Source organism: Pedobacter sp. ISL-64, assembly GCF_018613605.1.
Taxonomy (GTDB): domain Bacteria; phylum Bacteroidota; class Bacteroidia; order Sphingobacteriales; family Sphingobacteriaceae; genus Pedobacter.
This window is the reverse complement of record NZ_JAGGPU010000026.1, coordinates 1-91,812: the sequence shown is the minus strand read 5'-3', so window position 1 is coordinate 91,812 and position 91,812 is coordinate 1. Positions and strand designations below refer to the sequence as shown.

At 37.4% G+C, this 91,812-nt stretch carries 90 protein-coding genes; 43 read left to right on the top strand and 47 right to left on the bottom strand.

Features of this window, described 5'->3' with window-relative positions; all coding sequences use genetic code 11:
* Nucleotides 1-277: 277 nt before the first annotated feature.
* The 6 genes from J7E57_RS25110 to J7E57_RS25085 form a co-directional block, all read right to left on the bottom strand.
* Nucleotides 278-805, bottom strand: coding sequence for a KdsC family phosphatase (locus J7E57_RS25110; protein ID WP_215125761.1), 528 nt, complete (start codon nt 803-805; stop codon nt 278-280).
* A gap of 64 nt (nt 806-869) precedes the next feature.
* Nucleotides 870-1,112, bottom strand: a complete 243-nt coding sequence (gene iscX / locus J7E57_RS25105) for a Fe-S cluster assembly protein IscX (protein ID WP_057932363.1) — start codon at nt 1,110-1,112, stop codon at nt 870-872.
* Nucleotides 1,113-1,210: 98 nt separating this feature from the next.
* Nucleotides 1,211-1,543, bottom strand: a complete 333-nt coding sequence (locus tag J7E57_RS25100; RefSeq protein WP_029275355.1) for a 2Fe-2S iron-sulfur cluster-binding protein — start codon at nt 1,541-1,543, stop codon at nt 1,211-1,213.
* 40 nt (nt 1,544-1,583) lie between these two features.
* Complete coding sequence (locus tag J7E57_RS25095; protein WP_215125762.1) at nt 1,584-2,348, bottom strand: Rossmann-like and DUF2520 domain-containing protein; 765 nt, start codon at nt 2,346-2,348, stop codon at nt 1,584-1,586.
* 4 nt (nt 2,349-2,352) lie between these two features.
* Complete coding sequence (locus J7E57_RS25090) at nt 2,353-4,818, bottom strand: heme lyase CcmF/NrfE family subunit (RefSeq protein WP_215125763.1); 2,466 nt, start codon at nt 4,816-4,818, stop codon at nt 2,353-2,355.
* Nucleotides 4,778-5,257, bottom strand: coding sequence for a cytochrome c maturation protein CcmE (locus tag J7E57_RS25085; RefSeq protein WP_215125764.1), 480 nt, complete (start codon nt 5,255-5,257; stop codon nt 4,778-4,780). The genes J7E57_RS25090 and J7E57_RS25085 overlap by 41 nt, the downstream gene beginning before the upstream one ends.
* Nucleotides 5,258-5,512: 255 nt before the next feature.
* On the opposite strand from J7E57_RS25085, the gene J7E57_RS25080 reads away from it, so the two are divergent.
* The 3 genes from J7E57_RS25080 (at nt 5,513) to J7E57_RS25070 (ending at nt 9,806) form a co-directional block, all read left to right on the top strand.
* Complete coding sequence (locus J7E57_RS25080; RefSeq protein ID WP_215125765.1) at nt 5,513-6,193, top strand: hypothetical protein; 681 nt, start codon at nt 5,513-5,515, stop codon at nt 6,191-6,193.
* Nucleotides 6,194-6,340: 147 nt separating this feature from the next.
* Nucleotides 6,341-8,377: a hypothetical protein gene (locus J7E57_RS25075; RefSeq protein WP_215125766.1), complete on the top strand. Its 2,037-nt coding sequence runs from the start codon at nt 6,341-6,343 to the stop codon at nt 8,375-8,377.
* 82 nt (nt 8,378-8,459) lie between these two features.
* Nucleotides 8,460-9,806, top strand: a complete 1,347-nt coding sequence (locus tag J7E57_RS25070) for a hypothetical protein (RefSeq protein ID WP_215125767.1) — start codon at nt 8,460-8,462, stop codon at nt 9,804-9,806.
* A gap of 1,539 nt (nt 9,807-11,345) precedes the next feature.
* Here the strand turns inward: J7E57_RS25070 and J7E57_RS25065 are convergent.
* The 4 genes from J7E57_RS25065 to J7E57_RS25050 form a co-directional block, all read right to left on the bottom strand.
* Nucleotides 11,346-12,767 (bottom strand): Glu/Leu/Phe/Val family dehydrogenase, encoded by a 1,422-nt coding sequence (locus J7E57_RS25065; protein ID WP_029275363.1) that lies wholly within the window; start codon nt 12,765-12,767, stop codon nt 11,346-11,348.
* A gap of 652 nt (nt 12,768-13,419) precedes the next feature.
* Nucleotides 13,420-13,638 carry a CcmD family protein gene (locus J7E57_RS25060; RefSeq protein WP_215125768.1) on the bottom strand — a complete coding sequence of 73 codons (219 nt, stop codon included), beginning with the start codon at nt 13,636-13,638 and terminating at the stop codon, nt 13,420-13,422.
* Between the two features lies 1 nt (nt 13,639).
* Complete coding sequence (gene ccsA, locus J7E57_RS25055) at nt 13,640-14,389, bottom strand: cytochrome c biogenesis protein CcsA (protein WP_251030029.1); 750 nt, start codon at nt 14,387-14,389, stop codon at nt 13,640-13,642.
* 134 nt (nt 14,390-14,523) lie between these two features.
* Nucleotides 14,524-15,189, bottom strand: a complete 666-nt coding sequence (locus J7E57_RS25050; RefSeq protein ID WP_215125769.1) for a heme exporter protein CcmB — start codon at nt 15,187-15,189, stop codon at nt 14,524-14,526.
* A 120-nt stretch (nt 15,190-15,309) separates the two neighbouring features.
* Between J7E57_RS25050 and J7E57_RS25045 the strand changes: the two genes are divergently transcribed.
* Together J7E57_RS25045 and J7E57_RS25040 are read left to right on the top strand one after the other, a co-directional pair.
* Entirely contained in the window at nt 15,310-15,789 is a 480-nt protein-coding gene (locus J7E57_RS25045) for a methylated-DNA--[protein]-cysteine S-methyltransferase (RefSeq protein WP_215125770.1), read from the top strand.
* 19 nt (nt 15,790-15,808) lie between these two features.
* Nucleotides 15,809-16,198, top strand: coding sequence for a hypothetical protein (locus J7E57_RS25040; protein WP_215125771.1), 390 nt, complete (start codon nt 15,809-15,811; stop codon nt 16,196-16,198).
* 39 nt (nt 16,199-16,237) lie between these two features.
* Here the strand turns inward: J7E57_RS25040 and J7E57_RS25035 are convergent, their stop codons facing one another.
* The 4 genes from J7E57_RS25035 to J7E57_RS25020 form a co-directional block, all read right to left on the bottom strand.
* A complete protein-coding gene (locus tag J7E57_RS25035) occupies nt 16,238-16,636 on the bottom strand; it encodes a hypothetical protein (protein WP_215125772.1) in 399 nt (132 codons plus the stop codon).
* A 138-nt stretch (nt 16,637-16,774) separates the two neighbouring features.
* Nucleotides 16,775-17,110, bottom strand: a complete 336-nt coding sequence (gene gldC / locus J7E57_RS25030; protein WP_057932380.1) for a gliding motility protein GldC — start codon at nt 17,108-17,110, stop codon at nt 16,775-16,777.
* A gap of 142 nt (nt 17,111-17,252) precedes the next feature.
* Nucleotides 17,253-17,525, bottom strand: a complete 273-nt coding sequence (locus J7E57_RS25025) for a hypothetical protein (RefSeq protein ID WP_215125773.1) — start codon at nt 17,523-17,525, stop codon at nt 17,253-17,255.
* The gene (locus J7E57_RS25020; RefSeq protein ID WP_215125774.1) at nt 17,525-18,871 is read right to left on the bottom strand and encodes a DEAD/DEAH box helicase; all 1,347 of its coding nucleotides are present in this window, start codon (nt 18,869-18,871) and stop codon (nt 17,525-17,527) included. Before J7E57_RS25020 ends, J7E57_RS25025 begins: the two co-directional genes overlap by 1 nt.
* A 307-nt stretch (nt 18,872-19,178) precedes the next feature.
* Between J7E57_RS25020 and J7E57_RS25015 the strand changes: the two genes are divergently transcribed.
* Both J7E57_RS25015 and J7E57_RS25010 read left to right on the top strand, forming a co-directional pair.
* On the top strand, nt 19,179-20,513 hold the full coding sequence (locus J7E57_RS25015; protein ID WP_215125775.1) for a dihydroorotase: 1,335 nt from the start codon (nt 19,179-19,181) through the stop codon (nt 20,511-20,513).
* 37 nt (nt 20,514-20,550) lie between these two features.
* Nucleotides 20,551-21,627: a DUF3810 domain-containing protein gene (locus tag J7E57_RS25010; protein ID WP_215125776.1), complete on the top strand. Its 1,077-nt coding sequence runs from the start codon at nt 20,551-20,553 to the stop codon at nt 21,625-21,627.
* A gap of 36 nt (nt 21,628-21,663) precedes the next feature.
* Here the strand turns inward: J7E57_RS25010 and J7E57_RS25005 are convergent, their stop codons facing one another.
* A complete protein-coding gene (locus J7E57_RS25005) occupies nt 21,664-22,245 on the bottom strand; it encodes a tRNA-(ms[2]io[6]A)-hydroxylase (RefSeq protein WP_215125777.1) in 582 nt (193 codons plus the stop codon).
* 152 nt (nt 22,246-22,397) lie between these two features.
* Here J7E57_RS25005 and J7E57_RS25000 point away from each other — a divergent pair, with 152 nt between their 5' ends.
* The 4 genes from J7E57_RS25000 (at nt 22,398) to J7E57_RS24985 (ending at nt 28,282) form a co-directional block, all read left to right on the top strand.
* Nucleotides 22,398-23,645 carry a glycosyltransferase gene (locus tag J7E57_RS25000; protein ID WP_215125778.1) on the top strand — a complete coding sequence of 416 codons (1,248 nt, stop codon included), beginning with the start codon at nt 22,398-22,400 and terminating at the stop codon, nt 23,643-23,645.
* A 430-nt stretch (nt 23,646-24,075) separates the two neighbouring features.
* On the top strand, nt 24,076-25,932 hold the full coding sequence (gene dnaK / locus J7E57_RS24995; protein ID WP_215125779.1) for a molecular chaperone DnaK: 1,857 nt from the start codon (nt 24,076-24,078) through the stop codon (nt 25,930-25,932).
* 791 nt (nt 25,933-26,723) lie between these two features.
* Nucleotides 26,724-27,164, top strand: a complete 441-nt coding sequence (locus J7E57_RS24990) for a hypothetical protein (protein WP_215125780.1) — start codon at nt 26,724-26,726, stop codon at nt 27,162-27,164.
* 83 nt (nt 27,165-27,247) lie between these two features.
* Nucleotides 27,248-28,282 carry an Atu2307/SP_0267 family LLM class monooxygenase gene (locus J7E57_RS24985; protein WP_410522710.1) on the top strand — a complete coding sequence of 345 codons (1,035 nt, stop codon included), beginning with the start codon at nt 27,248-27,250 and terminating at the stop codon, nt 28,280-28,282.
* 1 nt (nt 28,283) lies between these two features.
* On the opposite strand, the gene J7E57_RS24980 is transcribed toward J7E57_RS24985, so the two are convergent.
* Nucleotides 28,284-28,727 carry a DUF4395 domain-containing protein gene (locus tag J7E57_RS24980; protein WP_215125781.1) on the bottom strand — a complete coding sequence of 148 codons (444 nt, stop codon included), beginning with the start codon at nt 28,725-28,727 and terminating at the stop codon, nt 28,284-28,286.
* A 311-nt stretch (nt 28,728-29,038) separates the two neighbouring features.
* Between J7E57_RS24980 and J7E57_RS24975 the strand changes: the two genes are divergently transcribed.
* From J7E57_RS24975 to J7E57_RS24955, 5 genes are all read left to right on the top strand, one after another.
* Complete coding sequence (locus tag J7E57_RS24975) at nt 29,039-31,417, top strand: DUF2339 domain-containing protein (protein WP_215125782.1); 2,379 nt, start codon at nt 29,039-29,041, stop codon at nt 31,415-31,417.
* On the top strand, nt 31,407-32,627 hold the full coding sequence (locus tag J7E57_RS24970; protein WP_215125783.1) for a hypothetical protein: 1,221 nt from the start codon (nt 31,407-31,409) through the stop codon (nt 32,625-32,627). The genes J7E57_RS24975 and J7E57_RS24970 overlap by 11 nt, the downstream gene beginning before the upstream one ends.
* Nucleotides 32,628-32,667: 40 nt before the next feature.
* Nucleotides 32,668-33,120, top strand: a complete 453-nt coding sequence (locus J7E57_RS24965; protein WP_215125784.1) for a DUF1569 domain-containing protein — start codon at nt 32,668-32,670, stop codon at nt 33,118-33,120.
* Between the two features lie 116 nt (nt 33,121-33,236).
* Entirely contained in the window at nt 33,237-33,662 is a 426-nt protein-coding gene (locus J7E57_RS24960) for a VOC family protein (protein ID WP_215125785.1), read from the top strand.
* Between the two features lie 54 nt (nt 33,663-33,716).
* Nucleotides 33,717-34,673 (top strand): zinc dependent phospholipase C family protein, encoded by a 957-nt coding sequence (locus tag J7E57_RS24955; protein ID WP_215125786.1) that lies wholly within the window; start codon nt 33,717-33,719, stop codon nt 34,671-34,673.
* Here the strand turns inward: J7E57_RS24955 and J7E57_RS24950 are convergent, their stop codons facing one another.
* The 16 genes from J7E57_RS24950 to J7E57_RS24875 form a co-directional block, all read right to left on the bottom strand.
* Nucleotides 34,674-35,360, bottom strand: coding sequence for a DedA family protein (locus J7E57_RS24950; protein WP_215125787.1), 687 nt, complete (start codon nt 35,358-35,360; stop codon nt 34,674-34,676).
* A gap of 64 nt (nt 35,361-35,424) precedes the next feature.
* A complete protein-coding gene (locus J7E57_RS24945) occupies nt 35,425-36,126 on the bottom strand; it encodes a DUF4397 domain-containing protein (protein WP_215125788.1) in 702 nt (233 codons plus the stop codon).
* A 59-nt stretch (nt 36,127-36,185) separates the two neighbouring features.
* On the bottom strand, nt 36,186-36,863 hold the full coding sequence (locus J7E57_RS24940; RefSeq protein WP_215125789.1) for a DUF4397 domain-containing protein: 678 nt from the start codon (nt 36,861-36,863) through the stop codon (nt 36,186-36,188).
* A gap of 84 nt (nt 36,864-36,947) precedes the next feature.
* Nucleotides 36,948-38,072 carry a DNA polymerase III subunit beta gene (gene dnaN, locus J7E57_RS24935; protein WP_086545224.1) on the bottom strand — a complete coding sequence of 375 codons (1,125 nt, stop codon included), beginning with the start codon at nt 38,070-38,072 and terminating at the stop codon, nt 36,948-36,950.
* A gap of 33 nt (nt 38,073-38,105) precedes the next feature.
* A complete protein-coding gene (gldG, locus tag J7E57_RS24930; RefSeq protein WP_215125790.1) occupies nt 38,106-39,791 on the bottom strand; it encodes a gliding motility-associated ABC transporter substrate-binding protein GldG in 1,686 nt (561 codons plus the stop codon).
* Entirely contained in the window at nt 39,791-40,516 is a 726-nt protein-coding gene (gene gldF, locus J7E57_RS24925; protein ID WP_215125791.1) for a gliding motility-associated ABC transporter permease subunit GldF, read from the bottom strand. The genes gldG and gldF overlap by 1 nt, the downstream gene beginning before the upstream one ends.
* A 148-nt stretch (nt 40,517-40,664) precedes the next feature.
* A complete protein-coding gene (locus J7E57_RS24920) occupies nt 40,665-40,850 on the bottom strand; it encodes a hypothetical protein (protein ID WP_215166291.1) in 186 nt (61 codons plus the stop codon).
* A gap of 311 nt (nt 40,851-41,161) precedes the next feature.
* On the bottom strand, nt 41,162-41,818 hold the full coding sequence (locus tag J7E57_RS24915; protein WP_215125792.1) for a porin family protein: 657 nt from the start codon (nt 41,816-41,818) through the stop codon (nt 41,162-41,164).
* Nucleotides 41,819-42,013: 195 nt separating this feature from the next.
* Nucleotides 42,014-42,544, bottom strand: a complete 531-nt coding sequence (locus tag J7E57_RS24910; protein WP_215125793.1) for a hypothetical protein — start codon at nt 42,542-42,544, stop codon at nt 42,014-42,016.
* A 223-nt stretch (nt 42,545-42,767) separates the two neighbouring features.
* The gene (locus J7E57_RS24905; protein ID WP_215125794.1) at nt 42,768-43,250 is read right to left on the bottom strand and encodes a hypothetical protein; all 483 of its coding nucleotides are present in this window, start codon (nt 43,248-43,250) and stop codon (nt 42,768-42,770) included.
* Nucleotides 43,251-43,313: 63 nt separating this feature from the next.
* Nucleotides 43,314-44,021, bottom strand: coding sequence for an ATP-binding cassette domain-containing protein (locus J7E57_RS24900; protein WP_215125795.1), 708 nt, complete (start codon nt 44,019-44,021; stop codon nt 43,314-43,316).
* An 87-nt stretch (nt 44,022-44,108) separates the two neighbouring features.
* Nucleotides 44,109-45,029, bottom strand: a complete 921-nt coding sequence (locus J7E57_RS24895) for a glycerophosphodiester phosphodiesterase family protein (protein ID WP_215125796.1) — start codon at nt 45,027-45,029, stop codon at nt 44,109-44,111.
* 92 nt (nt 45,030-45,121) lie between these two features.
* Complete coding sequence (locus tag J7E57_RS24890) at nt 45,122-45,754, bottom strand: response regulator transcription factor (protein WP_029275396.1); 633 nt, start codon at nt 45,752-45,754, stop codon at nt 45,122-45,124.
* Nucleotides 45,751-46,536, bottom strand: a complete 786-nt coding sequence (locus J7E57_RS24885) for a sensor histidine kinase (RefSeq protein ID WP_215125797.1) — start codon at nt 46,534-46,536, stop codon at nt 45,751-45,753. Before J7E57_RS24885 ends, J7E57_RS24890 begins: the two co-directional genes overlap by 4 nt.
* A complete protein-coding gene (locus J7E57_RS24880) occupies nt 46,515-47,162 on the bottom strand; it encodes a hypothetical protein (RefSeq protein ID WP_215125798.1) in 648 nt (215 codons plus the stop codon). The genes J7E57_RS24885 and J7E57_RS24880 overlap by 22 nt, the downstream gene beginning before the upstream one ends.
* Nucleotides 47,163-47,174: 12 nt before the next feature.
* Complete coding sequence (locus tag J7E57_RS24875; RefSeq protein WP_215125799.1) at nt 47,175-47,729, bottom strand: hypothetical protein; 555 nt, start codon at nt 47,727-47,729, stop codon at nt 47,175-47,177.
* Between the two features lie 352 nt (nt 47,730-48,081).
* Between J7E57_RS24875 and J7E57_RS24870 the strand changes: the two genes are divergently transcribed.
* From J7E57_RS24870 to J7E57_RS24840, 7 genes are all read left to right on the top strand, one after another.
* Entirely contained in the window at nt 48,082-49,503 is a 1,422-nt protein-coding gene (locus J7E57_RS24870) for a S8 family peptidase (RefSeq protein ID WP_215125800.1), read from the top strand.
* Nucleotides 49,500-49,703, top strand: a complete 204-nt coding sequence (locus J7E57_RS24865; RefSeq protein WP_215125801.1) for a hypothetical protein — start codon at nt 49,500-49,502, stop codon at nt 49,701-49,703. Before J7E57_RS24870 ends, J7E57_RS24865 begins: the two co-directional genes overlap by 4 nt.
* Before the next feature lie 393 nt (nt 49,704-50,096).
* Entirely contained in the window at nt 50,097-51,740 is a 1,644-nt protein-coding gene (locus tag J7E57_RS24860; RefSeq protein WP_215125802.1) for a glycine--tRNA ligase, read from the top strand.
* A gap of 192 nt (nt 51,741-51,932) precedes the next feature.
* A complete protein-coding gene (locus J7E57_RS24855; RefSeq protein ID WP_215125803.1) occupies nt 51,933-52,613 on the top strand; it encodes a 2'-5' RNA ligase family protein in 681 nt (226 codons plus the stop codon).
* A 32-nt stretch (nt 52,614-52,645) separates the two neighbouring features.
* Complete coding sequence (locus tag J7E57_RS24850; RefSeq protein WP_215125804.1) at nt 52,646-53,524, top strand: DUF6252 family protein; 879 nt, start codon at nt 52,646-52,648, stop codon at nt 53,522-53,524.
* A 142-nt stretch (nt 53,525-53,666) separates the two neighbouring features.
* The gene (locus J7E57_RS24845; RefSeq protein WP_215125805.1) at nt 53,667-54,074 is read left to right on the top strand and encodes a helix-turn-helix domain-containing protein; all 408 of its coding nucleotides are present in this window, start codon (nt 53,667-53,669) and stop codon (nt 54,072-54,074) included.
* 86 nt (nt 54,075-54,160) lie between these two features.
* On the top strand, nt 54,161-54,925 hold the full coding sequence (locus J7E57_RS24840) for an SDR family oxidoreductase (protein WP_215125806.1): 765 nt from the start codon (nt 54,161-54,163) through the stop codon (nt 54,923-54,925).
* 95 nt (nt 54,926-55,020) lie between these two features.
* On the opposite strand, the gene J7E57_RS24835 is transcribed toward J7E57_RS24840, so the two are convergent.
* A complete protein-coding gene (locus J7E57_RS24835; protein WP_215125807.1) occupies nt 55,021-56,229 on the bottom strand; it encodes an SH3 domain-containing C40 family peptidase in 1,209 nt (402 codons plus the stop codon).
* A gap of 135 nt (nt 56,230-56,364) precedes the next feature.
* Here J7E57_RS24835 and J7E57_RS24830 point away from each other — a divergent pair, with 135 nt between their 5' ends.
* The 6 genes from J7E57_RS24830 to J7E57_RS24805 all read left to right on the top strand — a co-directional run bounded on the left by J7E57_RS24830 (nt 56,365) and on the right by J7E57_RS24805 (nt 62,259).
* A complete protein-coding gene (locus tag J7E57_RS24830) occupies nt 56,365-57,054 on the top strand; it encodes a CAP domain-containing protein (protein WP_215125808.1) in 690 nt (229 codons plus the stop codon).
* Nucleotides 57,055-57,203: 149 nt separating this feature from the next.
* Nucleotides 57,204-57,725, top strand: a complete 522-nt coding sequence (locus J7E57_RS24825; RefSeq protein ID WP_215125809.1) for a GtrA family protein — start codon at nt 57,204-57,206, stop codon at nt 57,723-57,725.
* A 589-nt stretch (nt 57,726-58,314) separates the two neighbouring features.
* Nucleotides 58,315-60,096 (top strand): aromatic amino acid hydroxylase, encoded by a 1,782-nt coding sequence (locus J7E57_RS24820; RefSeq protein WP_215125810.1) that lies wholly within the window; start codon nt 58,315-58,317, stop codon nt 60,094-60,096.
* Nucleotides 60,097-60,470: 374 nt separating this feature from the next.
* On the top strand, nt 60,471-61,172 hold the full coding sequence (locus J7E57_RS24815; RefSeq protein WP_215125811.1) for an SDR family oxidoreductase: 702 nt from the start codon (nt 60,471-60,473) through the stop codon (nt 61,170-61,172).
* Nucleotides 61,173-61,222: 50 nt separating this feature from the next.
* Entirely contained in the window at nt 61,223-61,597 is a 375-nt protein-coding gene (locus J7E57_RS24810; RefSeq protein ID WP_215125812.1) for a DUF4870 domain-containing protein, read from the top strand.
* A 116-nt stretch (nt 61,598-61,713) separates the two neighbouring features.
* The gene (locus J7E57_RS24805; RefSeq protein ID WP_215125813.1) at nt 61,714-62,259 is read left to right on the top strand and encodes a C40 family peptidase; all 546 of its coding nucleotides are present in this window, start codon (nt 61,714-61,716) and stop codon (nt 62,257-62,259) included.
* A gap of 1 nt (nt 62,260) precedes the next feature.
* Here J7E57_RS24805 and J7E57_RS24800 read toward each other — a convergent pair whose 3' ends face one another.
* The 4 genes from J7E57_RS24800 to J7E57_RS24785 form a co-directional block, all read right to left on the bottom strand.
* The gene (locus J7E57_RS24800; protein ID WP_215125814.1) at nt 62,261-62,866 is read right to left on the bottom strand and encodes a YdeI/OmpD-associated family protein; all 606 of its coding nucleotides are present in this window, start codon (nt 62,864-62,866) and stop codon (nt 62,261-62,263) included.
* A 25-nt stretch (nt 62,867-62,891) separates the two neighbouring features.
* On the bottom strand, nt 62,892-63,779 hold the full coding sequence (locus tag J7E57_RS24795; protein WP_215125815.1) for a flavin reductase family protein: 888 nt from the start codon (nt 63,777-63,779) through the stop codon (nt 62,892-62,894).
* A 383-nt stretch (nt 63,780-64,162) separates the two neighbouring features.
* Nucleotides 64,163-65,158, bottom strand: coding sequence for a fumarylacetoacetate hydrolase family protein (locus J7E57_RS24790; RefSeq protein WP_215125816.1), 996 nt, complete (start codon nt 65,156-65,158; stop codon nt 64,163-64,165).
* A gap of 67 nt (nt 65,159-65,225) precedes the next feature.
* Nucleotides 65,226-65,681 (bottom strand): hypothetical protein, encoded by a 456-nt coding sequence (locus J7E57_RS24785; RefSeq protein WP_215125817.1) that lies wholly within the window; start codon nt 65,679-65,681, stop codon nt 65,226-65,228.
* A 281-nt stretch (nt 65,682-65,962) separates the two neighbouring features.
* Here J7E57_RS24785 and J7E57_RS24780 point away from each other — a divergent pair, with 281 nt between their 5' ends.
* The 3 genes from J7E57_RS24780 to J7E57_RS24770 all read left to right on the top strand — a co-directional run bounded on the left by J7E57_RS24780 (nt 65,963) and on the right by J7E57_RS24770 (nt 68,891).
* Complete coding sequence (locus J7E57_RS24780; RefSeq protein WP_215125818.1) at nt 65,963-67,129, top strand: homogentisate 1,2-dioxygenase; 1,167 nt, start codon at nt 65,963-65,965, stop codon at nt 67,127-67,129.
* Between the two features lie 154 nt (nt 67,130-67,283).
* The gene (gene hppD, locus J7E57_RS24775; protein ID WP_215125819.1) at nt 67,284-68,414 is read left to right on the top strand and encodes a 4-hydroxyphenylpyruvate dioxygenase; all 1,131 of its coding nucleotides are present in this window, start codon (nt 67,284-67,286) and stop codon (nt 68,412-68,414) included.
* A 207-nt stretch (nt 68,415-68,621) separates the two neighbouring features.
* Nucleotides 68,622-68,891, top strand: coding sequence for a hypothetical protein (locus J7E57_RS24770; RefSeq protein WP_215125820.1), 270 nt, complete (start codon nt 68,622-68,624; stop codon nt 68,889-68,891).
* Between the two features lie 283 nt (nt 68,892-69,174).
* On the opposite strand, the gene J7E57_RS24765 is transcribed toward J7E57_RS24770, so the two are convergent.
* Nucleotides 69,175-69,510, bottom strand: a complete 336-nt coding sequence (locus J7E57_RS24765) for a winged helix-turn-helix transcriptional regulator (RefSeq protein WP_215125821.1) — start codon at nt 69,508-69,510, stop codon at nt 69,175-69,177.
* Nucleotides 69,511-69,651: 141 nt separating this feature from the next.
* On the opposite strand from J7E57_RS24765, the gene J7E57_RS24760 reads away from it, so the two are divergent.
* Both J7E57_RS24760 and J7E57_RS24755 read left to right on the top strand, forming a co-directional pair.
* The gene (locus J7E57_RS24760) at nt 69,652-70,656 is read left to right on the top strand and encodes an NADP-dependent oxidoreductase (protein ID WP_215125822.1); all 1,005 of its coding nucleotides are present in this window, start codon (nt 69,652-69,654) and stop codon (nt 70,654-70,656) included.
* Nucleotides 70,657-70,977: 321 nt separating this feature from the next.
* Nucleotides 70,978-71,424 (top strand): hypothetical protein, encoded by a 447-nt coding sequence (locus J7E57_RS24755; RefSeq protein ID WP_215125823.1) that lies wholly within the window; start codon nt 70,978-70,980, stop codon nt 71,422-71,424.
* 127 nt (nt 71,425-71,551) lie between these two features.
* On the opposite strand, the gene J7E57_RS24750 is transcribed toward J7E57_RS24755, so the two are convergent.
* From J7E57_RS24750 to J7E57_RS24720, 7 genes are all read right to left on the bottom strand, one after another.
* Entirely contained in the window at nt 71,552-72,070 is a 519-nt protein-coding gene (locus J7E57_RS24750; protein ID WP_215125824.1) for a DsbA family protein, read from the bottom strand.
* Nucleotides 72,071-72,073: 3 nt separating this feature from the next.
* Nucleotides 72,074-72,535, bottom strand: coding sequence for a redoxin domain-containing protein (locus J7E57_RS24745; RefSeq protein ID WP_215125825.1), 462 nt, complete (start codon nt 72,533-72,535; stop codon nt 72,074-72,076).
* A gap of 66 nt (nt 72,536-72,601) precedes the next feature.
* Complete coding sequence (locus J7E57_RS24740) at nt 72,602-73,519, bottom strand: DUF58 domain-containing protein (protein WP_215125826.1); 918 nt, start codon at nt 73,517-73,519, stop codon at nt 72,602-72,604.
* 536 nt (nt 73,520-74,055) lie between these two features.
* Nucleotides 74,056-75,294 carry a PQQ-dependent sugar dehydrogenase gene (locus J7E57_RS24735; protein WP_215125827.1) on the bottom strand — a complete coding sequence of 413 codons (1,239 nt, stop codon included), beginning with the start codon at nt 75,292-75,294 and terminating at the stop codon, nt 74,056-74,058.
* 127 nt (nt 75,295-75,421) lie between these two features.
* Complete coding sequence (trxA, locus tag J7E57_RS24730) at nt 75,422-75,742, bottom strand: thioredoxin (RefSeq protein WP_029275428.1); 321 nt, start codon at nt 75,740-75,742, stop codon at nt 75,422-75,424.
* A gap of 177 nt (nt 75,743-75,919) precedes the next feature.
* Complete coding sequence (gene dnaE / locus J7E57_RS24725; RefSeq protein ID WP_215125828.1) at nt 75,920-80,353, bottom strand: DNA polymerase III subunit alpha; 4,434 nt, start codon at nt 80,351-80,353, stop codon at nt 75,920-75,922.
* Nucleotides 80,354-81,029: 676 nt separating this feature from the next.
* Nucleotides 81,030-81,260 carry a lipocalin family protein gene (locus tag J7E57_RS24720; protein ID WP_215125829.1) on the bottom strand — a complete coding sequence of 77 codons (231 nt, stop codon included), beginning with the start codon at nt 81,258-81,260 and terminating at the stop codon, nt 81,030-81,032.
* A gap of 95 nt (nt 81,261-81,355) precedes the next feature.
* On the opposite strand from J7E57_RS24720, the gene mdh reads away from it, so the two are divergent.
* From mdh to J7E57_RS24675, 9 genes are all read left to right on the top strand, one after another.
* Nucleotides 81,356-82,294, top strand: a complete 939-nt coding sequence (mdh, locus tag J7E57_RS24715) for a malate dehydrogenase (protein ID WP_215125830.1) — start codon at nt 81,356-81,358, stop codon at nt 82,292-82,294.
* Between the two features lie 243 nt (nt 82,295-82,537).
* Nucleotides 82,538-82,963, top strand: coding sequence for an aspartyl protease family protein (locus J7E57_RS24710; RefSeq protein WP_215125831.1), 426 nt, complete (start codon nt 82,538-82,540; stop codon nt 82,961-82,963).
* A 64-nt stretch (nt 82,964-83,027) separates the two neighbouring features.
* Nucleotides 83,028-83,471 carry a hypothetical protein gene (locus tag J7E57_RS24705; protein ID WP_215125832.1) on the top strand — a complete coding sequence of 148 codons (444 nt, stop codon included), beginning with the start codon at nt 83,028-83,030 and terminating at the stop codon, nt 83,469-83,471.
* Nucleotides 83,452-83,847 (top strand): group III truncated hemoglobin, encoded by a 396-nt coding sequence (locus J7E57_RS24700; protein ID WP_215125833.1) that lies wholly within the window; start codon nt 83,452-83,454, stop codon nt 83,845-83,847. Before J7E57_RS24705 ends, J7E57_RS24700 begins: the two co-directional genes overlap by 20 nt.
* A gap of 63 nt (nt 83,848-83,910) precedes the next feature.
* The gene (locus J7E57_RS24695) at nt 83,911-84,447 is read left to right on the top strand and encodes an SRPBCC family protein (RefSeq protein WP_215125834.1); all 537 of its coding nucleotides are present in this window, start codon (nt 83,911-83,913) and stop codon (nt 84,445-84,447) included.
* Nucleotides 84,448-84,644: 197 nt separating this feature from the next.
* The gene (locus tag J7E57_RS24690) at nt 84,645-85,322 is read left to right on the top strand and encodes a response regulator transcription factor (protein ID WP_215125835.1); all 678 of its coding nucleotides are present in this window, start codon (nt 84,645-84,647) and stop codon (nt 85,320-85,322) included.
* Nucleotides 85,323-86,675, top strand: a complete 1,353-nt coding sequence (locus J7E57_RS24685; protein WP_215125836.1) for a sensor histidine kinase — start codon at nt 85,323-85,325, stop codon at nt 86,673-86,675.
* 223 nt (nt 86,676-86,898) lie between these two features.
* Complete coding sequence (locus tag J7E57_RS24680; protein ID WP_215125837.1) at nt 86,899-87,396, top strand: hypothetical protein; 498 nt, start codon at nt 86,899-86,901, stop codon at nt 87,394-87,396.
* Between the two features lie 24 nt (nt 87,397-87,420).
* The gene (locus tag J7E57_RS24675) at nt 87,421-88,347 is read left to right on the top strand and encodes a bestrophin family protein (protein ID WP_057932456.1); all 927 of its coding nucleotides are present in this window, start codon (nt 87,421-87,423) and stop codon (nt 88,345-88,347) included.
* Between the two features lie 145 nt (nt 88,348-88,492).
* Here J7E57_RS24675 and J7E57_RS24670 read toward each other — a convergent pair whose 3' ends face one another.
* Nucleotides 88,493-88,840 (bottom strand): hypothetical protein, encoded by a 348-nt coding sequence (locus J7E57_RS24670; RefSeq protein ID WP_215125838.1) that lies wholly within the window; start codon nt 88,838-88,840, stop codon nt 88,493-88,495.
* Between the two features lie 405 nt (nt 88,841-89,245).
* The gene (gyrB, locus tag J7E57_RS24665) at nt 89,246-91,204 is read right to left on the bottom strand and encodes a DNA topoisomerase (ATP-hydrolyzing) subunit B (RefSeq protein WP_215125839.1); all 1,959 of its coding nucleotides are present in this window, start codon (nt 91,202-91,204) and stop codon (nt 89,246-89,248) included.
* Nucleotides 91,205-91,812 lie beyond the last annotated feature (608 nt).

Here is a 91,812-nt window from a genome sequence, read left to right as displayed (position 1 = left end):
TGATTAATTTGTTAACGTAAATTTCGCATATAATCTGATGTATTGCAAATTTTGGGGATGGAGATTTATAATGGTATCGTCATTCTGAAAGAAGTGAATCTTTTATAGCCAGAAAGATCCTGACCACGTAGTAGCTACAAGACAATTGAAAACACTACTTATACTTGTAAAACAAGTTCAGGAAGACGGCTCTTGGTAGCTGTCGATTTGTTCAGGAAGACAATCCGCTTAGAGACTTCCTACCAATGAACGAATGACTAATGATCTATTGAACTAATTACATACCCGAATCGGCAGCATTTGGATTTTCATCGTGCCATCTGCCCTGTACTTTCATTACTTTTTCGATAATATCGCGGACAGCGGTTTTGCCTCCATTGTAAGGAGAAATGAATGTAGATATCGCTTTTATTTCTGCTACGGCATCAGCCGGACAGGTTGGAAGCCCTACAAGTTTCATTACTTTTAAATCAGGAATATCGTCGCCCATGTAAAGCACTTCTTCTGCAGCAATGTTTTTATCCTGAAGATACTGATTAAAAATGGCCACCTTATCTCCTGTACCGAGGAAAACATCGGTTACACCCAGATTGAAAAAACGCTTCCCCATGGCAATACCATCTCCACCAGATATAATACAGATGTTATATCCTCTCTTAACGGCCAACTGCATGGCATAGCCATCTTTAATGTTAAAAGTGCGCAACGACTGACCATTATCAGTAACCTGAACTGATCCATCGGTAAGCACACCATCTACATCAAAAATGAAAGTGGTGATCTCTTTTAGTTTCTGTAAAAACATTCGCGCGTTTAGGGTTAAGCACTCGGTAACGACTCTGGACTAAGACCTCCGAACTCAGGACTAATTACTGATTATCTCTCCACTCGTAAACCCAGGCAGATTGAATTTGCTCTAAATGGCCTTCACTGCTTTCTTCGCGGGTACCTTTAAAGTTTGGCAACGCTAAAACCCATTCTAAAAGTTCGGTAAAGCGGATACGGTAGATTTTGGCTTCTGTAAAATCATCACCAAATTTCTCATATAAAGACATTGCAATATCTTCATAATCGTTCCAGTAAAAAGGTAAAGCAAATTTATCGTTATTCATGTTGTTTTGTTGTTGGTTAATTGTTTGAATTGGTTAATCGGTTAACTGTTTAAATCGGCTAATCGACTCCCGACTGAAGACTTCGGACTCCAGTCTAACTAGTGTCCCATAAAGTCAGACTGATCTGGAATGGTAACTTCGATATCGCCGTTAATCACCACACATTGGCAGCCTAAGCGAGAAGTAATTTTCGGACGAACAGCTCTATCGATAAAGTCTTCTTCTTTATCAGAAATCTCTTCGATATTATCCATACCTTTTGTTACGTATACATGGCAGGTACTGCAACCACAAACACCACCACAGTTGTGCTGTAATTCGATTCCGTTATCCAGACAAACATCTAAAACAGATTCGCCGGCTGCTATTGGTAATTCAATAGATTCGTGATCTGCTTCTTCAAAATTTATTTTTAGTTTAAAAATGCTCATAATTATTTTGCAAAAGTAAGAAGCAAAAGCCGTAATTATGCTATTTCAGCGTTAATTTTATGCTATCGCTCAATGTTTGATAAATGTTCTGCAATTCGGGCATATCGGTTAACATGCTCAAATGCTTATTTAAAGTGCTTTCGTCGGCCCTAACTGCTGGCCCAGTCTGCACATTTTCAGGTAGATTGCTCATTACCTTATCGGCGGTTTCGGCAATTAACGGCCTGATGATTTCGAAATCCAAACCGTTCTGACTTAAAATTTTATTTGCCAAAGCGTATAGGTGATTCGGAAAATTGCAGGCAAATACTGCTGCAAGATGTAATACTTTTCTTTTCTCGCCACCTAATTCGTACACCTGACGGCTAATTTTAGTTGCCAGATTGTTTAAAATCGCCAATTGACTTTCATCGTTCGCTTCTATACAAAGCGGAATATTTTCAAATGAAACCGCTTTACCTTTCGAAAAAGTTTGCAAGGGATAAAAAACACCTGCTTTTTTTACCTGTGACGATAAAATATTAATATCGGTAGTTCCAGAGGTATGCACCACCAAACCGCCTACATTTTTTAATGATCTGGATACGGTTTCTATGGCATCATCCTTTACCGAGATAATATATAAATCAGCATGCTGTTTAACTTCATTTAAGTCACTTACGGCCTCAGCTGATATCAAATCAGCCAATAACTTTGCATGATTAAGGTTTGGGCTGTACACCTGTACCACATCTTCACCATTGGCTTTTAATGCTTTTGCTAAGTGTGTGGCAACGTTTCCCGAACCTAATAAAACGATCTTCATGATTTTATGCGGTTTTGGCCTCTTTTCTTCTTCTGAAAATTGAAAGTAAGAAACCAACAACCATTACAATAGTACCTGCCCAATATAAATTGATGAAAGGAAATTCTATTGCTTTAAAAACTACCCAATCCTTAGCTTGTTGCGGTTTTTCGAAAATCTGAAGCTCCACTTTTTTCTCATCTGGCAATACCTTGGCAAAACGGAATTTCAAATCCAGTTCATCCACTTTACGTGCGAAATCGAAAGTGTTATTTCCTTTGATCAAGAAAATAGGCTCTGTGTTATAAACTTTACCGGCTGCATTAACCTCTAATGGTAAACCAACCGCATAATCGCCCTGGCCCAAAACCAAATCCTTTGCAGTAGGTTTTCTGTTTAAATCTTTAACCGTAACAATGCCACTTGAGGTGTGAATGGTATCGCCTACTGAAACCTTAACAATACGCGGTGCTTTATAATTTTCATCATCAGAATGACCTTCGTGATCATCGTGCGATTCTTTTTTAATAGCGGCACTGGTAATGTGGGTGTAAACATCGTAGGTTAAATAATGCTTAGTATCAGGAGAAGCAATTAAACCCATTTTTTCGTTATCCTGCACATGTGGATGTAAGTTAAAATCTTCTTTAACCTTACCTTCTATATCTAAAACTTTAAAATTAAGGGTATAAATGGTATTGGGTGCTACCGTGGTATCGGCTACATAGGTTACAGTGTACTTACCCATTTTCTTAGGCTCGTTTTTGTATAACATGATGTTTTCACCTGGTTTTTCTGTTTTCTCGAAATCTTTTACCGGAATAAAATTATTCGCGTTGATGGATAAAGGTTTGTTTGTAGCTGCAGAAATTAATGCACCTAAGATCAGGAAAGCAAAACCAATGTGTGCAATTGCGGATCCGGCCAATTTTGCCTTGCCACCGAAAGCCTGATATAATACCGCAGCGTTAGAAAGTACGGCAAATAAACAACTGAAGGTGATGAGGATGTACATCGTGTTGGTGTAAATATTAGCCACATATACCAAACCCGCTGTTAACACAATGGAGAAAATAATTGCCGAAACCAAGCTACTATAAAATTTGCGGGGGTCGGTTCTTTTGTATTTTAAATATTGAGAGAAACCCGAAATCAAAGTAATTAATACCGCAAATGGTGCTTGCCATTGGTTGTAATATTTTACAGCATCAATTGGCGGAGTAAAGTTTGTTCCAAACGCCTTATTGAATACGGGTACCGAAGTGGAGAATATTACCTGGATACAAGCTATAGTTACCACTAAAGCGCCAATAAACATCCAAAATTCGCGAGAATAAGTTTCTTCATCCTTGGTGGTAATTGGCAATTCTTTCCATCTTAATACAATAAGCATAACCGCTAAAACAGCAAATACTACATTGTATAAAATCAAGTGCCCAAACATGCCCATATCGGTAAATGAGTGAACTGATGTATCACCTAGAATTCCGCTTCGGGTTAAAAACGATGCGTAAAGCACCAATAAGAAACTTAAGAATACTAAAGCAATTGCGGTAAAATAAGCATGACCTGTATTTTTATACGCAATCATTACGTGTACAGCCCCGATTAGGGTTAACCATGGAATTAAAGAAGCATTTTCAACAGGATCCCAGGCCCAAAAACCGCCAAAGTTTAACGCTTCGTAAGCCCAGAAAGAACCCATAATAATACCTGTACCTAAAACCATCACCGCAAAAAGCGCCCAAGGCATAGCTGGTTTAATCCATTCTTTATATCGTTTTTGCCATAGTGCCGCAATTCCATAGGCAAAAGGCACAATCATACTGGCAAAACCTAAAAACAAGGTTGGTGGGTGGATAACCATCCAATAGTTTTGCAACAATGGATTTAGTCCTCTACCATCGGTAATAAATTTTAAATAATTAGCGAAGTTTTCAGGGTTTGCGAAAACTACAGGAGCCATTGATTTTAGATCAAGGGAATCTCTTAATAGGATAAATGGAGAACTTCCGATACGCTCACCAAAAATCTCTACACCTAAAAGCATTGAAGTCAAAAACACTTGAGAGAAGGCCACAACTGTCATTACAGGGCGCTCCCATGTTTTAGCTTTCCAGATTAATAAAGTACCCAGAAACGATTGCCAGAAAGCCCAGAGCAAGAAACTTCCTTCCTGTCCTTCCCAAAAAGCAGAAATAATATAATGAATTGGAAGTTGTTTTGAAGAGTGCCAATAAATATAACTGTATTCATTGTAGTGGCCCAATACCAGGTAGAACAAAATTGCTCCGATACCAATTATACAGCCAAAATTAACCAAGAATCCAATCCGGCCTAGGTTACGCCAAGATTTATCTTCTAAATTTTTATCGCGACTGGCATAAAAGTATGCGATTGTTGAAAGTAATGATGCACTAAACGCCAGCACAATAAAAAACTGCCCGATTTTACCCGGTAGCAGGTTTTCGCCTACAAATTGAATATCCATTAAAATTAGTTATATTTTTCTCGCCGTACTTACCTACCGTGTCAACCTTACCGTCTTTATTAATTTCAACAAGGTTATCATTATATTTAGATGGGCATTTCATTAAAATTTTCGATGCGTAGAATTTGTCCTTATCCATTTTACCGATAAGCACTAATTTTTCAGATTTTTCGAAATCCTGCGGTTTGGTACCTGCGTAAATTACCTCTCTCACTTCTCCCTTTTCATCTTTCATGTGGAATGAAAAATGGTTAGCGTCTTTTACGGCGTCGTAGTAAGTACCCATCGATTTTACCCAATAGCCCATAACATGCTCTTCTTTCTCAGAAAGGCTTGCCTGTTTGAAATTAGAGTAGGTGTCGGTATTTGCGTTTAAGCTAAATAAAATCCCTACGGAAATTGCGATGGTAATCAATCCAATGATTGCACTTTTCTTCATGGTTATACTTGTTGTAAAAGCTGGCAACAAAGATAGAAAAATCGGCTTAGCCAGCATTCTTTTACATTTTTCTTGTCTTTATATTGACAATTATCTGATTTTTAAAGTAAAATATTTTCTCAAAAGCCACTATTTATAACCGATCTTAAGGAATATCTTAAATCGTTTAAAAGTTTGGGCTGAAATTGTTAAGTTTGGCCTGTCAGATAATCATCCCTTTTTTACATCCCACAATAGAACATAAACCGGATTAACATGAAATTAAAGCAGTTTTATAAGCTTTTGTTATTTATAGTTTTGATACCTTTTTTAAGCTCTTGTTTTGAAGTAATTGAAGAAATTACCATGAAAAACGACGGAACAGGCGATGTGCTACTCACCATAAACTTAAGCCAGAGCAAAACCAAAGTGGCTTCAGTAATGCTTTTGGATAGCGTACAAGGCTATAAAGTGCCCAGCAAACAAAAAATTCAACAGGAATTAAATGAAGCAGTGGCCTATTTAAGAAAATCGGAAGGGATTTCGAATGTAAAAAGCACAAGCGATTTTAATAATTACATCGCAACCATTAGTTTTTCTTTTAAAGATGTTTCGAATATCAATAACATTACCAAAAACATTCTTGGCCAGCAAAAAATTAAGGCCACCAATACTTCCTCGTACGCTTATAACAAAGTCACTAAAACCTTTAGCCGAAAATATCAGGCAATAGGTAGTGCTAAAGCAGAATTCAATAAATTAAAAGCAAAAGACAAGGCAGTTTTTAACGGCGCAACCTACACCAGCATCTACCGTTTCGAATCTGTTGTAACAAGTAGTACCAATCCGGCATCAAATGTGTCGAAATCTAAAAAAGCCGTGATGTTAAAAAGCAGCGTCATGGATTTAATTAACGGAAAAATTAACGTATCTAATTCTATACAACTATCTAAATAAAGTGAAACTAAGGTAATTCATGTTAGTTTCACCTCCACTGAAAACAAATTATATTCTAATGAAACCATCATGAGCATCCCGTTCACAAACCGAGATAAATATGCTCATGATAGCTTCATAACCATTAAAAAAACAAATTATATACTAATGAAAAAAATTCTAATTGCCATCTCTCTTTTCTTATCGTTCAGTCTGGCCAAAGCCCAGGATCTGGTTAAGAAAATACCTTCAAATGCCTTCACAGTTGCCACCATTAAAGGTGATAACATATTTAAGTTAATGTTTGTGAAAGATTTTAACGAATCTTTTCTAGGCAAGAAATTACTTACCGAAACTTCAAAATCACTTGATAAAAGTTTTACCAGTATAGAAGATTTCGGCATTAACTTGGAGAAAAACATGTATTACTTTAATCAGTTAAGCGATAGTATTACATATAACTGCTTTCTTATTCCGATAAAAGATGCTAAAAAATTTGAAAGTCTGATTGACAGCAAAGAGAAAAAGTTTACACAGCTGGGCGATATCCGTACGATGGTTTTACCTGATAGCACGAGCATTATTAAATGGAACAACAACATGCTGTATTTTGTAACCGGGAGTATAAAAGGATCTTTCTTTGCTGATTCAGTTAAATCTGCACGTTATGGGATTAAAGATATAAGGTTCCAAAGTGACGATGCAATAGTTGCTGATAGCGCGGCTGTGGCTGTGGACTCTGCTTATGCAACAACAGATGAGCCTATGGTAGAGGCGGTTGAAGCCCCGGTTATTGAAAAAGTAAAAGTTGGCAAAAAATCGACGGCTAAAAAGAACACCAAAAAAACTGCCGGAACGAAAAAAACCGGTAAAAAGAAAACGGCCAAAAAATCTAAAAAAGTTGCTAAAATAGATTCAGATTTTGAAGAATCCAGAGAAGCAAGAGAATTCGCAGTCGATACTGCGAACGCCATGACTCCTGTTCATGGTATTGTTGATGAGCAATATGATGTCTACCAACAAGAGCGTTTGGAACAAGATGCAAAGAAAAAGAGATTGGCTTTTACCTGGATGACCGCCCAGGCAGATCAGATTTTCAATGGCAGTTACGAGTCTATCGAAAACAATAAATCATATACAGCAAGTTTAGATAATAAAGCCATTGCAGAACTTTGGGTATCGAGCCTTCAAGATGTTTATAATTCGATTGCGCCAGAATTTGGCACTTACGGAAAAGCTGGGCTGATGAAAGGTTATGGTGCATTAAATGCCAAGCTTTTTATGGATGATAAAAGTTTCCGTATTTCTACAGGCTTAGAATTGGCGCAGGAACAAGCAGATGCTTATAAAAAAATAATGAACAGAAAGTTAAACAAAAACTTTTTGAAATATGTAAACAGCGAAAAAGCCCTTGGTTTTATGAGCTATTCTATCGACACCAAAGCTTATCTGGAAGAATTCCCTAAATTAATGAAACAAACCTATGGTTCTTTATTGGGAGCCAAAATGGATGAAGAAATTGATCTTGGTGCTGAGCTCTTCAGTCTTTTGCTAGATGAAGAAGCAGTAAGCAAGGTAATTAAAGGTGATGCGTTATTCGTAATTAATGGATTAAACACAAAAGACGTTACTTACACCACTTACGAATATGATGATGATTACAAACAAAAAGAAATAGTTAAAACCAAGAAAGAAACGTTGCCTGATTTCCTTTTCATGTTTTCTTCTGAAGATACCAGATTGATTAACAAACTGATTAAATATGGCGTAAACAAAAATTATGTAACTGTCGAGAACAACATTTATAAAATATTGGAAAAGAAAAGCCCTATTGATATTTACTTTATGATTAAAGATGGTATTGTATTTTTCGGTAATTCGTTGGCTGAAATGCAGGGTATTAGCAACAATCAATACAACAGCAACAAATTAAGTAAACTGCACAAACAACTATTGAGCAAAAACAATTTCAGCTTTTTATTTAATGCCAAAAACCTGGTGGGCAAAGTGCCGGATTCGGAAATTGGTGGTGAAGAAACCGCTAAGAAATTTAACAGCACTTTAGAAAAAATGGGCAATGTATACATGAAATCGAACCCGATTAAGGGCAGATTGGTTTCGGCAGACATTAGTGCTGAAATTCCGAACGGACATGAAAATGCATTGAAATATTTGTTCTCGTTAATTGAAAATGCGACTAAGTAATTCAATTGGCAGTTTTCGGTTAGCAGTTTACACTGGCCTGTGTACAGTTAACCGATTAACCATTTTAAACAGTTAACCATTAATGAAGAAATTTTTAAAAATAACAGCAGCGATAGTAATATTGCTGCTTATTTTTTTTGCTGGTGTTTTAAAATACCGAAAATATCAGGCAGGGCAAACGCTGATTCCGCAAAATGCTACGGGGATCATTAAAATCAATGTTGATGAGCTTTATCAAACAATTGCTTTGAATATGCTCGGTAATCCAGGTTATTATTTTAAATCTGATGTTAAGAAAGCCAATGCAATTAAAATAGATAAATATGCCACAGGTTTATCAGTCCCTGCCAGTATTTATTTCTATACTCTTGCAGGACAGCCTCTTGGTACTGTATTTTCCCGTTTGGAGCTAAAAAACAGTGCAGATTTTGAAAATTTCGCCAAAAATGTGCTTCACCTGCAAATTATAAAAAAAGCAAAAGGCATAAGTATGGCCAAATCTAGATTGGGTAATTTTGTGCTCTGTTACAATAACAAAGCGGTGGCGATGGTTATAACACCTCAAATTAAAGGCTTCGATACTATATTGACTAATATTTTAAACCAGAAAAAGATGGTTAGGGTGGCTGAAAGTCCGTTTAAAGAGGTATTAGATCAAAAACAGCATGTGGTGTTTGCCAATACTAAAAATAATGGCTGGATTGATTTTAAAAGTGGTAGCGTAAATTTTAGCAATGTGTTTTTAGCCAAAGATATTTTGCCTGCAACACAATCTGTTCATCACCAATTTAACCAAAACAGTACGGTTTCTTTTTGGTTAAATGCAAACCTAAACCCCGGTAACCACAAGGTTTATAAGTTTAAGAACTTTAATTTGGAACAGGATAGCTTAATTAAATATTACAATGGAAAGCTGGATTTTGAATGGACAAACTCCATCACACAAACCGATTCTATTATCACCTACGAATATAATGATGACTTTGAAAAGGTTGAAAAGATAAGCCTACAGAAACGTAATATCCCTTCCATTTCTGTTAATTTTGGTTCGAAAGGCAATGGACTAAAAAATTACCTGGCTAAACAGGGATTGATCAATTTAGATAGCAATGTGGTAAATAAAAATGCTTTTCCGCTTTATAAAGTGTTTGTGAGCAGCAACCAGGAAAATTTAAATTTCTCGACAGTTAAAAATCAAAATACCTTAACCTCAAATGTTACTTCAACAGATTTTCTTTATTTAAATGTTGATCTGATGAAACTGGCTCAACGATTAGAAACTCCGTTCGTTACCAGTTATTTTAAAACGCTGAAGAATTTAGAAGTTAAAGGGAAGTTTTTGGATAGTAAAAAGGTTAAGATTGATGGTAAACTGGAGCTGAAAAACAGAGATATTAATTCGTTGTATCAGATTTTGAAGAGTTTATAATAGAAAAATCTCTTCATTGTGGGAAAGCTTTTTTCAGCTAACGGTCCAATCCAATTTTGGGGTTAGTAACCTTAATGTAATAGTTACAAGTAATCGTCATTTCGAGTTTCAATTTATATCATAAAAATCAATATAAATGACAGGAGAATTTTAAGGAGATAAATCTCCTAAGGTTATCGTCATTGCGAGAAGGCCTTTTTCAGCCGACGAAGCAATCTTTATAGCAGGATCACTAGCAGGAAAGATTGCTTCGTCGTTCCTCCTCGCAATGACGACTTTTCTATAGGAATCTATCAATGGTAGTGTAGCCGAGAAATCTTTGGATTACCACACTTAAAGATTTCTCCGTTACGCTGCACTTCAGGAAATGACGACCATTTTATAAGAATCAACACTATCCGTAAGTTTCATTAGCTGTCCCTTTATCTATAAACTTGATGGGACGGATGCCGATCCTTCCATCGGCAGGAGGTACAGCAGGACCAACCCACCGCGATGAAACACAGACCCTTTATTTCCAAAACAAAATGCTGTAGATACCCCTATAATGCTCTTAAATATGATTACTATCCTTCGACAGGCTCAGGATGACAATGACTAGATTATAATTCGTTTGTTTTGTGAGCCACCAAACACAAATTCAGAGCAGAAAAGCACTTCGCTAGCAAACCTTTGTATCTAAACCTGATGGGACGGATGCCGATCCTTCCATCGGCAGGAGGTACAGCAGGACCAACCTACCGCGATGAAATACAGACCTTTCATTTCCAAAACAAAATGCTGTAGATACCCCTATAATGCTCTTAAATATGATTACTATCCTTCGACAGGCTCAGGATGACAATGACTAGATTATAATTCGTTTGTTTGGTGAGCCACCAAACACAGATTCAGAGTATAAAAGCACTTCGTTAACGAATCTTTGTATCTAAACCTGATGGGACGGATGCCGATCCTTCATCGGCAGGAGGTAAGCAGGACCAACCCAGTCCAATGAAATATAGCGCGTCATTTCTAAAACTAAAAATATATTCATTATTTGGAGCGCACGGCCTGTACAAAACAAAAAGTTTCATCCCGTTTTGCGTTTTTACGCTTCGCTTCCTCGTGCCTCGTTGCTGCAGGGTAACACTCCAACCGGGGCTAAGCAGCTAAGACAGTGTTTCATTTTTAGGTTTGCATGGTGCACAAACCCCGGTTCCTAAACCCGACAATAGCGGCAGCCTCCGATTTAAGCACCAGTTTATGTTATATTTGGTGTGCTTGCTTGTTTCACAGGTTTTCTATCGGAGCTATAGCAAATGGCGGGACTGCAACCCCGCCAAGAACCACAATCCATTTGTTTTCTTATTAAAAAACTATCGATTTTGTTTGGAGCGCAATGCTTCTTCAAATCAGAAATTTCTTTACCACATTGCGCTTCAAGCCACTATAACGATCTTGAACACAAAAAAGCCCTGCAGTTTAATCCTGCAAGGCTTCATAATAAGATTGCCACATCCCGATAAAGGATCGGGATTCGCAATGACGATTAGTTGATTATGGCCAAACGCCTAAATTCATATAAGAAACCGCAATTTTATCGATTGAATTTACAAAAGCAGCTGTTCTCAATGTTTGAGTTGCTGGTTTGTTCATTAATGTTTCGCGGATTTCGTGGTAAGAATGGATCATGGTGTCTTCTAAACCAGAGTTTACCAATTCCATTTCAGATGCGCCTTTAACAATCATTAAACGATGCTCAGGAAGGATGGTTTTACCTGTAAGGTTTTCTAAAGTATTGATCAGATTGGCATTTGAATTAGCTGCATAACGGTTCTCCATACGACCGAAAGCCACGTGAGATAGGTTTTTCAACCACTCAAAATAAGAAACCGTAACACCGCCCGCATTGCAATACATATCAGGAATGATGATACCACCCATTTCGGTAAAAATTGTTTCAGCTTCTGGCGTTGTTGGACCATTTGCACCTTCGGCAATAATTTTCGCCTTGATATTACGGATATTAAGCTCGGTGAACTGGTTTTCTAAAGCTGCAGGAACAATGATATCACAATCTTGCTCTAAACCTTCCATCGAATTTTTAAAGTCTTTAGCGCCTGGAAAACCTAAAATTGAACCCGTGTTTTTACGGTGTGCAAAAACCTCATCCACATTTAATCCGTTTGCATTGTAGATAGCACCTTCAAATTCGCATAAACCTACAATGGTAGCACCAAATTCTGCCAAGAATTTAGCCGAGTGGTAGCCCACATTACCTAAACCTTGAACGATTACTCTTTTATCGCCTAAACCAGCTTTAAAGCCTATTTTAGCCATATCTTCTGCCACCTCTACACATTCGCGTACGGCATAAGCAACACCACGTCCTGTAGCTTCTTTACGGCCACGGATACCGTGCAAAGCAATTGGTTTACCAGTTACACAGCCTAAAGCGTCTAACTGACCAGGATTCATGGTCATATAAGTATCGGCAATCCAACTCATTTCGCGCTCGCCAGATCCATAATCAGGAGCAGGAACATCGATACCAGGGCCAATAAAGTTTTTCTTAATTAATTCTGTAGTATAACGGCGGGTGATGGTTTCTAATTCGGCAACACTGTATTGTTTAGTGTTAATTTTAATACCACCTTTTGCGCCGCCAAATGGAACGTTAACAATAGCACACTTGTAAGTCATTAAGGCTGCAAGCGCCATAACCTCATCTTCGTTTACCATTTCACTGTAACGGATACCACCCTTGGTAGGGCTCATGTGGTGAGAGTGTTCTACACGCCAAGCATCAATTACTTCAAAACCGTTTCCGCGGCGGATTGGGAATTGGAAACGATACACACTATTACATGTTTTAATCTGGTTCAATAAACCTTCTGGATGATTGGTGAATTGAGCCGCACTGTCAAAGTTCTTACAAACATCTGCAAAGAACTTGTTCTCGTCTGCTAGATTAGCCATTATTTATTTTTTATATTGAATAAGTTTTCGATGCAAAATTGCCTAAAAAAACTGCACATATCCAAATGCAAAAAGACTTAGTGTAAAGCAAACACCATTCTATTTTAGCCCAACAACAGGTTTTATACCCGTTGGAGAAAACTGTCGAAAACCATACCCAAACACGTTTAAATGCAGATATCTTAGGTAGCCTACATCATAAAAACGACTATTTTTATAGGTTTTCTACAGGCTATTTTGATCTAAAAAAAATTATAAAAAAAATATTCAAAACAGCCTTTTATTGCAACGTTCAACAAATAGAAGCTAAAAAACAGATCAATATTATGAATATTGCAAATACCAATAAAAAACAGAACAAAAAAAAAGTGACCAATTGTGTTGATCACTTCTTAAAGTTAACCTAAATCGTCCCGTTGATTTAATTTATAACTAACCAAACTTGATCAATAAATTACCAAGAAACAATACTGTTATGTAGGTATTTTATGTTGCTACTGCTCTGTATTTTTAATTAGAGCCTTTAAAATCAGTAAAAACCTCTTTTACAACCAGATAAATACAAAAAAAATAATGACTTTAGTCTTAAAATACAGCTATTTACCAACCATTAAAGCCAAATATGGTTTTAACCGGAATCGTATTTACGCTATTATTTATCAGTTTGGTTTTCTTTTTCTATTTTCTTTAATCTTTTATCAATTGAGAACAGGTAGGCCAACAAACCTACAAGAATAATTACGATACATATTACCACAACATATATCTTTCCATTGCTGCGAAGGCTATCAGCCATTTCTACTCCATTATCCTGTGCAAATAACTGCATAGCGGCCATCATTAATATCAGGGAGAAAAATATCTTCTTCATTTTAGTTATGTTGTTGTTTGTTTTCGTTTGTTGTTGATTGATTTTCAGAGGTAACGAAGCTATCACGAACACCTTTCATTTCACCGTAATCAGGTGTATTCGTGATGGTTTCTATTGAACGTAGTCTGAAACGGATGGTATAAACCCAATAACCGATTAATATCCAGCCTAAACATGCAGGATAAAATACCATGCGCATGCGGCTATCTAAATCGTAACTGTTAAAACCTGGGTTACCACCATTGCCTGGGTGTAATGAATCTTTTAAACGGGGTAAAACAAAAAGTAATACCACCATCATTGGGAAGGCGAAAATATTGTAAATGGCCGAAATTTTGGCTCTTTTCTGTTCTTCGTCTATCGCATTGCGCAGAATGAGGTAGGCAAAATAGAGCAAAATTGAAATGGCAGCAAAATTCTGTTTAGGATCGAAACTCCAAAACTGCCCCCAGGTATATTTAGCCCAGATAGCACCTGTTACTAAACCTAAAACGCCAAAAACTATCCCAGCGTTTACACTTTCTACGGCTTTAATATCATCTATTTCACTTTTGCTGCTTAATGACTTTACACTGTAAAAAACAGAGATCGAAAAGAGCACAATCATGGCAAACCACATCGGAACATGGAAATACAGATTACGGATTGTTTCGTTCAAAATAGCCAGATGCGGCACCCCAAGTAATAAACCTGCTATTGCAGTATAAATTACCAAAACCGAACCTAAAATTTTCCACCAAGTTTTATTCATGCGTATATTTAATTTTGAATGTTGAGTTATGAATGAACGGATGTTCTTTTCTTATGTCTTAAATAATCATTAAGGATTTAATACTTGCGAATTTCTCATTTTATAATTCAATCATTCTCTCATTCAATCATTTTTTAATCCCTCCAAAGGTAAGGAAATAACAATAAAGACGTTGCCACCATCAGTACATTCACCACCAGTAACATTGCTATTTCATCGTAACTATTCTCCCAAGGCAAGCCGTCAACTGCATTTTTGGCCAGTTTAATTAACAAGATCAACACCGGAATAATGATTGGGAAGCTTAAAATAGCCATCAACATCCCTCCATTCCCCGCTTTGCTTGCGATTGCCGAAACCATTGTAAATACAGTAGAAAAACTTAAACTCCCCAATACCACTGCTATGTAATACATCACTAAATCGGGCGGGGTAAAAGAATCGAAAACCAATGTATAAAAACCTAAAGCAATTGTAGTAAGCACCAACATGAGGAGTGTATTGTAAACCGTTTTAGAGATTAAAACCGCAGCTGGACTTGCCAAAATATAACTATACAACTGTTGGCCTTTAGTTTCTTGCAAAAAACTTTTCGATACACCATTAATTGAAGCGAAAAGCATGATGATCCAAAACAAGGCATTCCATGTTAATTTATCGCCCAGGCTAACAAAAGAGAGGTAACAAGTAAAAATGGTAGAAACTACATAGAGCAATACACCGTTAATGGTATATTTGGAGCGCCACTCTAACAATACTTCCTTGTGAATTAAATATTTAACCTCTTTGGCCAATTGCATAACCACAAAGATACTTTTATTGATAAATATTGCACGCTTAAATTGTTGTATTGTTGTAATTTTGTTTAAGAATAAGCGAAAAGGAAATTAGCCACAGAAACACTGAAGTCACGGGAAATTATGGATTACGCATCAGTTATAGCATCGCCCGTTGGCGCAATAACCATCTTAGCTGATGACGAATTTGTACATGTAATTACTTTTGCTGAAAAGGATATTACGGGATTACCAGAAAACACACTTACAGTAAAGGTAGCCAACCAGTTAAATGATTATTTTAAAGGCGATTTAAAGGATTTTGATTTCCCGTTGAAGCAAAAAGGGACTGAATTTCAACAGGAGGTCTGGCAGAATTTACTGACTATACCTTTTGGCGAAACCACTTCATATGCCAAATTTTCTGCACACAATCCATTAGCGATACGGGCTATTGCTGCAGCAAATGGAAAAAACAATATTGCCATTGTAGTACCATGCCATAGGGTAATTGGCAGTAACGGCAAACTGGTGGGGTATGCAGGTGGTTTATGGCGTAAGCAATGGCTGCTACAACACGAACGTGAAGTTTCCCAAAAAGGACAAACTGAATTAAAATTTTAAAACCATACTTTTTTTGCAGATGAATACAGACCAAGCCGAAACAACTAAAAATTATATAAAAGCCATCCGTTTAATTAATACTGAAGATAACAAATGTGCTTTTGAAACGGGTACAATCCCTATCCGTCAGCATATTAATGCAAATTATTTTTTCGCCCAAACCGATGTATCAACTTTAGAGAAGATCCCTCATCCTGCACCAAGGCGTCAATACGTAATTACGCTTAAGGGTAAACTTCGGTTTACAGTAAGCAATGGCGAAACTTTTATTATCGAGCCGGGGATTATACTCATTGCCAATGATACGGCCGGAGAAGGGCACACCTGGCAAGTTATAGAAGGCAATGAATGGGAAAGAATCTATATTCCCCTGGAAGACGATACCAACGATTATTTTATCACAGATTAGCGTTTTTAAAACCAGTTAAGCTCACAATTGCAGAAAAGCTTAAGCGGTAATTTTTTCACCACGTTTTACACTGAAAAGCATAAATATAACACCTACCAAAAGTACAATCCAGCCCCACTGGAAATGAACAACTTTACCGATAAGTTTATTGGCAAAGCCATATTTAGTGTAATTATTTGCAGTAAAATAAACAGCAACTACCGCTAAAACATACCAGATAGCCATTACAAAACTCATAAACTTAAAAGCACCCACTTTTCTGATGAACAGGACCAGCACAGAAATAGCGATAATGGCATAAGTAATTAAAAACAAACGTGCATCGGATTGATATAAATTCCAATTGCCTTTAATGGGTACTTTTAACATTGGGCAGAAACCTGCAATAACACATAACAAAATGCCTAACCAAGCCCTGAATTTATTTAATACTAACATAATTGAAAATGATTACACTGATTATAGGATTACACCGATTAATTGTTGATAGGTGATGCTTTAAAGCTAAATTGCTTGTATTTTTTCAAAAACTCCAAACTCCAAACTCCAAACTCCAAACCCCAAACCCCAAACTGATTACTGCCCTTCAATAATCCCCATCTTATCTGCGAAGTGGGCACAGTAATCACGTAAATCTTCAACAATCAACGTTTCGTTTGTGGCTTTTAAAAAGCTATCGCCCATGGTTTGTAAAGTTTCGTAGAAGAAACGTTTCATCTCATCAACAGGCATATCCTTTGTCCAAAGATCTATCTTTAAAGTATTTTTATAATTGTGGTCCCAAACCGATAAAAACATAGCCTTTGCAGGCACTTTATCAGCGTTTCCAGCATCTGTACTCTCCCAAAGTATATTATCTGGGTTATTTCCTTCATCTAACTCAACGGTTATTTTTATTTCTGCTTTTTTCATATAATATTGATTTCACCGATTTAACAGATTCCTCCGATTTAGACCGACTAATTTTTCCGGATGCAAAGATGCTTATTTAATTTGATTCCACAGATTGGTTGATTGCACCGATAAAGATTGTTGAGATATTTTTACGATTTAATTACGCTACTTTTTGGAGTATCAGCATCAAAACAGCTGCAATAACGATAAATATCAATTCAACCACCCAGATCCTTTTAATATCTTTTAAGGTGAATCGGAAAATCATATCTGTAATAAAGGTTACAAGGATAAGGCAACCTAAAATCAGGAGATAAAAGCCGCTCATATCCACATGGCGTGGTGCTGTGCTTTTCTCAGAAACTAAATTTACAGCCACTAATCCCAAACCGATGGCGCTAACAATATTTAAAGGCGTAATCCTAAGCTTCATTACTTTTTCTTATCGAATTTTTTACCTTTTTTAAAAGTCTTTACCTGCTTACCAGCCTTTGCTTTAGCTTTTTCTCGCACCTTTTTTTCTATCGCAGCAGCGTGTTTTTTCTCATGGAAAGCCCCTTTAAAATCGGGATCTTCCTTACGTTTCTGCATATCGATTTCCTTCGCAATATGTTGGCGCTCTTCGTAAGGTGTTTCATCAATAAAAACGCCTTCAGGGATTTCAGCAACAGGAATATACTGGCGGATCAATTTTTCGATCTTGCGGATATAATATTTTTCGGCATCCGTTGCAAAGGTAATCGCATCACCTTTGGCAAAAGCCCTACCTGTACGGCCAATACGGTGTACATAATCTTCTATAATGATCGGCACATCGAAATTGATTACGTGGCTTACATCACTTACATCAATACCCCTACTTGCCACATCCGTAGCCACTAAAACCCTGATATTACCTTCTTTGAAACTATTTATGGAGTTAATTCTGGTATTTTGTCCTTTATTAGCGTGGATCACACGAACATTCTCAGCACCATATCTTCGTTCAATAAAACTGTAAATATTATCAGCAACAGTTTTGGTTTTACAGAAAATGATCAGGCGATTAAAAGCCTCATCATTCTTCAGCAAATGCTGTAGTAAATTAATTTTCGTTTTGAAATTGGGAACATAGTATAAAGCCTGCGTTACATTTGCAGCAGGGGTTGCTTGCGCGGATGCCTCAATCACAAGCGGATTATTCAAGAAATCTCCGGCAATTTTCTGCACCAAATCGCTCATCGTTGCAGAAAACAACAAATTCTGACGTTTACGTGGAACGATTTCTAAAATCCGGTGAATAGAGCCAATAAAGCCCATATCCATCATTTTATCCGCTTCATCCAGTACCAAAAATTTTAGGCTCTGTGTATTAATATCACCAGCTAAATATAAATCCAGGAACCTTCCAGGTGTAGCAATCAGGATATCAACCCCTTTTGCAATTTGCTCTTTCTGTGTTTTCGGACCGATTCCACCAAAAATCACCAAAGAACGTAAATCGGTATAAGTAGAAAACAACTTTACCTGCTCGGCAATCTGCATTGCCAGTTCGCGTGTTGGAGATAAAATCAGCGCTCTTGGATTATCGCCCTGAGCATATTTCAATTGCATTAAAATTGGCAAAACAAAAGCAGCGGTTTTTCCTGTACCAGTTTCCGCAATACCGAAAATATCCTGTCCAGATAGTACCGGTGCAATTGCTTTTTCCTGTATCGGCGTGGCAACGGTGTAACCTGCATCCGCAACTGCATTTAAAATTTGCCTGTTTAACTTAAATTCTTCGAACGATTTTGCCATAGCGCACAAAGATAGTGATTAAGGTTGACGGTTAGAAGGTGTAAGGCAGAAGGTTTCAGTCAGATGCAGAATCTAAGCTTCTTTTTATCAGAATTAGGAGTAAAGCAATTTCAGTAATTCTTCGGTTCGGGCAGCCCTGCTATCCGTTTTATCCCGATGAAAATCGGGATGTCCACTACTATCAGGTTTATTTAACCAAAAACAGTAACATTAAACTCAGTTCAGCACCTTTCATCCGCCAAATTAGCGTGTCAAAATTCTCAAATCTCCTATCTAACTTCTCAAATCTATTTTTACCTTTGAAACCATGAATACTTACCTGATAAAAGCTGCCACAATTGTAAATGAAGGACAAAAAATTGTTGCCGATGTATTGATAAAAGATGGATTGATAGCCAAAATCGGTCAAAATCTATCCGCACCCGATGCGCAAGAAATTAACGCAGAAGGACAATACCTTTTACCAGGGATGATTGACGATCAGGTACATTTTCGCGAACCAGGCTTAACTCATAAAGCCGATATTTTTACCGAAAGCATGGCCGCTGTAGCCGGAGGAATTACCTCTTTCATGGAAATGCCCAATACGGTGCCCAATACCTTAACACAAAGCTTATTAACCGATAAATATGAAATTGCTGCCCAAACTTCGTTAGCGAATTATTCGTTTTATATGGGGGCCAGTAATGACAATATTGAAGAGGTTTTAAAAACCGATCCTAAAAATGTTTGCGGGATTAAAGTTTTTATGGGTTCATCAACAGGAAATATGCTGGTGGATAACGAAAAAACCTTAGAAAACATTTTTAGTAAGGCACCGATATTAGTGGCTACCCATTGTGAAGATGAAGCAACCATTCGGCATAATCTGGCCGAATTTAAAACCAAATACAACGAAGATTTAACGATAGAGATGCACCCTTTGATCCGCAGTGCAGAGGCCTGTTATAAATCTTCATCATTAGCGGTCGAACTGGCTAAAACTTATCAAACCCGCTTGCATATCTTACATATTTCTACTGCAAAAGAAATAGCACTATTTGATAATATTACCGCGCTAAAGGATAAAAAAATTACGGCTGAAGCTTGTGTGCACCACCTTTGGTTTAACGATAAAGATTACGCTTCAAAAGGAAATTTCATTAAATGGAACCCTGCGGTAAAAACCGAAGATGATCAAAAAGGTGTGCTTAAAGGTGTCCTTGAAGATTATATTGACGTAATTGCAACAGATCACGCGCCACACACATTAGCAGAAAAGCAGCAGCCTTACGCTCAAGCCCCATCTGGAGGTCCATTGGTACAGCATGCATTACCGGCCTTGTTAGAAATGCATTTACAGGGCAAAATCTCTTTAGAGAAAATCGTAGAAAAAACAGCACACAACCTGGCCATCTGTTTTGATATCGAAAAACGCGGTTTCATCCGTGAAGGGTATTGGGCAGACCTAGTGTTGGTAGACCTGAAAGATTCCTGGACAGTAACCAAACTTAATAATTTCTATAAATGTGGTTGGAGTCCGTTCGATGGAGATACCTTCCAGGCAAGTATTACCCACACTTTTGTATCAGGAAACCTGGCTTATCAAAATGGCAAATTTACGACCGATCAGATTGGAAAACGCCTAACTTTTGCAAGATAGATTTGTTATATTTATTATTTAAATGGCCATTAAATAAATGAGCACACAAAAAAAGCAGTTCATTAGGTCATCAATAATAATTTCTTTAACGATTCTTATTTATCTCTTTGGCTTTTCCCCTAGTCTGGTCCAAAAATATTATTCAATAGGTTTTTATCCTTACATCTCTTCGGCATTAAGGTTTATATCATCTATTTTTCCTTTTGCCATCGGCGATATTATTTATGCTTTATTGATTGGTTTTGTACTCTACAAAATCGTAAGGCTTTATAAACACCGAAAATCGCTAAAAAGACAGGATAGGATTCTTGTTCCTTTACAAATTCTCAACTTCTTCCTGATGCTCTATATCATTTTCAAAATTGTATGGGGTTTAAATTACAGTCGGCCAAGTATCAGTGAAGAGCTGGGTGTTGGCAATGAAAAATACAATGTCAAAGAATTGGTTGTTCTTGGCAATTATTTCATCCAAAAAACCAATAACCTAAAACTGAAACAAGGCAAAATTCCAGCTTACACAATCAAAGAACTGGAATCAAAATCGGCAGAAGCCTATTCGCTTATGTCGCGAAAAAATAAATTATTCCGATATCCAAACCCTTGCTTAAAGTCTGTTTTAAACTCATGGATGATTAGTAAAATTGGCATCGAAGGCTATTATGCACCGCTTTCTGGCGAAGCCAATATGAATATGAATTTACCGGATTTCGTTAAACCTTATGTAAGCTGTCACGAAATAGGCCATCAATTGGGCGTCGCTTATGAGGATGAAGCTAATCTTTTGGGTTATCTCACGGCAAGCAACAGCGTTGATCTGAATTACCAATATTCTGCCAATTATGAAATGTTGCGGTATATTTTGTTTGAGATCAGGATGAAATCACCTGACGATTATAAATTACTTTATTTGAAACTTTTACCGCAGGTTTTAGCCGATTTCAAAACTGAAAAAGAATTCTGGCGAAAATACAATGGCGATATGTTCGGCTATATGGATGCCGCATTCGACAGTTTCTTAAAACTGAACAATCAGAAAAAAGGAATCGATAGTTATCAGGATATTGTAATTTGGCTATGGAATATACATAAAAAGGAGTTGACAGTTGCCAATTAACGGTTGATGATGAAAAACTGCAAACCGAAAACTGAACTATCCGTGTATCGCTTCCTTAGTTCCAAAACTCTGAATTAATTCTCCTTCAAAATCTAACCATTCTTTCCAGCGTTTATCTACATCAACATCAGCACTGTATTTACGTGCAAAATTCAAAAATGTGGTATAATGCCCAGCTTCCGAAACCATTAGCTCATGATAAAACTTGGCCAGCTCCTGATCTTTTATATTTAATGAAAGTACCCTGAAACGTTCGCAGCTTCTGGCTTCAATCATTGCTGCAAACAATAACCTGTCAATAAAAGCCATATTCCGGCTTCCGTCTTTTTTGCTAAATTTTACCAAACGACCAACATAATCATCTTTCCGCTCGCGACTTAAAGTATAACCCCGTTTTTTTATAATTTCAATTACCATCTGGAAATGCTGCATTTCTTCGATGGCAATCGCTGTTAATTCATCTACAAGATCCTGATGCTCGGAATTTTGAGTAATTAAAGTAATGGCATTGGTTGCCGCTTTTTGTTCACACCAGGCATGGTCAGATAAAATTTCTTCTAAATTTGATTCAGCAATATTTGCCCAACGTGGGTCTGTCAATAATTTTAATCCTAACATGTAGTGCTTGTAATTGAGCTGCAAAATTAAGAATATTTAAGATACGTTTATATCTACCGCAGATTTAAAAGATTATGCAGATTTTACATTTCAATCCGCTAAAATCACATTTATCTGCGAGAGCCAAAAAAAAGAACTTATTTTGCGGGTAAATGAATACTAGCGCTAAGAAATTATTAATTATTGGATTTGTTTGGCCCGAACCCACTTCATCGGCAGCGGGCACGAGGATGATCCAATTGGTTGATTTATTTCTGTCTAAAGGTTATCAGATTACTTTTGCATCGGCAGCATCAAAAAGCGATTTCAGTTATGATTTTAGTAAACCTAACGTTATTGAGCAACAAATCAAACTAAACGACGAAAGTTTCAATGTGTTTCTGAAAGAATTAAACCCCGAAATAGTGCTGTTCGATCGCTTTATGGTAGAAGAGCAATATGGCTGGCGGGTTCAGCAGGAATGCCCTAATGCTGTTAGGATTTTAGATACTGAAGATTTACATTGCCTGAGAAGTGCCCGGCAGCAAAGTGACAAGAAAAAACAAACTTTAGATTTATTCTCTGATACTGCCAAAAGAGAAATGGCTTCAATTTTACGCTGCGATTTATCTATAATGATTTCGGAAGTGGAGATGGATATATTGAAAAATCAATTCAAAATTGATCATTCACTCATTTATTATCTACCTTTCCTTGAAGAAGAAATCAACACCAATACTATTGAAAAATGGATTCCATTCGAAGATCGGGCAAATTTTGTCTTTATTGGCAACTTTCTTCACGAACCCAACTGGAATACGGTACAGGTTTTAAAAACCAAAGTCTGGCCTTCACTTCGCAAAAAACTTCCTAATGCGAGTATGAATATATACGGGTCTTATGTATCTCAAAAAGTTTTGCAGTTGGATAATAAAACTGAAAGGTTTTTAATTAAGGGTAGAGCTATAGATGCGAAAGAGGCCATTTCGAAACATAGAATATTACTCGCCCCTATTCAATTTGGTGCAGGTGTAAAAGGTAAATTTATCGATGCCATGCAGGTGGGTACACCCTCGGTTACCACATCTATCGGTGCAGAAGCCATGAAAGGCAATTTAGTTTGGAACGGTAGCATTGAAGATAATTTGGAGCTATTTATTGATGAAGCCGTAAAGTTATATCAGGATAAAAATGCCTGGCAAGCTGCCCAGCAAAATGGTGTACAGATTATTAACCAAAGGTATTCTGCTAAATATTTTACAGATCAATTCATACAAGAAGTTGAAAGATTAGCTTCAGATTTAACTGCACACCGGCAAAATAACTTTTTCGGACAGATTTTAAATCATCATACTGCGCAGAGTACAAAGTACATGAGTTTGTGGATTGAGGAGAAAAATAAGTTTGAAGTTCGGAGTTGAGAGTCTTTAGTCCAGACTGGAAGCAGATTATACGCTCCAGTATTCACTGGTTTTCAGTCTGAGCCTGTCGAAGACCTTTATTTGCCGAAAATAAAACAATTGCCCTTCGACAAGCTCAGGGTGACATTTTTTTTGTTTTCTCCTTTAGTTCAATAGCACGGCCTTAGTCCCTCGGTCTCTATCCTCTTAGATCGGAACACTTTCACGTCTTGGCCAGCACAAATCATTGTTAAATAAACCTGATGGTACGGATGCCGATCCTTCAATCGGCAGGAGGTACAGCAGGGCTGCTACAACCGAAGAATTACAGAACCCTTCATTTCCTAATTATACTTCAAAACAATAAAGAATGAGAAAATGAACTTTAATCTTTACAACATTAAAACATTTCCATCTTAAAACCTTACAACATTATTGTAAATTTGCAGCCATGGCAAAAATATCAATTAACCTTGCTACAGGTTCGTTTCAAAAGGAAGAAATTATAGTTGGAATAGATTTAGGCACAACCAATAGTTTGGTGGCGTTTATCAATCCAGATAAAAATCCACAGGTAATTAACGATGCAGGTAAGGGAATATTGGTACCATCGGTGGTATACTTTAATGGCCAGAATGAAGCCGTTGTAGGTAACGAGGCTAAAGAATACTTAACCACTGATCCTTCAAACACCATTTTTTCAGTTAAAAGATTACTTGGCCGCTCTTACAAAGATGTAGCCGAACACGCAGCTATTTTTTCTTACAAAATTATAGACGATGATAGCGATGCTTTGGTGAAAATCCACGCTGGCGACCGTTTCTACACACCGATCGAATTATCGGGAGAAATTTTGAAAGAACTTAAAGCAAGAGCAGAACATGCCTTAAAAACACCGGTTAACAGGGCTGTAATCACCGTTCCTGCATATTTTAATGATAGTCAGCGTCAGGCCACACGAGATGCCGGGAAACTGGCTGGTTTAGATGTGATGCGTATTGTAAATGAACCTACCGCAGCAAGTTTGGCCTACGGAATTGGCTTAGACCCCTCACAACAAAAAACAATTGCGGTTTACGACTTAGGAGGAGGAACATTTGATGTTTCTATTCTACAGATCCAGAATGGAATTTTCGAGGTTTTGGCTACAAACGGCAATACTTATTTAGGTGGCGATGATTTCGATCGTGCCATTTTAAACTATTGGTTGGAGAAAAACAACCTCGATGTAGCAGTAGTTGCTCAGGATAATATTTTGATGCAAACCTTACGTCTACAGGCTGAGTCTGCTAAAAAAGCACTATCTACCCAGAATTTATACAACGAGCAAGTTGGCGAAATCTGGTGCACACTTGATAAACAAACTTTTGAGCAGTTAATTTCGGCGAAGGTTGAAGAAACCATCACTGCTTGTAAAAATGCATTAAAGGATGCAGATCTATCAGCCAGCGATATAGATGAGGTAATTTTAGTGGGAGGTTCAACCCGTACACCTTTTGTAAAACAGGCTGTAGAAAATTTCTTTGGTAAAAAACCACAGGATAATATCAATCCTGATGAAGTAGTAGCACTTGGAGCAGCCATTCAGGCCGATGTTTTGGCAGGAAACCGTTCTGATATCTTGTTGTTAGATGTAACGCCGCTTTCTCTGGGTATCGAAACTATGGGTGGTTTAATGGATGTAATTATTGCCCGCAACAGTAAAGTACCTACTAAAGCCGGTCGTCAATACACCACTTCAATAGATGGACAGGTAAATATGAAAATCTCTGTTTATCAGGGAGAGCGCGATTTAGTGAAAGAAAACAGAAAACTGGCTGAGTTCGACTTAAAGGGAATTCCTGCAATGCCTGCGGGTTTGCCGAAAGTAGACATCAATTTTTTACTGAATGCCGATGGAATTTTAACCGTTCAGGCGATAGAGTTACGTTCGGGCGTTAAACAAGAGATAGAAATTACGCCAAGTTATGGCTTAAGCGACGATACAGTTGAGAAAATGCTCCTTGATAGTATAGAACATGCCAAAAGTGATGTGGAGCAACGTATGCTCATTGAAGCGAGAAGCGAAGGCGAACAATTGCTTTATACCGCCGAGCGTTTTATCGAAAAACATGCTGAACATTTAACTGAAGAAGAAATTTCAGATACCAAAGTGCACATCGAAGCGCTTAGAACCGCTTTAGCTACCCAAGAAAAAGATACCATTTTGAAGAAAGCAGACGAGCTGAACGAATTTACCCGCCCTTTTGCCGAACGGGTAATGGATGCAGCGATTTCTACTGCCATGAAAGGTAAGAAGATAGAGTAGTTTTCAGTGGGCAATTCTCAGTTGTCAGTTTTTAGTTAGCAGTTGCCGATTTTAACCTAGTTGCGTCATTCTGACTTGCTTTTATAAATACGTCATTCTGAACTTGTTTCAGAATCCTTCCAGATATAAGCTGATAAGGTCCTATGTTCCTTATATGGTTTAATCTGCTTACAATCTTCATTCAGAATTTTTATTTGGAAAGCAATGCCAATGTTTATCGGCTCCGAAAGCCCCGCTTTCCGCTTTATCCCGATGAAAAAATCGGGATGTTCGCTATAATCGGGTTTAGCTAACTCGGGGCTAGCATAAAAAACTCGGGTTGCAAGGCGCTTAAACTATTTCAATCGCCAGTTTTCAGTTAGCACTTTAATATAATCGCGTCATCCTGATCCGATAGCTATTGGATTTGTTTCAGTATCTTTCCAGCTATAAGCTGATATGATCTTATGTTCCTTATATGGTTCAAATCTGTTTACAATTTTCATTCCGAACTTTTATCTGGAAAGCAAAGGCAATACTTTATCGGTTCCCATAGTCCCGCTTATTTCTACCGATGAAGAATCGGTATCCACGGTAATCGGGTTTAGCGAACTCTGGCAAGCATAAAAAACCGAGGTTGCGATGCCGCATAACCAAAGGCAAATAATTATCTTCGGTTAAGGATAAGTGCATGTATACCCTGATGTTTAACCCATGATAAATTTAAATCTCAAAGGATGAGCAAAGTAATTGATGGTGTTTATAACGGATTTATTTCTATGAAGCTGTAAAAGTCAATCCTTATGTCAAATATGATTACATCGATAAAAGTTAAAGACAATGCGAACTTGGCACTTATAGTAATTCCATTTTGTGTGTTCCCCTTAGTCTTTATGGGCATAGCCTCTTTGATAGACTTTAATTATATCTTAACCCTTATTATCTTGGTAATTCTATATACTGGATACTTAATCCTTGTATTAAAGTATCTAAAGAACCAAGAAGAAGTTTATGCGATTACAGCCACAGAGCATGAAATCTCTTTTAAAGATCTTGGCACTTATAAATGGTCAGAGATTAGAAGTATTAAAGCTAAAACTCAATACAACCTATTAATTGATAAAAACAGGAGCAAATTTCTTGACATTTCATTATTAAATGGGAAAAATTTCATGATCAATGCGACCAATTTCGATTATCCAAACCACGAACTCGAAACTATTTTTAAAACATTAGGTAAACTGGATGATTAATTATAAGTCTTTCATCTCTTTTCTTACCATACATCAAAAAGCACTACGCCTTTATCCATTAACTTTGTTAAAATTATTTTAACATGATGGAATTAGGTATCGGTATGTTTGGCGATTTGCAGATCAATGCAAAAGGAGAAATTCAACCCGCTCAGCAAAGACTTCAGGAAATTATAGCAGAAATAAAACTAATGGATGAGGTTGGTTTAGATTTCTATGGCATTGGCGAACACCATCGTCCTGATTACGCCGTATCGAGTCCTGAAATTATATTGGCCGCGGCAGCTACAGTAACCAAAAACATTAAATTAAGCAGTGCTGTTTCAGTTTTAAGTTCATCCGATCCGGTTAAATTGTATCAAAATTTTGCCACAATAGATTTGATTTCGAATGGCAGGGCCGAATTAATGGCTGGCCGTGGAAGTTTTATCGAATCGTTTCCGCTGTTTGGTTATAACCTGCAAGATTACGACGAGCTTTATGAAGAGAAGTTAGAATTGCTCCTTAAAATAAACAAGGAGCCCAAAATCAGCTGGAAGGGCAAATTCAGACCAGAACTGAATAACCAGGAAATATTACCAAGAGCCGTAAACAACAATTTAAAAATATGGGTAGCCGTTGGTGGAACGCCAGAATCAGTAGAACGTGCCGGCAGATTAGGTTTACCTGTAATGTTTGCCATCATTGGCGGTCAGCCGGTACAGTTTAAGCCACTTTTCGATTATTATAAAAGAGTTTACGAAGCTCATGGGCATGACAAGAGTAAATTTGAAGTAGGTGTGCATATGCACGCTTTATTTGGCGAAAACAGTAATGAAATTGCAGATTATTACTACCCACTTTATTCTGCTCAGATGAACAGGATTGGTAAATCACGCGGCTGGGCACCTTATCAACGCAATCAGTTCGATGCTGGCCGAAACAGTAGTGGTGCTTTAATTATTGGTGATGTAAACGAATCGGTAGAGAAGATTTTAGCCATGGAAGAAACCTTTGGCTTAACACGTTTCTCAGCACATATGGATGTAGGAGGCCCATCTCACGCAGCTTTGATGAAATCAATTGAATTATTCGGAAGCAAAATTGCACCAAAAGTACGTGAGGCTTTAAAGAAATAAATTAATCCTCGTTCTTTTTGGTGAAGATCTGCAAAAAAGAATAGATATAACAACCAACGCAGATGGCGAATAAGCTCTCTAACAGAGCGAAAACGATCATGATGGAGGTAAAAATCAGCGCTGCATTATAAAAATCAAATAGAAATACCGCGGTAATCAAAAGGCAGAATCCGAAGCCCAGGGTTGCCGCGAACTTTTTTGGCGCCAGATCCTTCATTTTCGGCGAAAGCGAAAGTCCGTCAGCTATTTTGATGGCGATAAATTTCAACAAACTAAATTTACCTGCTGTAAATGCCCTTAAAGCAAAATCAAATAGCAGAAAAACAATTGCCCAATAATTTGAAAACACAACACAAGTAATTGCGATCACAGCAACTATAAAGGCAATAATCCTAACTACATTTTCATTTATTCTTTCTGCTGATACCGGGCAAGATAATTCCATAGGGGGTAATTTTGTCGTAAAATTAGCGAATTAATTTAACCAGCCAATCAAAAAGCTACCCACTATAATGTCATTTAATTAGAAGCTAAGCTTAAAGCGTATTGTTAACCACAGATAAAAAGAATGCACACTGATAAACTCAAATACAAAAACCTGTGTTTATCTGTGTGTATCAGTGGTTGAAAACGCCGAACTACATTCTACTAGGGTAGTAAAAGCATTGCCTTAATTCATCTATTCAAATTTCTCACCTCGTTCTAAAATACATTCCTATATTTAGTAAAGTAAAATTACGCACTACCAGATATCGAATGGATAATTCAGAAAAATTAAACCTGCTATTAATTAAGCTGGAAAACCTGTTGCTCAGGCAACAAGGCTTTGAAGCCGAAATTCAAGCTTTAAGAAACGAGGTTCGCGCGCTGCAATCACCAGGTCCAGTGTCTACGCCTCCAACAATAAATCCTGAGCCAATCATTACGGCACCGCCAAGAAATACGCCTCCAGGCTTTGTCGTACAACATTCGGCTGTATCTCAACCTACCCCTGCGCCTATTCCGTCTCCGGCAAACCAAACGCAACCTAATTTCGCCGAGAGATTTAAGCGTGAAAACATGGTTAAATCTGATTTCGAGAAATTTATTGGAGAAAACCTGATTAGCAAGATTGGAATCCTGATCTTAATCATTGGTGTGGCTATTGGCGCTAAATATGCCATTGATCATGATATGGTTAGTCCACTTACCAGGATTGTATTGGGTTATGCTGTTGGAGCGGGTTTAATGGCTTTTGCCATAAAGCTTAAAGCCAAATACGAAAATTTTTCAGCAGTTTTGGTTAGTGGTGCGATTGCCATTATGTATTTTATCACTTATGCAGCTTACGATTTTTACGCCTTAATTCCACAGGGATTGGCCTTTGCCTTAATGGTCGTATTCACCTCATTTACCGTTGTTGCAGCAATTAAGTATAACAAACAGGTTATTGCCCATATTGGTTTAGTTGGCGCTTATGCCGTGCCTTTTTTACTAAGCGATGGTTCAGGCAAAGTTGGCGTTTTGTTTACCTACATGGCCATTATCAATATTGGCATCCTCGTGCTCAGTTTCAAAAAATACTGGAAGCCTTTATTCTATGCATCTTTTGGTTTAACATGGATCATCTTTTCTGCCTGGCGCTTAGATTTAAGTAGCACAAACAATTACTTTAGCCTCGCACTATTATTTTCTAGCCTATTCTTCCTCATTTTTTACATCACCAACCTGGCCTACAAAGTAAGCAAGAAAGAAGTTTTTGGCTTTAGCGACGTAATCATCTTACTTTTAAATTCATTTGTATACTACGGAATAGGTTATCTAATATTATCAGACAATAAGAACAGCACTGAATTATTAGGCTTGTTTACGTTGGCAAATGCCGTGATCCACTTTGTGGTGAGCTTAATTATTTACAAGAAAAATCTTGCAGATAAAAATCTCTTTTACCTCATCCTGGCAATGGTGATCACCTTTATTACCATGGCTGTTCCTGTTCAGTTAGATGGCGGTTGGGTAACCATTTTCTGGGTTGTAGAGGCCGCTGTATTATTCTATTTAGCACGGATAAAAAAGATTGTTATTTATGAAAAACTTTCCTTCCCATTAATATTTCTGGCTTTTTCTAGTCTGCTGGAAGATTGGATAACTTATTATGATAGCTATAACGGAAATGCAACAGTAATCACACCATTCCTTAACGTTGGCTTTTTAACCGCATGCATATTTATTGCCTGCTTCTTCTGGATGTTCAGCATCAGCAAAAAAGAAAGTGAAGAACCCGTAGCATGGGTCTGGATAAGACAGGTACTCAGTTATTCCATTCCCGCTATTTTGGTTTTTGTAATCTACATTACCTTTAGGATCGAGATTTCTAAATACTTTAATAACCTCTTCGAACTGAGCAAGATCAACACTACTCCAAAAACCAGATTTTACGATTCAATCAGTGAATACAACTATAATTACAAGACCTTAAAAACAGCGTGGATTTATATTTACACCCTATTTTTTGCTTCAGCATTAAGTTATTTGAACATTAAAAAGCTAAAAAACAGCAAACTCGCTATCACTAACCTTATTATTAACATCTGGGTTATCATCGTATTTCTAACTTTCGGACTCTATAAATTAAGTGAGCTTAGAGATGCCTATTTACTTCCCGAAAGTAAATATTTCATTATTGGTTCATTTAATATCGGCATCAGGTATGTAGCAATAGCTTTTTTTGCTCTATTGATTGTACAATGCTACCAGTTGCAGCGTTCAGGGCTATTGAAAAGAGATTTGAAAACCATGTTCGATTACCTGCTTTATCTTTCCCTCTTGTGGATCATCAGCAGCGAATTGATCAATATTTTAGAACTATCACATTCAGAAGGAAGTTATAAACTGGGATTGAGTATTCTTTGGGGCATATTTTCATTATTCTTAATTAGCATGGGTCTGGCCAAAAACAAAAAACACCTGCGTATTGGTGCTATGGTTTTATTTGGGATAACATTGATCAAACTTTTCTTTTACGATATCTATTCTTTAAGCACAATCTCCAAAACCATAGTTTTTGTGTCGTTGGGTGTGTTATTGCTCATCATTTCATTTCTTTACAATAAGTACAAACATTTAATTATAGATGATGCTAAAATTGAAAATTAACCTATTTACCTTGCTTTTGCTTTGCGCCACCATCGCAAATGCGCAAACCAATACTTACAAATTTAAGCGGCGTATAACCGGCGTTAATACGGTTTGGCATAAAATGGTGCTTCCAGATGATTTATATAAAAAAGCAAATTTAGGTTTCGGAGATTTAAGAATTTTTGGCATCAATGGAAGAGATACCATAGAAGTTCCCTACCTGTTAAAACAGCTTGCCGATAAGGTAACTACAAATGATATTACATTTAAACAGATTAACCAAAGTGCCAACCCAAATGGTTATTATTATACTTTTCAATCGCCTGGAATAAATTTAATCAACCAGATTAATTTGGCTTTTAAACAAGAAAACTTCGATTGGAAAGTTACCCTCGAAGGCAGTAACGATAATAAAGAGTGGTTTTCGATCTTAACCGACTATCGAATTCTTTCGATCAGGAACAACGATACAGATTACCATTTTACCAAATTGAATTTTCCTGATTCGAAATATCAATATTTTAGGATTGCGGTAAAAAGCCCCATACAGCCCGAATTATTGGAATCAAAAATTTCGAAAACAGATACCATAAAGGGAACCTATCAGGAGGTTAAGTATCGATCTTTCAACCTTAAAAACGACGTATCCAAAAAGGAAACAGTTATTGATGTAACCTTGACCAATCCCGTTCCCCTATCCTATTTAAAGTTGAATGCACAAAGTGATTTCGATTTCTACCGTTCCATCAAAATTGAATATGCAACAGATAGTTTTAAAACCGACAAAGGCATTCAGTTCAATTATGCGAATCTCTATGAAGGCACGATAAGTTCTCTGGAAGAGCCCGCATTCAATTTCGCGAATACCATTACATCCAGATTAAAAATCACTATCCAAAATAACGACAATAAGCCGTTACGTTTAAGCGGCTTACAGTTAAAAGGTAACATCTATGAGATTATAGCCCGGTTTGATGAACCAAAAGATGAATATGCTTTATATTATGGCAATGAGAAAGCTACAGGTCCGGTTTATGAAATTGAAAAATTCGAAAGTAAGATCCCTACAAATTTGACCAGCGTTAACATTGGAACAGAACAGCTAAACCCTGCCTATTCCATTAAAACAGAAAAACCATTATTTGAAAACAAAGCATGGCTTTGGGTATTAATGGCGGTGATTATTGCACTATTGGGCTGGTTTTCATTTAAAATGTTGAAGAATTAAGCACATAAGGTTACAAATAATATTAAGCTATAAACAAACCATGAAGAACATTTTCCAACCTGCAGTAACTAGCGAAATTATTGAAAGAATTAACAAGCTTACTCCAGCTACCACTCAACTTTGGGGTAAAATGAACGTTGCGCAGATGCTGGCACATTGCAATGTAACTTACGAAATGGTTTACGATGATATTCATCCAAAACCGGGGCCGATAATGAAGTTTATCCTGAAAAAATTAGTCAAAAGCAAAGTAGTAAGCGAAAAGCCTTATCCTAAAAATAATCAGACAGCCCCTCAATTTATTATTAAGGGTGAAAAAGATTTTGAAAAAGAAAAGATGCGTTTAATCGATTATATTAATCAAACCCAACAACTCGGCGAAAATCATTTCGATGGGAAAGAATCACATTCGTTTGGCCCGTTAGCAAAAACGGAGTGGAACAACATGTTTTATAAACACCTGGACCACCATTTAGTACAATTTGGGTCTTGATTCCAGGCCATAACAGCAAATTATTGTCAAAATCGCCCCCTTAAATCGTCACTTTTAAACCTTACGCAGGTTAAAAATCTTGCCTAACTTGTGGTAACACAAAAAATTTATATAAAATGGCAAAACCACTTGTAACATGCCTTTGGTTTGACGGACAAGCCGAAGCAGCAGCAAAATATTATTGTACAGTTTTTAAAGATTCCAAAACTACACAAGTAACTCCTATGGTTGTTACTTTCGAATTAAACGGAAATAAATTTATGGGCCTTAATGGCGGTCCGCAGTTTAAATTCGATGAGGCCATTTCTCTTATGGTAAACTGCGACAGTCAGGAAGAAATAGACTATTATTGGAATACTTTCCTAAATGACGGCGGCACAGAGAGCGTTTGCGGATGGCTAAAGGATAAATTCGGACTTTCATGGCAAATTGTTCCATCAAACATTGGTGAGCTAATGGCAACGCCCGAAAGAGCAAAAAGGGTAATGGATGCCGTTATGAAAATGAAAAAGCTTGATATGAAAAAAATGGAAGAGGCATAATTTTTAACTTCTACACCCTTTGAGTTACAAAGAAAATTGCATATCTTAGGTTATATGAAAAGATTAACGATTTTAACCGCGTTAATCATCCCTATATTTCTTTGTACCTCTTGGGGGTTCTTTGCACATCAAAGGATAAACAACCTTGCTGTTTTTACTTTGCCTTCTGATATGATCGGTTTCTATAAAAAGAATATCAAATACATTACCGAACATGCCGTCGACCCGGATAAACGCAGGTATGCTGATACGCTCGAAGCACCACGGCATTACCTCGATGTGGAGAATTATGAGAAAAATATTGATAGTATTCCCGAAAAATGGGATGATGCCCTGGCTAAGTACGGCAAAAAAAAACTAAACACTGATGGTATTATCCCCTGGAATATACAGCGTAGTTATTATGGTTTAGTTAAAGCCTTTAAAACGCGCGATTCGATAAAAATCCTAAAATATTCTGCAGACCTGGGCCATTACATTGGCGATGCACATGTTCCTTTACACACTACTGCTAACCATAATGGCCAACTTACCAACCAGGTAGGTATACATGCCTTTTGGGAAAGCCGTTTACCCGAATTGTTTTCAACTCATTACAATTTTGTTGTTGGCAAAGCAGATTATATTGAAAACCCATTACAAGAAATCTGGAGAATACTTAAACACACGCACAGTTTGGTTGATACGGTATTAAATTTCGAAGCTGAACTGAATGCATCATTTCCTTCCGACAAAAAGTATAGCTTTTCTGAGAGGAATAATACTGTACTGAAACAATACGCTATAGCATATTCAAAAGCTTACCATACTAAAATGAATAACATGGTAGAAAAGCAAATGCGTGCTGCTATATTAAAAACGGGATCATTCTGGTATTCTGCCTGGGTTGATGCAGGTCAGCCAGTGCTTAAAAACCTGATTAAAATAGCGTTATTACCTGATGAGAAAACAGAAAGTGAAGCGGTAGAAAGGAAATATCAAAATGGCTCCCTAATTGGTAGGGAACTATAATTATGCCTTTGTATCCTCTCCTTCAATAATTGCCTCAATCTTTTTAGGTTGAAAACGGCTTCTGATGGCTGCCCAGATGGCGGGAACAAAAGTTACCACAGCAATAAAAATAATAACCAGTTCGAAGTTATTTTTAATTGCCGGAATTTGCCCTAATACATAACCGCCTAACAATAATGCAAATATCCAGGCTACCCCACCAATAATGTTATAATAGGTAAAACGACCGAAAGGCATTTTGGCTATTCCAGCTACAAATGGTGCAATAGTCCTAAAAATTGGCAGAAACCTACTCAACATAATGGCCTTACCACCATGTTTCTCAAAAAATTCGTGAGATTGATGATAATATTTAAGCTTCAAAATCTTATTTTTTTCTTTAAATACACCTGCACCTAAAACACTTCCAAGTTTATAGTTAACTGTATTCCCTAAAATTGCTGCTACAATTAGAATAACAAGCATGATCCAGATATTTAAACCAGTTTCATGTTCGCCTGCAATTAAAGCGCCCATTGCAAAAAGCAACGAATCGCCAGGAAGGAACGGTGTTACCACAAAACCAGTTTCGGCAAAAATAATCAGGAATAAAATGAGGTAAGTCCAGGTACGGTATTCGTTAACAATTTCAGCTAAATGTACGTCTATATGAAGAATAAAATCTATAAGCTGCTGTAGTAGTTCCATTTATCTAATTTTGGGCAAAAATATGAATATCAAAGGGATTAAATGCTAGTATATTGCAATAAAATTAGTTAGCAGAGATGATTCGATTTTTAAGTTCTCCCTTTTTATCGCCATCAAATAATATAAGGTAAACTCTACCATTATTAATATTAAGAGAATCTAAGCGTGTTACCACAGGCGGTGGGTTTGTCGCAGTAGGGCTAGTTAATTTAAAGGCAAATTTCATGTTTTTATTAACTTTAACCTTTAAAGTTTTAATCGCTCCATACGCAATTGTAGATTCTACAGGTTTGGCTGTATTAGTGCTATCGGTAATTACAACACTAGAGCCTAGTGTATAACCAAGATTTAAAAAAGTTAGTTTAGCTGAATCAAGATCTGGTTTTACATCATCGGTATAAACTTTCAATTTTGCAGGATCGCCAGTTTTTTCTTTATAATAGAAAACAGAATAATTCTGCCCGATTTTAAATGTTTGCTCTCCTAGTGAAGCTACATCAACACCAGTATTTATATTTCGTGTGGTTATATTATAAGCAGCATCGCCTGCAACGACGACATAACTTGTGTTTGTATTGTAAGCAACAGGTGTTCCTATTTGTATTCCGTTTAAATAGAAACTTTGTGTAGTATCAGTTGAAGCAGCCTGAAAGAATCGAACTTTAGCATCACCTTCAATTAAATTATCATTTTTGATGCATGAGCTGATTAAAACGGCAAGTATAAGAAGAAGAAATATTTTAAGAAACAATACTTTGTTTTTCATAATTAATCGCTGATGCTAATAAAACGTAAAGATAGCAGAAAGCATATTAAACTTTGAAATTAATTATCGGTAATGATATGTGCTTCTAAGGTTGCTGCTGTTGTGCCACTAAACCAAATGGAATATATCTTTCCCCCTTCTAAAGCCGTACTTTGAATGGTTTTAACATTACCAGAACCCACTACTGTATATCTCAAATTAAATCCTGTATCTACTGCAAAATAGTTAGATGCTTCTTTAAAAGCCAATCCATTAACAAATTGGGTACCGCCCTGTACCATAACATTTATGCCAGTGGCAAAATTTGGCGTCAGATTAATTAGTTTGATTTTAGCTTTATCTGACTCTGTATTACTTAAATTATCTTCATAACTCACTATTTCCATCTCTCCTTTTTTATTGGTAACCAAAAAAGTAGTGTAAGTAATAGATGGTGTAAAGTTTAAAGAGGTATCAGTAGTTGTATTATTTGTGCCGGCATAAGAAACGTTTCTATTACCAGAAGGTATTTTTACATAATCGCTGGTTTCGCCAAAGGCTAAAGCAACAGTGGTTAGTTTTTCATTATCTAAATAAACATCCTGATGCACATCTGCCTGCGACGCATTGACCATTTTTACCTTGGCCTGGCCTTTTACTACTTCATCTGGATTGTCCTTTTTACAGGATGATAGGCCTATACTACATAAGACAGCGAGCAAAATCAGTGATTTCGAGAGATTGTTATAGATTTTCATTGGTTGTGTTAGTTGATTATAAACAAAAATGGCTCGGTCAAAAACCAAGCCATTTTGTTGATAAAACTAATAAATTAGTTTTTTTTAATAACTATTATTTAGCATCACAGGCATCACCAACATTAAAACATCCTCATTTTCATCATTGGTTTGTGGAATTAAAAGCCCCGCTCTGTTTGGTGTTGAAAGTTCTAAAGTAACTTCATCACCACTTAAATTACTCAACATTTCGATTAAAAAGCGTGCATTAAAGCCTATTTCGAGGTCTTCACCATCATATTGGCAGCTTAAACGCTCGTGTGCTTCATTAGCAAAATCTAAATCCTCTGAAGAGATATTTAATTCGCTTCCGCTAATTTTCAGTCTTACCTGATGTGTCGTTTTATTCGCAAAAATTACAACCCTACGAAGTGTATTTAAAAACAAACTTCTGTCGATAATTAGCTTGTTAGGGTTATTGGTTGGAATTACCGCCTCATAATCTGGATAACGCTCGTCTATTAAACGACACACTAAATTGATATTTTCGAACTTAAAGAAAGCGCTTGTTGCATTATAATCTACTGATACATTAATATCAGTTGAAGGTAAAGCAGCCTTCAAAAGTGTTAAAGCTTTTTTAGGGAGAATAAATGAGGTTGCTTTATCTGCCTTGCTATCCATACGGCGGTATCTCACCAATTTATGTGCATCGGTAGCTACAAAGGTAATGTGCTGAGGGGATAATTGACAGAATACACCCGTCATAGCCGGGCGCAACTCATCGTTACTTACCGCAAAAATAGTTTTTGTAATGGCTTCAGTTAAAACAGACGCAGGTAAGTTTACAGAAGATGCGTTTTCCACTACTGGAATCTTCGGGAAATCATCACCATTTTCACCACTTAATTTATACTTACCATCTCCGGCACTGATCTCGATCGCAAAAGTACTATCATCGATATTAAATGCGATGGGCTGATCTGGCAATGTTTTAAGCGTATCTAATAAAATTTTAGATGGAACAGCTACTTTACCTTCTTCCTTTGATTCTACAGCCAAAGCAGTTGTCATGCTGGTTTGCAGATCGGTAGCAGAGATAGTTAAGTTTCCATCTTTAATTTCGAAGAGAAAATTTTCTAATATAGGCAAAACCGTACTGCTGCTTGATGCACCATTTACGGTTTGTAAGTGTTTTAATAGAGTTGATGTGGATACAATAAATCTCATGATATTATTTAGTCTTCTTCAAAAATATAAAAATTATTTAGCGTACTTGTATTTGCGGTGATAATGTTGAAAAATCGCAAAGAATATTAACAATAGCAAGGGTGCCACCACATTTATAAATTGCCATTTCGTTTTTTCGAGCTTAATTTTGGCTTTATCCAACAATCTGATTTTTACTTCTTTATTTCGTAGCGCAATTAAGTTGTCGTTATCCGTAAAATAATCAACAATATTGAGCAATAATGCCTTATTACCAAAAGTACGCTGCGAATAACGGTCGAAACCTAGTGGGAAAGGCGTTCCATTTTGCTCCGATACCTGGTTTTTAAAAATATCACCATCTCCTATCACAATCATTTTAGCCGGTTTACTTATACTTTCCAGGGTGTAAGGTTGCGTAATGGTAGCTGGTAAGGGGCGCCCGGCAAAAACCGATGGAAAATTACCTTCTAACATTAAACCAACATGCTGTGGTTTACTTTGGAAAGACCGTGGATCTAACTGTTCACTCACCATTTGCAAGCTAAACAATTTCGGCACATTATACACTTTATTATAGGGAGATGTAGCTAAAATATACGATTTCTTTACGCTTTTAACACCAATAGTATCTACTGTACTGGGAAATTCAGATTTCACACCATCCAGCTTTTTCACAACACTTTCTACAGTATCGGGCAATAAAATCGGGTAGTAAATCCAGGGCACCAATTGCATCTGGTTCTGCCCACCCACAACACCCGTAGAAACCGGGATCTCGGCACTGTTTGCCGGATCGGCAATAATATTATAATTAATCCTTGCACCATACATAAAAAGCATATCATCAAGGTTCAAATTACTGTTAACTGCCATCTGCCCACTTTTTCCCCGCAAGCTATCCAATTCGGCACTTACCTGATCAATACTCCAAAGTACCCTCCCGCCGTTCATTACGAAATAGTTGATTTTGTATTTCTCAGTTTCTGTAAAAGGTTTTTTGGGTTTGGCGATAATCAACATTTTCAATTTATCAAGCCCTGTTTTATCTATACTATTTAAATCAATACGGCCAACCAGATAACTGCTAGATAGGGTGTGAATGGCATCAGCCAATTGTAAATCAGATAGTTCACCATTTGATTCCGAGAAGCCAATCCGAGGGTTATCACCCGAAAGTACTTTCTTTAAACTCGAAGTAAAAATATACTCCAGGTTTTCAATAGAGCGGTTTATATTGTCTTCGTAATTTCCGCGGGTATCCAGATTTTGAAAGAGTTTAATGGGAAATTCCTTCCCTTCGCTTTCCATCATCGCCATCGGAAATACGAGTTTCTGCGTTAATCCACTTTCAGTTTTAACACTTAAATTGGTTGCTTCTATTCCTCTTTCGTACAAATTATTGATCACTGTATCTTGATCGGCCTGATTAAGTCCCGCTATCGGGTCGACAAAAACCACTTTAACTTCTGTTTTAGCATAAGCCTGATAATCAGATAAAATATCCGACACCGCAGCTTGCAACCTTTTAAAAGCAGGTGGTAACTCTCCCGCTAAAAATACAGTAATGATTACCGGTTTTTCATTTTGCTGTAGTAATGTTTTTGTTTTTCCACTCAGCGTAAAACGTTTATCGGCTGTAAAATCAAAACGATGAAAAGCGTACTGACCCACGATATTTAAAATAATTAACGCGGCTATAACGATGATAGCATTAAGCCATTTATTCTTCAGCTTCATTATCGTTTTCCTCCCATTATTAATTTGGCGAACAATAAAAACAGCACAGAAAATGAAATAAAGTAAATTAGATCTCTGGTGTCTAAAACACCACGGCTTATCGATGTATAATGTTGATTAATCCCTAAATTGCTAATGATATGCTCCATACTTTGAAATGCAGCAAGCTGGCTGCTGTAATCAAAACCTAAAAAAGCGAATGCACATAAAGTTGCACTGATTACAAAGGCAATCACCTGATTTTTAGTCAATGCCGATGAGAAAATGCCTATGCATGTAAAGGCAGCACCCAATAAAAATAAACCGATATATGAGCCAATAACCGATCCTGAATCGATATTTCCTTCAGGAAAACCCAGTTTTGAAATGCTGTAGTAATAAATTAATGTTGGGATTAAGGCAAATAATACCAAAACCAAACTCGCCAAATACTTTGCTACGATGATCTGCCAGATTTGAATAGGCTTGGTAATCAAAAGCTCATAGGTTCCCTCTCTCCGCTCTTCGGCAAAAGAACGCATGGTAATAGCGGGAATAAGAAACATGAAAAGATAAGGCACTAAACTGAAAAAACCATCAAGTTCGGCATAACCATAATCAAGTACCGAGGTATCAGGAAAAAACCAGAGTAACAGGCCAGAAACCAATAGAAAAATGCCAATGGTAATATAAGCAACCATCGAACTTAAGAAACTGAATAACTCGCGTTTAAAAACTGCGTACATGTGCTATTAAAACGCCGAAGTTAACCATTTATTCCTGCAAATTTAAAAGGAATTGATTAAATGAATGTATTAGTAAATCAGCAATATTTAAATTTAAAAAGAGGCTGTATCATAAATTTCGAATTATCATCCTGAAGGATAATTTATTTTATAAAAATCGATATGAGTGACGTGTAATTGATTTCTTTTTCCATACACCACGATCTTGCCTCGGCTCGCCGTCGTCGGGCTCTTTCTTTTTGGCATCAAAAAGACCAGCACAGCTAGCTTGAATGCCACTGAAAACATAAAGATCCATGAAAAAACAAAAAATGCCGGCTGAAAATTTATTCATTCGTATTATAGTTTTCAGCTGCATTCATGAGGGCTTCGCCGTTTTCTTTTGAAGCCAGTTGTGCGGCAAGAACAGTGCAGCCCGAAAAATTTGTTAGGCCAGATTTAAGTAGAACGGGGGTACCGTGCTATGGCCTAGCTGGATGGAAATACAAAAGCAGTTAAAATAATGATTTGTAAAATAACGTCAATGATAGCCTGTCGAAGGGCTTAATTAAATAACATTTAATGTGTTTCGACAGGCTCACCATGACAAAATCTGAGGAGAAATTATCTTTGTGATACAACCTCCTCTTTATTTCCCGGTTTGGTTTAGAAAGAAAAACCTACGCCCACTGAGAAAACTTTATTTTTAAAGGTAATCTCATCAGAGAGATCTGTATCTGCTATACTGCTTAGCCCCAATCCATAGCCTGCATGAATATTAAAACCATTGTTTAATTGGTAACCAGCTAAAAAGTTTAGACCAAAATCGGTCCGTTTAAACTCTGATTCTGCCTCGCCAAATTTGATGTCTTCTTTTATCGACCCGTATTTACCATTTGCACTTAATGCATACGCAAAATAAGGTCCTGCACCCAGAAATACCTTACCAGCGCTTCCTACTTTAAAATTTGCCAATAAGTTTACCGGTAACTCCAGATATTTAAAGTTTAATGTTGCCTCTTCAGTAGTTGCAATGTCATTATCTTCGAAATCAATATCACCGCTGGCCAGTTTTGTTCCTTTGTTTATAAAAGTTAAACCCGGTTGAATTGAAATTACATCAGACAGCACAAATTCGGCCGTACCGCCAACATAATAAGATGTTTTTGCATCAAAACTTACCGACGCATTTCCTGATGAGATGGTCATGTTTGGAAAGGCTACCCCTGCTTTCAAGCCAAAAATTACAGGTTTGTTTGTTTGAGCTGAAGCTGCAAAGCCTAAACCTGCAACTGTTAATAAAGATAATACTAGTTTTTTCATCTGATTTTTTTGAGAGTTGTTTTTGAAAATTATTTTTTAGTTTCCGTGCTTTCGCCTATACGGCTAAACAGTACAATAATAAATAAACTAATTTGATAGTTAAAATTATTTTGTAAACGATGAAACCTTAAATAGCTGATAAACAAACAAAGCCCCCAATTTCTTGGAGGCTTTGGAATAAATTATGGTTTAATATTATAAACCGAAGGCAAATGCAGCGCGTAAGCCAATAAAGCCTGTAGAACCGCCATTTCCTGACCAATTTTCGTAACGTAAACCGAAATCTAAACTAGATTTATCGGCAACAGAAAATGATGCGCCTAAAGTTGGTGCAACTGCAAATAAAGTGCTACCACCTGTTTCAGTGCTAATTGCTGCACCTAGTTCACCGGCACCATAAAAATTACCACCAAAATAATATTTGGCACCAGCTTTTAATGGAATAACACCATAACTGGTTTTTTGCCCAAGAGCTTTCAGAAAATCTTTTGCATCTCCTGTAGCCATTAATGATAAATAACCAGCAGAACCAGTTAAATTTAAATCTTTAGCCACTGGATGCTCGTACTGCAATGAACCGCCTACGATTAAGGTATTTGAATTTTTTTCTGTCGGTAAACCAAATTCAGCACCAATGCTTAGTTTTTGAACCGCTCCTTCTGTTTGAGCTGAAGCTGCAAAGCCCAGGCCTGCAACCATTAATAAAGAAAGTAATACTTTTTTCATGTGATTTTTATTTATTGTTCGTTAATTATTTCGGATTTTAGACAATCATGATGCCAAAAACGTTACAAATAAAACCTGAAAAAGAAACTTTAAAACACAACACACTGATTAACTGAATGTTAAACAAAAAATAATTTATTCTAAAACGTTGTATTAAGTTATAAGATTTAGGAGCATTGTATTTTTTGACCACTAAATCAAACAATTAAACACAACAATTGTTTCACAGCCCAAACACATAAGCAAATCTGATCCCCGCAAATCCTTTTGTATCGGATCTGTTCAAGCCGATCGTATTATTCTTTCCTGTCCATGCTTCATAGCGGATGCCTAAATCGAGTTTATTTCCTCCTGAAAGTTTGAATTGATTGCCTATGCCGGGCGACCAGGCAAATAAGGTTTTCTGATTTTTATTTAAAGGCAATGCTGCGCCTAACTGCCCTTCAGCGTAAAAGCTTTCTCCCAGCTGATATTTCAAGCCAGCTTTAGCGGGTCCGTAAGTTAAATCCTGGACATTGAAAAGTTGATTCCGCCGACCAAAAAAGTTCATAAAACCTACATTTAAAGTCAACGCAAAATTTTCTGCAACAGGAAGATCAGCTTTTACAGATGCGCCCAGGCCAATTCCTGAAAGATTGGAAAAGTTACCTGATGGCAAACCTATTTCGGCACCAATACCAATATTAGGGGTATTTTGGGCTTTCAATGTAACAGGTGTTAAAAATAGAAGGACTATTAAGGTGTTTTTTATTTTTTGGCAAAGCATTAATTAAGCAGTAAGTTTTCTAAAAATATCTTCTAATGATTGCTGTTGGTGAGCTTTTTTCAAACCTTCAAGTGAGTTGTTAGCTACGATTTTACCTTTGCTAATAATGATGATGTCATCGCAAATGGCTTCAACCTCTTGCATAATGTGCGTAGAAATGACAACCGTTTTAGCTGCACCTAATGTTTTGATCAGCTGCCTAATATCAACCAATTGGTTTGGGTCTAAACCAGAAGTGGGCTCATCTAAAATTAAAACTGCAGGATTATGGATTATCGCCTGGGCCAAACCTACCCTTTGACGATACCCTTTGGATAACGTACCGATTTTTTTATGCTGCTCTGGTGTTAAGCCTACCATTTTGATGACCTCTTCAATCCGTGCAGGTAAATTGGAAAGTTTATACGTTTGACCAACAAAATTTAAAAATTCCTTTACGTACATATCAGCGTAAAGCGGTGTATTTTCAGGCAGGTAACCAATATGCTTTTTAGCTTCAATGGCATCGTAAAGAATGCTTTTACCAGAAATTTCAGCCTCGCCTGAGGTAGGTTCTAAATAACCGGTAAGCATACGCATGGTTGTAGATTTACCAGCTCCATTAGGGCCAAGAAAACCCAAAATACGACCTGGACTGGCTTCAAAGCTAATCGAATCGACCGCCTTTTGCTTATCGTAATGTTTAGAAAGATTTTTAACTGAAATACTCATTTTATGTTTTTTACCACAGATTTGCACAGATAAACACAGATTTCATAATTGGTTAAACCGATCTGTGTTCATCCTTTCCATCTGTGGTTAGTTTATATGCGCTGAACTTAATTTTTTATTATACCTAAACTTATCCAGTTCTTCTGATGCCTGTGGTAAATTATCGCTAGATAAAATATCTGCACCATTGTTAACCAAATGATAATAAACATTTTTTACCGGACTGGCAATGGCGCTTTTATCGATATTCCCCATTGTGCCTAAAATAGTGGTAATGCCTTTGTTGTGCAGGTATTGGTACAATTCTTTATCCGGAGCAGAAACACCAACAAAAGCTACAATACGGTTATTGGGTATACCCAAGCTATTTAAACGTTTCAACTCAGCTTTCTTCTGCACAGAGGCTGAAATCATGAGTTCGGGTGCCAATTGATGCACCTCCTTGGCCTGATTGGCAGTATAGGTAATGATTATTGAATTACCTTCTACTTTATATTGTCTTACCTTTTCAATCACTTTGGCATAAGAAACACCCTTTTTCAAATCGATGGTTAATAAAACTTTTCCTTTGCTCCAGCTTAATACACTATCTAAAGTCGGGATTTTAAATTTTGTTTCTTTGCTCTCATCGTCTTTAAGATTAAAAGCCTTCAGTTCCTCATAAGTATAATTGCCAATCGGTCCTTTTCCTGTCGACGTACGATCAAGCTTATCATCGTGCATAATCACCATTACCGAATCTTTACTGTAAGCAATGTCGAATTCGATAATTACTGGATTATAAGTAGTGGCATTATTAAATGTTTCGATGCAGTTTTCAGGAAAACCAGGCATGGGACCACCACGATGGGCACTGATTAATGGAAAACGGTTTTCTGGCGACCATTTTAAGAATTGATATAACTCCGTTGGTGTATTAAACTTAATATATTGATGGCTTTTTTCTTCTGGTTTGCATGAGGTAAAAACTGCAACCATAACCAAAAACAGCAAATGATGGAATTTCATGCTTCAAAAGTAAGGTTAATTGGTTAATTGTTGAAATCGGTTAATCGCACTATCATATCAGTTTACCATTCATACTTTTAAATAATTAACCTTTACGCAAAGCCATTTTTGATGGCAAAAACAGCCAAACCTACCCTTGTTTTAAGTTCGAGTTTTTCACATAACTGATCGCGATAGCTTTCAACTGTACGTGGGCTACAGAACATTTTATCGGCTATTTCCTTATAATTAAGCTCAGTAACAGTATATTTTAAGAACTCTTTCTCCCGATCTGAAATTTTGATCTCAGCATCTTTGGTTTTATTCAGGCTGGAGAAAATGATTTTTGATGCCCAATCAGGATAAAAAAATCCGTTGATATTCAACTTTGTAAGCGCGTTTTCGAGTTCTACCGGATGCGCATTTTTTAAGAGGTAGCCTTTAGCACCGTTGCTAACCATTTTAATCACACTTTTTTCTTCACCCTGCATACTCAGGGCCATTACTTTTACCTCTGGATGGTGTGCAGTTACCCAGGTTACGGTTTCAAAACCATCCATAATGGGCATGCTAATATCTAAAAGTAAAATATCGGGGATTTTATTGCTGTTTTCGAAGTTTTTAATCAACTCTTTCCCGTTTTCACAAACATACATCACCTCAAAGGCTGCAAAATTATCTATAATGCCCTGAAGTGCTTTTGCAATCAGGATATGATCATCAACAATAACTATAGTTTTTTTCATGCCGGGCCATTTAAAATAATAGTAAGTGTAGTGCCTAAATCGGATTTGCTTTCTAAATTAAATTGTCCACCGATAATTTCGGCTCTTTTTTTCATGTTTTTTAATCCTATACCATCAGAAGTGATTTTACCATAATCAAAGCCTACACCATCATCCTGTATTTTTAATGCTAAAAAAACTTCAGGAGAAGAGTTTAACTGAATTTTGATATTGCTGCAATGTGCATGTTTTAAGCTATTTTGAAGAAATTCTTGTGTTATCCTTAATAATACATTCTTTTTTACAAACTCCAGATCTATACTTTCGAAATTGTGTTGAAAGGTTACCTTACATTTTTTCAAAGCATTGAGGTTGTTCACTTCTTCCTGTATTAAAGTTACAATTTCATTTTCACTTATATTATCGTTCGTTAAGTTTTTCGACAAACTCCTTAAGTCCTGCAACGATGAATTAATGATCTGATAAATCTGCTCAATTCTTTTACTCGCTTGAGGCACTTTGTTTTCGTGCACCAATTGCTGGGTATAAAGACTCACCAATGTTAATTTTTGCCCGATATTATCGTGTAATTCACGGCCAATCTGCTGCATGGTGGCCTGTTGTATTTCTAACTGGGTAGTTAAAAGTTCCTTCTGATGTATTTCGTTGGTGATTTTGATTTCATTCAGATATTCCCTTTTCCGTTCTTTATATTTTTTAATATAGACCATAATGGCGACTACAAAGAGCACGAAAAACAGGTTAAAAAGGATGATGGTAATTAAGAGCTCTGTTTTCCCCATATAAATGAAATTGAGAATAATACATACATTACAATCCCTGATACCAGAAAATAATCGAAATAAATATTCCAGATCTGGATATAAGCCCGCAATAACGAATAAAACGTAAGAAAAGGTAATGTACCGATATAGAATAAGGTTACGCCTAAATTAATATAAAACATTCTATTTTCTTGAAAGTTGAGAATGTTGATTGAGTTTACCTGATTATAATATTCTTTGATAACCAAAAACATTAGGAGTAAACATCCAAAAGTATAGCTAAAGGAAAAATATACTTTACTTTCCTTAAAGAATAATCTGCTGAGTATAAATGAAATTATGTACAACAAAGAGAGTATCCAAAATAATCTTTTATCCTTAAATGATTTTACGGCATAAAGCCAGTAAAAAAAGATAAACTGGAAAGGGATAACGATATAGTTATAATATTTAGTTTTTGAAAAGCTGATATATTCCCCTCCCCATTTCCCAATTACTTCACAGATAAAAATAGTGGTCAGATAATAGATAAAATACCTCCAATGTTGTCCCTTTAACCGTTTAAAGTAGCAAAACGCAATCAATGCAGCCCCTCCTTCAATCCAGAGAAAAATGTCGCTCAAAAATTTCTGGAAGTCGTTCATTTCATCAAGATATTAATAGGTTTCTATTGCTGAATCGGCTGGTGGAATGGTTTGTCCATGGTTTTGAGCCATTACCTCACGCGATTGACTGTCACTACTATCCGAACTTATGGCCATTAAGGTAATGGGTTGCTCTTTTTCTCTTTCTTTTAGAGGGAAAGTAGCACGGTCTAAAGGGTTAAAGTCGTAATCCTGGTAGCTTCCATCGCTGCTCTTTTTCTTTAAAGTAGGAATCATAACAAGTGTATGTTTTTGGGCATAATTTTTTCCTATCGATTTCTCATCCTCAAAACCATTCCATTCGTTGTCTTTTGGATAAGCAGCGTAATAGAAACGGATACCCAGTGCACCATCAGCAATGCGCGGGTCTGCTTTTTTACTAAAAAATTCGATATCAGCGATGAATTTTTTTAGGGTTTTTAAACCGAAAGAAACAGAATGGGCATCGTTTATTCCCAATACTTTATTAATTGCTGCTAAATGGTTGTTGCGGTAATTATCTACCATTTGTTGGATTATTGCCGGATCCATGGTATTTGGACGTCCCCGCCTTTCATTTGTTTTCATAAGATCGATTAGTTTTAGTAACAGATAACATACTAGTGCTCCACATAAAAATACGATAGCATAGCTAGGTAGATGTTGCATTTCCATAATTTTTTGAGTTTTAATTAAAGTTAACTTTTATTCCCAAATGTGATAAAACTTTTATAGATAACAGATGGGGTTTTCCCCATATTTTATTGTTGTTTTTACCGCTTTTTATTTTGTTGCTTTCACCATTGATTTCTAGTGGTTTACCTAAGGTTTTTCTGCGCCAACTGTTTCAACTTTGGATTAGTGTTTAACAACAAAAAACACCAATGGGAATAAGCCGAAAATCCTGAATAGAGTAGGCAAAACTTAAAAAACTTAAACCATGTCAAAAACCTTGAAAAAAGAAGAAAAAGTAGAGTACACAGGAAGATACCTTGTACTACTACCAGAAGGATCCAACACCTCCGATTCTATTAACCAGATCAATTCTATTAGCGGACTGAACCTAAAAAGCTCTTTAGAATTTGAAAACGAATTTTTCACAGATAAAGACCTCGCTAAAACTGATGGTATCATACTAGACAAGCTGGGAATTGCTATCGTAAACGAAAAACCGAAAATTGAAAATTCAATCAGCAGTTTAGGCGAAAGTGAAATGATTGTAGAAAAGGAAAGAGTAGTTTATGCTATTGGAATGCTGGATGAAAGTACCCAAAATTATGTAGAGGGTTACAGAGACGCGGTAAACCAAATGACCAACGTGTTGGTTGGAAGCGAAACAGAAGATTACAATTATGAAGAGCAAGAATCGGAAGTAGAATCTGTTGGTGCTACCTGGGGATTAAAAGCAACCAATGTTGTGCCAACCAGCTTTTTAAGGTACAACCCTTACAATGGTGCAGGCATTAAAGTAGCCATATTGGATACTGGTTTCGACTTTAGCCACCCTGATTTTGCTGGCCGTCCTGTTGTTCATCAAAGTTTTATTAGCGGAGAAAGTACACAGGATGGACATGGCCACGGTACACACTGTACTGGTACTGCCTGTGGTCCTTCTAGTTCGCCATCGGCAACAGAAAGATACGGTATTGCTTATGCCGCCAGTATTTATATCGGAAAAGTTTTAAGCAATGGTGGTTCTGGTGGAGATGGAGGCATTCTTGCCGGCATTAACTGGGCAATTGCCAACCGTTGTGATGTGGTAAGCATGTCGTTAAGAGGCTTTGTAACCGGAGCAGGCTATTCTGCTGTTTTTGAAACCGCTGCCGCCCGTGCTTTAGCACAAGGTACTTTAATTATTGCTGCTGCAGGAAATGATTCGGCACGACCAGGCACTGTTAGACAGGTAATGCACCCTGCAAATTGTCCATCAATAATGGCTGTAGGTGCTGTAGATGTAAATATGAACGTAGCGGCTTTTTCTAACGGAGGCCTTTACCCAACTTATGGTGCTGTAGATATTGCTGCTCCGGGTGTTAATGTGTACTCTTCTACAAAATTACCGACTAAATACGCAAGCTGGAATGGAACCAGTATGGCTACCCCACATGTTGCCGGTATTGCCGCACTATGGGCACAGGCATCGGGTCTGAGAGGGATTAATTTGTGGAGAAAATTAACCTCAACCGCGAAAACTTTACCTTTACCAGGCAGAGATGTAGGTGCAGGATTAGTACAAGCGCCTACAAAAACAAGATTGATAAAATACCCAATTGATAGATTCCCAATTGATAAATTCCCTATTTTAGTTAATCCGAAATTCCCTATCGATCCAATTGGCCCAATTGAAAAAATTATAAGATGAAAACAAAATGGTTAATATCTGTACAGGATGGGACTATAAACCAAGTAGTTAACGAGTTAAGCAAAATAGGTATCAAAGATACAGAAGCTTTAGATTCAATTGGTGTAATCGTAATTGTTCCGGGCAATCATAAAATTGCAGATATCAAAAAAATTGAAGGCGTATTAAGTGTTGAAGAGGAAAGGGACATCAGCATTTAAGCCAACAAAAACCTAATCACTTTCTTAATTTTAAAAATCGGTGTGACATTTAGTTACATCGATTTTTTTTTGCACCCTATATTTAAACATTAATAGTTTCACATTTCCTGCCACCTAAACCTGTATTGAAGCGAGCACGAGTGTAACGATTAAAGCGGAAAGCAGGAGCTCCGAAACCGATTAGCGCGACTATTGCTTTCCTAATTATTTTGAACCATATAAGAATTTAAGGACGGATAAGACACCTTTCGTCTGTTTCAGACCACCTAAGACACCTTATAACACCTAAGTTATGTGCAGAAATTCTAAAATCTGCAGTTCCTTTACCATTGATCAAAAACCTTCAGCCTTATACCTTTAAACCCTCCGCCTTTTTATTATCTTTGCTGCATTATGGCTCAAAAGAATAACGACGAACAATTTAAAAATGTAATATCACACGCTAAAGAATACGGTTTTGTATTTCAGAGCAGCGAAATATATGATGGCTTAAGTGCCGTTTACGATTACGGCCAATTGGGTGCCGAGTTAAAAAACAACATTAAAACCTACTGGTGGAAAGCCATGGTACAAATGCATGAAAACATTGTTGGGATTGATTCTGCAATTTTTATGCACCCTAAGGTTTGGAAAGCCAGCGGACACGTTGATGGTTTTAACGACCCAATGATCGATAACAAGGATTCTAAAAAACGTTACCGTGCCGATCAGTTATTAGAGAATAAAATTGATGAGCTATATTCGGAACTGGCCAATTTCAGTGCAGAAAACAAAGCAAAATTTGAAGAATTTCAACAAGAAATATTGGGCTTAAGTGATGAAGGTCAGGCGAGCTGGGTGCCAACATTTAAAGATGAGAAAACGATTTTAGATCACAGTAAATATCCTTTTGTTGAGGAAGCGAGCTGGAGATTCGTTAAAAAGGGTTTAACACTTGAGGTAGAAATGAACCTTGCGCTTAAATCTGAAAATTTAGCACAGCTAAAAGATTTAATTGTTGATTATAAAGTAATCTGCCCTATTTCTAAAACTTCTAACTGGACTGATGTACGCCAGTTTAACCTGATGTTTAGCACTCAATTCGGTGCAATGGCTGAAGGCAGCGATGAAGTTTATCTTCGTCCGGAAACAGCACAGGGCATTTTCGTAAACTTTTTAAATGTTCAAAAATCGGGAAGGATGAAAATTCCTTTCGGTATTGCGCAGATTGGTAAGGCTTTCAGAAATGAAGTAATTGCCCGCCAGTTTATTATGCGTATGCGCGAATTTGAGCAAATGGAAATGCAATTTTTTGTACGACCGGGTGAAGATAAAAAATGGTTCGAATACTGGAAAGAAGCTCGTTTAAAATGGCATAAAGCTTTAGGAACTCCGCCCGAAAAATACCGTTACCACGACCACGTAAAATTAGCCCACTATGCCAATGCGGCTACTGACATTGAGTTCGAATTCCCATTCGGATTTAAAGAAGTTGAAGGGATCCATAGCCGTACCGATTTCGATTTAAAGCAGCATGAGAAGTTTTCAGGCAAAAAAATGCAGTATTTCGATAACGACTTAAACGAAGAAGGTAAACCTTATGGCAATTACATTCCTTATGTAATCGAAACATCTATTGGTTTAGACCGTATGTTCTTGTTAACCATGATTAATGCTTTTGAAGAGCAGGATTTAAGCACCGATGATAAACAGGATAGCCGTACGTTATTGCGTTTACACCCAGCTTTGGCGCCGTACAAAGTGGCTGTTTTCCCATTGACCAAAAAAGATGGTTTACCTGAAAAGGCCCGTGAGATTATGGATACCTTGAAATTTGATTTTAACTGTATTTATGAAGAGAAAGATGCTATCGGTAAACGTTATCGCCGTCAGGATGCTGTTGGTACGCCTTTCTGTATTACGGTTGATCACCAGAGTTTAGAAGACAATACGGTTACTATCCGCCATCGCGATAGCATGGCGCAAGAACGTGTAGCCATAGCCGATTTAGGAAACATAATAGGATCAGCAGTGAGTTGGAAAACTTTGTTGGCCTAATTTTAACCACCTTAGACACCTGAGGGCGTCCAAGGTAGATTTATAATATTTGAGAGATCATAAAGTTAATTTTCCCTCAATCTGTCACGTTGAGCCTGTCGAAACGCTTTACTACAAATCTAAGTAGGTCCTTCGACAGGCTCAGTATGACAATCCTGTATCGGTGATACGCTTTCTTTTTGTGTACAAAAAATGAATTTAACCGAGCATTACCATAAACTTTATACCGAATCAATCGCAAAGATATCTGCCGGAAATTATGAAACAGATCATTTAATCGATTCAGATACCGATCAGCGTTTTGGAATCACACTGGTAATCAGGCCAGACACTGAAACTAAAGGTAAAATCCAACAGTTTTTAACTGAAGCAAAAGCAATTGAACCTGATCAATATTATTATCAGAATACCGACATACACATTACCCTAATGTCTATCATTTCCTGTTATGAGGGCTTCGGCTTAAAGGATATCGATGTTGAGGATTACATTCAACTCATCCAACAGGTTTTAGCCAGACATAAGCGTTTCAAGATTCAGTTTAAAGGACTTACGGCATCGGCATCCTGCATTTTAATTCAAGGTTTTTTAACCGATACCTTAAACGAAATCAGAGATGATTTGCGAGCTGGCTTTAAAAATTCAGATCTGCAACAGAGTATCGATAAACGTTATGCCATCCAAACCGCCCACGCTACCGTAATCCGTTTCAGATCGGAGTTAATCCATATAAACGCTTTGCTTAGTCTTATCGAAAAGTACAGGGATTTTGATTTTGGCACTTTCGAGGTGAGGCAAGTAGAATTGGTTTATAACGATTGGTACCAGCGCGCGAAATTTGTTAAAAAATTGTATCAGTTTTCTTTATCTTAGCATATTATTAATTAACCAAACAATTAACGCTCGTGAAAGTACCTTTCAAATTATCGCTACTGGCACTCATATGCCTTTTAATTACGTCATCCTGCAAAAAAGAAATCGATTACCATCAGGAATGGGCTTTATCTACAATGAGCGCAAAAGTTGATGGTGCTTTAGTGCAATGTACGTTAGCTACTGCCCAGGTTTATGATGTAGGTGGAGAAATAAGTGTCCAAATCTCGGGTAACAAAGGAATTAATACTGGCTTTAGTTTACTGATCAGCGGTTTTAAAGGTGTTGGCACCTATAATTTATCGGATAACAATATGGCAATTTACCTTTTGAGTACATCCGGATTACAAGATGCTTACATAGGCAATACATCAGGAAAAATAAAGATAACCAGTTACTTAGCAGACAAATACATTAAGGGCACTTTTGAGTTTAAAGGCGAAAATCAATCTACTGCAACAAGCAAAACCATCAGCGATGGACAGTTTATGATCAGTTTGGTTCCGGTTAAACTACCCGAAACCAATAACAGCACGAATAATTTAAGTGCAAAAGTAGATGGTACCACAATTGGTTTTACCGGTGAAGCAACATCAATCAACACTCCAATTATTGGGAATTTACTTACCATTGTAACTATAAATGGTGATAAACGAATGATTCTTTCTGTAATAGATTATAAAGGCGTAGGTACCTACGATCTCGTAACCGATGGAATTGGATCTTACATGAAAGACCAAACACCTACAGGCTCATTTACTGCTACAAGTGGTACATTGGTGATTACAAGTGAAGCTAGTGGTAAATTAAAAGGAACATTTTCATTTAAAGCACCAAATGAAAATACGACGATTAATACATCAGTAACGGTAACAGATGGTATTTTTGACCTACCCTTTAGCAAAAAATAAGTATTAACTTTTTAAAATATAAAACCGTTGGTCTAAAAATCAGCGGTTTTTACATTTAATAATCTATTGGTCACAAATAACTTTCAGATTTCATATTCATTTATCCGAATATTATATTTGTTTAAGCCAGAATCGCTTTGATATGAAAATCCCACAGAAATTTTTTGCCCGTCAACACGAAATTGCAGCAGATTTTTTAAAAGAGCTGGATAAACATTTAGATGATGTGGTATCGGGCAAGGCAACTGAGATGTTCGAAGTAAGGGATTTTGCCGAGCTTATTCACGTTCACCCCACACACTTAAGCAATACCATTAAATCGGCTACAGGCCACTCACCTTGTTATTTCTTTGAAGAACGTTTAATGGAAATTTCGAAATCGATGTTACAGAATGTAAGTATGCCTATTGCCGAAATTGCAAGGACACTAACCTATGATCCATCTAACTTTACCAAGTTTTTTAAACATTTCTCTGGCCAAACACCAAAACAGTACAGAGAAGCTTATTTCCAGTCTTTGGCCGCAAATAAGGAAATTGTCACCATATAAAACTTAAACAGTCACCATTTTTACTTAAGCTGTCACCATTTTTATAGCTGGTTTCCATCTAACTTTGTTTAACAAATTAAAAGAAAATGGAAACACAAAATAAAATCGCCCTGGTAACCGGTGGCAGCCGCGGATTAGGAAAAAATGCTGCTTTAAAAATTGCAGCAAAAGGAATTGGTGTAATTGTTACCTACCAATCTAAAAAGGAAGAAGCAGAAGCTACTGTTAACGAAATAAAACAGCTAGGGGTACGGGCTGCCGCGATACAGTTAAATGTAGCCGACACCAAAACTTTCGATGCTTTTTTCGTAACAGTTAGAGCTGTACTAAAATCTGTTTTTAATGCCGAAAAATTCGATTTTCTAATCAATAATGCAGGAATCGGCATTCATGCATCTTTTGCCGAAACTACCGAAGAACAATTTGATACTTTGATAAACATCCACTTTAAAGGGACTTTCTTTTTAACCCAAAAGGCTTTAACGTTATTAAATGATGGCAGTGGGATTATTAATCTTTCTACTGGTTTGGCGCGTTTTGCTACCCCTGGCTACGCAGCTTATGCATCGATGAAAGGTGCTGTGGAAACCTTAACAAGGTATGAGGCTAAAGAACTAGGTGTAAGAGGAATCAGAGTTAACGTTGTTGCTCCAGGTGCCATTGAAACTGATTTTGGAGGTGGTGTAGTGCGCGATAACGAGCAAATAAATGCAGGAATTGCCTCAAATACTGCCTTAGGCCGCGTAGGTTTGCCAGATGATATTGGTGGCGTGGTGGCCTTTTTATGTACTGAAGATTCGAGATGGATTAATGCGCAGCGAATTGAAGCATCGGGTGGTATGTTTTTGTAAACCTTACCCTATCTAAGTTTGTAGCTATAACTACTGTCTCAAATTCCCTCTCCTCAAGGAGAGGGATTGAACAGACACTGCTTTAAGTCCAAACATTAATAGGACGAGGTTCCGTACCAATCATGCTGATCTACCCGCGTAATTTCGGGCTTACCAATCTGGTTTAGAAAACGTTTAGCACTAACCAGGGTTTTGCTTTCACGTTCATCAAAGTTAACTGCATCTGGTTTCAAACTGTTAATCCTAACCATCCCAGCTGATTGAATAAACTCGCCATCGCCAATATAAATAGCAGTATGTGTTATTCTTCCTCCAGATGTTCCTTTCAATTTCGCCGCGGCAAAAAACAATAGATCGCCAGCTTTTAAATTTTTAAGACACTTGGTGAGGCTAATCGAATCTCCTTCTAAAACAGGTATATCTTCTCCAACCAAAGCTTGTTGCGAGGCGTCTCTCGGAATAATGATTCCATTCAGGAAATAGCTCGTTTTGGTAAAACCACTACAATCTACCCCTTTGATAGATGTGCCACCCCAAAGATAGGGCACGCCAATTAATGTTTTTGCAGTTGTCAAAATAGCTTCCGCATTCGGATTAGGTTTTTTCAGCCAATCCGAAAACAATTTGGCATCAGTTTTTTTAATGTAGCCCGTCCGTTTATCGGGAAAAACAACTTGATAATAAGCTTTTTCTTCGCCAGTTAATACTAAGATATTGCCATTTACTAAATCGGAAACACGTGAGGAGTTCATATCTGCTTTGCTAAAAGCATGCCCAAAATCGGAAGTAAAAATAATCCGTTTTGATTTTTTCCACTCCTCAAAAGCCGTTTTATCCATTATACTTACAGCAGTAGCATCAGTCCATGACAGGTAACCATCGGGTGTACGCACCAAATAGTAACCGCCTTGTTTCTTTAATACTTGCACAGGTGTGCCCAAAATCATCTGCGTCATCATTTCTGCTGCATTTTGAGGGGCTGCTCTATTGTTACAGACCGAAAGGTTGGCTAATCCATATTCCATCCCAGCTAAATTGTTTGAAGGAAGGAGTGTATTTATTTTAACGAAACCCTTAAAATCTTTGCTTTGGTTATTTAGTGCCTCGAGCACTTGCGCCGAGGTACTTTCTGCAAAAACAGTATCTCCTTTAAACTGAATATTAAAATAAACAGACCGTTTATCTGAGGCAAATTCTTTCTTTATCTGATTCGAAACTGTTCTAATTGCTGCCGTATCAACCTGCGCCTTTAAGGAAACCACAAAATTTAATAAACAGCCTAATATTAATATTCCTTTCATCATCGTTTTCTAAAACTAAAAATACGCATATTCACATTGCCTTATCAGGTAAAGGCTGTAACTAATTGCTTACGCGATATTATTTTAAAAAACGAGAAATAAAAAAAAATAAAAGACGTTATCCATGAAAATCATCCTATGTTTAAAATACTTCTACCTGCCCTTTTGCTCTTATTTTTTTCCAGCCAGGTTAATGCTCAAAAATGGACTGATGCCGAATTCCGCAAAGCCAATACCGCAGCAAATGCTTCTTATTTAAATAACGAAGAAAAAAACATTGTGATGTATATGAACCTGATCCGCCTAGATGGCGAAAAGTTTTATTATACGTTTTTAGAAGACTACATCAATAACTATAATGCTAAAGTGCGGAAGTATAGAAATTACAATGAACTCAGAATTACCAGAAACAATTCCTACTACACTTCTTTACTTAAACATTTACGTGGTGTAAAAAACCTACAGATGTTTTATCCTGATGATAAATTAACTTCATTAAGCCGAAGCCATGCACAGGATTTAAACAGGAATAATCTCGATACACACGAAAGCAGTAACGGGGATAAATTTTCTAAACGATTATCCAGATACTTTCCCAACAAGGCCATGAGCGAAAATATCGATTTCGGTTACTCGAACAGTTTAGATATTGTTTGCCACCTGTTGTTAGATTGTGGTGTACCTTCTCTTGGCCACCGCTTTAATTTACTCGATCAAAAATACAAGCTTAATACCGTTGGCGTAAGCATACAGCCCCACCCTTCTTATACCTGGTGCGCAGTAATTGATTTTGTTGCACAACCTACATATTACTCCAATAACGAGTAAAATATATGATTTCTCCACAGCAATTAATTCTCGGATATTTTTTGTTTCTACAAAAATCTATATAAAAAATTACCTTTGCGCCTTAAACTTATATGAGATAAACCGATTGTTAATATTTCGGCCTAGAAACTTTTAATATTTTATCGTCAATGCGTACAGCAATTTTAGCCGTGATAGATTTTTTTCACCCTCCTTTTAAAAAATTTATTTCCTTACACAATTTTAGGTACATGGCTACTGGTGGCGGTACTTTGCTATTGGGAATTTTAAGTTATTATTTTGCTTATTTTTTCATTTTTAAAACCGAAGAAGTAGATTTTGGGATAATTGTACTTCAGAGAGAAACTGCATCGCTATTGGTCGATTATACAATTGCCATTCCAACCAGTTTTTTACTCAATAAGTATGTGATATTTACACATAGCGAATTAAAAGGCCGGGTTCAGCTTTTTAGGTTTTTAAATCTTCAATTCATTAATATACTGGCCAATTATGTTTTATTGAAGTTTTTGCTGGAACTTTTGAGAGATTATCCAACTTTGGCAATGCTTTCTAGAATACTGGTTTCGGTTTTAATGGCGCTTTTCAGTTACCTATATCAACACTACTTTACGTTTAGCGTAAAGAAAATAGGTGATAAAAAGGGAAAAAACATTAATAATCCTAAGTAATTGTTTGTCATGGAGGCACTGATAAAAAGAGTTGGGTCGATTAGAAGTATCGTCATTTCGACCGTAGTGCTCCAAAGGAACTCCTTTGGAGGAGAAATCTTTAACTTGATTTCAATAACATAGTTTAAAGATCTCTCCACTCCGCGATGCTTCGGTCGAGATGACGACTTTCTACTGGATCTGTTATAAATTGCTTTTAATCTTATCTATTTTTGGAAAGCAGTGGCACAAGCATTTCGGTTTCTACAATCCCGCCTTCAATCAAGTCCTCACTCGTATCTCGTTCCGGGCTTTACGTTCCAGTCGGGTTTAGGTGGCCAAAACAGTACCTCTATTTTAGTTTTTAAACTGCCCTAAGTACTTAAACGGGATGGAAGCGGCATCCCCCGATTCTTCATCGGGGATATAGCGCACAGCCCGACCGAACCTCGCCGATGAAATACGACAGCACCTTTTCTAATCATCAACTTATCTTTTTACTGCCAGAAACCTTTATTACGCTAAGCTGTTAATTTATCCAAGCACTTTCTTGATAAGATAAAAACAACATCCTAACTTAGCTGCCGACCAACTTATTTTTAGATTAACCATGAGCCATTTTAATGATTTTAATAATGCGCAGGTAACAAAATTGCCCAATCATTTAAAGCAATTTATTGTTGCCCAGAATTACGAAAAATACACGCCGATCGATCAAGCGGTGTGGCGTTACGTAATGCGTCAGAATTATAGCTATCTTAAAAATGTTGCTTACTACCCTTACATAAAAGGCTTACAACGAGCGGGTTTAAGTATCGAACACATTCCCGACCTGCAAACGATGAACGACAATCTGGGCAAGATTGGTTGGGGCGCCGTAACTGTTGATGGCTTTATTCCGCCAGCTGCTTTTATGGAATATCAGGCCTACCGTGTACTGGTAATTGCTGCCGATATCCGCCAGATTAATCACATTGAATATACACCTGCACCGGATATTATACATGAAAGTGCTGGTCACGCGCCTATTATTGCCGATACGGATTACAATAATTATTTAAGTTATTTTGGTTCAATTGGCGCAAAAGCCATGTTTTCGGCGAAAGATTTTGAACTTTACGAGGCCATTAGGAAATTATCCATTTTGAAGGAAGCCATAGATGCAGATGAATTTCAGATTGCCAAGGCAGAAAAAGAGCTGCGCTACATCAGCGAAAACATGGGCGAACCTTCTGAAATGGCTTTACTTGGTCGCTTACACTGGTGGACGGTTGAGTATGGTTTGATTGGTACTTTAGAAAACCCTAAAATTTATGGCGCTGGTTTGCTCTCTTCTATCGGTGAAAGTGCAACCTGCATGCAAAATGATGTGGAGAAACTTTGGTACAACATCGATACGATTAACTACGCTTACGATATTACCAAACCACAACCGCAGCTTTTTGTAACCGAAACTTTCCAAAATCTTATTGATGTTTTGGAAACCTTTGCCAATACCATGGCCTTTAGAAAAGGCGGCACAGAAAGCATTATGAAAGCAATTGCCTGTAAAAATGTGGCCACAGCGGTTTGTAGTTCGGGCTTACAGGTAAGCGGTGTATTTACCGATATTGGTGTGGGTACAAAAGATGAGGTAACCTTTATTAAAACAACCGGTCCTTCGGCATTGGCATTTAAAGGAAAACAATTGAACGGCCATGGGAAAGATTACCACGCTGATGGTTTTTCATCTCCCGTTGGTCGGTTAAAAGATGCAGCAAAAGCACTGGAAGATTATAGCACAGCTGAATTACAGGCTTTAGGGATAATTACAGGTGAAAAAACTGAACTTTTATTTGAAAGCGGCATTAAAGTAATTGGTGTGATTAAGGACATTATTACCGAAAGCAACAAGCTCCTTTTAATTGCCCTTAAAGACTGTACGGTTACTGAAAGCAATGGAAATATCTTGTTTAAACCTGAATGGGGCATTTATGATATGGCGATAGGCGAAACCATTGTTTCAGTTTTTAATGGAGCTGCCGATAAAGACGCCTACGAAGAAATTACATTAATTAGTAATGAAAAAACACATCAGCTTACTTATGATGATAAGATTTTAAAACTGCACGGTTTATACCAAATGGTTAGAGAAATTAGGGAAAGTGGCGAAGGTCTGGATAAGCTTGCCGAAATTTTCGCACAGCTAAAATCGAACCATAGGCAGGATTGGCTTTGTGCATTGGAAATCCTGGAGATTATTTACCATAAAAAGATTTATCATCAGCTGGAAAAGGAAATTCAGGTCTATCTGGAAATAAAAGCTGGCAGGGAGCTTGATCACACAAAATTGATCAGCGATGGCTTACATGTAATTAAAAACCCGGTAAGCCAGTTGATTACAGAGGATTGATTTATCTCTTTAATAAGTCGGTCGTCACCCTGAATTTATTTCAGGGTCTTAATGCAAAATAGATGCTGAAATAAATTACCTGCGGTGAGCTCGGTTTACTTCGTAGCTTTCCGCTTCGCTTCAGGTCAGCATGACGAACTTATCGTTCAAATACCTTAAATTTCTTATTAATTATTAATTCCAATCACCCTTATTTATAACGAGGACGACTGACAACCACATTTGCAACATAATGCGTAAATCAAGTGATGTAATCACTATTCGCTAATCCTTGTCGCCAAACAAGGTTCTAGTCGACTTACTCTTTTTTTCCTAACTTTGATTTCATCAGGTCCAGAACCTTTTAACTTTACAACAATTTTTAACTTTTTTTAATGAACATTATAATTACAGGTGCAAGTAGTGGAATCGGTTTCGAAACTGCTTTAGAGTTTAGCTTACAGAAAGAGAACAAAATTGTAGCCATTGCCCGATCGGCAGATAAACTGCGTAAACTCTTAGAAATTGCTAAAGGCATTAATCCAGACTGTACACTTTTACCAGTAGAATTTGACATTGTAAATGATGACTATGCCGCATTAGTTCCATTTTTAAAGGAACGATTAGGATCTGTTGATATCTTAATTAACAATGCAGGGGCCTTAATCAATAAACCTTTTTTAGAAACCACAGAAATTGATCTGGGTGAAATGTTACAAAGCAATGTGATTTCACACTTCAGGATGATTCAGCATATTTTGCCTCTAATGCAAAGCGGAAGCCACATTGTAAACATCGGTAGTATGGGTGGTTTTCAAGGGAGCGTTAAATTCCCAGGACTTTCAGCTTATTCGGCAAGTAAAGCAGCGCTGCACACCTTAACTGAATGTTTGGCGTTCGAATTGGCTGAAACAGGAATCAAAATCAATTGTCTTGCATTAGGATCGGCACAAACGGAAATGCTTGAGGCTGCTTTCCCTGGTTACCAAAGCCCGGTTATGGCCTTCGAAATGGGGAAATATGTTACCGACTTTGCTAAAACCGGACACAAATTCTTTAATGGAAAGATTTTACCTGTTGCTGTTACCACACCATAATATCCATATTATTTAGTAATTTACGTGCTAAATCGAAAACTAAAAAACCTATGGAAACAAACTCACCTTTTAAAACAGCCGACAATGGAAAAAATGCCGCAATAGTAAGCTACTTTTGGTTTATTGGATGGTTAATTGCCTATTTCGCCATGTATAAAGATAATCAAACAGAATTGAGTAGATATCATTTAAAACAAACGCTTCTTTTCCATCTGGCATCGACCGTTTTGAGCTGGGGTTTAAGCTTATTTTTAATCCCTTTAATTTTTGCAACCGGCTTTTTAGATGCAGTTTATATACTCCGGATTGTTCAAATTGGATTATTCGTATTGTGGATTATCGGATTAATTGCTGCAATCCAGGGAGAGAAAAAACCTATTCCATTAATTGGTGAAAGAGCACAATCCATGTTCCCAAGTATTTAATCGAAAACAAATATTTTAATCAGAAGTCCAGGCAAGTTGTTTGGACTTTTTTATTTGCACTCATTTTCAACATTTTAAGCGACTTTGGATATTTTTTATATCTTTGGTTCCTACATATGAAGAAAATAATAGTCCCGATTGCGTTTTTCATTTTGTCTGCCACGGCAGGAAAATCCCAAACCATTATCCCGGCTCAGTACCAGGAGTTAGTTAAAAAGCTCGTTGCCAGCCTCCCTAAAGAGGATAAACCATCAAACAATTCGTCGGCTAAACAATCTGAAAGTTTAATCGACTTTGCCAAAAGCATGTTAGGTATCCCGTATCGTTATGCTACAAGTAACCCTAAGGTTGGTTTCGATTGCTCTGGCTTTGTAAGTTATGTATTCAGCAATTTTGGTTTTAAGGTTCCACGTTCTTCACGCGAGTTTAGCTACGCGGGTAAAGAAACCAGCTTGGAAAACGCAAAAGTAGGCGATGTATTGATTTTTACAGGCAGTAATTCAAGAATAAGAAGAATCGGTCATGTTGGGATTGTTTATTCAATTGATGAAAACGGTATCAAGTTTATCCATGCCTCTTCGGGTAAAGTACATCAGGTAACCATTACAGATTTTGATGGCCATTATAAGGCCCGTTTCATGAAAATTGTAAGTATTATATAACTTACTTTTTATATTTCCACATTCTTGTTTTACCCTCTGCGAGCCACTCCAGTGTGGTATCCAATCGTTTTTGTTTAGTTGCCTCTGTTTTTGCTTCCTCAAGCCACATTACATAATCCTTTTTATTGGATAAGCTAAAGTTCTGAAATACAGCTAAGGCCTTAGGATCATCTTTTAATGCTTCAATAAAATATTCGGGAATAATGAGTTCTTTCTGTGCTGTAGATTTTGGCTTTGCCGGCAACTTTACATTATCCTCATTTAATTTAATTGCCTGTTGTATGTAAGCAATCAGGATCTCATCTGAAGGTAAATCTTCCAAAGATGTTATTTTCCCTAACAAACCCATCGCTTCAGAACGTTCTTTAAAAATGCCGTACTCATCTTGCATTAACGATCCCTTCCAAAAACCAAATGCACAATGGTGTTTAAAGGACGCCATATGACAAACTGTGCCTTTGAAATCGAAGAATGGCATACTCCACTTCATTTTTTCTTCAATCCGTCCATCGGCTTTATGTACCAGATTCCTTAAATGATCTAAAATGGGGATCGCAAATTCTGCCGAATTAATGATGTACTGATCTACCTGAACAATTGTATGCATAGCCTTAAAAATTACCTTACTAAATTTAAAGTAAAACTACCTTTAAAGCAAGTTCTACCGCTCCGTTATGAAGAAACTTTTTTGCCAGTTCGTGCAGCTCTCTTTCGCGGTTGGTTGTATCACCTATAGTAGCATCGAGCACTTCTTTTACTTCTGGATGGGTACTGATCAGGTCGATTTCTTCGTCGCTCGGCAAATGTTCAACATTTCCAAGCATTCCCAGGTCATTTCCGGATAATACTTTAGAAAAACGGACAGAATGTGGTAAACGGTCTACACCGATGCCCAATTTAGCAAGGGGTTTAGCTACTTTAAATAAATTGTCGTTTGTAACCCTACAGTACCAATCGCCACCTAAACGCGCTACAAGATCGATTTTATGCTGATCAATCCTACCATTTTCGTCTAAAATAGCTTCATTAATATGAATCACTTTTATTTCGGCCAGAACCAGGTTCCCTGCACCATGATGATCGCCTAATGAAATCACCTCATTTACAACACATTCAAACTGTACCGGAGCTTCTGCTACCCTTGGTGGCCTGACCAGATCAGATTTCAACATGGTAAATCCCGCTTTCTCGAACTCGTTTACGCCTTTAGCGTATTCGGTACTAGCCAAACTCATTTGCTGCACCATATCGTAGTTTACAATATTAATGACGCATTCTTTAACCTGCAATACATTTTCTAAGCTATGTTTGGTGGTATTATCACGCACTCTTCTTGACGGGGAAAAAATACAGATCGGCGGATTTGTACTAAACATATTAAAGAAACTGAAGGGGCTTAAATTAATATTCCCTTCGGCATTAATAGTTGAAGCAAAGCAGATCGGTCGCGGAGCGATGGCGTATTGCAAATAATTTTGCAGATCTACGGGAGTTAAATCTTCGGTTTTAAGTGATACCAAAACTTTAATGATTAAATTTTATAATTATTTTTTTTGGAAAACAAATGCAGTGCTTATTGGGAAACAGCAGTCCCGCTATACGCTATATTCCCGATGAAAAATCGGGAGATAACGCTACTATCGGGTTTAGTTAACAAGGTTAACCTAAGTAATTTAAACCTGAATTACTTTTGATGATATTATTGATTTAGTTTTTTCGCAACGGTCGTCATGCTGAACTTGTTTTACAAGTAGAAGTAGCATTTTCAATTGTCTTGTAGCTACTACGTGGTCAGCATCTAATCAGATAGATCCTGAACTGAATTCAGGATGACGACCGCTTTAATAATCTGGCATTAAATAAATTAATTTCTAAATAAGTATAATCAATTTGAAGAACCTTTCTATTTCTTCAATGCCAAAATCGAAAAATCGGTATCTGCTTTAGTGATTGTATTGGTTAAAGCACCAAGCCCTGTTATTTCCATTTCCACAACATCACCTGGCTGTAACCACTGTACTTTATAATTTGGATCGTTAAGCAAACCAGTCCCGTTTAATTCCAAGAAACAACCCGTACCTACTGTTCCTGAACCAATTACATCCCCTGGAAGAATATCTACACCATAAGCACAACGTTCTATAATTTCAGCAAAAGTCCAGTCCATATCGGCAGCATTTCCTTTCGAAACTTCGATGCCATTTACCCGGCAGGTCATTTTAAGGTCGTAAACATTACCGACATGCCCTTCTTTAGGCGCAACTTTATATTGCAATAATTCATCAGGCGTTACCAACCATGGGCCAATTACCGTAGAAAAATCTTTTCCTTTTGCAGGGCCTAAATTCAACAACATCTCCTCCATCTGCAAGGTACGGGCACTCATATCGTTCATTACCATATAACCGGCAATGTATTCGTCAGCTTCAGCAGCTTTAATATTTCTACCTTTTTTACCAATAACAATCGCAACCTCTAATTCGAAATCGAGTTTATCAAAATGATCTGGCATACATTCAATTTCTCCAGTACCTTGAATAGCGTTGTGATTGGTGAAATAAAAGATCGGGTACTCATCGAATTGAGGGATCATATCAACCTTTCTATTTCTACGTGCCGCAGCAACATGCTGTCTGAAAGCGTATCCATCACGACAACTCGTAGGATGCGGAACAGGAGCTAAAATCTCGTAAAAAATTTCTTCTTTAGCAGCTAAACTACCATCTTTTATTTGATCGTCTATCCTTTTTGCTCTTTCCATTAACACTTCACCACCTTGCAAAAACGTACTCATATTATCTGGAAGCAATTTATCGCAACTATTTAAATTATAAATATGTCCGTTGATAAATATACCAAGATGCTCCCTGTCTTCGGTTTTATAAGATACTAGTTTCATATATGATTTGGTTAAATATGCGGTAAAGCTAAGAAATTAGGCCATTCAAAATAAAACTTAAACGTTATTATTTTAACACAGTATATTTCTGAAGGTTTGATTTAATTAAAGGAAAATCTTTTGCCTGAAGTGCTTTATAATGTTTTTTGTTAGAGAGTAAACCACCAATTAACATTCCACCCGATACGCCAACAGGTACACCCGCAGCAATAAGCACTACCGACTCGACCAATTTATCACTTTTTGCGGCCAGTACAAAAAATGTTAAACCTCCGGCAATAGCCAGCGGTGCAGCTATCCCTTTACGGTGAATATACAATGCACTGATACTGTCGGCACTTAATTTTATGGTATCCTTCCGGTTTCTGATAATTGTTAAACCATCATCGGCTGCAGCGTAAAAAGAACCTCTTGTGGCTTTTCCACTTCGGTCTATAACCCTAATGGTGTACTTGGCATTTTGTTGCGCAAAAGTGGCATAGCTCAAGGCTAAAAAAAATAAGCATGTAAAAATAAATTTCATCGGGATGATCATATAGTAAGTAATTAAAGGTAATTAAAATTTCAACTTTTAAATAAAATACTTACCTTGGCACCATTAAAACCATGATCTTAAAAGCATTACATATTAATCTAGTAAACGACGCTATTGCGGCCCGTCGCTATAAGATGCTATCCAAACTGATCATGGCTCAATATTCTCTGTAATTTTTACTTACCCTTTCTTTTTAATTGAAACGCATTACCGTTTTGATTGTTAATTCATTAGGATTTTTTCTTTTCTAACCATAACAACATTTTATTATGCCTATTTATCATAAATTGGGGCAGATTCCAGCTAAACGTCACACGGTTTTTCGTAAACCCGATGGAAATCTTTATGCCGAAGAATTGGTATCAACCGAAGGTTTTTCGAGTTTATATTCATTGGTTTATCATTGTCACCCGCCAACCATTGTTAAACATTTGGGCGAAGCATACAGTGTTGAGCCAAAAATTGCACGCGAAAAACACCTGAAACACACGAGTTTAATCGGTTTCAATATTAAACCTGAAGATGATTTTCTAAAAAGCAGAAAAGCCGTTCTGGTAAATAGCGATTTACACATCGTTTTGGCAGCGCCGAGAAAATCGATGACCGATTATTTCTACAAAAACAGCCAGGCTGACGAGATGATCTTCATACATGAAGGTTCTGGAAAGCTGAAAACAGGATTTGGAGAAATTAAGTTTGCTTATGGCGATTATCTGATCATCCCGAGAGGAACCATTTACCAGATGGAGTTTGATAATGAACAAAACAGGTTGTTCATTGTGGAAAGTTTTAGTCCGTTAAGACCGCCAAAAAGATATTTAAATCAGTTTGGACAGCTAATGGAACACGCACCTTACTGTGAGCGTGATTTAAGATTACCCCAAAACCTGCAAACCTTTGATGAATACGGCGATTTTAAAGTACTGATTAAAAAACAAGGGTTAATTTATCCATATACCTACGGTACACATCCTTTTGATTATGTAGGCTGGGACGGTTATCATTACCCATACGCTTTCTCTATCCACGATTTTGAGCCGATAACAGGCCGTTTACACCAACCACCCCCGGTTCATCAAACTTTCGAAGGACACAACTTTGTAGTTTGTTCTTTTGTTCCCCGCAAATACGATTATCACCCTGATTCTATTCCTGCGCCTTACAACCATAGCAATGTAGATAGCGATGAAGTGCTTTATTATGTAGATGGTGATTTTATGAGCCGCAAAAGTGTGGTTAAAGGGCAGATTACCTTACACCCTGGAGGTATTCCACATGGGCCACACCCGGGTACCGTAGAAAAATCGATCGGAAAAGAAAAAACAGATGAACTGGCGGTAATGATCGATCCTTTTAAACCTTTAATGCTTACACAGGATGCCCTGGATATTGAGGACGAAAATTACCACAAAAGTTGGCAGATTAACATAGAGTAAAGTTAGGATGATTAAGATTTCGGGATTATAGGATTTAAGCTCTTTAAAGTAACATGCACAGTTAACCGATTTAAACAATTAAGCGGTTAACCATTTAAAAATAACAACACATCCGACTTCGGCCGCCCCGACCTCGGACTTAATAACAACAACAATGAAAACACAAACATTCGCAGAAAAAATATCAAAAGCACCAGATTTTCTGCCTATTAACGGAACAGATTATATCGAATTTTATGTAGGCAATGCTAAACAAGCGGCTCACTACTACAAAACTGCATTTGGGTTTCAAAGCCTGGCTTATGCCGGACCAGAAACTGGTGTACGTGACCGTTCATCATATGTATTGCAACAGGGTAAAATCAGATTGATCTTAACCACAGCATTAAAATCAGATCATCCAATAGCAGAGCATGTAAAAAAACATGGCGATGGGGTAAAAGTATTAGCCCTTTGGGTAGACGATGCCTATAGCGCCTTTGAAGAAACCACAAAACGTGGTGCGAAACCCTATTTGGCTCCTCAAACTTTAACTGATGAAAATGGTGAAGTTCGGATGAGCGGTATTTATACTTATGGCGAAACTGTACACATGTTTATTGAGCGTAAAAATTATAATGGAACCTTTATGCCAGGTTATCGTGTATGGGAAAGCGATTATCAACCTGCCGATGCTGGTCTTTTATATATCGATCATTGTGTGGGTAATGTAGGTTGGAACCGCATGAATGAAGCTGTACAATGGTACGAAGATGTAATGGGCTTCGTAAATATCTTATCTTTTGATGATAAGCAGATCAATACTGAATACTCGGCTTTGATGAGTAAGGTAATGAGTAATGGAAATGGCTATTCGAAATTCCCGATTAACGAACCTGCTGAGGGGAAAAAGAAATCGCAAATTGAAGAATACCTTGAATATTATGAGGGCGAAGGCGTTCAGCACATTGCTGTGGCCACTAAAGATATTGTTAAAACAGTTAAAGAACTGAAAGCACGTGGGGTGGAGTTTTTAAGTGCGCCACCAGAGGCCTATTACAACATGATGCCGCAACGCGTAGGCAAAATTGATGAAGAAATAGCATTGCTAGAAAGTCTGGGTATTTTGGTCGATTGTGATGAAGAAGGCTATTTACTACAGATTTTCACTAAACCAGTTGAAGACCGCCCTACCCTATTCTTCGAAATTATTCAGCGTAAAGGTGCACAGAGTTTTGGTGCGGGCAACTTTAAAGCGCTATTTGAATCATTGGAACGTGAGCAGGAATTGAGGGGAAATTTGTAGTATCCATTCATAGCGAATTAAGTGATTTAATTCAAGACGTCACCCTGAATTTATTTCAGGGTCTCAGACAAAAGATACTGAAACGAGTTCAGCATGACGACAATCCAAAATTAAGCGTAAAAAAGAGCAGGTTTAAACCTGCTCTTTTTTACGCTTAATCAAATTCTTTAAATTTAAATACACACAAATATTTAAACCTTAAAAATTATGAGAAGAAAATTAATGCTGGTCTTATTGCTGGCGGCATCCATTAATGGTTTCGCCCAAACAAAGATCGAAACTGTTAAAACCATCAACCAACTATTGGCAAAAGCTATCGGCGGAACCGATCACATTTTACGCAAGGGAACGGAAACCACATTTACAATTACTGCCAATTCGTTTTCTATTGATGAGGAAATGAATTACGGGGTTTTTACCGTTGGAAAAACCTTTGCCAGCGCGGATAATGCCAAAGAAGAAACCACCAACAAATAGCAAATAAACACCTGGAAAGGATTCAGGGTGAGTCCGGAACAGACCAGCACAAAAATTAAATCCATCTATCCCATTTTTGACAAACGTGAAGATGAACCTGATAACGATAAAAATGGAATTAAATATTATTGTTTAGCTGGTGATGAAGAAAAATTGATAGCGGCCTTCCTGCATCTGCAAAATCTTTATTCGAAAAAGTAATTAACTTAACCATTATAAAAGCTGGGAATTAATTCCTGGCTTTTGTTTTTATTTATTTGCCGTTTTAAATCCAGCAATCAAGTTATAAATCATACCACTCCGAAAGGTTGGTCAAAATAGGCATTAATGCCAGTCCCTTTTTCGTTAAATGGTAATCTACCCTAACCGGAACCTCAGCAATAATTTCTTTGGTCAGCAATTTATTTGCTTCCAGTTCTTTTAGTTGTTTGCCTAAAGCCTGATCAGATATAGTAGGAAGTACATTTTTTAATAAGCTGAAGCGGTTCACTCCTTCAAAAATATGGATCAGGATCAATGCTTTCCATCTGCCTGAAATAATATCTAACGCACCATTTATACGGCATGAATTAAGCAAAAAAGCCTTATTTAATGCATTCGAGGAACTTTCTTTAATCATAACTCACTTTTTTTTGAGTAACTCCAAATAAAACAAGCCATTGCATGCTGTGTTTTTTAAATTCAACTTTGACCAAGTTAAGAAAAAGAGGACTGAGTTTTTTCATGACTAAATCATAACCGTTAGTTAATTACAATATTTATGAAAGCAATAACATTAAAAGAATTCGGTAATACAGAAAATTTTAAATTGGAGAACTATCCCGTTCCAAAACCTAAAAATGATGAGGTATTAATCAAATTAAAAGCAACTGCTTTTAATCCTATTGACTACCAAATGCGTTTAGGAAGAAGGGAAAGCCACATGATGAATTCTCCTATTTTAGGACGTGAACTTGCAGGAATAGTGGAAGAAATTGGCGAGAACGTTAAAAACTTTAAGTTAGGAGATGAAATTTACGCTGCCTCAGGCAGTGGCGGATCAAATGGTAGTTATGCGCAATACATGACGTTGACAGAAAAACGAGTTGCGCTGAAACCAAAAAATATAACTTTTGAGGAAGCCGCAGCGATTCCTTCTGCTGGTTTAACGGCGTGGCAAACCTTTAGCCGACTTCATATTAAAAAAAAAGACCGTATTTTCATCACCGGAGGAAGCGGTGCTGTAGGATCTTTTCTTATCAGGCTATTAAAACCCAAGCATCTTGATCAAATTATAACCATTGCAGGAAGCTTAGAAAGTATAGATGCGATTAAAGCCATTGGATTAAAAGAATCACAAATAATAGATTATCGCAATCCAGATCTCGAAAGCATCATATTAAATGCAAATCACAATCATTATTTCGATTTTACAGTGGATATAGTTGGTGATAAATCAGCAGAAATTGCAGCAAATACGCTTAAAGTAAATGGCGTATATGCAGATATAACATTTCTAGGCACACAAAAGACCCGGGAAACCTTATTTGATAAGGGAGCTTCAGTGCTCAATATTTCAAATTATGCTTTCACACTCGATAACAACCTGAACTGGTATGGAAACACCTTGAGGAAAATCACCGGCTTGATTGAAGCTGAAAAATTAGTTGCGCCATCAATAAATATTTTAGGCAGGTTTTCTTTAAAAACGGTACAACATGCGCATAACATTATGGAAAACAATTTAAGCAGAGGAAAGAAGCTAGTGATGACGATAGATTATTAATTTAATTCTTCACTAAAACTTCATAATTGAAGTGCACCTTTGAAATAACAAAACACGAAGCGATTTCAATTTTGTTAAATTCTAAAAACTCATAATTAGTTTTTTAGTTTTCCGGTTACCCTTATCTGATACCTCATGTATTGCAAAATACATGAGGTTTTTTGTTATAAGATTTTGATTTTTGTCCTTACAAACCAAGGGATAGGTTTATTCTAAAAAAACCAATAACTTAGGAATAAAAATTACCAGAATGTTAACTGAAGCCAATAAGGCTAAGAGTTGGCTTACCAAATACCATTTTAAACATTATCGCTCAAAATTATGCTCGCTAAAGGAATATTAATGATACTTTGTTGTGGATTTTTGAAAATACCCTTGGTGGAAATTAAAAATCAAGACAATCCGCAAAAGCCTGTTAAGGTGACAGCCGCTCAGGACGCTAAATCTTTTAAGCAGGCATCAAATGATATGCTCAATCATATCAAAATTGTATATGTGAAAGACAAACACGACAGTAACTTAACCACCTTTGCTAAAATCACTATAAAAAACACCATGAAAACGGAAATAACTATTATTTCTTTTCGTTTGGACGGTGATGTAACCCAAGGCTGTAAAAAGGCTTACGAGATAGCGCAGAAGGCTGTACTTAAACCGAATCAATCAATTACCATTCCCCAACGTTTAATTAAGGGCGATTGTGAAAAACATGTTATAAAAGACCTTAGAATAAAATACACTATAAATGTTAATTTTACGCTCGATTAGGGGCATTATTGAAAATTGCCTATTTAAGCAAAATCAAAAATCGGACGTCATGCTCAGGCTTCTCTTAAAATTCAAAAGAATCTTCCGGCACAAGAGCCCTGCTAAATTAGTAATTGGTTAAATGCGGTTACCCGGTACTTTCTTTAAGCATCTGGTAAAGGTCTGTTGCGCCTCCATCAAATTTAGTTCCGTTTACATAAAACGAAGGCGTTCCGTTTACGCCACTGCGCACTCCACTATCAAAATCGTCTTCTATTTTAGTTTTGATACCTGCTGAAGTGCTATCTTTTTGAAACTGCTCCAGGTCTAAACCGATTGTTTCTGCCAGTTCATCAAATAGGTCAGCGTTTAAGCGGTATTGATTTTCGTAGAGTGCATCGTGCATTTCCCAAAACTTACCTTGTAAATCTGCAGCTTCTGCAGCAATGGCAGCTGGAAAAGCAAACTCATGGGCATTTGCCAAAGGAAAATGACGAAATATAAATTTAATCTGATGTCCAAATGTTTCTTCAATTTCTTTTACAATTGGGTAGGCATCACCACAATACGGACATTGATAATCGCCATATTCGACAATGGTTATACTAGCTGAATCGTTGCCTTGAATATGGTCTTGATTACTTACTTCGGGTTTTAATGTACTCATAACTTATTTCTTGCTTAATTCTTCTAATGCGTCTAAAATTCCGTCAGCGCCAGGGTTAACAGCTATTGGCGACAAATAACTCCAGGCAATTTTCCCTTCTTTATCTATAACAAAAAGTGCCCTTTTGCTTTCGCCAAGTTCTTCATGGTATACACCATAAGCTTTTGACACTGCGCCTTTTGGTTCAAAATCGGCCAAAAGTGGAAAATGCAGTTTTCTATTTTCTTCAAAAGCGAGGTGGCACCAAACACTATCAACAGAAACACCAAAAATCTGTGCATCATACTTGTTAAAATATTTTAGCATTTCGTTATAAAGTGCCATTTGGTCGCTGCATACGGGGCTCCAATCGGCAGGATAAAAAGCCAGGATAACATTTTTACCTTTAAAATCTTTAAGTTTTATTTTCTGATCGGGAGTAGCATTCAATTCGAAATCTGGTGCTATAGCGCCTTTTTCTAACATATTAAGGAGTTTAAAATTTAAATCATTTAATAAACAACGCTGAATCTGTGTTGTTTGCAACAAATTTTAGCCTAATTTTTGCCTTTTGATTAAGTAAGACTGAAGGACAGGGTAAAACCCATCGTTCATATCTGCATCAATTAAGTCGATTTTATATTGGGCGCATTTTAGCGCAATCTGCTGTCGATACGAGGAAACCGCCGCTGTATAATTTTCCTTTACCTGATTGGTATGTACTTTAATCGTTTCGCCGGTTTCCATATCAATAAACTGGTATGGGCGGTTTTCAAAATTGAAATCGACTTCTTTTGATTTATCTACCACGTTAAAAACCACCACTTCATGTTTGTTGAATTTTAAATGCTGCAAAGCATCAAAAAACTCGTCCGTTTTATCTATGCTTGTTTGTGTATTAAAAAGATCGCTAAAAACAATTACCAATGAGCGTTTATGAATCAATTCGGCCACCTGGTGCAAAGCTTCGCTTAAATTAGTCTGTGCATTTACCTTGGGTTTATGTAACAGCTCTTCCAATTGTGTAAACAGATATTTCTGATGTAAGGTAGTCGACTTTGCTGGCGAATTCAACAGTATTTCATCTGTAAATAAGCTTAATCCGAAAGCATCACGCTGTTTCTTCAACAGGTACATCAAAGATGCAGCAGCCTGTATCGAGAAAATCAGTTTGTTATTTTTAGGTTCAGGAAAGTACATTGATGAGGACACATCAATCACAAACTGGCAGCGCAAATTGGTTTCTTCTTCGAAACGTTTGCTGTAAAGTTTATCGGTTTTGGCATATAACTTCCAGTCGATATTTTTAACATTATCACCATTATTATACTGGCGGTGCTCTGCAAATTCGACCGAAAAGCCATGAAATGGGCTTTTATGCAGCCCGGTGATAAAACCTTCTACCACTTGCTGTGCAAGCAATTCTAAATTACCATAGCTTGTTTCGTTTTCGTAGTTTACAGCCTGCATATGGTAAAGCTAATAAAAGATTTATTAAAAAAAATTAAAAAACTACCCAAGACTTTCGAAGTTTCAAAGGCCTAAGCGCCGGCTAACTACAAACTGTGAATTGCAGACTGCAAATTGATATGGGCGTTCCCCAAGCTACGCAAGGGGCGGGCTTTCCAGGGCTGCGCTACGCTCCGGTACCGATGAAGGATCGGTACTGAACCCTTACAATCCCTAACGCTAACCACCCCGCCCTGCGGGCACTCCTCCTTAAAACAAGGAGGGGAGTAATCAACGCCAGAAAGCAACCCAGCCCAAGTACCACTAAACCTAAGTAATTTAAACCTGATGGCAGCGGCAGCCCCGAAGTATGAGGGCTACAGTGAACAGCAGGACTGAACAAACCCAAGCACTACTAAAGCACCTTTCCGAATAAGTTCATATAATTTTAACCGCCCCGCCCTTAAAACCCCGATGAAAAGCAAAACCCCACATTTCCAAAACACTAATAATCCGACTAAACAAAAAATCCCGAGCTCAATAAATGAATCCGGGATCTATATTTTATAATTACTTAACTTACTTCTAGCTATTCTAAACAAATGACCATTATCGGTTACAGAATAAAGCGCCCCGTCTTTACCTTCTACCATATCACGGAAACGTTCGCCTTTACCTTCCAGTAATCGCTCTTCACCAACAATTTTATCATCTTTTATTACCAATCTGATAATATGCGAACCACCCAAGCCACCTACAAACAAATTTCCTTTCCATTCGGCGATACTATTGCTGTTATAAAACGCAATACAGCCAGGCGAAATACTTGGGTTCCAATAATAAATAGGTTGCTCCATGCCATCTTTCTGTTGAATACCATCACCTACCTTTTTACCACTGTATTCTGTTCCGTAGGTAATAATTGGCCAGCCATAATTTTTGCCTGGTTTAATAATATTCACCTCATCGCCACCTTTAGGACCAAATTCGGCTTCCCATAAATCACCGGTTAAAGGATTAATGGCTAAACCATCTGGATTTCGCAATCCATAGGCATAAATTTCTGGTTTTGCATCTGCTTTGCCAGCAAATGGTCCGTTCGCCACAGCTTTACCATTAGTGGTAAGGTGTAAGATTTTACCCAAAGAAGAATTTAAATATTGTGCCTGAATTCTGATATCGTTACCAGAACGTTCGCCAGTGCTTACAAATAAATTACCATTCTTATCGAAGACAATTCTCGAACCGTATTGAAGTTTACCGCCGTAAGCTGGCGTAGCGCGGTAAATAATGGTTTGGTTTTCTATTGTAGTTTCATTAGCTGCTAATTTACCTTTGGCAATAGCCAGTAACACACCTTTATCCTGTGGCTCTGAATAAGCCCAATAAATCATTCTGTTTTTAGCAAAGTTTGGATCTAAAGTTACATCTAATAAACCTCCCTGGCCAGATGGATCTACCTTAGGTAAACCGGTTATCTTTTTGCTTAATTTCCCATCAGGAGTAAGGATCACCATTGTACCCTGTTTTTGTGTAATTAAAAAACCACCGTTTGGAAGAACTGAAATGGCCCAAGGATTTTCTAACTTTTCATTAATAATCGTGATATCCAGAGGCGTTTTGGTTTTTACTCCTCCAATTCGGGTCTGCCCGGCAAATGCTGGCTTATAATCTGCTGATGGTTCGTTGGTTTCAACAGGGTTCTGCGCCGATACACATGCAATATTTGCACAGTTTAGGGCTAAACCTGCCAATAAAATACCTAAAGTTTTATTGTTAAATAGGTTAATAGACATGATTGTTAGTTTTTTATTAAAGAAACAAAAATAAGTTTGCAATAAAAAACCCAAATCCATCAAATGAACTTGGGTTTTAAATATGTTACAAGCCTTTAGGCTTTGGTTTTTCTGCTTTAAGCTTAAACTAGGCTAATTGCTTGTTTAATTTTTCTGCTAATACTGATTTTGGAACAGCACCAACTTGTTTGTCAACAACCTGACCATCTTTAAAGTATAATAAAGCCGGGATGTTACGGATACCAAACTGCATTGAAATTTGAGGGTTGTTATCAACGTTTACTTTTCCAACTACCGCTTTTCCATCATATTCTTTAGCGATTTCTTCTACTACTGGACCAACCATGCGACAAGGGCCACACCATTCTGCCCAAAAATCTACTAATACGGGTTTATCTGATTTTAATACAAGCTCCTCGAAGTTTGCATCTGTGATTTCTAATGCCATAATTATTTTTTTTATGTTCAAATATATGTATTCAATTGTAATGCCAACCCATCTGTAGTGTCAATTTGACATTAGGTAAACTCTTTTATCCGCACGTCACCCTGAACTTGTTTCAGGGTCTACCATTTAAGATGCTGAAATTAAATTCAGTATGACGCCTCAAGACCGCCTTACACCTTAGTTTAACTTGTAATTTACAACATTAAGCCCGAGTAATTGTTCTAAAAACTTATTGTTTGGATTTATTTTAAGATTTTTGGATGGCATATCCAACATAATCTCCTTTTCCCGATCAAAAATAGCGAAGTTAAGTTGGCAGTTTTGTTGCTCGGAGTTTGCCTTATTGTCTGCTAATATGGCTTCAATCTCGCGCATCAGCTGGTCGTTAACCCGCTCAATCGGCACCTGGATAGTTAAACTTTTAGCTAATTTATCTCTCAATTCAGACATCAAGTTAATTGCGGTGATTTTAAACTCCCAATCTCCAGCTTTACCGAAACGTTCACCAACCCTGCCTCTAATCTGCAAGAAATATCCTTCAGTTAAAAACGATTTAAATTTTAAAAAATCTTCTCCGAACAAGGCCATTTCACTTGCATCGTCATAATCTTCAAAAACAAAAGTACCAAATGGCTTACCCGTTTTGGTAATCCGCTGTGATGCGGTTACCACAAGTCCGCCTACGCAGAGCTCACGGTTTTTCAGCTTTTCGAATTCAGCCAAAACCTCTTCGTTGTTATCGCCCATACGTACCTTATTGATGATACTCAACTGTTTAACGCCATGGGTACAGAATTTATCGAGTTCGAGTTTATAATTATCTAAAGGGTGGCCAGAAAGGAAAATCCCAATAGCATCTTTCTCGTATTTTAACCTATCCATTAATGCCCATTCTGGCGAAACTGGCAAACTTGGTTCTAAAATAAGATCGGCTTTAGAGCCTCCGAATAAGGAAGCTTGCGACGTACTTTCATTATTCTGAAAATCGTTGGCATATTTAATAATCTTTTCAATGCCATTCATTTTGTCGTTCGGGCCGATATAAAAATACTGTGCTCTGTGTCCTCCAAAAGCATCGAAAGCACCACTGTATACAAAACTCTCGTAAGCTTTTTTATTTACGATACGGGTGTTAGATCTTTTGGCAAAATCGTAAACACTATTATAATGCCCGTTAGTTAATCTTTCTTCAATAATGCTTTCTACCGCCTTTTCGCCCACACCTTTTACTGCCGACATTCCAAAACGGACTTCGCCTTTGGCATTTACCGAGAATTTGAGATCGGATTCGTTCACATCTGGACCTAATACTGTAACACTCATCTGGCGACATTCTTCCATAAAGAAAGCTACCTGTTTAATATCGCTCATGTTATTGGATAGTACAGCAGCCATATATTCAGCAGGATAATGTGCCTTTAAGTAGGCTGTTTGATAGGCAATCCATGCATAACAGGTAGAGTGCGATTTATTAAAAGCGTAAGATGCAAATGCTTCCCAATCTTTCCATATTTTTTCCAGAGTTGTGGCATCATGACCTTTCTCGGCCGCTTGTTTCACAAACTTTGGTTTCATTTTATCCAGAACGTCTTTCTGTTTCTTACCCATCGCCTTACGCAGTACGTCGGCCTCACCTTTGGTAAATCCAGCCAGTTTCTGCGATAAAAGCATTACCTGCTCCTGATAAACGGTAATTCCGTAGGTTTCCTTTAAATATTCTTCGCAGGCATCTAAATCGTATTTAATTTCTTCTTCGCCATTTTTACGACGAACGAAACTCGGGATGTACTCCATTGGTCCCGGGCGATATAATGCGTTCATCGCAATTAAATCGTCAAAAACCGTTGGTTTTAGTTCCTTCATGTATTTCTGCATCCCAGGACTCTCGTATTGGAAAATCCCAATGGTTTCACCACGCTGGAAAAGCTCATAGGTTAATACATCGTCGATTGGAAAAGTATCCGGATCGAGATCGATACCAAACCGTTTTTTAACCAGTTTTACAGTATCTTTTATCAGGGTAAGGGTTTTTAAGCCCAAAAAGTCCATCTTTAATAAACCCGCGCTTTCTACAACCGAGTTATCAAATTGGGTAACATATAAATCAGAATCTTTTGCAGTAGAAACAGGAACGAAATTGGTAATATCGCTTGGCGTAATAATTACCCCGCAAGCATGGATACCGGTGTTCCGTAAAGAGCCTTCTAAAATCTGTGCCTGTTGAATGGTCTCGGCACTCAAATCTTTTAATGCGCCAAGGTTTTTCAATTCAACAACGCGTTCATATTCATCAGGGCGCAAAGATTCTTTCAAGGTTTTTTCATCCAGCGTGAAGATTTTGGCGAGCTTCATGTTTGGAATCAGCTTGGCAATCTTATCTGCTTCAAAAAGTGGTAAATCCAATACCCTTGCTGTATCGCGGATAGAAGATTTGGCAGCCATGGTTCCGTAAGTGATAATCTGCGCCACCTGGCTGGAACCGTATTTATTAATTACGTATTCCATTACACGGCCACGGCCCTCATCATCAAAATCGATATCAATATCGGGCATGGATACACGATCGGGATTTAAGAAACGCTCGAAAAGGAGATCGTACTTAATAGGATCTATATTCGTGATCCACAAACAATAAGCAACCACCGATCCGGCTGCAGAACCACGGCCAGGGCCTACAGAAACATCTCTTCGGCGGGCTTCTGCAATAAAATCCTGTACAATTAGGAAATAACCCGGATAACCTGTTTTCTCGATGGTTTGCAATTCGAAATCTAATCGCTCAGTAATTTCAGGGGTTAATACGCCATAACGTTTCTTGGCGCCCTCGTAGGTAAGGTGCCGTAAAAATTTATTCTCACCGCGTTTTCCACCGTCGGCTTCATCCTCAGCAACCAAAAATTCGTTAGGAATGTCGAATTTAGGTAAGAGTACTTCGCGGGCAAGTTTGTAGATTTCGATCTTATCTACAATTTCTTTAATATTTACAATCGCCTCAGGCAAATCGGCAAAAAGCGATTTCATTTCATCACCAGATTTGAAATAATATTCTTGATTGGGCAAACCATAACGGTAACCGCGGCCACGGCCAATTGGTGTCGCCTGTTTTTCGCCATCTTTTACACAAAGCAAAATATCGTGCGCATTCGCATCCTTTTTGTTAATGTAATAGGTATTATTGGTGGCTACCAATTTAACCTCGTGTTTGCGCGCCAAAGCAATCAACGATTCGTTTACACGGTCTTCATCTTCTTGATTGTGGCGCATTACCTCTACATAGAAATCATCGCCAAACATGTTTTTCCACCAGATCAAAGCTTCTTCGGCCTGGCTCTCACCCATGTTTAAGAGTTTATTAGAAATCTCCCCCGAAAGGTTACCGGATAAAACGATAATATCATCTTTATACTGTTCAATCACCTGCCTATCGATACGTGGCACATAGTAAAAACCTTTGGTATAAGCGATAGAAGACATTTTAGCTAAATTGTGATAGCCTTTTTTGTTCTTCGCCAGCAACACCATCTGGTAACCATTATCTTTTGCTGTCCGATCGAGATGATTGCCACAAACAAAAAATTCTACCCCAACAATCGGTGTCATTACCACTTCCGTTGGGCGCTCGCCTGCCTCAATTGCGACAGCATTTTTTGCTTCGGCAGCTTTGTTATGATTTAAAACATGGTTTACAAAATGGAAAGCCCCCATCATATTTGCATGATCGGTCATGGCTACCGCCTGCATTTTTTGTGCTGCCGCAGCTTTTATCAAATCTGGAATACTAATGGTACTTTGAAGTACCGAAAACTGGGTATGGTTATGCAAATGCACAAAAGTTGCTGCTGCAAGCTCTTGTTTATTCCCCGCAAGTTCCTGTTTGGAAATTCCTCCGCCTTCGGCTTTTTGTAAACGCTTGCGGATTTCATCAGAAGCAGCTTTTAAATTGATGTGTTTTAAACCAACTCCTTCAATCGTAGCTGGGTTTACCTCTCTAAAACGAGGAAAATATTCAACGTCAACCTGTAATTCTTCCTTTTTAAAAACCTCTCTTTTTACCAGTTCTAAGAAACAACGCGTGGTTGCTTCCACATCAGCAGTTGCATTGTGGGCCTCGTTAAAAGGAACACCAAACAAATAAGCATGTAACTCGGTTAAGGTTGGCAGTTTAAACCTTCCGCCCCTACCGCCGGGTAATTGTAAAAGCTGGGCGGTAACTTCGGTACAGGTATCTAATACAGGTATTTCTGCCAAACGGTTAGCCACACCAAAACGGTGAAACTCACAACCCATAATGTTCACATCGAAGCCGACATTCTGGCCTACAACAAACTTAGCTTTGTTTAATACTTCATTAAACTTGGCCAGCATTTCCTCAAACCCAATACCTTGTTCGGCAGCCAGTTCAGTAGAAATCCCGTGAATCCTTTCTGCATCGTACGGAATATTAAATCCCTCTGGTTTAACCAGATAGTCCTGATGTTCAACCAATCTCCCCATCTCATCATGCAATTGCCATGCAATTTGTATACAACGCGGCCAATTATCCGTATCGGTAATAGGTGCGTTATAATTACGTGGCAAACCAGTGGTTTCAGTATCAAAAATTAAGTACATATTGTGCGGTAAAGAATTAACCGTTTGAGAATAATAACGGTTCTTCAAAAATAAGAATTTTGACAGGTGGTTTTGTCAGATTTTATCAACAAAAATATGACGATCAAACCTATCAGATTTTAAAAACCTGATAGGTTTTTTTAAAGTATTAATCCCGAACTCATTATCAAGTCTGTTCTTTTTTGACCGTTTTATTTTTTTTTGAAATGAGTGGTTCGGTTTTTCATCGGGCTTTTCAGCCACGCTTTCCGTTTGTAGTGCCGGCGTGAAGCCGGCAGCTACCACTGCAATCGGGTTTATTTACCAAAGATCATAGCACAATGGCTGCCACCTAAACCCGACCATAGCGAGATGCCGATTTTTTTCATCGGCAGAAGCGGGGCGGGATTGAATTAACATCAATGCTGCTGCAATTGCTTTCCAAACTAAAACATATTGGTTGATCGATTGTAAATAAAGTACTTTTGAGGATATTGTATCATAAAGACAATTTAGCCACATGCTATCATGTTGTCCAAAGGACTCCTACGGAGAGCCTGTCGAAACACCTTAAAGAATATTTAATAAGTCCTTCGACAGGCTCAGGATGACAAATCTATATTTATGATACAACCTCTTAAAATAACGGTAAAAATCATCGCATCACCTTAAGCTGAAAACCGCCAATTGAAAACTGCTAAAAATGTTCCAAACTTACCAATTCAGTCACATTATATCTTTTCTGCCTGTACATTTCTATAATATGCACCAATAAATCTGCCTCCATTTTGGATTCGCAGACCATAATAAACAGGCATTTCTCATCAGGATGACCTACAGCTACATAACTATAATCATCGCATTGGTCAGTTCGATAATCCAATTGCTTTAATGCTTCTGCTTTGGAACATATTAAGTAAACCATCATCAAATTATAAAGTTTTGAAAAGGATTTTTAAACCTTATATTTATTTCTACCTTCGATTAATATTTAACGATACGCAAACCATTAAAATAAAATATATGAAAGTAACGGTTGTTGGCGCAGGTGCAGTTGGTGCTACTTGTGCAGATAATATTGCCCGCAAAGAATTAGCGAACGAACTTGTCCTGTTAGATATTAAAGAGGGTTTTGCCGAAGGCAAAGCGATCGACATGATGCAAACCGCAACCCTTTTGGGTTTCGACACTAAAATTACCGGCGTAACCGGCGATTACAGTAAAACTGCTGGTTCTGATGTGGTGGTAATTACCTCAGGCTTGCCCCGCAAACCAGGGATGACACGCGAAGAACTGATTGGCATTAATGCCGGTATTGTTAAAGGTGTTGCCGAAAATATTTTAAAATACTCTCCAGAAGCCATCTTCATCGTGATCAGTAACCCAATGGATACGATGACTTACCTGGCCTTAAAATCTTTGGGTCTACCTAAAAACCGCATTATCGGCATGGGTGGAACGTTAGATAGCGCCCGTTTCAAATTTTATTTATCGCAAGCTTTAAATTGCAACCCTAACGATTTACAGGGCTTTGTAATTGGCGGCCATGGCGATACTACTATGATTCCTTTAACCCGTTTAGCTACCTACCAAAGTTTACCGGTTAGTAATTTATTGGATAAAGCTACGCTTGATAAAGTTGCAGCCGATACCATGGTTGGTGGTGCTACTTTAACAGGCTTAATCGGTACTTCGGCCTGGTATGCACCAGGTGCCGCGGGCGCTGCATTGGTTGAAGCAATTTTACGTGATGAGAAGAAACTGTTTACCTGCTGCGTTTCTCTTGAAGGAGAATACGGACAGGAAGATATATGTTTAGGTGTACCCGTAATTATTGGCCGCAGCGGCTGGGAAAAAATCATCGATTTTAAATTAACCGAAGATGAGCAAGCGGCATTTAACAAAAGTGCCGATGCCGTAAGGAACATGAATAATGTACTGGTAGAAATGAAGTTGGTTTAAGACCATTCTGAAGATTAATCTTTAACGAAAGCATTAAATTACTAAGATAGGTTTCCTCGGTTCGTCATTCCCAACTCGATTGGGAATCTTAATGCAATAGGCTTTAAGGTTCCCGCCTACGCGAGAATGACGACCGTTCTTTACATCCACCTATTTTTAACTACCTGTTGGCAATTTTAACAGAACCATTCAGTAATTGACAACTACAAGCTGCTTTCTTCCTCAGTACAACATCAATAAACAATGAAATCAATTTCAATCCCACTAAAACTGATAAACTTACAGGACGACGGCTTCCACCTTTTAGTGGAAGTTATTGTTTTTAAAGAAAAACATTTTGCAGTTTTAGATACTGGTGCCTCACGGAGTGTATTTGATAAATCGTTGATTGAGCAACACCTATCAGAAACCCTGCAGGTATCTGACGAAATTAATGCAGCTACTCTTTTTACCACCACCACTACCATCCAGGCTACCATTCCTGAACTAAAAATCGGCCCGTTAAAGGTCAAAAACTACGAAACCGTGGCTTTTGACCTGCAATCGGTTAGCGAAACCTACCAACAGTTTGGTCACCCGCCTATTATGAGTATTATTGGCGGAGATATCTTAATGGAATATAAAGCCGTTATTGATTACAAAAAGATGATCCTTAGGCTTTATAGATAAATGTAATTTTACTTTATGACTTTAATCATTTTTATTAAACTTTTTTAAATGATATTTGAACCTGATGAAAAAGTTAATTACAATCTTTTGTGTCATTTTCTGGGCAGGTTTAATCGGTGGAATTAGTTTTTTGGAAGCTCCATTAAAATTCCAGGCCCCAGGAATTACAATTCCACTAGGCTTAGGTATAGGCCAATTGGTTTTTCAGGCCCTCAATAAAATAGAGATCGTATTGCTGATTATTATTTTAGCCTGCTCCCTACCCGCACCTTTAAAAAACTTTCAGAGTATTTTACTTTTCTCAGTTACCATTCTTTTAATGCTTGATACTTTTTGGCTATTGCCAATACTCGATGAGAGGGCAAAACTGGTTTTGGCAGGCAACGCACCAGCTAAAAGTTATCATCATATTGTGTACATCATTGCCGACATCATCAAATTCCTATCGTTAATTGTTCTGGGTTTTGTAAGTTTAAAATCACTTCACCATGAAAAAAGATATTCATAATAGAGAAGATATTATCGTTTTAGTGGATACGTTTTATAAAAATGTTGCGCTTAACAAACAGATAGGTCCAATATTTACCGATGTTGCAAAAGTAGACTGGTCGCACCATTTGCCAAAAATGTACGATTTCTGGGAAAGTATACTTTTCGGAAAAGCAATTTACAAAGGCAACCCCATGCTTACCCATTTTGCTTTGAATGAACAAACACCCCTGCAAACTGAAGCATTTGAAACCTGGAAAAACCTCTTTTTCCAAACTGTCGACGATCTTTTTGTAGGAGAAAATGCAGATCTGATTAAACAAAAAGCACAATCTATTGCTGATTTAATGCATTTTAAAATAAATTCACCTCAATCGAAGATCAAAATTGTTTAGTGAATTTTACTTTGATTTAAACCGCTTTCTTTATAAATTTAGTTAACCAAACTAAATCAAATTATGAAATTCCTCAAAATCTTACTTGGTATTATTGTCGTATTGGCAATAATCATTATTGTGGGTGGCTTCTTTTTGCCTAAAAGTTATACAGTGAGCAGGTCTACTGTAATTAATGCTCCAGACAGCGTAATTTACAAGAATGTGGCCGACTTTAAAGAATTCTACAAATGGAATCCATGGGCAAAAATGGAACCTTCAGCAAAAACCACATACGCTGGCATTGCGGGCGAGCCTGGTCATTTGTATGAATGGAAAGGTAAGGAAACAGGAAGCGGCTATATGAAGATAAAAAGTGTAGCACCTAACAAACAGGTAGATATCGAATTAAAATTTATTGAGCCTTTTGAAAGTTTAGCAGATACAAAATTCGACATTCAACCTGAGGGAAGTAGCAATAAGGTAACCTGGAGTATGAGTGGAGAAAATAATCTGATCAGTAAATGGATGTGTGTGTTTGTGAGCATGGATAAAATGATCGGCAAAGATTTTGAAAACGGACTTAAATCCCTGAAAGAAAAATCAGAAAAAGGAATCTAAATCACTGTATCAGTCTGAGCGTAGTCGAAGACCACTTAAAAATTATTTATTGCCTCTCATTTGAGAGGCTTTTTTATGATTCAATTTCCGATAATTCAAACAATTGTGTCGGCTCTGCGTTAAAAAAGCATTAAAAATCAGCTAACCGGTCATTAATATTTTGTAATTCCCTATTTTTTAGATTACTTGCCAGCAAAATGAATTTATTACTTGTAGAAGATGAACCGAGCGTTGTATCTGTAATTTCGAGGGGTTTAACCGATGAGGGATTTACCGTGAGTATAGCTCCTGATGGTTTAATCGGGAAACAGATGGCTATAGAAAATCAGTTCGATCTGATTATCCTCGATATTATGCTACCTGGAATAAATGGTTTGGAACTCTGTAAAATCATTAAAGAACAAAAACCAAACACGCCTATTATTATGCTTACGGCTTTAGGTACTACCGAAAATGTGGTAAACGGACTGGATAATGGTGCAGATGATTATTTAATAAAGCCATTTAAATTTGCTGAACTTTTTGCCAGGATCAGAATGCTGTTGAGGCGATATCATGGTGTGGTTTCGCAAGATCAGATTATCTCCATAGCAGACCTCCAGATTAATTTAAGTGCAAAAACGGTAAAACGAAACCAACAGGAAATTATACTTACGGCAACAGAATATCGGCTGATCGAGTATATGGCCAAAAACAAATCAAAAATTTTATCGCGAATAGACATTTTAGAAAACGTTTGGGATATCGATTTTAACCTTGGCACCAATGTGGTTGATGTTTATGTTAATTATCTTCGCAAAAAAATAGATAAAAATTCCGATCAGAAACTCATTCACACTGTGGTAGGCTTGGGTTACATATTAAAAGAAAAATAAATGGAGATAGCCAAGAAAATCACTTTACTTTTCGCCATTTTATCGGCAATTATTATCTCCTTATTAAGTGGTTTTGTTTGGTATTTTTCTAACGACTTCGCCTTTGAAGATTTTTATAAACGTTTAGAGGCTAGGGTTAATATTGCTGCCCAGATTAAATTGTACGAAGACGAAAACAATAAGGTTTACGCTAAAATGCGTAACCAATACCTTGAGCGACTGCCTTCAGAAAAAGAGTATATCATTGAAGCTGGAAAACCAACCAATAAATTGGACCGAGAGCTACCAGCTAGTTTTTATAACCGCATAAATGCCGGATATGTAGCACGCTATCGTGTTGAGAATCACTTTTACGCTGGAAAATTCTTTAAAAATCCACATAAAGGATATATAGTGATTGTTTCTGCAAATGATCCTTTCGGCTTTCGGGAGCTAAAAGACCTGCAAAGAATCCTGATTATTGGTTTTTTCCTTTCTGTTGTTTTATCTTTTGTAGTTGGCTGGAAATTTTCTAATTACATGTTAATGCCCCTAAGAAATATAATTAAGAGCGTAAAAAAGATAAAAGCAGAAAATTTGCACTTAAGACTGGATGTAAAAGAAAGCAACGATGAAATGTCGCAGTTGGCCCAAACCTTTAACAATATGCTTAACCGTTTAGAAACGGCTTTCGAAACACAAAATAATTTTATCAGCAATGCTTCGCACGAATTAAGAACACCCTTAACTATTATTAGTGGCGAGGTTGAACTAGCGATGAAAACTGTTGAGGATAACCCTAAACAACACAAAGCCTTATCTAAAATTAAAGACGAGGCAGAAAGATTAGAGCATATCTTAACCAGTTTACTGGGTCTGGCACAATCTGGCTTTAATGGAAAAAACCAACCCTGGGAAGAGGTACGGATGGACGAATTGTTATGGGAAATTAAAGAATCAGTTAACCAGGTACATCCCAACAGTAAAATAGAAATCGACTTTACCAAACTTCCCGATGATGAGGAATTACTAACCCTGCGGGTAAACAAAAACCTGATTAAGCTTGCCATCAGCAATATTGTAAACAATGCCTGTAAATACTCAAATGAGAATCTGGTAAGCATTAGTATCGAAAGCAATGCCAATATGCTCTCAATTGCTGTAACAGATAGGGGAATCGGAATACCGCAAACAGATATACAGCATATATTCGAACCTTTTTATCGTGCATCTAACACCAATGATTTTAAGGGATATGGCGTTGGCTTACCACTTTCATTAAATATTATCCGTTTACACCGAGGTAGTATTGCTATTAAATCGCAGGAAGGGGTTGGCACTGAGATTAAGGTTTTATTGCCGACGAAAAGTTAATCCGTTTTAATGGTTAATTGTTTAAATCGTTAAACTGGTTAACTGTTACTAGTCTAATGGTACAATTAACCGATTAACCAGTTCATACAGTTAACCAAATTTACTGTCACTCCAAAAGGGAGTACACTCTAATCTCATTCTAATCTTACTCTTATTTCGCTATAATAACATCATGCTAAACTTGTATAAATAATTTTTCAATTCATTTAAACAAGATATAGCGATGAAAACAGTATTAGTACCAACCGACTTTAAATTAGAAAGCATTAAAATTATTGATGCACTTATTCAACATCAAAAAAATGAAACCTTAAACATCATTTTTGTACATGCCTTTAAATTATCGGATTCTATAACCGATATGTTAATGTTGAGTCGCCGCAGCCGCGATTACGAAAATGTTAGCGACGAATTTTATCAGCAGATAAATCAGGCCAAGGCAAAATACCCTAGTCAGATCAATGCCATTGGAATCGAATATTTTTACGGAAGTACAGTAGCCGCTTTCAAAAACTTTATCGAAGCTTTTGACGTAGAACGCATTGCCTACTTGAAAGAATACGATTTTACGCCGATCAACAAGTATAGCATCGACCCTAAAATATTAACAGAACGCGCAGGCTGCGAAGTAATCCAATTAAATACATTAACTGTTCATGCTAGCGAAAATTTAATTGACACAAAAATACACGAAACACAGTTGCAAGAAGCAAACGCTTAATTATCACATTTTAAACTTTATACTATGCTGTTACGAAATAATATTCCGCTCACTTATATATTCGGAAAGATCAAAAAAGAACTCCTGTTTGTTATTGGCTACTCCATAGGTATTGTGGTATTGTATGAAAACTTTCATGTTACACGCATTTCCATTCCTGTAGCTGTACCAGCGCTACTGGGAACAATCATTTCACTTCTATTGGCGTTCCGGTCTAACCAGGCTTACGATAGATGGTGGGAAGCCAGAATTCTTTGGGGTGCTATTGTTAACGATTCCAGAACCCTGTCGCGCCAAATATTATCTTTTGTAGAAAATCCTTATGGTTTAGATGAGGTTGAGGCATTTAAAGAACGTTTTATAAAAAGGCAGATTGCCTGGTGTTATGCCTTAAGTCAATCGCTAAGAGGTTTTAACCCACGCAAAGGTTTGGAAGAATACTTATGTGCAGAGGAAATCGCTTTTATTAAAAAACGTAAAAATGTAACTACAACGATATTGGAGTTACACGCCATGGACTTAAAAAAGGCGTTGCAAGAAGGCTGGATCAATAAATATCAGCAAATAGAAATCGATAAAACCATTACAGCTTTATGCAACCACATGGGCGGATCGGAAAGAATAAAAAACACCGTTTTTCCGGTTACTTATAGCAAATACATTAACATGTCTATCCATCTATTCATCGTGTTACTGCCTTTTGGCTTAATCGAATACTTTGGTTACATGGAAGTTCCATTAGTGGTTGCCATAGCTGCCTTCTTCCTATTGGTAGAAAAAATGGCGGTGCATCTTCAGGATCCTTTTGAAAATAAACCTACGGATACCCCGACAACAACAATTTGCCGAACTATCGAAAGAGATTTGTGCCAAATGCTGGATGACAATAAAATATACGAGGACAAACCTCAAACCGAATTGGCACCTGTAGGGTCATATTACATTCTGTAATCATCATTGCCATAAAATAATCTCATCCATTGAGATGGTTAGTTAATCAAAATGTACTTGTACTGGATAGCACAATCGTTTTGAAAGGTTTATAGTAAAACAAAGCCATTCGTAAACAGAATGGCTTTGTATTTATATTCCTAAATTAATTTACAACTACAGTGTGTGTTCCATCTGGATTAACAATTATTGATGTGCTTCCATTATTAATTACAGTAGAATGTGTTCCGTTAGGATTTACAATAACAGATGTACTCCCATTATTGATCACAGTAGAATGTGAACCGTTTGGATTAACAATAGTAGATGTGTTGCCGTTTTTGATGACCGTTGAATGCGTGCCATCCGGATTAACTATTGTTGCCATGTTCCAGTTATTCACCACAGTTGAATGAGTTCCATTGGCATTAACAATGGTAGAAATATGTCCTGGGCTACTAAAAGCTGAATGTGTAACATAGGGATGCATTGCTATTGAGGTCTTACAATCCATTGAAGATTTTAGCTTAGGGATAACCTTCAATTTCAACAATTGAGTCGCTGGACGCATCTTTTGACTTTTACGCTGTGATTGCGCACTAACTATTATCGAGCCCGATAATAGCAGTAAAATAATTACTGTTTTTTTCATTTTGATTTTATTTGTGTGTAAATAAATTTACAAAATAAAAAGCGACACATTCATAATATAGCAATAAATTAATAACGTATTTTCGGGCGAGGTCAGCTGTTTTCATCTGATTTATGACTATTAAATTCATCCAAATTAGAAAAATTCAATATGGTGTAAAATGGTAACATTTTACACCACGATCCAACAAAAAACCCTCTCCAAGTTTAATCTTGAAAAGGGTTCATTTATTTCGCTATCAGCTTTTTCTTTGAGCTTTCAGCTCAATTAAGCATCAATTTTCGCATATTTTGCATTACGCTCAATAAACTCTCTACGTGGAGCAACTTCATCGCCCATTAACATAGAGAAAGTGTGATCGCATTCTGCAGCACTTTCAATAGTAGCCTGTAATAAAGTACGTGTAGCTGGGTTTAAAGTAGTATCCCAAAGTTGTTCTGCGTTCATCTCACCTAAACCTTTGTAACGTTGAATGTGTACGCTGTCTTCTTTACCATTACCTTTAATACGTTGTACAGCTGCATCGCGTTGTACATCATTCCAGCAATATTCGAAATCTTTACCTTTTTTAACCTGGTAAAGCGGTGGCGATGCAATGTAAACATAACCTGCTTCGATTAATGCCCTCATATAACGGTAGAAGAATGTTAAAATCAAAGTGGTAATGTGAGAACCATCAATATCCGCATCCGTCATAATTACGATTTTGTGGTAACGTAATTTGGTCATGTTTAATGCTTTATCATCTTCTGGTGTACCAATACTCACCCCGATAGCGGTAAACATATTTTTGATCTCGTCGTTCTCATAGATTTTGTGCTCCATCGCTTTTTCTACATTCAAGATTTTACCTTTTAACGGTAAAATAGCCTGAATGTTTCGATCACGACCTTGTTTAGCGGTACCACCCGCCGAGTCACCCTCTACCAGATAAATTTCACATTTTTCAGGATCACTGTCTGAGCAATCGGCAAGTTTACCTGGTAAACCAGAACCACCCATTACACTCTTACGTTGAACCATCTCACGCGCCTTACGTGCTGCAGCACGGGCTGTAGCAGCTAAGATCACTTTGTTAACGATCATTTTAGCCTCTTTCGGATTTTCTTCCAAATAAGCCCCTAAAGCTTCGCCAACAGCAATATCAACCGCACCCATTACCTCGGTATTACCCAATTTGGTTTTGGTTTGGCCTTCAAATTGAGGTTCTTGTACCTTAACAGAAACCACAGCTGTTAAACCTTCTCTAAAGTCATCACCAGTGATTTCCATTTTCAGGTTTTTCAATAAGCCAGATTTATCGGCGTAACTTTTCAGCGTACGTGTTAAACCTCTACGAAAACCTGCAATGTGTGTACCTCCTTCATGTGTGTTGATGTTGTTTACATACGAGTGCACATTTTCTGAGTAGCTATCGTTGTATTGAAAAGCCAACTCAACCGGAACACCATTTTTAATACCATCGATATAAATCGGTTCTGGCAAAAAAGATGCACGTGTTCCATCCAAAAATGTAACAAACTCTTTTAAGCCACCTTCAGATTGAAAAACTTCTGATAAGAATGTTCCATCTTCTAAAGTTTCACGCTCATCTGTTAAGGTTAATTTAATTCCTTTATTCAAGAAAGCCAATTCGCGCAAACGAGCAGCTAAAGTATCGTACTTGTATTCAGTTGTCTGTGTAAAAATGGTTGCATCAGGGCTGAAAGTTACAATCGTACCGCGCTTATCGGTAACACCAACTTCTTTAACATCGTATAAAGGTTTACCGATATTGTATTCCTGCATCCATATTTTACCTTCACGGTGAACTTCGGCTTTTAAATGTGTAGATAAGGCGTTAACGCAACTTACCCCAACACCGTGCAAACCACCAGAAACCTTGTAGGTATCTTTATCAAATTTACCACCTGCGTGTAAAACCGTCATTACGATTTCAAGCGCCGATTTATTTTCTTTTGTATTGATCCCGGTTGGAATACCACGACCGTTATCTTCAACCCTGATGGAGTTACCCTCTAAAATTCTAACGTCGATTGTATCAGCATGACCGGCCAAAGCCTCATCAATTGAGTTATCTACAACCTCGTAAACCAAATGGTGTAAACCTTTTACACCAGTATCACCTATATACATTGAAGGGCGCTTACGCACCGCTTCTAAACCTTCTAAAACCTGTATATTATCTGCCGAATAATTTGACTTTAAATCCTGTTCTTCGCTCATATTTTAATTAAAAACAATAAGTATCAAAAATACGGAAATTTTGGCATTTAAACTAATATGTGGATAAATTTTGAGCTGTTAAGAGATTACAGTTAAAGCGATTAAAACAGGTTTAAATCAGGTTTTGGAAAGCAAAACCAGCATTCCAATCCATGCCTCTTCCCGCTTTCCATTATAAGTCCCGTAGAAGAAGCGGGAGCTTTCCATTTCAATCGGGTTTAGGTGGCCACAACCTGCAAATATTATAGGATTATCGCACCAGCCCACCAAACGTTCCGACGGAACGAAAACGCCAATTATTCAATTGGCTACCCACGAAACGTCCCTAAGGGGACGCTAAGAGTTAACATTTCTAATCCGACAACCCGTTCCAGAGGAACGCCTCATACCTCATTTTCAAGTCTCCCATGAACATTAAGAGTTAACATTTCTAATCCGACAACCCGTTCCAGAGGAACGCCTCATGCCTCATTTTCAAGTCTCCCATGAACATTAAGAGTTAACATTTCTAATCCGACAACCCGTTCCAGAGGAACGCCTCATGCCTCATTTTCAAGTCTCCCATGAACATTAAGAGTTAACATTTCTAATCCGACAACCCGTTCCAG

What these genes read in the sequence shown, in the direction of transcription:
- J7E57_RS25110 (WP_215125761.1), bottom strand. Translation starts at nt 805, where the DNA reads ATGTTTTTACAGAAACTAAAAGAGATCACCACTTTCATTTTTGATGTA.
- iscX (WP_057932363.1), bottom strand. Translation starts at nt 1,112, where the DNA reads ATGAATAACGATAAATTTGCTTTACCTTTTTACTGGAACGATTATGAA.
- J7E57_RS25100 (WP_029275355.1), bottom strand. Translation starts at nt 1,543, where the DNA reads ATGAGCATTTTTAAACTAAAAATAAATTTTGAAGAAGCAGATCACGAA.
- J7E57_RS25095 (WP_215125762.1), bottom strand. Translation starts at nt 2,348, where the DNA reads ATGAAGATCGTTTTATTAGGTTCGGGAAACGTTGCCACACACTTAGCA.
- J7E57_RS25090 (WP_215125763.1), bottom strand. Translation starts at nt 4,818, where the DNA reads ATGGATATTCAATTTGTAGGCGAAAACCTGCTACCGGGTAAAATCGGG.
- J7E57_RS25085 (WP_215125764.1), bottom strand. Translation starts at nt 5,257, where the DNA reads ATGAAGAAAAGTGCAATCATTGGATTGATTACCATCGCAATTTCCGTA.
- J7E57_RS25080 (WP_215125765.1), top strand. Translation starts at nt 5,513, where the DNA reads ATGAAATTAAAGCAGTTTTATAAGCTTTTGTTATTTATAGTTTTGATA.
- J7E57_RS25075 (WP_215125766.1), top strand. Translation starts at nt 6,341, where the DNA reads ATGAAAAAAATTCTAATTGCCATCTCTCTTTTCTTATCGTTCAGTCTG.
- J7E57_RS25070 (WP_215125767.1), top strand. Translation starts at nt 8,460, where the DNA reads ATGAAGAAATTTTTAAAAATAACAGCAGCGATAGTAATATTGCTGCTT.
- J7E57_RS25065 (WP_029275363.1), bottom strand. Translation starts at nt 12,767, where the DNA reads ATGGCTAATCTAGCAGACGAGAACAAGTTCTTTGCAGATGTTTGTAAG.
- J7E57_RS25060 (WP_215125768.1), bottom strand. Translation starts at nt 13,638, where the DNA reads ATGAAGAAGATATTTTTCTCCCTGATATTAATGATGGCCGCTATGCAG.
- ccsA (WP_251030029.1), bottom strand. Translation starts at nt 14,389, where the DNA reads ATGAATAAAACTTGGTGGAAAATTTTAGGTTCGGTTTTGGTAATTTAT.
- J7E57_RS25050 (WP_215125769.1), bottom strand. Translation starts at nt 15,189, where the DNA reads ATGCAATTGGCCAAAGAGGTTAAATATTTAATTCACAAGGAAGTATTG.
- J7E57_RS25045 (WP_215125770.1), top strand. Translation starts at nt 15,310, where the DNA reads ATGGATTACGCATCAGTTATAGCATCGCCCGTTGGCGCAATAACCATC.
- J7E57_RS25040 (WP_215125771.1), top strand. Translation starts at nt 15,809, where the DNA reads ATGAATACAGACCAAGCCGAAACAACTAAAAATTATATAAAAGCCATC.
- J7E57_RS25035 (WP_215125772.1), bottom strand. Translation starts at nt 16,636, where the DNA reads ATGTTAGTATTAAATAAATTCAGGGCTTGGTTAGGCATTTTGTTATGT.
- gldC (WP_057932380.1), bottom strand. Translation starts at nt 17,110, where the DNA reads ATGAAAAAAGCAGAAATAAAAATAACCGTTGAGTTAGATGAAGGAAAT.
- J7E57_RS25025 (WP_215125773.1), bottom strand. Translation starts at nt 17,525, where the DNA reads ATGAAGCTTAGGATTACGCCTTTAAATATTGTTAGCGCCATCGGTTTG.
- J7E57_RS25020 (WP_215125774.1), bottom strand. Translation starts at nt 18,871, where the DNA reads ATGGCAAAATCGTTCGAAGAATTTAAGTTAAACAGGCAAATTTTAAAT.
- J7E57_RS25015 (WP_215125775.1), top strand. Translation starts at nt 19,179, where the DNA reads ATGAATACTTACCTGATAAAAGCTGCCACAATTGTAAATGAAGGACAA.
- J7E57_RS25010 (WP_215125776.1), top strand. Translation starts at nt 20,551, where the DNA reads ATGAGCACACAAAAAAAGCAGTTCATTAGGTCATCAATAATAATTTCT.
- J7E57_RS25005 (WP_215125777.1), bottom strand. Translation starts at nt 22,245, where the DNA reads ATGTTAGGATTAAAATTATTGACAGACCCACGTTGGGCAAATATTGCT.
- J7E57_RS25000 (WP_215125778.1), top strand. Translation starts at nt 22,398, where the DNA reads ATGAATACTAGCGCTAAGAAATTATTAATTATTGGATTTGTTTGGCCC.
- dnaK (WP_215125779.1), top strand. Translation starts at nt 24,076, where the DNA reads ATGGCAAAAATATCAATTAACCTTGCTACAGGTTCGTTTCAAAAGGAA.
- J7E57_RS24990 (WP_215125780.1), top strand. Translation starts at nt 26,724, where the DNA reads ATGATTACATCGATAAAAGTTAAAGACAATGCGAACTTGGCACTTATA.
- J7E57_RS24985 (WP_410522710.1), top strand. Translation starts at nt 27,248, where the DNA reads ATGATGGAATTAGGTATCGGTATGTTTGGCGATTTGCAGATCAATGCA.
- J7E57_RS24980 (WP_215125781.1), bottom strand. Translation starts at nt 28,727, where the DNA reads ATGGAATTATCTTGCCCGGTATCAGCAGAAAGAATAAATGAAAATGTA.
- J7E57_RS24975 (WP_215125782.1), top strand. Translation starts at nt 29,039, where the DNA reads ATGGATAATTCAGAAAAATTAAACCTGCTATTAATTAAGCTGGAAAAC.
- J7E57_RS24965 (WP_215125784.1), top strand. Translation starts at nt 32,668, where the DNA reads ATGAAGAACATTTTCCAACCTGCAGTAACTAGCGAAATTATTGAAAGA.
- J7E57_RS24960 (WP_215125785.1), top strand. Translation starts at nt 33,237, where the DNA reads ATGGCAAAACCACTTGTAACATGCCTTTGGTTTGACGGACAAGCCGAA.
- J7E57_RS24955 (WP_215125786.1), top strand. Translation starts at nt 33,717, where the DNA reads ATGAAAAGATTAACGATTTTAACCGCGTTAATCATCCCTATATTTCTT.
- J7E57_RS24950 (WP_215125787.1), bottom strand. Translation starts at nt 35,360, where the DNA reads ATGGAACTACTACAGCAGCTTATAGATTTTATTCTTCATATAGACGTA.
- J7E57_RS24945 (WP_215125788.1), bottom strand. Translation starts at nt 36,126, where the DNA reads ATGAAAAACAAAGTATTGTTTCTTAAAATATTTCTTCTTCTTATACTT.
- J7E57_RS24940 (WP_215125789.1), bottom strand. Translation starts at nt 36,863, where the DNA reads ATGAAAATCTATAACAATCTCTCGAAATCACTGATTTTGCTCGCTGTC.
- dnaN (WP_086545224.1), bottom strand. Translation starts at nt 38,072, where the DNA reads ATGAGATTTATTGTATCCACATCAACTCTATTAAAACACTTACAAACC.
- gldG (WP_215125790.1), bottom strand. Translation starts at nt 39,791, where the DNA reads ATGAAGCTGAAGAATAAATGGCTTAATGCTATCATCGTTATAGCCGCG.
- gldF (WP_215125791.1), bottom strand. Translation starts at nt 40,516, where the DNA reads ATGTACGCAGTTTTTAAACGCGAGTTATTCAGTTTCTTAAGTTCGATG.
- J7E57_RS24920 (WP_215166291.1), bottom strand. Translation starts at nt 40,850, where the DNA reads ATGAATAAATTTTCAGCCGGCATTTTTTGTTTTTTCATGGATCTTTAT.
- J7E57_RS24915 (WP_215125792.1), bottom strand. Translation starts at nt 41,818, where the DNA reads ATGAAAAAACTAGTATTATCTTTATTAACAGTTGCAGGTTTAGGCTTT.
- J7E57_RS24910 (WP_215125793.1), bottom strand. Translation starts at nt 42,544, where the DNA reads ATGAAAAAAGTATTACTTTCTTTATTAATGGTTGCAGGCCTGGGCTTT.
- J7E57_RS24900 (WP_215125795.1), bottom strand. Translation starts at nt 44,021, where the DNA reads ATGAGTATTTCAGTTAAAAATCTTTCTAAACATTACGATAAGCAAAAG.
- J7E57_RS24895 (WP_215125796.1), bottom strand. Translation starts at nt 45,029, where the DNA reads ATGAAATTCCATCATTTGCTGTTTTTGGTTATGGTTGCAGTTTTTACC.
- J7E57_RS24890 (WP_029275396.1), bottom strand. Translation starts at nt 45,754, where the DNA reads ATGAAAAAAACTATAGTTATTGTTGATGATCATATCCTGATTGCAAAA.
- J7E57_RS24885 (WP_215125797.1), bottom strand. Translation starts at nt 46,536, where the DNA reads ATGGGGAAAACAGAGCTCTTAATTACCATCATCCTTTTTAACCTGTTT.
- J7E57_RS24880 (WP_215125798.1), bottom strand. Translation starts at nt 47,162, where the DNA reads ATGAACGACTTCCAGAAATTTTTGAGCGACATTTTTCTCTGGATTGAA.
- J7E57_RS24875 (WP_215125799.1), bottom strand. Translation starts at nt 47,729, where the DNA reads ATGAAAACAAATGAAAGGCGGGGACGTCCAAATACCATGGATCCGGCA.
- J7E57_RS24870 (WP_215125800.1), top strand. Translation starts at nt 48,082, where the DNA reads ATGTCAAAAACCTTGAAAAAAGAAGAAAAAGTAGAGTACACAGGAAGA.
- J7E57_RS24865 (WP_215125801.1), top strand. Translation starts at nt 49,500, where the DNA reads ATGAAAACAAAATGGTTAATATCTGTACAGGATGGGACTATAAACCAA.
- J7E57_RS24860 (WP_215125802.1), top strand. Translation starts at nt 50,097, where the DNA reads ATGGCTCAAAAGAATAACGACGAACAATTTAAAAATGTAATATCACAC.
- J7E57_RS24855 (WP_215125803.1), top strand. Translation starts at nt 51,933, where the DNA reads ATGAATTTAACCGAGCATTACCATAAACTTTATACCGAATCAATCGCA.
- J7E57_RS24845 (WP_215125805.1), top strand. Translation starts at nt 53,667, where the DNA reads ATGAAAATCCCACAGAAATTTTTTGCCCGTCAACACGAAATTGCAGCA.
- J7E57_RS24840 (WP_215125806.1), top strand. Translation starts at nt 54,161, where the DNA reads ATGGAAACACAAAATAAAATCGCCCTGGTAACCGGTGGCAGCCGCGGA.
- J7E57_RS24835 (WP_215125807.1), bottom strand. Translation starts at nt 56,229, where the DNA reads ATGATGAAAGGAATATTAATATTAGGCTGTTTATTAAATTTTGTGGTT.
- J7E57_RS24830 (WP_215125808.1), top strand. Translation starts at nt 56,365, where the DNA reads ATGTTTAAAATACTTCTACCTGCCCTTTTGCTCTTATTTTTTTCCAGC.
- J7E57_RS24825 (WP_215125809.1), top strand. Translation starts at nt 57,204, where the DNA reads ATGCGTACAGCAATTTTAGCCGTGATAGATTTTTTTCACCCTCCTTTT.
- J7E57_RS24820 (WP_215125810.1), top strand. Translation starts at nt 58,315, where the DNA reads ATGAGCCATTTTAATGATTTTAATAATGCGCAGGTAACAAAATTGCCC.
- J7E57_RS24815 (WP_215125811.1), top strand. Translation starts at nt 60,471, where the DNA reads ATGAACATTATAATTACAGGTGCAAGTAGTGGAATCGGTTTCGAAACT.
- J7E57_RS24810 (WP_215125812.1), top strand. Translation starts at nt 61,223, where the DNA reads ATGGAAACAAACTCACCTTTTAAAACAGCCGACAATGGAAAAAATGCC.
- J7E57_RS24805 (WP_215125813.1), top strand. Translation starts at nt 61,714, where the DNA reads ATGAAGAAAATAATAGTCCCGATTGCGTTTTTCATTTTGTCTGCCACG.
- J7E57_RS24800 (WP_215125814.1), bottom strand. Translation starts at nt 62,866, where the DNA reads ATGCATACAATTGTTCAGGTAGATCAGTACATCATTAATTCGGCAGAA.
- J7E57_RS24790 (WP_215125816.1), bottom strand. Translation starts at nt 65,158, where the DNA reads ATGAAACTAGTATCTTATAAAACCGAAGACAGGGAGCATCTTGGTATA.
- J7E57_RS24785 (WP_215125817.1), bottom strand. Translation starts at nt 65,681, where the DNA reads ATGAAATTTATTTTTACATGCTTATTTTTTTTAGCCTTGAGCTATGCC.
- J7E57_RS24780 (WP_215125818.1), top strand. Translation starts at nt 65,963, where the DNA reads ATGCCTATTTATCATAAATTGGGGCAGATTCCAGCTAAACGTCACACG.
- hppD (WP_215125819.1), top strand. Translation starts at nt 67,284, where the DNA reads ATGAAAACACAAACATTCGCAGAAAAAATATCAAAAGCACCAGATTTT.
- J7E57_RS24770 (WP_215125820.1), top strand. Translation starts at nt 68,622, where the DNA reads ATGAGAAGAAAATTAATGCTGGTCTTATTGCTGGCGGCATCCATTAAT.
- J7E57_RS24765 (WP_215125821.1), bottom strand. Translation starts at nt 69,510, where the DNA reads ATGATTAAAGAAAGTTCCTCGAATGCATTAAATAAGGCTTTTTTGCTT.
- J7E57_RS24760 (WP_215125822.1), top strand. Translation starts at nt 69,652, where the DNA reads ATGAAAGCAATAACATTAAAAGAATTCGGTAATACAGAAAATTTTAAA.
- J7E57_RS24755 (WP_215125823.1), top strand. Translation starts at nt 70,978, where the DNA reads ATGCTCGCTAAAGGAATATTAATGATACTTTGTTGTGGATTTTTGAAA.
- J7E57_RS24750 (WP_215125824.1), bottom strand. Translation starts at nt 72,070, where the DNA reads ATGAGTACATTAAAACCCGAAGTAAGTAATCAAGACCATATTCAAGGC.
- J7E57_RS24745 (WP_215125825.1), bottom strand. Translation starts at nt 72,535, where the DNA reads ATGTTAGAAAAAGGCGCTATAGCACCAGATTTCGAATTGAATGCTACT.
- J7E57_RS24740 (WP_215125826.1), bottom strand. Translation starts at nt 73,519, where the DNA reads ATGCAGGCTGTAAACTACGAAAACGAAACAAGCTATGGTAATTTAGAA.
- J7E57_RS24735 (WP_215125827.1), bottom strand. Translation starts at nt 75,294, where the DNA reads ATGTCTATTAACCTATTTAACAATAAAACTTTAGGTATTTTATTGGCA.
- trxA (WP_029275428.1), bottom strand. Translation starts at nt 75,742, where the DNA reads ATGGCATTAGAAATCACAGATGCAAACTTCGAGGAGCTTGTATTAAAA.
- dnaE (WP_215125828.1), bottom strand. Translation starts at nt 80,353, where the DNA reads ATGTACTTAATTTTTGATACTGAAACCACTGGTTTGCCACGTAATTAT.
- J7E57_RS24720 (WP_215125829.1), bottom strand. Translation starts at nt 81,260, where the DNA reads ATGATGGTTTACTTAATATGTTCCAAAGCAGAAGCATTAAAGCAATTG.
- mdh (WP_215125830.1), top strand. Translation starts at nt 81,356, where the DNA reads ATGAAAGTAACGGTTGTTGGCGCAGGTGCAGTTGGTGCTACTTGTGCA.
- J7E57_RS24710 (WP_215125831.1), top strand. Translation starts at nt 82,538, where the DNA reads ATGAAATCAATTTCAATCCCACTAAAACTGATAAACTTACAGGACGAC.
- J7E57_RS24705 (WP_215125832.1), top strand. Translation starts at nt 83,028, where the DNA reads ATGAAAAAGTTAATTACAATCTTTTGTGTCATTTTCTGGGCAGGTTTA.
- J7E57_RS24700 (WP_215125833.1), top strand. Translation starts at nt 83,452, where the DNA reads ATGAAAAAAGATATTCATAATAGAGAAGATATTATCGTTTTAGTGGAT.
- J7E57_RS24695 (WP_215125834.1), top strand. Translation starts at nt 83,911, where the DNA reads ATGAAATTCCTCAAAATCTTACTTGGTATTATTGTCGTATTGGCAATA.
- J7E57_RS24690 (WP_215125835.1), top strand. Translation starts at nt 84,645, where the DNA reads ATGAATTTATTACTTGTAGAAGATGAACCGAGCGTTGTATCTGTAATT.
- J7E57_RS24685 (WP_215125836.1), top strand. Translation starts at nt 85,323, where the DNA reads ATGGAGATAGCCAAGAAAATCACTTTACTTTTCGCCATTTTATCGGCA.
- J7E57_RS24680 (WP_215125837.1), top strand. Translation starts at nt 86,899, where the DNA reads ATGAAAACAGTATTAGTACCAACCGACTTTAAATTAGAAAGCATTAAA.
- J7E57_RS24675 (WP_057932456.1), top strand. Translation starts at nt 87,421, where the DNA reads ATGCTGTTACGAAATAATATTCCGCTCACTTATATATTCGGAAAGATC.
- J7E57_RS24670 (WP_215125838.1), bottom strand. Translation starts at nt 88,840, where the DNA reads ATGGATTGTAAGACCTCAATAGCAATGCATCCCTATGTTACACATTCA.
- gyrB (WP_215125839.1), bottom strand. Translation starts at nt 91,204, where the DNA reads ATGAGCGAAGAACAGGATTTAAAGTCAAATTATTCGGCAGATAATATA.